General features: G+C 39.6%; 101 protein-coding genes, 2 tRNA genes, 1 pseudogene and 1 CRISPR repeat array (1 of these 105 running past the window's edge). Of the genes and pseudogenes, 44 read left to right on the top strand and 60 right to left on the bottom strand.

Annotated elements, in window-relative coordinates; genetic code table 11:
• From G4P69_RS11525 to G4P69_RS11515, 3 genes are all read right to left on the bottom strand, one after another.
• Positions 1–230, bottom strand: partial view of a MogA/MoaB family molybdenum cofactor biosynthesis protein gene (locus G4P69_RS11525; RefSeq protein WP_208343984.1) — the 5' end (the start) only. The gene continues 277 nt to the left of window position 1, outside the view; the window shows 230 of its 507 coding nt (coding positions 1–230); its start codon is at positions 228–230; its stop codon lies beyond the left edge, outside the window.
• A 71-nt stretch (positions 231–301) separates the two neighbouring features.
• Positions 302–637: a photosystem II reaction center protein Psb28 gene (gene psb28, locus G4P69_RS11520; protein WP_208343985.1), complete on the bottom strand. Its 336-nt coding sequence runs from the start codon at positions 635–637 to the stop codon at positions 302–304.
• Between the two features lie 410 nt (positions 638–1,047).
• Positions 1,048–1,380, bottom strand: a complete 333-nt coding sequence (locus tag G4P69_RS11515) for a hypothetical protein (protein ID WP_208343986.1) — start codon at positions 1,378–1,380, stop codon at positions 1,048–1,050.
• A gap of 218 nt (positions 1,381–1,598) precedes the next feature.
• On the opposite strand from G4P69_RS11515, the gene G4P69_RS11510 reads away from it, so the two are divergent.
• Together G4P69_RS11510 and G4P69_RS11505 are read left to right on the top strand one after the other, a co-directional pair.
• Positions 1,599–1,823: a DUF433 domain-containing protein gene (locus G4P69_RS11510; RefSeq protein ID WP_208343987.1), complete on the top strand. Its 225-nt coding sequence runs from the start codon at positions 1,599–1,601 to the stop codon at positions 1,821–1,823.
• Positions 1,820–2,152, top strand: coding sequence for a DUF5615 family PIN-like protein (locus tag G4P69_RS11505; protein ID WP_208343988.1), 333 nt, complete (start codon positions 1,820–1,822; stop codon positions 2,150–2,152). The genes G4P69_RS11510 and G4P69_RS11505 overlap by 4 nt, the downstream gene beginning before the upstream one ends.
• A gap of 317 nt (positions 2,153–2,469) precedes the next feature.
• On the opposite strand, the gene dtd is transcribed toward G4P69_RS11505, so the two are convergent.
• Both dtd and G4P69_RS11495 read right to left on the bottom strand, forming a co-directional pair.
• Positions 2,470–2,928 (bottom strand): D-aminoacyl-tRNA deacylase, encoded by a 459-nt coding sequence (gene dtd / locus G4P69_RS11500; RefSeq protein WP_208343989.1) that lies wholly within the window; start codon positions 2,926–2,928, stop codon positions 2,470–2,472.
• A gap of 129 nt (positions 2,929–3,057) precedes the next feature.
• Positions 3,058–4,188 carry a CobW family GTP-binding protein gene (locus G4P69_RS11495; protein ID WP_208349864.1) on the bottom strand — a complete coding sequence of 377 codons (1,131 nt, stop codon included), beginning with the start codon at positions 4,186–4,188 and terminating at the stop codon, positions 3,058–3,060.
• A 122-nt stretch (positions 4,189–4,310) separates the two neighbouring features.
• Between G4P69_RS11495 and cysS the strand changes: the two genes are divergently transcribed.
• From cysS to G4P69_RS11470, 5 genes are all read left to right on the top strand, one after another.
• Positions 4,311–5,753, top strand: a complete 1,443-nt coding sequence (cysS, locus tag G4P69_RS11490) for a cysteine--tRNA ligase (protein ID WP_208349861.1) — start codon at positions 4,311–4,313, stop codon at positions 5,751–5,753.
• 13 nt (positions 5,754–5,766) lie between these two features.
• Positions 5,767–7,209 (top strand): TldD/PmbA family protein, encoded by a 1,443-nt coding sequence (locus G4P69_RS11485; RefSeq protein WP_208349858.1) that lies wholly within the window; start codon positions 5,767–5,769, stop codon positions 7,207–7,209.
• A gap of 121 nt (positions 7,210–7,330) precedes the next feature.
• Positions 7,331–8,677, top strand: a complete 1,347-nt coding sequence (locus G4P69_RS11480) for a TldD/PmbA family protein (RefSeq protein ID WP_208349855.1) — start codon at positions 7,331–7,333, stop codon at positions 8,675–8,677.
• Positions 8,678–8,754: 77 nt separating this feature from the next.
• The gene (psbP, locus tag G4P69_RS11475) at positions 8,755–9,297 is read left to right on the top strand and encodes a photosystem II reaction center PsbP (RefSeq protein WP_208349853.1); all 543 of its coding nucleotides are present in this window, start codon (positions 8,755–8,757) and stop codon (positions 9,295–9,297) included.
• 115 nt (positions 9,298–9,412) lie between these two features.
• Positions 9,413–10,006 (top strand): Maf family protein, encoded by a 594-nt coding sequence (locus tag G4P69_RS11470; RefSeq protein WP_208344265.1) that lies wholly within the window; start codon positions 9,413–9,415, stop codon positions 10,004–10,006.
• 6 nt (positions 10,007–10,012) lie between these two features.
• On the opposite strand, the gene G4P69_RS11465 is transcribed toward G4P69_RS11470, so the two are convergent.
• Positions 10,013–10,318 (bottom strand): small RNA NsiR4-regulated ssr1528 family protein, encoded by a 306-nt coding sequence (locus tag G4P69_RS11465; RefSeq protein ID WP_208349850.1) that lies wholly within the window; start codon positions 10,316–10,318, stop codon positions 10,013–10,015.
• 177 nt (positions 10,319–10,495) lie between these two features.
• Here G4P69_RS11465 and G4P69_RS11460 point away from each other — a divergent pair, with 177 nt between their 5' ends.
• Complete coding sequence (locus tag G4P69_RS11460) at positions 10,496–10,879, top strand: hypothetical protein (protein ID WP_208349847.1); 384 nt, start codon at positions 10,496–10,498, stop codon at positions 10,877–10,879.
• A gap of 111 nt (positions 10,880–10,990) precedes the next feature.
• On the opposite strand, the gene G4P69_RS11455 is transcribed toward G4P69_RS11460, so the two are convergent.
• The 3 genes from G4P69_RS11455 to G4P69_RS11445 form a co-directional block, all read right to left on the bottom strand.
• Positions 10,991–11,251: a hypothetical protein gene (locus G4P69_RS11455; RefSeq protein WP_208349844.1), complete on the bottom strand. Its 261-nt coding sequence runs from the start codon at positions 11,249–11,251 to the stop codon at positions 10,991–10,993.
• Positions 11,252–11,395: 144 nt separating this feature from the next.
• Entirely contained in the window at positions 11,396–14,440 is a 3,045-nt protein-coding gene (ppc, locus tag G4P69_RS11450) for a phosphoenolpyruvate carboxylase (RefSeq protein WP_208349833.1), read from the bottom strand.
• Between the two features lie 106 nt (positions 14,441–14,546).
• Positions 14,547–14,783 carry a hypothetical protein gene (locus G4P69_RS11445; RefSeq protein WP_208349825.1) on the bottom strand — a complete coding sequence of 79 codons (237 nt, stop codon included), beginning with the start codon at positions 14,781–14,783 and terminating at the stop codon, positions 14,547–14,549.
• A 337-nt stretch (positions 14,784–15,120) separates the two neighbouring features.
• On the opposite strand from G4P69_RS11445, the gene G4P69_RS11440 reads away from it, so the two are divergent.
• The 5 genes from G4P69_RS11440 (at position 15,121) to G4P69_RS11420 (ending at position 22,742) form a co-directional block, all read left to right on the top strand.
• Positions 15,121–18,102 (top strand): DUF1574 family protein, encoded by a 2,982-nt coding sequence (locus tag G4P69_RS11440; RefSeq protein ID WP_208344266.1) that lies wholly within the window; start codon positions 15,121–15,123, stop codon positions 18,100–18,102.
• A 37-nt stretch (positions 18,103–18,139) separates the two neighbouring features.
• Positions 18,140–19,642 carry an MBOAT family O-acyltransferase gene (locus tag G4P69_RS11435; protein ID WP_208344267.1) on the top strand — a complete coding sequence of 501 codons (1,503 nt, stop codon included), beginning with the start codon at positions 18,140–18,142 and terminating at the stop codon, positions 19,640–19,642.
• A 195-nt stretch (positions 19,643–19,837) separates the two neighbouring features.
• Positions 19,838–20,920, top strand: coding sequence for a photosystem II q(b) protein (gene psbA, locus G4P69_RS11430; protein WP_208344268.1), 1,083 nt, complete (start codon positions 19,838–19,840; stop codon positions 20,918–20,920).
• Between the two features lie 292 nt (positions 20,921–21,212).
• Positions 21,213–21,887 carry a Uma2 family endonuclease gene (locus G4P69_RS11425; RefSeq protein WP_208344269.1) on the top strand — a complete coding sequence of 225 codons (675 nt, stop codon included), beginning with the start codon at positions 21,213–21,215 and terminating at the stop codon, positions 21,885–21,887.
• Positions 21,888–22,145: 258 nt separating this feature from the next.
• Positions 22,146–22,742: a tetratricopeptide repeat protein gene (locus G4P69_RS11420; protein ID WP_208344270.1), complete on the top strand. Its 597-nt coding sequence runs from the start codon at positions 22,146–22,148 to the stop codon at positions 22,740–22,742.
• 20 nt (positions 22,743–22,762) lie between these two features.
• Here the strand turns inward: G4P69_RS11420 and G4P69_RS11415 are convergent, their stop codons facing one another.
• Positions 22,763–23,107 (bottom strand): hypothetical protein, encoded by a 345-nt coding sequence (locus G4P69_RS11415; RefSeq protein WP_208344271.1) that lies wholly within the window; start codon positions 23,105–23,107, stop codon positions 22,763–22,765.
• A 2-nt stretch (positions 23,108–23,109) separates the two neighbouring features.
• Positions 23,110–23,646, bottom strand: coding sequence for a hypothetical protein (locus tag G4P69_RS11410; RefSeq protein ID WP_243902580.1), 537 nt, complete (start codon positions 23,644–23,646; stop codon positions 23,110–23,112).
• 50 nt (positions 23,647–23,696) lie between these two features.
• Between G4P69_RS11410 and G4P69_RS11405 the strand changes: the two genes are divergently transcribed.
• Complete coding sequence (locus G4P69_RS11405; protein ID WP_208344272.1) at positions 23,697–23,849, top strand: hypothetical protein; 153 nt, start codon at positions 23,697–23,699, stop codon at positions 23,847–23,849.
• Here the strand turns inward: G4P69_RS11405 and G4P69_RS11400 are convergent.
• The 5 genes from G4P69_RS11400 to G4P69_RS11380 all read right to left on the bottom strand — a co-directional run bounded on the left by G4P69_RS11400 (position 23,832) and on the right by G4P69_RS11380 (position 28,728).
• Positions 23,832–24,086 (bottom strand): FitA-like ribbon-helix-helix domain-containing protein, encoded by a 255-nt coding sequence (locus G4P69_RS11400; RefSeq protein ID WP_208344273.1) that lies wholly within the window; start codon positions 24,084–24,086, stop codon positions 23,832–23,834. The genes G4P69_RS11405 and G4P69_RS11400 overlap by 18 nt on opposite strands.
• Entirely contained in the window at positions 24,083–24,373 is a 291-nt protein-coding gene (locus tag G4P69_RS11395) for a DUF1795 domain-containing protein (RefSeq protein ID WP_243902581.1), read from the bottom strand. Before G4P69_RS11395 ends, G4P69_RS11400 begins: the two co-directional genes overlap by 4 nt.
• A gap of 270 nt (positions 24,374–24,643) precedes the next feature.
• On the bottom strand, positions 24,644–26,542 hold the full coding sequence (locus tag G4P69_RS11390) for a lipase family protein (protein WP_208344274.1): 1,899 nt from the start codon (positions 26,540–26,542) through the stop codon (positions 24,644–24,646).
• 129 nt (positions 26,543–26,671) lie between these two features.
• On the bottom strand, positions 26,672–27,214 hold the full coding sequence (locus G4P69_RS11385) for a hypothetical protein (protein WP_208344275.1): 543 nt from the start codon (positions 27,212–27,214) through the stop codon (positions 26,672–26,674).
• Between the two features lie 95 nt (positions 27,215–27,309).
• The gene (locus tag G4P69_RS11380) at positions 27,310–28,728 is read right to left on the bottom strand and encodes a hypothetical protein (RefSeq protein ID WP_208344276.1); all 1,419 of its coding nucleotides are present in this window, start codon (positions 28,726–28,728) and stop codon (positions 27,310–27,312) included.
• A 237-nt stretch (positions 28,729–28,965) separates the two neighbouring features.
• Here G4P69_RS11380 and G4P69_RS11375 point away from each other — a divergent pair, with 237 nt between their 5' ends.
• A complete protein-coding gene (locus G4P69_RS11375) occupies positions 28,966–29,757 on the top strand; it encodes an IS5 family transposase (protein WP_208344277.1) in 792 nt (263 codons plus the stop codon).
• Here G4P69_RS11375 and G4P69_RS11370 read toward each other — a convergent pair.
• A complete protein-coding gene (locus tag G4P69_RS11370; protein ID WP_208344278.1) occupies positions 29,735–30,586 on the bottom strand; it encodes a dynamin family protein in 852 nt (283 codons plus the stop codon). The genes G4P69_RS11375 and G4P69_RS11370 overlap by 23 nt on opposite strands.
• Positions 30,587–31,280: 694 nt before the next feature.
• Here G4P69_RS11370 and G4P69_RS11365 point away from each other — a divergent pair.
• The 3 genes and pseudogenes from G4P69_RS11365 to G4P69_RS11355 all read left to right on the top strand — a co-directional run bounded on the left by G4P69_RS11365 (position 31,281) and on the right by G4P69_RS11355 (position 35,376).
• Positions 31,281–32,529: pseudogene (locus G4P69_RS11365) on the top strand (ISNCY family transposase).
• A gap of 564 nt (positions 32,530–33,093) precedes the next feature.
• A complete protein-coding gene (locus tag G4P69_RS11360; RefSeq protein WP_208349823.1) occupies positions 33,094–33,711 on the top strand; it encodes a Uma2 family endonuclease in 618 nt (205 codons plus the stop codon).
• A gap of 273 nt (positions 33,712–33,984) precedes the next feature.
• A complete protein-coding gene (locus G4P69_RS11355) occupies positions 33,985–35,376 on the top strand; it encodes a malic enzyme-like NAD(P)-binding protein (RefSeq protein WP_208343292.1) in 1,392 nt (463 codons plus the stop codon).
• Between the two features lie 132 nt (positions 35,377–35,508).
• Here the strand turns inward: G4P69_RS11355 and G4P69_RS11350 are convergent, their stop codons facing one another.
• The 4 genes from G4P69_RS11350 to G4P69_RS11335 form a co-directional block, all read right to left on the bottom strand.
• Positions 35,509–36,255: a creatininase family protein gene (locus G4P69_RS11350; protein ID WP_208343257.1), complete on the bottom strand. Its 747-nt coding sequence runs from the start codon at positions 36,253–36,255 to the stop codon at positions 35,509–35,511.
• A gap of 76 nt (positions 36,256–36,331) precedes the next feature.
• Positions 36,332–36,604 carry a cupin domain-containing protein gene (locus G4P69_RS11345; RefSeq protein ID WP_208343260.1) on the bottom strand — a complete coding sequence of 91 codons (273 nt, stop codon included), beginning with the start codon at positions 36,602–36,604 and terminating at the stop codon, positions 36,332–36,334.
• 22 nt (positions 36,605–36,626) lie between these two features.
• The gene (locus G4P69_RS11340; RefSeq protein WP_208343261.1) at positions 36,627–36,989 is read right to left on the bottom strand and encodes a Mo-dependent nitrogenase C-terminal domain-containing protein; all 363 of its coding nucleotides are present in this window, start codon (positions 36,987–36,989) and stop codon (positions 36,627–36,629) included.
• A gap of 403 nt (positions 36,990–37,392) precedes the next feature.
• On the bottom strand, positions 37,393–37,887 hold the full coding sequence (locus tag G4P69_RS11335; protein WP_310833601.1) for a DUF4359 domain-containing protein: 495 nt from the start codon (positions 37,885–37,887) through the stop codon (positions 37,393–37,395).
• Between the two features lie 5 nt (positions 37,888–37,892).
• Between G4P69_RS11335 and G4P69_RS11330 the strand changes: the two genes are divergently transcribed.
• Both G4P69_RS11330 and G4P69_RS11325 read left to right on the top strand, forming a co-directional pair.
• Positions 37,893–37,965: transfer RNA gene (locus G4P69_RS11330), tRNA-His, on the top strand.
• A 788-nt stretch (positions 37,966–38,753) separates the two neighbouring features.
• Positions 38,754–39,821, top strand: a complete 1,068-nt coding sequence (locus G4P69_RS11325; RefSeq protein WP_208343263.1) for a hypothetical protein — start codon at positions 38,754–38,756, stop codon at positions 39,819–39,821.
• A gap of 56 nt (positions 39,822–39,877) precedes the next feature.
• Here the strand turns inward: G4P69_RS11325 and shc are convergent, their stop codons facing one another.
• Positions 39,878–41,785: a squalene--hopene cyclase gene (gene shc, locus G4P69_RS11320; RefSeq protein WP_208343267.1), complete on the bottom strand. Its 1,908-nt coding sequence runs from the start codon at positions 41,783–41,785 to the stop codon at positions 39,878–39,880.
• A gap of 250 nt (positions 41,786–42,035) precedes the next feature.
• Between shc and G4P69_RS11315 the strand changes: the two genes are divergently transcribed.
• The 6 genes from G4P69_RS11315 to G4P69_RS11290 all read left to right on the top strand — a co-directional run bounded on the left by G4P69_RS11315 (position 42,036) and on the right by G4P69_RS11290 (position 49,985).
• Entirely contained in the window at positions 42,036–43,223 is a 1,188-nt protein-coding gene (locus G4P69_RS11315; RefSeq protein WP_208343269.1) for a glycosyltransferase, read from the top strand.
• Between the two features lie 272 nt (positions 43,224–43,495).
• Positions 43,496–43,696, top strand: a complete 201-nt coding sequence (locus G4P69_RS11310) for an antitoxin (RefSeq protein ID WP_208343271.1) — start codon at positions 43,496–43,498, stop codon at positions 43,694–43,696.
• A gap of 23 nt (positions 43,697–43,719) precedes the next feature.
• On the top strand, positions 43,720–45,261 hold the full coding sequence (locus tag G4P69_RS11305) for a VMAP-C domain-containing protein (RefSeq protein WP_208343274.1): 1,542 nt from the start codon (positions 43,720–43,722) through the stop codon (positions 45,259–45,261).
• 17 nt (positions 45,262–45,278) lie between these two features.
• A complete protein-coding gene (locus G4P69_RS11300; protein ID WP_208343276.1) occupies positions 45,279–46,337 on the top strand; it encodes an AAA family ATPase in 1,059 nt (352 codons plus the stop codon).
• The gene (locus G4P69_RS39130; protein WP_243902495.1) at positions 46,337–48,946 is read left to right on the top strand and encodes a formylglycine-generating enzyme family protein; all 2,610 of its coding nucleotides are present in this window, start codon (positions 46,337–46,339) and stop codon (positions 48,944–48,946) included. Before G4P69_RS11300 ends, G4P69_RS39130 begins: the two co-directional genes overlap by 1 nt.
• 157 nt (positions 48,947–49,103) lie before the next feature.
• Positions 49,104–49,985: a formylglycine-generating enzyme family protein gene (locus tag G4P69_RS11290; protein ID WP_208343278.1), complete on the top strand. Its 882-nt coding sequence runs from the start codon at positions 49,104–49,106 to the stop codon at positions 49,983–49,985.
• A 604-nt stretch (positions 49,986–50,589) separates the two neighbouring features.
• Here G4P69_RS11290 and G4P69_RS11285 read toward each other — a convergent pair.
• Entirely contained in the window at positions 50,590–51,774 is a 1,185-nt protein-coding gene (locus G4P69_RS11285) for a DUF3466 family protein (RefSeq protein ID WP_208349820.1), read from the bottom strand.
• 831 nt (positions 51,775–52,605) lie between these two features.
• On the opposite strand from G4P69_RS11285, the gene G4P69_RS11280 reads away from it, so the two are divergent.
• Entirely contained in the window at positions 52,606–52,749 is a 144-nt protein-coding gene (locus G4P69_RS11280; protein WP_208349817.1) for a hypothetical protein, read from the top strand.
• Between the two features lie 4 nt (positions 52,750–52,753).
• On the opposite strand, the gene G4P69_RS11275 is transcribed toward G4P69_RS11280, so the two are convergent.
• Both G4P69_RS11275 and G4P69_RS39915 read right to left on the bottom strand, forming a co-directional pair.
• A complete protein-coding gene (locus G4P69_RS11275) occupies positions 52,754–53,869 on the bottom strand; it encodes a PepSY-associated TM helix domain-containing protein (RefSeq protein ID WP_208343282.1) in 1,116 nt (371 codons plus the stop codon).
• 1,078 nt (positions 53,870–54,947) lie between these two features.
• Positions 54,948–55,082 carry a hypothetical protein gene (locus tag G4P69_RS39915; RefSeq protein ID WP_279605250.1) on the bottom strand — a complete coding sequence of 45 codons (135 nt, stop codon included), beginning with the start codon at positions 55,080–55,082 and terminating at the stop codon, positions 54,948–54,950.
• A gap of 219 nt (positions 55,083–55,301) precedes the next feature.
• Between G4P69_RS39915 and G4P69_RS11270 the strand changes: the two genes are divergently transcribed.
• On the top strand, positions 55,302–55,760 hold the full coding sequence (locus tag G4P69_RS11270; RefSeq protein ID WP_208343284.1) for a cupin domain-containing protein: 459 nt from the start codon (positions 55,302–55,304) through the stop codon (positions 55,758–55,760).
• A gap of 284 nt (positions 55,761–56,044) precedes the next feature.
• Here the strand turns inward: G4P69_RS11270 and G4P69_RS11265 are convergent, their stop codons facing one another.
• Positions 56,045–57,289, bottom strand: a complete 1,245-nt coding sequence (locus G4P69_RS11265; protein WP_208343286.1) for a TIGR03118 family protein — start codon at positions 57,287–57,289, stop codon at positions 56,045–56,047.
• A gap of 224 nt (positions 57,290–57,513) precedes the next feature.
• A complete protein-coding gene (locus G4P69_RS11260; protein ID WP_208343288.1) occupies positions 57,514–58,221 on the bottom strand; it encodes a 5'-methylthioadenosine/S-adenosylhomocysteine nucleosidase family protein in 708 nt (235 codons plus the stop codon).
• Positions 58,222–58,668: 447 nt separating this feature from the next.
• On the opposite strand from G4P69_RS11260, the gene G4P69_RS11255 reads away from it, so the two are divergent.
• The 4 genes from G4P69_RS11255 (at position 58,669) to iscB (ending at position 65,114) form a co-directional block, all read left to right on the top strand.
• Positions 58,669–61,302 carry an efflux RND transporter permease subunit gene (locus tag G4P69_RS11255; protein WP_208349872.1) on the top strand — a complete coding sequence of 878 codons (2,634 nt, stop codon included), beginning with the start codon at positions 58,669–58,671 and terminating at the stop codon, positions 61,300–61,302.
• The gene (gene hpnA / locus G4P69_RS11250; RefSeq protein WP_208344884.1) at positions 61,299–62,315 is read left to right on the top strand and encodes a hopanoid-associated sugar epimerase; all 1,017 of its coding nucleotides are present in this window, start codon (positions 61,299–61,301) and stop codon (positions 62,313–62,315) included. Before G4P69_RS11255 ends, hpnA begins: the two co-directional genes overlap by 4 nt.
• A 64-nt stretch (positions 62,316–62,379) precedes the next feature.
• Entirely contained in the window at positions 62,380–63,402 is a 1,023-nt protein-coding gene (gene hpnH / locus G4P69_RS11245; RefSeq protein ID WP_208344883.1) for an adenosyl-hopene transferase HpnH, read from the top strand.
• Positions 63,403–63,779: 377 nt separating this feature from the next.
• Positions 63,780–65,114, top strand: a complete 1,335-nt coding sequence (gene iscB, locus G4P69_RS11240) for an RNA-guided endonuclease IscB (RefSeq protein ID WP_208344882.1) — start codon at positions 63,780–63,782, stop codon at positions 65,112–65,114.
• Positions 65,115–65,226: 112 nt separating this feature from the next.
• Here the strand turns inward: iscB and ytaF are convergent, their stop codons facing one another.
• The 6 genes from ytaF to G4P69_RS11210 form a co-directional block, all read right to left on the bottom strand.
• Positions 65,227–65,877 carry a sporulation membrane protein YtaF gene (ytaF, locus tag G4P69_RS11235; protein ID WP_208349814.1) on the bottom strand — a complete coding sequence of 217 codons (651 nt, stop codon included), beginning with the start codon at positions 65,875–65,877 and terminating at the stop codon, positions 65,227–65,229.
• A gap of 161 nt (positions 65,878–66,038) precedes the next feature.
• Positions 66,039–67,238, bottom strand: a complete 1,200-nt coding sequence (gene hpnI, locus G4P69_RS11230) for a bacteriohopanetetrol glucosamine biosynthesis glycosyltransferase HpnI (RefSeq protein WP_208344880.1) — start codon at positions 67,236–67,238, stop codon at positions 66,039–66,041.
• A gap of 213 nt (positions 67,239–67,451) precedes the next feature.
• On the bottom strand, positions 67,452–68,000 hold the full coding sequence (locus tag G4P69_RS11225; RefSeq protein ID WP_208344879.1) for a hypothetical protein: 549 nt from the start codon (positions 67,998–68,000) through the stop codon (positions 67,452–67,454).
• Positions 68,001–68,218: 218 nt separating this feature from the next.
• Positions 68,219–69,763 (bottom strand): zinc ribbon domain-containing protein, encoded by a 1,545-nt coding sequence (locus tag G4P69_RS11220; RefSeq protein WP_208349811.1) that lies wholly within the window; start codon positions 69,761–69,763, stop codon positions 68,219–68,221.
• A gap of 44 nt (positions 69,764–69,807) precedes the next feature.
• On the bottom strand, positions 69,808–70,449 hold the full coding sequence (locus tag G4P69_RS11215; protein WP_208349808.1) for an IS607 family transposase: 642 nt from the start codon (positions 70,447–70,449) through the stop codon (positions 69,808–69,810).
• Positions 70,450–70,604: 155 nt separating this feature from the next.
• Positions 70,605–70,880, bottom strand: a complete 276-nt coding sequence (locus tag G4P69_RS11210) for a hypothetical protein (protein WP_208349805.1) — start codon at positions 70,878–70,880, stop codon at positions 70,605–70,607.
• 637 nt (positions 70,881–71,517) lie between these two features.
• On the opposite strand from G4P69_RS11210, the gene G4P69_RS11205 reads away from it, so the two are divergent.
• On the top strand, positions 71,518–71,832 hold the full coding sequence (locus tag G4P69_RS11205) for a hypothetical protein (protein ID WP_208349802.1): 315 nt from the start codon (positions 71,518–71,520) through the stop codon (positions 71,830–71,832).
• A gap of 46 nt (positions 71,833–71,878) precedes the next feature.
• Here the strand turns inward: G4P69_RS11205 and G4P69_RS11200 are convergent, their stop codons facing one another.
• The 17 genes from G4P69_RS11200 to G4P69_RS11120 form a co-directional block, all read right to left on the bottom strand.
• Complete coding sequence (locus G4P69_RS11200; RefSeq protein WP_208349800.1) at positions 71,879–72,418, bottom strand: WcaF family extracellular polysaccharide biosynthesis acetyltransferase; 540 nt, start codon at positions 72,416–72,418, stop codon at positions 71,879–71,881.
• Positions 72,419–72,448: 30 nt separating this feature from the next.
• A complete protein-coding gene (locus G4P69_RS11195; protein WP_208349799.1) occupies positions 72,449–73,225 on the bottom strand; it encodes a glycosyltransferase family 2 protein in 777 nt (258 codons plus the stop codon).
• Positions 73,226–73,456: 231 nt separating this feature from the next.
• Positions 73,457–73,672, bottom strand: coding sequence for a hypothetical protein (locus G4P69_RS11190; RefSeq protein WP_208349798.1), 216 nt, complete (start codon positions 73,670–73,672; stop codon positions 73,457–73,459).
• A gap of 345 nt (positions 73,673–74,017) precedes the next feature.
• A CRISPR array of direct repeats spans positions 74,018–75,065; the repeat unit is 36 nt; unit sequence GTTTCCAACTAATCCGATTTAACCCAATCGGTAGGG.
• 218 nt (positions 75,066–75,283) lie between these two features.
• Positions 75,284–75,559, bottom strand: coding sequence for a CRISPR-associated endonuclease Cas2 (gene cas2 / locus G4P69_RS11185; protein WP_208340386.1), 276 nt, complete (start codon positions 75,557–75,559; stop codon positions 75,284–75,286).
• An 807-nt stretch (positions 75,560–76,366) separates the two neighbouring features.
• Positions 76,367–77,005, bottom strand: coding sequence for a class I SAM-dependent methyltransferase (locus G4P69_RS11180; protein ID WP_208349797.1), 639 nt, complete (start codon positions 77,003–77,005; stop codon positions 76,367–76,369).
• A 16-nt stretch (positions 77,006–77,021) separates the two neighbouring features.
• A complete protein-coding gene (locus tag G4P69_RS11175; RefSeq protein WP_208349795.1) occupies positions 77,022–78,200 on the bottom strand; it encodes a glycosyltransferase in 1,179 nt (392 codons plus the stop codon).
• 11 nt (positions 78,201–78,211) lie between these two features.
• The gene (locus G4P69_RS11170) at positions 78,212–79,348 is read right to left on the bottom strand and encodes a glycosyltransferase family 4 protein (RefSeq protein ID WP_208346223.1); all 1,137 of its coding nucleotides are present in this window, start codon (positions 79,346–79,348) and stop codon (positions 78,212–78,214) included.
• The gene (locus tag G4P69_RS11165) at positions 79,338–80,633 is read right to left on the bottom strand and encodes a hypothetical protein (protein ID WP_208349793.1); all 1,296 of its coding nucleotides are present in this window, start codon (positions 80,631–80,633) and stop codon (positions 79,338–79,340) included. Before G4P69_RS11165 ends, G4P69_RS11170 begins: the two co-directional genes overlap by 11 nt.
• Positions 80,633–81,766 carry a glycosyltransferase family 4 protein gene (locus tag G4P69_RS11160; protein WP_208349791.1) on the bottom strand — a complete coding sequence of 378 codons (1,134 nt, stop codon included), beginning with the start codon at positions 81,764–81,766 and terminating at the stop codon, positions 80,633–80,635. The genes G4P69_RS11165 and G4P69_RS11160 overlap by 1 nt, the downstream gene beginning before the upstream one ends.
• Positions 81,742–82,923 carry a glycosyltransferase gene (locus tag G4P69_RS11155; protein WP_208344637.1) on the bottom strand — a complete coding sequence of 394 codons (1,182 nt, stop codon included), beginning with the start codon at positions 82,921–82,923 and terminating at the stop codon, positions 81,742–81,744. Before G4P69_RS11155 ends, G4P69_RS11160 begins: the two co-directional genes overlap by 25 nt.
• A gap of 88 nt (positions 82,924–83,011) precedes the next feature.
• A complete protein-coding gene (locus tag G4P69_RS11150; protein WP_208344636.1) occupies positions 83,012–83,689 on the bottom strand; it encodes a class I SAM-dependent methyltransferase in 678 nt (225 codons plus the stop codon).
• Between the two features lie 115 nt (positions 83,690–83,804).
• The gene (locus tag G4P69_RS11145; protein ID WP_208344635.1) at positions 83,805–85,010 is read right to left on the bottom strand and encodes a glycosyltransferase family 4 protein; all 1,206 of its coding nucleotides are present in this window, start codon (positions 85,008–85,010) and stop codon (positions 83,805–83,807) included.
• Positions 85,011–85,252: 242 nt separating this feature from the next.
• The gene (locus G4P69_RS11140; RefSeq protein ID WP_208344634.1) at positions 85,253–86,365 is read right to left on the bottom strand and encodes a glycosyltransferase family 4 protein; all 1,113 of its coding nucleotides are present in this window, start codon (positions 86,363–86,365) and stop codon (positions 85,253–85,255) included.
• Positions 86,362–87,615 carry a glycosyltransferase family 4 protein gene (locus G4P69_RS11135; RefSeq protein WP_208344633.1) on the bottom strand — a complete coding sequence of 418 codons (1,254 nt, stop codon included), beginning with the start codon at positions 87,613–87,615 and terminating at the stop codon, positions 86,362–86,364. Before G4P69_RS11135 ends, G4P69_RS11140 begins: the two co-directional genes overlap by 4 nt.
• A 28-nt stretch (positions 87,616–87,643) precedes the next feature.
• Positions 87,644–89,215 carry a lipopolysaccharide biosynthesis protein gene (locus G4P69_RS11130; RefSeq protein WP_208344632.1) on the bottom strand — a complete coding sequence of 524 codons (1,572 nt, stop codon included), beginning with the start codon at positions 89,213–89,215 and terminating at the stop codon, positions 87,644–87,646.
• Between the two features lie 95 nt (positions 89,216–89,310).
• Positions 89,311–90,264, bottom strand: coding sequence for a GDP-mannose 4,6-dehydratase (locus G4P69_RS11125; RefSeq protein ID WP_208344631.1), 954 nt, complete (start codon positions 90,262–90,264; stop codon positions 89,311–89,313).
• 282 nt (positions 90,265–90,546) lie between these two features.
• Complete coding sequence (locus G4P69_RS11120; RefSeq protein WP_208344630.1) at positions 90,547–91,839, bottom strand: glycosyltransferase family 4 protein; 1,293 nt, start codon at positions 91,837–91,839, stop codon at positions 90,547–90,549.
• 423 nt (positions 91,840–92,262) lie between these two features.
• Here G4P69_RS11120 and G4P69_RS11115 point away from each other — a divergent pair, with 423 nt between their 5' ends.
• The 5 genes from G4P69_RS11115 (at position 92,263) to G4P69_RS11095 (ending at position 98,907) form a co-directional block, all read left to right on the top strand.
• Positions 92,263–94,485 (top strand): GumC family protein, encoded by a 2,223-nt coding sequence (locus tag G4P69_RS11115; RefSeq protein ID WP_208349790.1) that lies wholly within the window; start codon positions 92,263–92,265, stop codon positions 94,483–94,485.
• A gap of 52 nt (positions 94,486–94,537) precedes the next feature.
• Positions 94,538–95,275: an HpsJ-like protein, cyanoexosortase A-associated gene (hpsJ-A, locus tag G4P69_RS11110; protein ID WP_208349785.1), complete on the top strand. Its 738-nt coding sequence runs from the start codon at positions 94,538–94,540 to the stop codon at positions 95,273–95,275.
• Positions 95,263–96,846: a cyanoexosortase A system-associated protein gene (locus tag G4P69_RS11105; RefSeq protein ID WP_208349782.1), complete on the top strand. Its 1,584-nt coding sequence runs from the start codon at positions 95,263–95,265 to the stop codon at positions 96,844–96,846. Before hpsJ-A ends, G4P69_RS11105 begins: the two co-directional genes overlap by 13 nt.
• A 166-nt stretch (positions 96,847–97,012) precedes the next feature.
• Positions 97,013–97,537, top strand: coding sequence for a hypothetical protein (locus G4P69_RS11100; RefSeq protein ID WP_208349779.1), 525 nt, complete (start codon positions 97,013–97,015; stop codon positions 97,535–97,537).
• Positions 97,538–98,103: 566 nt separating this feature from the next.
• The gene (locus G4P69_RS11095; RefSeq protein WP_208349774.1) at positions 98,104–98,907 is read left to right on the top strand and encodes a mechanosensitive ion channel family protein; all 804 of its coding nucleotides are present in this window, start codon (positions 98,104–98,106) and stop codon (positions 98,905–98,907) included.
• Positions 98,908–99,018: 111 nt separating this feature from the next.
• Here G4P69_RS11095 and G4P69_RS11090 read toward each other — a convergent pair whose 3' ends face one another.
• The 3 genes from G4P69_RS11090 to G4P69_RS11080 all read right to left on the bottom strand — a co-directional run bounded on the left by G4P69_RS11090 (position 99,019) and on the right by G4P69_RS11080 (position 101,375).
• Positions 99,019–100,035 (bottom strand): alcohol dehydrogenase catalytic domain-containing protein, encoded by a 1,017-nt coding sequence (locus tag G4P69_RS11090; protein ID WP_208349772.1) that lies wholly within the window; start codon positions 100,033–100,035, stop codon positions 99,019–99,021.
• Positions 100,036–100,065: 30 nt separating this feature from the next.
• A complete protein-coding gene (locus G4P69_RS11085) occupies positions 100,066–100,833 on the bottom strand; it encodes a glucose 1-dehydrogenase (RefSeq protein WP_208349769.1) in 768 nt (255 codons plus the stop codon).
• A 308-nt stretch (positions 100,834–101,141) separates the two neighbouring features.
• The gene (locus tag G4P69_RS11080) at positions 101,142–101,375 is read right to left on the bottom strand and encodes a hypothetical protein (RefSeq protein WP_208345851.1); all 234 of its coding nucleotides are present in this window, start codon (positions 101,373–101,375) and stop codon (positions 101,142–101,144) included.
• 1,291 nt (positions 101,376–102,666) lie between these two features.
• Here G4P69_RS11080 and G4P69_RS11075 point away from each other — a divergent pair.
• The gene (locus G4P69_RS11075) at positions 102,667–103,569 is read left to right on the top strand and encodes a heparin lyase I family protein (RefSeq protein ID WP_208349766.1); all 903 of its coding nucleotides are present in this window, start codon (positions 102,667–102,669) and stop codon (positions 103,567–103,569) included.
• Between the two features lie 71 nt (positions 103,570–103,640).
• Positions 103,641–104,972, top strand: a complete 1,332-nt coding sequence (trmFO, locus tag G4P69_RS11070; protein ID WP_208345803.1) for an FADH(2)-oxidizing methylenetetrahydrofolate--tRNA-(uracil(54)-C(5))-methyltransferase TrmFO — start codon at positions 103,641–103,643, stop codon at positions 104,970–104,972.
• Positions 104,973–105,009: 37 nt separating this feature from the next.
• Here trmFO and G4P69_RS11065 read toward each other — a convergent pair whose 3' ends face one another.
• Positions 105,010–105,324, bottom strand: a complete 315-nt coding sequence (locus G4P69_RS11065) for a hypothetical protein (protein ID WP_208345805.1) — start codon at positions 105,322–105,324, stop codon at positions 105,010–105,012.
• Positions 105,325–105,489: 165 nt separating this feature from the next.
• Between G4P69_RS11065 and G4P69_RS11060 the strand changes: the two genes are divergently transcribed.
• Both G4P69_RS11060 and G4P69_RS11055 read left to right on the top strand, forming a co-directional pair.
• Positions 105,490–106,668: a murein hydrolase activator EnvC family protein gene (locus tag G4P69_RS11060; RefSeq protein ID WP_208349751.1), complete on the top strand. Its 1,179-nt coding sequence runs from the start codon at positions 105,490–105,492 to the stop codon at positions 106,666–106,668.
• Positions 106,669–106,702: 34 nt separating this feature from the next.
• Positions 106,703–106,775 (top strand) — tRNA-Arg (locus G4P69_RS11055).
• Positions 106,776–106,781: 6 nt separating this feature from the next.
• Here the strand turns inward: G4P69_RS11055 and G4P69_RS39910 are convergent.
• The 4 genes from G4P69_RS39910 to G4P69_RS11040 all read right to left on the bottom strand — a co-directional run bounded on the left by G4P69_RS39910 (position 106,782) and on the right by G4P69_RS11040 (position 111,323).
• Positions 106,782–106,907, bottom strand: coding sequence for a hypothetical protein (locus G4P69_RS39910; protein WP_279606302.1), 126 nt, complete (start codon positions 106,905–106,907; stop codon positions 106,782–106,784).
• A 169-nt stretch (positions 106,908–107,076) separates the two neighbouring features.
• On the bottom strand, positions 107,077–110,391 hold the full coding sequence (locus G4P69_RS11050) for an Hsp70 family protein (RefSeq protein WP_208349749.1): 3,315 nt from the start codon (positions 110,389–110,391) through the stop codon (positions 107,077–107,079).
• A 63-nt stretch (positions 110,392–110,454) separates the two neighbouring features.
• Entirely contained in the window at positions 110,455–110,739 is a 285-nt protein-coding gene (locus G4P69_RS11045) for a hypothetical protein (RefSeq protein ID WP_208349747.1), read from the bottom strand.
• Between the two features lie 110 nt (positions 110,740–110,849).
• Positions 110,850–111,323: a hypothetical protein gene (locus G4P69_RS11040; RefSeq protein ID WP_208349746.1), complete on the bottom strand. Its 474-nt coding sequence runs from the start codon at positions 111,321–111,323 to the stop codon at positions 110,850–110,852.
• 630 nt (positions 111,324–111,953) lie between these two features.
• Between G4P69_RS11040 and G4P69_RS11035 the strand changes: the two genes are divergently transcribed.
• Positions 111,954–112,184, top strand: coding sequence for a hypothetical protein (locus tag G4P69_RS11035; protein ID WP_208349745.1), 231 nt, complete (start codon positions 111,954–111,956; stop codon positions 112,182–112,184).
• A 44-nt stretch (positions 112,185–112,228) separates the two neighbouring features.
• Here the strand turns inward: G4P69_RS11035 and G4P69_RS11030 are convergent, their stop codons facing one another.
• Both G4P69_RS11030 and folB read right to left on the bottom strand, forming a co-directional pair.
• Positions 112,229–112,831 carry a hypothetical protein gene (locus tag G4P69_RS11030; RefSeq protein WP_208349744.1) on the bottom strand — a complete coding sequence of 201 codons (603 nt, stop codon included), beginning with the start codon at positions 112,829–112,831 and terminating at the stop codon, positions 112,229–112,231.
• Entirely contained in the window at positions 112,821–113,213 is a 393-nt protein-coding gene (gene folB, locus G4P69_RS11025; RefSeq protein WP_208346182.1) for a dihydroneopterin aldolase, read from the bottom strand. The genes G4P69_RS11030 and folB overlap by 11 nt, the downstream gene beginning before the upstream one ends.
• 353 nt (positions 113,214–113,566) lie before the next feature.
• On the opposite strand from folB, the gene menD reads away from it, so the two are divergent.
• Positions 113,567–115,343, top strand: a 1,777-nt coding sequence (menD, locus tag G4P69_RS11020; RefSeq protein ID WP_208349742.1) for a 2-succinyl-5-enolpyruvyl-6-hydroxy-3-cyclohexene-1-carboxylic-acid synthase, incomplete at its 3' end; no start/stop codon positions are given.

Below are 115,343 nucleotides of genomic sequence, written 5' to 3'. Positions count from 1 at the left end.
ATTATTACATCCACACTTTCGTTTTTACTAAGTGCTTCTACCTGTTGCTTAATATCAGCTGGTTCGTCTTTGACTATTGTGTACGCTTCTATGGTGTGTTTAGCGTCTTGCAGTAATTGCTGAATTAATTGACCACTCTTATCAGTTTCTATTGATCGAGTATCACTAACCGTCACAATAGCACAAGTGACTGTTATACCTGCAGCGTCGGGATGAGGGAGGTGAGTCATAGGTTAATTTTTGCTTGTTGGTCGTTAGTTGTTAGTTATTCTGCTAACCACTAACTACTAACCATTAACCACTAACTTTTGTTAAATCCTAAACCATGGTCGTCAGCATAACGCTGCATGAACCGCATAAAACGTTCCCAATCTTGTTCTGATTTCATCACGTAAGTTGCTTCTAATGCTTCTGGCTTACCATTGATGAATTTAGCCTTGACTTCACGGGTGACGATTTCACCTTCTTCGTCAATCATGTACATACCGGTAACATCTTCAGTAATGTTACCGCTTAAAGCTTTGGGGTTGTTGAAAATAAATGTCGCCGTTCCACTGTTACCACTGCGCGATCGCGTCAGACGTACATCTGGAATAACTTCTTCATCGACACCTCTGGAAAACTGAATATGAGCCATGATGAGTGATTTTTAAGTTTTATTATGATTAGTTTACTATTCTCTCATCTTTTTGACACTCAGCAACCTAAAAGCACGGTAATTCTTAGAAGCAAGGGTACTGGCGGCACACCATGTGCTAAGAATTACCAACCTACTCCAACACAATTGTTAGACCGTTATGTAGCAATACATTTCAGTTAAGGATAATGGATGGTAGGTTGGGTTGTAGCTTGCTTCCCCGTAGGGGTACGATAGTGAAACCCAACGCAATCTTAGAAATTCTCCCTCAAACGCCACACACTTCAAGTCGGGAGACTCATCCAAAACTGAATCGTATTGCGTTATATGGTAATTTTATCGAAGGGACTAACGTCGTAACTTGATTCCTAAAAACTTTAAACAAGGTATCCAACGGTGACCATTGCCATTTACACCATCAATGTGAACTTTAAATGTTGTAGGGTTAAGTTGCGAAACTTCACTTTCTCTATTTCAGATTTGAATTCACTAATTGTTCCAGTGAGAATACGATCACCCTCTGTAAGTATTCGGTCAGCTAAATCTCTAGATCCATTGAAAATTTTATCTATCAAACTACGAATGTCATAAACCAAAGATCTTCTCAGTTCGTCAACCTTTTCAAAGAATGGATTGAGTAAATTATCTCTGACTCCTTTGACGATATCGTGGACTGCACGTTGCACTTCATAAACTAGCTGGGAAAGCTCTTGAGAAATCTTTTGAATAAGATTTTTTCCCAAAGTTTCTATTTTAGAAAGTAGTTCTTATCATAGATATTTTAACCGGACATTCACCCAAAGCAAGTGAAAATTTTATAGGTGTTTACCCTGATAATAAACAGAAGTAGATTAACATATTTTCTGCTGGTTATTATTTGTATAATAGCAGGAAGCTAGAGTGAGAGGGAAATAGAACTTCTCGGTATAATAGATATAAATATTCCTGTAACTGTTACCTTATGGATTACCACAACATCATCACAATCGAGCCAGGAAAACGTGGTGGAAAGCCTTGTATTCGAGGAATGCGAATTACTGTGTATGATATATTAGAGTATTTAGCAGGTGGTATGACAGAAGCTGAAATTTTGTCAGATTTTTCTGAACTCACTTCCGAGGACATTAAAGCCTGTCTTGCTTTTGCTGCTGATCGTGAGAAAAAGTTATTTGTAGCATCACTGTGAAACTGCTCTTGGATGAAAACCTTTCAGACCGAATTATTAACAGGATTGTCGATTTATATCCCAACTCTGAGCATGTTAAAACTTTAGCGCTGACAAATAGCGACGATTCAATAATCTGGGAATATGCCAAGACAAATAATTTTGTGATTGTTTCTAAGGATTCTGACTTTCACCAACGCAGTTTACTTTATGGTCATCCACCCAAGTTTATTTATCTTCGTATTGGCAACAGTCCAACATTAAAAATTGTTCAGATTTTGAGAGATAATTTTGACACGATCATCCAATTTGAAGGTAGGGAAAGAGAAAGTATTTTAGTGTTGGCTTAGTACAGAATTGCATCGGGAGCATCCCAAATGTTTAAATTTATGATTTGGGAGTGCGAGCATCTTGCTCGCTAGAGCGCCGGTACAGTATTGCCAGAAACCCGGTTTCTTTGAGTTAAAACCACCAAAAACAAGTACTTCCAGGTATAGAAACCAAGTTTTTTCTGCCTAAGTTTGATTAATGTACCGGCGCTCTAGCTGTAGTATGTGAGCAAGATGTAAGTCCTGCGGACATGCTGCGCGAACACACTACCTTTTAAACATTGGGATGCTCCGCATGAATTGGTTTACCTTCTACAAAATCAAATATTAGATAAACCTTAGTCAGCCTCTCGCTCTAGTAACAAAGTAACAGGACCATCATTTTCAATCAAAACCTGCATCATTGCGCCAAATTTGCCTGTTTGGACATGCAAACCACTTAGGCGTAACTTAGCGACAAAACAATTATATAAGTTTTCCGCAGTTTGAGGATCTGCGGATCGGTCAAAAGAAGGACGGCGTCCTTTACGACAATCGCCGTAAAGGGTGAACTGACTAACTACTAATAACTCGCCGCCAATATCTTGTACAGATTTTTGCCACCGAGTACTATCACCGCCTTCTTCATCAGGAAACAGCCGCATCTCTAAACACTTGCGCACCATCCAATCAAGTTCAGCCTCAGTATCAGTATTAGCAATACCTACGAGCAAATTTAGACCTCGTCCAATTTTGCCTACGATTTCGCCGTTAACAGTTACTTGTGAGGATTTAACTCGCTGGATGATTACACGCATAGTAAAAAAGGAGTCAGAAATCAGAATACAGGAATCAGAATAATTGGACAGGGATTTTTTATCTAGCAGTCACACAGAACAACTAACTTAATTCTGACTCCTGACTCCTGACTCCTGAATTCTTGATTATTAATTTTTCCCAAATCCTTTACCACGAGAGGTAGAGGGTAAACCAATACAGTTTTCAAGTTGTTGCCGCAATTCCTCGTGATTGAGATTTTGACCAATTAGCACAATTTGGTTTTTCTTTTCACCTTTCCACTCATCATCCTCTAGAGTAAAACGTTTGCCGCAAAGGTGGAAAATGTGGCGTTTGGGACTTTCGTCAAACCACATAATCCCTTTTGCACGGAAGACGGTAGAAGGTAGTTGGTTATCTAAGAAATATTGAAACTTTCTGATAACAAAAGGCTTGTCACTATAGAAAGACAATGAGGTGAAACCATCATTTTCTAAATGGTCTGAATGATGGTGGTGATGCTCGTGATCATGGTCATGATGATGCTCATGGTCATGGTCATGATGATGCTCATGGTCATGGTCATGATGATGCTCATGGTCATGGTCATGATGGTGGTCATGATCATGGTCTTTTGCAGTGTCAAAGTACTTGTCACTCTCGAACAGACCGACACTTAAAATTAAGGGTAATGGAACTTGCGATCGCTCTGTGCGAATAATTCTCGATCCTTCCTTAACTTCGTTAATTTTTGCTTCTAATGTTTGTAACTCTGCTGGAGAAACCAAATCAGTTTTATTCAGCAGGATGATATCACCATAGGAAATTTGACTGTAAGCTGCCTCAGAATTGAATAAATCTAGGCTGTAATTTGATGCATCTACAACGGTAATAATGGAATCAAGACGAGTCAGATCTCGTAGCTCAGTGCTAAGAAATGAAAGAGCTACAGGTAAAGGATCTGCAATTCCTGTTGTTTCCACAACCAGATAGTCTATCTTTTCTTCCCGTTCCAAAACTTTGTAAACGGCATCTACTAGATCATTATTGATGGTGCAGCATATACAACCGTTGTTTAACTCCACCATATTTTCATCTGTGGAGACAATTAGCTCGTTATCAATGCCGATTTCACCAAATTCATTGACCAACACAGCAGTTTTCAAACCCTGCTGATTGCTCAGGATATGATTAAGTAAAGTTGTCTTACCGCTACCGAGAAAACCAGTGATAATTGTGACTGGTAGTCCTTGCTTCGGTGCATCCATTGTTTGAGATTCAGAAGTAACTGCTGATGGCATAGCGCTGCTAATAAAAAGTTAAAGCTAGAAATGTAGCGCAGAGAGGACATAAAACACTAGCATAGGGATGTTAATCCCAAATACTCTCCCCTATTATTACGTAATTTCAGTATTAGTTCACCATGACCCTAACCGTTTACAATACTCTCACCCGTCGCCAAGAACCTTTTGAGACTGTCGAACTAGGAAAGGTGAAGATGTATTATTGTGGTGTGACGGTGTATGACTATTGCCATCTGGGTCATGCAAGAGCTTGCATCGTTTGGGATGTAGTACGTCGCTACCTTGAATTTATCGGCTATAGAGTACGCTTTGTTCAGAATTTTACTGATATAGATGACAAAATTCTCAACCGAGCGCGGCAAGAACATTCGTCAATGGAAGCTGTATCTGAACGCTTCATTAAAGCTTATTTTGAGGATATGGCGCGGCTGAAAATTAAAGAGGCTGACGAGTATCCCCGTGCAACTCACACCATGAATGGCATTCAAAGGCTCATTCAAGAGTTAGAAAATAAAGGTTATGCTTACCCCGCAGATGGTGATGTTTACTACGCAGTACGCCAGTTTCCTGAGTATGGCAAACTTTCTGGACGTAAGTTAGAAGATTTGCAAGCTGGTGCAAGTGAACGGGTAAACGTTGATGATCCAGAATATCAGAAGAAAAAAGACCCGTTTGACTTTGCTTTGTGGAAAGCTGCTAAACCAGAGGAACCTGCTTGGGAATCCCCTTGGGGTGAAGGGCGTCCAGGATGGCACATTGAATGCTCGGCAATGGTACGTGATTGCTTGGGTGAGACAATTGATATCCACACTGGGGGTGATGACTTAATTTTCCCCCACCATGAAAATGAAATTGCCCAATCTGAAGTAGTTACAGGAAAACCATTAGCTCGTTATTGGATACATAACGGCATGGTAAAGGTCAATGGTCAGAAGATGTCTAAGTCTCTGGGCAACTTTATCACCATTCGAGAGTTGTTGGATCGAGGAACTGACCCGATGGCGGTGAGGTTGTTTGTCCTGCAAGCTCAATATCGTACACCAGTGGATTTTACTGATGAAGCGATCGCCTCAGCAACCAACGCTTGGCACACGTTGCAAGAAGGGTTGCTGTTTGGTTATCAATTAGGGAATACTTCTTTTGATCACCAGTCACCAGTCAATAATTCCTATGTCGAGCGTTTTAAAGAAGCTATCAATGATGACTTCAATTTCCCTGGTGGGTTAGAGATTTTGTTTGAGTTAGCTAAGAAATTGCGCCGTGAGAAGAATATCCTCCTACATGAAGGAAAAACACAGACAGATCCAACTGAGTTACTGAAAGATTGGCAAACGCTTGTGATTTTAGCTGGGGTTTTGGGTTTTGAAGCTGAGCAAGAAACTGAAGAACCTGATCATGGTGGTAGTTTAAGCGATGCAGAAATTGAAGCACAAATTAAAAAAAGGCTAGAGGCGAAAAAAATTAAGAATTTTGCTGAAGCTGATCGCATTCGTAACCAACTACACGAACTTGGTATTACCTTAATTGATAGCCGTGATGGCACTCGATGGCACCGAAACTAGTTGAAATCATATCATGTTGTCAGAACTTACAAAGGCGATCGCTAGCATTAATACTCCTGCGGATTGGGTAGGTATTAGAGCAGTAAAGGAAACCTCCTCTACTCGTTATGTTCGTGATGGTTTACCCCAAAATAACGGTAAATCCTTCACTAATGGAGCTATGCTTGAAGTTTTGGTTGATGGCTGTGTGGGTTATGCAGCCGTCAACTCTCTACAGGTAGAATCTCTAGAGGAAGCTGCACAAATAGCTTATCAACAAGCCGTTGCTGCTAAAAAGTGGTGGATACATCCTTTCCAAGAAGGGCAGTCTCGTCCTAAAGTTGTTGGTCAATATACCTCCCCGTTTGTCAAACCTTTAGATTCTCTCACTTCTGGTGAAATTAACGATTTGCTTATTCGCATTTGCCATACGTTGAAAGTCTCTGACAAGATTTTACAAACTGTAGCCAATTTAAATACAGTCGAGAAAGAAACATGGTTTGTGAGTAGTAACGGCTCAGAAGTGTATCAAAAATTTATGTTTTTGAATACCCATTACGGAGCTACTGCTCAAGATGGAGCAATTGTTCAGCAGCGTAGTGACAACGGCTTATCTGCCCAATCTTACCAAGGTGGATTGGAACTTTTTACAACAGCAGATCTATGGGAGCGAGTTCATAGAATTGGTGAACAAGTAATAGAGTTGTTGACAGCAGAAGAATGCCCAACGACGAAGACAAACCTAGTACTAGCCCCAGATCAGATGATGTTGCAAATCCACGAAAGTGTGGGGCATCCTTTGGAAATTGATCGAATTTTAGGAGATGAACGTAACTACGCTGGGGGTAGTTTTGTTAAAAAGAGTGACTTCGGCAATCTGGTATATGGTTCGCCGTTGATGAACATTACTTTTAATCCCACAGTACCGGGTGAGGTAGCTAGTTATGGCTTTGATGATACTGGGGCAATAGCTAACCGTGAATATTTAATTAAAGAAGGTATATTACAAAGGGGTTTAGGTGGTCTAGAAAGTCAAATTAGGGCTGATATTCCTGGAGTAGCCTGCGCTCGTGCTTGCGCTTGGAATCGACCGCCTATTGATCGTATGGGAAACTTGAATTTAGAGCCAGGACAAGCAAGCTTTGATGAAATTATCGCTGGAGTTGAACACGGTGTTTATATGGAATCTAACCGCTCTTGGTCAATTGACGATCAGCGGTATAAATTTCAATTTGGCTGCGAATACGCTAAATTAATTGAAAATGGTAAGCTTACCAAAACCCTCCGAAATCCTAACTATCGTGCCACTACTCCAGAGTTTTGGGGTAGCTTGATTAACGTAGGAAATGCTTCGACTTGGAAAATATATGGCACACCTTTTTGTGGTAAAGGAGAACCAAACCAAGCCATTTGGGTAGGACACGGTTCACCAGTTTCTGTATTTGCTAACATTGAAGTCTTTGGGGGCGGAAGTTGAAACAGTGAACAGTAAACAGTTATCAGTGATCAGAGATATGAAGCGGTGATGACTGATAACTGGCGATCTGTTGAAAATTAATTTTTTATTCGTAATAGTCTTTATTTAATTTGTAATTTTCATGGAACAACAAGAATTATCTGCGTTTGAAGTCAGCTTTAACCAACTGATAGATACTCTCGTGGAGAAACGAAAGGAAAGTGAACAATTCACAGCAAAATTGAACGGGGAAAGAACTCAATTCACTCGTTTTAATCATGCTAAGGTACGGCAGACCGGTTGCGTTGTTGATGGTTCTGTTGAACTGACTTTAAGTGAAGATCAACGTAGTAGTTCTCGGCAGTTTCCTTTTACAGGAAATTGGGAGGTTGATTGGGAAGTTGCACAAACAGCTTTGCAAGAACTACGTGCGGAGCTTCCTCAATTACCAGTAGATCCGTATTTAGTTTTGCCAACAGGAACAAATACCAGCAGAGAAATACATTCTGGAAAGTTATTGACAGCAGAAATTCTCGTACCAACCGTTTTAGAATTGTTGGGAGAGTTAGATTTTACTGGTTTATATGCTGGAGGAGTTGTTATTCAAGGTTATGGCGATTCTAATCAGCAAAAACACTGGTTTACTACTGATTCTTTTACCTTGGATTACTCCCTTTTTACACCAGAAGGACAAGCCTTAAAAGGCATTTTCGCGGGTAGTGATTGGAACCATGAAGCTTATATAGATCAAATTAATGATGCTAAAAAACAACTAAAATTGCTCTCTTGTCCTACGAAAGAATTACCAAGAGGACAGTATAAAACTTATTTTGAACCAGCGGCAGTGGCTGATTTATTGTCAATGCTTTCTTGGGGAGGGCTTAGTGAAGCAGATTTACAGCAGGGAAACAGTGCTTTAGCTTTATTGTCACGCAAAGAAAAGCAGTTGTCTCATAAATTTAGTTTAAAAGAAAACTTTCAACGTGGTCTAATTCCGCGATTTAATGAATGGGGAGAAATTGCAGAGCTAGAATTGGGTTTAATAGAAAAAGGTGTGATAGTAAACACATTGATAAATTCTCGCACTGCTAAGGAATACCAAAAAAAAGCTACCGGTGCTAACGGTTATGAATCTTTACGTGCGCCGGAAGTCACTCCAGGAAGTTTAGAATTTGCTCAGATTTTGACTAGTTTGGATACAGGTTTATATGTATCAAATCTACATTATTTAAATTGGAGCGATCGCCCTACTGGTCGAATTACAGGTATGACTCGTTATGCTTGTTTCTGGGTTGAAGATGGGGAGATCGTCGCACCTATCGAAAATTTGCGCTTTGATGAAAGTTTATACCGCTTCTGGGGAGAAAATTTGGTGGATTTGACCGATTTTCAAGAATTTATTCCAGAAGTTGGAACATACGAAAGACGGCACTTAGGGGGTAGCATGGTTCCAGGTATGTTGGTAGAAGACTTTACTTATACTTTATGAGCGACGTTTCGTGGGACAATAAAAACGAGCAATAACTCTTAGCTTCTGTTGCTTTCGGCTTAAAGGATACCTAAAGGATGTGGAAACGAATTGCACTAATTTTTGTTTTGGTGTGTGGGTTTAGTCTTAATTATTCTGGTGTAGCAGTTGCAGCTACCAGAAGTTATGTAGATACTAATGATGGTTATGAGTTTTTATATCCTAACGGCTGGGTACAGGTTAAAGTTGCTGATGGTCCTGATGTGGTCTTCCATGATTTGATTCAGGCAACTGAAAATATATCTGTGGTGGTAAGCCCTGTTCCACAAGGGAAAACCTTGGCAGAGCTAGGAACGCCAACAGAAGTAGGATATAAGTTAGGAAAAAATGCTTTAGCGCCTGAGGGCTCTGGTCGTGTGGCAGAATTAGTCAATGCCGAACAACGAGAAGTAAAAGGCAAAATATATTATATCCTGGAGTATGCTATCAAACTCCCTAATAACCGACAACGCCACAACCTCGCTAGCGTTGCTGTTAGTCGCGGTAAACTCTTTACCTTCAATGCCTCAATTCCCGAAAGACGGTGGTCTAAAGTTAAACGAATAATTTCAGAATCCCTAAATTCCTTCTTTGTGTACTAGTAGGGGCGTAGCCTACGGCTTCCCAAAGGGTACGGCGTTCGCCCTCAAAATGGTGGGCGAACGCCCTTAAAACGGCAATCCCCCCTATCTTACCCATCTAAAAACTGCTATATCTATGGGCGTTCCAACCTTTGTACTAGCTTCAGCTTCTCCAGCACGACGCCGCTTATTACAATCTGCTGGAATCGAACCAATAGTTTACCCCAGCGACTTTGATGAGTCGCAAGTTGAAATAACTGTACCAGCAGAACTGGTACAGGCTTTAGCAAAGTATAAGGCACAAACAGTTGCCCCTAAGTTTGAATCTGCTTTAATTATGGGTTGTGACTCAGTATTGGCGCTTGATGGAGAGATTCATGGTAAACCAGCAAATGCTGAGGAAGCTTTCCAACGCTGGAAAAAAATGGCAGGTACAGTCGGAGAGCTTTACACCGGTCATGCCTTAATTGACCTTTCTCGAAACCAGACTTTGGTAAAATGCCAAGTTACAAGGGTTTTCTTTGCTGAAATCAGCGATCGCGCTATCCAAGCTTATATTGCTACCGGTGAACCCCTTAAGTGCGCAGGAGCCTTTGCTCTTGAGGGTTACGGTAGTCTATTTGTAGAAAAAATAGAAGGTTGTCATACCAACGTAATTGGACTTAGTTTACCCCTATTACGCAGTATGCTAGCCGATCTCGGCTATCAGGTCATTGATTTTTGGAAATAGCGTGAACTATTTTCCGCTGTAATAAAAAGCAATTTCTTTTTCTTTTAAAGGTGCAAAGCCAGCATCCACAAGCTTTTGGTCGAGTTCTGCTTGGGGAATGTGTTTTGCTCCAATTCTGACGATGCGCGATCGCATTGTGTTTGAAACACCGCTACGTTGTCTATTGCTCTCAAGTGCCATGACGTCATGATACAGTTCCAGCTTGGCAGGAGGAATGGGAGAACCATCAAAATCAATTCCTTGTGCGATCGCAACATCAACAGCGTCAGCACCTGTAGTCGTTTGAGTCCCTGTGTTAGTTTCAGTAGCCATAGCTATAAGCATTTGTACTTTTACAAATTCATTCTACCAACATTTAAGAAACAATTAATAATTAAAAGTTGAAACAATATTTTGATTTGCAATTTTCCTTGTATATTTTCTTTCACTCTTGCCAGCTCGAGGACTTTTAGCTTAATCTCTTACCAAAGGTATAACGGTAGGTGCGCTATGGATGAACCTCACACTCCCTATGAAGAACGTGCCTGGGAAATAGCTTTGACAAACAAGATTATAGATGATTACTTTGAATCTTCAGAAAGCTCGTTGCGAGCAATCTTGCGGATGTGCATCTTCTCTGTCGCTCACCTAGATCGACAACCTGTGTTTGTTGTAGAGTGTCCCAATCAAGCAGTAGCCAAGCGCTTAAGTCGGAAAATGCATCCTTTTCGGGGTATTGTCTATTCTTTAACAGATAACTTAAATGCTAGGGATCGCTCTTTATTTTGCTACAAAGATCCCACTAAAGGCTCTTGGTGCTGTTTTGACACTAGCACAAACTCTTGGAAAACCCTCTGTCACCTTCAAAAGCCAAATCGAAGGAATAGGGCATAGGGCATGGGGCATGGGGCATGGGGCATAGGGCATAGGGCATGGGGCATTGGAAATGGATTTAAGGCACGAAAATTAAGCTATAAGATAACCTTCTTTCTCTTAAACCATTGCCTATTGCCTATTCCCTTTTTTATTTTCGTGTGTCACCACACCACTTACAAATGCTCCTAACAAAGTCCCTGTCCATATACCTGTTGTGCTACCTTCCCATATAGCACCTGGTGTTACCATAACGCTACAAACTTCCTTCAAGCCCCAAGGCTGATTTTGGCATTGTTGAGTGCGAAGACTTAAGGTGATTTGTCCACTAATATAACCACCAAAAAGTCCTGCCAATATTGCTGAAAATGTACAAGTTAAAGCTCGGTTCATTCGTTAGGTGTTAGGGGTTAAGTATTGGGCGCTGGGAATTATTAAGTATTCTACTATGCCCCATGCCCCATGCCCCATGCCCCATGCCCCATGCCCCATGCCCCATTCCCCATTCCCCATTCCCCATTCCCCATTCCCCATGCCCTAACCCGTATTTCTCATCCCAGCAGCAATACCATTAATAGTTAAGAGTGCGCCGCGTAGCAATTCACCTTTGCTGTAGCGGGAGTGGATAATTCCAGATGTCACATGAGTACGAGACTGGCGTAAGCGTTTGAGTAAAGAAATTTGTATGAAACCGAGAGGTACAATTGTACCATTACGTAACCTTACTGAACGCTGCAATACAGGATCGCCGTCTAAAAGTTGCTCGTGATTGGTGATTTTTAAAACTAAATCTCGTGTAAGGTAAAACTCGTGAGCAATTTGTTCAAAAACTTTCTCAAAGCGCGGTTTATCTTCAGGATTTGATAGTTCTTGAACATACTGGTGAGCCATTTGCAAGTCAACTTTTGCCAAGGTCATTTCTGCTTTAGAAATCACCATCTTAAAGAAAGGCCACTTCATATAGAAATAGCACAAAAGCTTCATGTGTTCTTCTGGCTCTTTGTCGAGAAACTCCTGTAAAGCTGTACCAAGTCCGTACCAGGAAGGTAGTAGAAAGCGAGTTTGTGTCCAGCTAAATACCCAAGGTATTGCACGTAAACTACTTAAATCTTTTTTACCAGATGGACGACGCGCAGGACGAGAGCTAATTTGTAGCTGACTGATTTCTTCTATGGGGGTAACTTGGTGGAAGAAGTCAATAAAATCTGGCTGTTCGTAGATAAGGGAACGATAATGCGCACGCGATCGCGCAGCAAGTTCTTCAACTATCTCATTCCAAGGTTCAATATCGTCAAACCCAGTTCGCAGCAGACTAGCTTGAATTACAGCAGCGGTGATAGTTTCCAAATTAAACAAAGCCAAGTCCCGCAGGGAGTATTTAGAAGCTAAAACCTCTCCTTGCTCAGTGATTTTAATTCGTCCATTAATACTGTGACCAGGCTGAGCTAAAATAGCTTCATAAGATGGACCACCACCCCGCCCCACAGAACCACCGCGCCCGTGGAAAATCCGCAAGATGACGCCGTGATCTTCAGCTATTTTTTGAAGAGATTTTTGAGCTTTATGAATTTCCCAGTTACTGCTTAAAAAACCAGAGTCTTTGTTGCTGTCAGAATAACCCAGCATGACTTCTTGTAAGTTGGGAGTCAAGGGGAACAAAGGAGATGTAACGTTTCCTCCAGATCTAACTGCTTCATAACCTCCTGCTAACAAAGCGCGGTATAATGGCAGGTCAAATAACTGCCGCATCACGCTTTTTGAGCGCTGTAAATCTTCTACCGTTTCAAATAAAGGAACGACTTGGATTGTACCAATAGCAGTACCTGGATCATACAGTCCCGCTTCTTTTGCCAATAGCAGTACTTCTAAGACGTCGCTGACTTCACGACACATGCTGATCACATAGGTTTGGCAGATATTTGCTCCAAACTCTTCTTGTAGCGATCGCACTACTCGGAGCGTCTCAATAACGTCGTTAGTTCTATCGGAAAATGGAAGTTGAGCGGGAATTAGGGGGCGGCGGGTTTGTAGTTCTGCAACTAGCCAAGCAACTTTTTGAGACTCTGATAAATCGTTATAGGGTTGGTGTAAAACTCCCAAGTAATCCAAGACTTCATTGATAGTGTCTGAATGACGGGAAGATTCTTGGCGAATATCTAGTTGTGTGAGGTTAAAGCCAAAAATTTCTACCTGACAGATGAGATTTTCTAGTTCTCTACAACTTAAACCTGTTTCTGTCAAGTTTTTTTCTATGAGCCTCAGTTCTGCTAAAAATTCCGCTCCTGATCGATAAATAGGGGTGGTATCGCTTTGTAGTATTTCTCGCTTAGATAAAGCCGAATTGCGATCGCGCGTATTCTCCAAACGTTTAAGGACATAAGAAAGTTTGAGACGGTACGGTTCTTGTCTATAACGCAAAGCCAGTTCTTCGTAAACTTCACTTAACTGGGATTGCTCCATCTCTAAAGATTCCAGCAAATCTGGCAGAATATCACTCCAGTGGAGCGACAAACTCAACAAATTAATCAGCCGTTTCACTGATTGAATATACTTTCCTAGCACCATATTGCGCTGATAACAAGCCGTCTGCCAAGTGATTTCTGGTGTCACCGACGGGTTTCCATCCCTATCTGAACCTACCCAAGAACCAAATTTACAAAAGTTTTTCTTTGGTGGTTCCAGCCAGGGGAAAGTAGCGGCTAAAGTATATTTAAAACGCTTGTATAGGTGAGGAATACCATCAAACAAAACTTCTTGAAAATAGTGCAGGGCGTAGTCTACTTCGTCCAGCACTGAAGGCTTGAACTGATGCAGTTCGTCCGTACGCCACCACAGCCGGATTTCTTCTAGCAATTGTTCCCGTAATTCTTCTGCTTCCCAGGAGTTTCCAGTGTTACCACGTTTTTCGATAATGTCGAGCTGCTGTAAGAGTTTCACGACTTGACGTTGTTTGTCGCGGATAGTGTGGCGAACAATTTCCGTAGGGTGAGCCGTAAAGACTAACTGGATATCTAATTGTGCAATTAGCCTCTGTATTTGTTCAGGTGGAACATTTAGCTTGTATAACTGAGGAAATAAAATAGCCAAAGTGCCTGCTTTTTTTGGGTTCAGGTTTCCATTCCAGCTATTTCCTAGCCATTCTGAACGACCTGTGCTGTTGATGGCAAATCCATCTGCTTCTTCTTGATATGATGAATTGTTGTTATTTGAGAACGTTTGGTCATTTTCTGATTCTGTTGCTGCTCCATAGCGAGTCAGCTGCTGTCGTTGCTCGTAGTCCTGCTCTATGATATTAATCAACTGAAAATACAAAGCAAAGGCACGAGCGGCCCTGATTGCTTCATTAATGTTAAGTTGTTCTATCAACTTAAACACAGAGGACCCTTGATCATTAGTTGCTTGACCTTCTGGTGAACACAAATTCTGTAACTGTCGCAGAATATCCACCATCTTTTGACCGCATTCTTGCCGGAGAACAGATTCCCACAATTCTTCCATTACGTGCAAGCGGTGCCGCAAAAACAAGTCAGAGGCAGGGTAGATATTTACAGCCTGAGTAAACGAGTATAAATATGCACTCATATTATTATCTATTGTAGTAAAGCCTATTATTGTTTACCATCTAAGATTTATTACCTGTTCAGTTTACGGATTGTTACTAGAATATCTAATACAATGAGTATCCTTGTTAACTTCGGTTGAGTTCATTCTGGTCAGGAAAGTTTAGTATGGGTAAACGTTCACCTCGGAGCAGTTCTTCACTTGCTTCCCCAAAATTTTGTAAGGTATCTAAGGTTGCTTTTTCTGCCATCAGCAGCAGTAGGATAGACGCTGTACCAGCTTGTAAAAGGAAAGATGTCGGAATGGTAAACAAACCCAGATTTAATCCAGAATCAGAAAGAGGTTGGGAAGTAACTGGTGGCATGAGTAATACTTGGTTGTGGAAGGGCTCTGGGAAAGAGTATAAAACAAAGAAAAACCAGAAGCTTGCAACTCGGTAAAACTATCTTGGCTCTTTTTGCAAGCATATCAGGAAATGAAAGCGAGAAAAACTTCTTAGTGTTATGACTCTATGGTTCTAGTTTACAAGTTATTAGGGATTACAAGATGGCCAACCGAAAAACATTTTCACCGGGAGCAGAGGAGCAGAGAAGCAGACAAACGTGTAGTACTCAGTGCTTAATACCCATCCAATGCCCCATGCCCTATGCCCTATGCCCTATGCCCCATACCCCATGCCCATTTTGCAAAATCAACTTCCCATGAAAACAGTATTACCAGATAGCCAGCAATTGTTAGTACAGTGGGTAAGTCAAGCAACAGGGATTAGCGCTTTCGGGGTGAAAATCCGGTTGCAAGGAAACAACCTACATATTCTTTGCGAGGGTCCAGAATGCCCTCTAAGATGGCGAACATTGTCTGATTTGCTGCAAGCTTTACAGCAGACTAACGTTGACACTTTAACTAATAGCGGACAGATCTCAATATATCAAGTATTTGTCTACGGTAGAAAAAAAGGTGAGAACCGCCCAAAATGGTGCCATCGTGTTAACTTGAATCAACTGGAACGCCATCTAGAGGAGGTGAATAAAGCTTTAATAACAGAAGCTGAACACTCAAGAGTTGGTGGAGCAATAGTTATTTCTAACGAGAGCTTAGCACGTCAGGGACGCCCTGATGGGATCGCTCGCTATCTCAGTGAAACGCTAAGTAGCCTGGGTGTATCAGTAGAGGTAAAAGTTAGGAAGCAAAAATCACCTTTAAATCAGGGTGTGCAAAGCAGACTATGGATTTTTTGTCAATCGAGTTATAGTCCCGATCCATCGTTAATTGCTGATGCTGTAGCCTCAAAGTTACGCTCTCTTAAGCTTACTGGCTACGAAGATGCGGTAGTTGCTTCTCAAGTTGGTGGTGAAAGTACAGTTGATTGGCTGCTACGAGTCGATTTGACTCCACCAGAAGTGATGCTCAAAGAATGGGCACGTTGGGGAGATGTGGAAGCAATCACACGCCTGTTAAACAGCTTGTTGTCAGATCATAAAGTAGCAGTAAGTACAACTCTCACTGAATCAACGTTACATATATTTTGCACCCCTGCTGGTGATCCGATAAAAAACGCAACAGCACCAGATAAGAAGTTATGTCTACACATCATCAAATCTCAATTGCAAGCGATCGCGCCTCAAAGCATTCTTTCAGCTACTGTATACGGTAATAAAACAGGTGATAATCAACCTGCCTGGATTGATTGGCTGTCTTTACCTGCAAATGATCATCCAGCCTTAGCTGCTTCACCACTGGAGTTAGCTACTTCTTTTGACGAACCTGCGCTGATTTTTTTGCTTGAGCGCTTACTCAACCCTGATCTAGATTTACGCTTGAAGACTGGAGGTATTCGTATACTTCTACTGCGTAAAGGAGATTTGTTACACATTATGTGTGATTCTCCTATCTGTCCTAGACGTAAAGAAGTTGCGCCCAAAGTTTTACAGTTCATCAAGCAATTAAAAATTCCACAGGTTAAGGGCGTGCGCATCTATGGACGTCGTGCAGGTAATAAAGAACCTTTTTGGCAGCAGGGTACGGATTTTGAGCCTCGTCAACGTTTGGTTCCCGAAGCTCCCCCAGAATTCGCAGCTACTTCTATTCACATTCGAGATCTGCTAACTCCTGAAGATGATGAACCTGTAGTGCGTTCTGACGTAACTACTGAAGAGGTTCATCGTTTTCTCTCTGTTACGACTCATGATTGGTTCTTAACAACGAAAAAGTTACTTTTAGAAACACAGCTATTCGTTGAAAACCAACAACCACAACAACAAATTTCTGCAGGGCAAGGTCGATGGATCGCTTTAGTCTGGGGAGCTTTAGGGCTATTACTCACGCTACAAACAGATTGGCTCTTAGGTCATATCATTGATCGCACGACTCGTATCTCATCAGCAATTATCAATGTTTCACCTAAACCATCCCAAGAGGAGCAATTTATTAATAAAAATCTAGTAGGGAAAACATCTCCTTTTCCTCAGACTTCTCTAAATAAATCTTCTGGCAGACAAAGTTTTGTATTTAATGCTTCCGAGTTCACCCAAACAGATAATACATCAACAAAAAATTTGGCAGCTGCACCCTTAAAGCAAAAAGCAACTTCAACTGCTATTCTTCTAGCAGCCCGAGAGCAGATACCTAATTTTAACACTAGACAGTTAGAAGAACAACTAGCATTATACAGACAACGTTTATTAAAAACTGGTAAACCGCCAAATGTATTAATTATTGGCTCTTCACGCGCTCTTAGAGGAATTGACCCGGTAGCACTTTCTCAGGCTTTGGCGAGTCAACATTATTCAAATATTGATGTATTTAACTTTGGTATTAATGGTGCTACCTCTCAAGTTGTCAACTTTGTTCTTCGTCAAGTTCTTAAGCCCTCAGAACTTCCAAAACTAATTATTTGGGCGGATGGTTCTCGTGCTTTTAACAATGGTCGAGAAGATGTAACTTTTAAAAGTATCTCTGCTTCACCAGGTTATAAGGAATTTGCCAAAAATCCACCAAAGACAACAAGCAATACTAAAGAAATACTAAGCTCTTCACTAACTATAGCCAAGGAAAAAACAGTCAATAGCTACCAAAGTTTTAACCAGTTATTAAACCAATCATTGGGTGATATTTCTTCTACATACCAAAAACGTGACAATCTCAAAAGTTTATTAAACAAACAACTGAAATATTTGCCTACTATTGGTCAGAGAAAAAAGCCATTTAGTGCACAAGGAAATCAAACAAATCCAGACGAAGAGGTTCTGCCACAAGCCGTAGACTTTGATGGTTTTTTACCTTTATCTACTCGTTTCCAACCTATACAGTATTACCAAAAACACCCTAAAGTTTTTGGTGATTACGACAATGATTACAAATCCTTCTACCTAGGAGGCGAGCAAGATGCAGCTTTACAAGAAATTCTTGGATTTACGCAAGCGCAAAAAATTCCTCTTGTGTTTGTTAATATGCCCTTGACTGCAGATTATCTAGACCCAATACGCTCAAAATATGAACAAGAATTTCAACAGTATATGCAGCATATGGCTCGCCGCCCAAACTTTATTTACCGAGATTTTAGTCAGCTATGGCTAAAATCCAATGATTACTTTTCTGACCCTAGCCATCTTAATCGCTATGGTGCATATGAAGTTTCCAAAAAATTAGCTAATGACCCGATGATTCCTTGGCCATCGAAGTAGAAAATATACAAACTAACTCCTAACAAACGAATAAGAAATGGAATTTATTTCGATTATCTATGGACTATTCTTAATAAGTGTATTAGGAATTTACTGGTCAGTGGGGGGACAGAGATTACGTCTGTTTATACTGCTGATTTCTAGCTTGGTATTTTATGCATCTCTACAATTCCAGTATGTACCTTTGCTATTGGCGCTAATTTTTATTAACTTTCGTTTAGCTCAAGAGATTGGAGAGAACACTTTATCTGAAAACCATGATCTAAACTCGCAAATTTCTAATGAAGAGTGGCAATTTTCTCAAGCCGATTGGAACCGTCGCCGCTTAAAGCTATTATGGCTGGGTATAAGTCTAAATGTTTTGCTTCTTTTAGGCTTTAAATATCTACCACCGCTATTAAGGTTTACATTTCAAACGGCTTCGACAAACTCAGCTGCCGACTCTTTTAAAGTAATTGCGCCGTTGGGAGTTTCATTTTTTACATTTGAGTGTATAGCTTACTTAGTGGATGTCTATCGAGGTGCCCCTCCTGCAAAAGGACTACTAAAATTTGCAGCCTACAAGTTTTTCTTTGCCAAACTCATCTCAGGGCCGATCACTCGTTATCATAATTTAGCAATTCAATTTAATCATTTACTATCGCTTAAAGCTGATAGTGTTGCGGAAGGGATATGGTTAATTGCTAGAGGCGCAGTTAAAAAAGCTCTCATAGCAGATCATTTGGGAATTTTTGTTGATTTGTGCTTTGGGAATATACAACGAGCAGGTAGTGTTGATCTCTGGTTAGCAACATTTGCCTACGGTTTACAGTTGTATTTAGATTTCAGCGGCTATGTAGATATTGCCCGTGGTAGTGCAATGCTCTTTGGCTTAATGCTGCCAGAAAATTTTGATTTTCCATATTTTAGTACTAGCATTGCTGACTTTTGGCGACGTTGGCACATGAGTTTAGGCGATTGGTTGCGTAACTATATATATTTTCCTTTGGGTGGTTCACGTAAAGGTTTGGATCGGACATGCCTAAATTTGATGATTGTGATGGTAATCGCAGGTATTTGGCACGGAGCAGCATTAGGCTTTTTAGTTTGGGGTACAATGCACGGTTTTGCTATGGTTGTGCATCGACTCACTGATTCGATGAGCGATCGCTTTGAAGTACTAGAGAATTTTTGGCAAAGTCCCTTGGGCGTCTTTTTCGCTTGGCTGTTCACACAATTAACAGTTTTTACTTCTTGGATCTGGTTCCGCTTACCTGATGTTCACGATTCTTTGACTGTTTTTGAGCATCTTTTTGCTCATCCTGCTGATGAGCAATTTGTACAAAAAGTTTACGTTGAAGCTTTAAATATCAGTCAACCCCAAATGGGAATACTTTTAGCGACTGTAGGCATTTTTATGGCTTTATTTTATGCTTTCAATCGTATGTTGAAACTACAAATCAATTGGCATTTAAAGCTTATGTTCACACCTCTATGTCTTTACTGTGTTTGGTTATTAGCTCCTGAAGGGAGCTTACCTTATATATATTTTGATTTTTAGGAGATATTTGATTTTTAGGAGATTATTTAGTAGGATAAATAATTGTAAAGAAATAATAAGCATCTATAAACAAAGTTGTTTATTTCGACATAAAAAATAAACAAGAGTAATTGCCTATTTTAAGTGAACTCATGTAAAGTATATGAGTATAGGCTATTTGCCTAATCAATAAAGTTAACAGCAATCATAAGAACAATGACAACAACCCTACAACGTCGCGGTAGCGCCAATGTATGGGAGCGGTTCTGCGATTGGATCACAAGCACCGAAAACCGCCTTTATGTAGGTTGGTTCGGCGTATTGATGATTCCTACATTGCTATCCGCGACCATCTGCTTCATCATTGCTTTCATCGCTGCTCCTCCAGTAGACATCGATGGAATCCGTGAGCCTGTTGCAGGTTCCTTAATCTACGGCAACAACATCATCTCTGGTGCAGTTGTTCCTTCCTCCAACGCAATTGGTTTGCACTTCTACCCAATCTGGGAAGCTGCTTCCTTAGATGAGTGGTTGTACAACGGTGGTCCTTACCAGTTGGTAATCTTCCACTTCTTGATAGGTTGCTTCTGCTACTTAGGCCGTCAGTGGGAACTTTCCTACCGCTTAGGAATGCGTCCTTGGATCTGCGTAGCTTACTCTGCACCTCTAGCTAGTGCAACTGCAGTATTCTTGATCTACCCAATTGGACAAGGTTCCTTCTCTGATGGTATGCCTTTGGGTATCTCTGGAACATTCAACTTCATGTTAGTGTTCCAAGCTGAGCACAACATCCTAATGCACCCCTTCCACCAATTAGGTGTAGCAGGTGTATTCGGTGGTTCCTTGTTCAGTGCAATGCACGGTTCTTTGGTAACTTCTTCCTTGGTTCGTGAAACAACTGAAGCCGAATCTCAAAACTACGGTTACAAGTTCGGACAAGAAGAAGAAACCTACAACATCGTAGCAGCACACGGTTACTTTGGCCGTTTGATCTTCCAATACGCTTCATTCAACAACAGCCGTAGCTTGCACTTCTTCTTAGCAGCTTGGCCTGTAATTGGTATCTGGTTCACAGCACTAGGTATCAGCACCATGGCGTTCAACCTCAACGGTTTCAACTTCAACCAATCCGTAATTGACTCACAAGGTCGTGTTATCGGAACCTGGGCAGACGTCCTTAACCGCGCTAACTTAGGTATGGAAGTAATGCACGAGCGTAACGCTCACAACTTCCCCTTAGACTTAGCTGCTAATGAAGTTGCTCCTGTTGCTCTTTCTGCTCCTGCTATCAACGGTTAATCTTGATTCAGGATTCGGAAAAGACTTTTCTGAATAGATAAAAAGAGCCCTCCCTAAAAGGAGGGCTTTTTTTATTACGATTGATGAGGTAGAGCAATAGCATTACATCAATTGCAATGCTATTAAGAAGCGATAGCGTTGGCAAAGCGTCTCGTACCCCTGTGGGGAAGCAAGCTACGCGCAGCGTCTCCGCTCTTGAGAATAGAAGATCTGCGCCCAAAGGGTGATCGCCTCATATAATAAGCCTATAGAAATCTTTTATTATCTTCAAACACTTACCAATAACACAACAATGGTTACTCAGTTGTCATCTTCCATCCAAAAAGACATTATATATCCTGAAAGTGATGGTCAGCCAATGGCAGACAACACAAAACAATTTGAATTGATTGTACTGATTAAAAAGAATTTAGATCTGCTGTTTGCTAATGACCCCAACGTTTTCGTTGCTGGAGACTTGTTGTGGTATCCTATCAAGGGGAATAACGTTACTCGCAAAGCTCCCGATGTCATGGTCGTCTTTGGTAGACCAAAAGGAGACAGAGGTTCTTACCTACAATGGGAAGAAGACAACATCACGCCCCAAGTTGTGTTTGAAATTCTCTCTCCTAGTAATACCACTAGAGAGATGATTAACAAATACAAGTTTTATGAGCACAATGGCGTAGAAGAGTACTACCTATATGACCCAGACAAAAGCGAACTAACAGGTTGGCTACGTTCTGGAAATGAATTAGTAGAAATTGAACAAATGGTAGGTTGGGTAAGTCCCCGGTTGAGCATCCGTTTTGAGTTAGTAGATGGTGAACTTGAGATTTACCGTCCTGATGGACAGAAGTTTACGACCTATGAACAGTTAGCGGAAGCTATAGAACAAGAACGACAACGTGCAGAACAAGCACAAGCTGAATTACAAACTCTTCGCACTTTACTTAAACAAAAAGGAATTAATCCAGACCATCTGTGATTTAAGTAATACGGATTTTCCTTAGGGTTTGTAGCTTGTAGGGTGAGTTAGGACGAAGTCCGTAACGCACCATTATTTTAATAGTTGTATATTTTTCTTAAGCACGGAAATTCTATGGGTAATACTTAGGTCTTACGCACTATACAAATTGACCATCATGTGTATTCACGGATAATGGTTGTTTCAGACTTGTAAGGGCGCAATGCCTTGCGCCCCTACAGGTGGACGGAACACTATCAATAGTGGAAAAATCAAACGTTGGACGCTATTAATTCCTACCCCACATCTGATGATTTCTGTCAATGCATAACTCCTATTATTTACAAACAGCAAAAGAAATGGGATTTAGCCCTGGCTGATTACAACAAGGCTATTGCTCTTAATCCTCAGGATACTGATGGTTACATCAATCGGGGTGTTCTTTACTATGAGCAAAAGAAATGGGGTTTAGCCCTGGCTGATTACAACAAGGCTGTTGCTCTTAATCCTCAGGATACTGATGCTTACATCAATCGGCGTGCTCTTTACAAACAGCAAAAAAAATGGGATTTAGCCCTGGCTGATTTCAACAAGGCTGTTGCTCTTAATCCTCAGTATGCTTCTGCTTACGGAGCTCGGGGGGTTCTTTACGGTGAGCAGAAGAAATGGGATTTAGCCCTGGCTGATTTCAACAAAGCTGTTGCTCTTAATCCTCAGTTTGCTGAGGCTTATGGAAATCGAGGATTAATTTATTCCATCAAGGGTGACAAGCACAAAGCAGTCGAGGATTTACAGCTAGCAGCTCAGCTTTTCCAGTCTCAAGGGAATATTACTGGTTATCAGACAGCAATAAATATCTTAAAACCACTACAATAGCTTTTTTATGTTATCTTTACTCAAGCTCTTTTTTGCACTAATTCTCTCTCTCTCCAAATTACTTGCAGTAACTCTTGTAATTGACGGACAGCAAAAGCAGGGAGTAAGTCGGTTATTAACCATTGGTAAGCCAGTTGCTCTGCTTTACGAAACTCTTGTGCTTTGTATAATAGAGAGGCTGCACTGACTGCTGTAATACCAATAGTTCTTGTTTTAGTTGGCTCTAAAGCTTCGAGTGCTAAAATTTCTGCTTGAGCTGCAAGCCGGTAAAGTTCTATAGCACGAGCATTATTCTGCTCTCTTTTCGCTAACTCTGCCAATTTTGCATAATGCTCACTTTCAGAATGATGTGATACCCAACTCATAATTAAAATTCTACGGTTTGCATCATTATTAATTTAGCGCGGAATCCAACCACACAGGCTAAAGCTGGCAAGTTGCTGTCACCTTGTAATGCTTGGTCTACTTTTTCTCGCAAACGTCGTTTAATCTCCGATATCCCTAAATTTGTGCCGGAAACTTCAAGCCGAAAACATCCTTCTAGGTCTTCAACTTCCTGACCAAGTGGTGCTATATAATAATCTGCTCCTGTGCGGGTTTCTGCCCTTCTTACTGCTACCAATCCTCGTAGTAGTTCTGTTGCTGCCAAAGCGAAAGCATAAGCTCCATCACGAGTTGCATCATCTTGATTAGCCCAAGCGTTTTTATCCCGCTTTGAAGTTATTTTCCAATCAACGAGAGCTTTAGATTCATTACCATCATCTAAGATGGTAAATTCTTGTGGCGGAGTATGATGTCTGTCTAAGCATACCCGTGCTGCATCCAAATAATTTGCCGCTGTCGAGGGTAACAAACCTCTATGAAGGGCATCCATGTTATTTATTGGTAGCAAGGGTAACGACATCTTTTACTTTTTATTTAAGCGTGAGGTAGCATATTTATCTTAGGTTATAGGTGCCGTTTGAAACCGTGCAAGAGAGCGATCGCCTAGAGGTGCTACGCAAGAGCGCGATCGCTTACGAACTTCGGGGCGCTCATCTAATAGCAGATACGCGAAAGCTCCTACAAAATCCTAGAATTCAGGCAATATTATCTCACGGAAAATAAATTGAATACAGGACGCATAGGTTCTCTGGTAACTTCTCCGAGTTCAAAATCTCCTAAGTGGGCAAAACGTTTTTCTATCATACTTACAAGATTTATAGGCTCTTTTTGATTTTCTCTTAGAGCCTCACGGAGAATGTCTTTTACTTCTTCTTTTAAAGAACGCCCATTTCTTGAAGCTCCTTCCTGCAAGAGTTTTTCGATGTTGTCGTCAATGTTGAAAATGGTAATATTATTCATCGAACTTCTAGTGAATCGATCATATCTTGTGCAGTTCTTAAAAAATCATCATATTGATCTTCTTGTGCTGTATAAGTAACGATATATGCTTTATTGTTTTTCAACAGCCAAACTGCTTTACGTTTGATATTGTCTTGTTGTTGTTTGCCGCTATAAACAACTTCATGTCCTGGCTGACCTGCCAGTATTATTGAATGTGAATCGTGAATTTTTGCGTTTGTTAAAAATTGTGTTATTGCGTTGACTTGTGAATTGGTATATTCCTCTAGTGATTTAGGCTGCTTCAAGTTTTCTACTTCTATAGCGACTTCTGCTTCGTTGTTATTTTAGTTCTTAATTATACTTTTTATTTTCAAGCTTTTCCCTTCAAATTGAAGCTTTTTTATTTCTTGCTTAATATTTTGTTGTATTTTTTATTTCTCTATTTTTACGTGTATTCTTTTTCTTTCGCTGTATGAAACCACCCTGGCTCTCTAAGCTCGACTTTATCCAATTACGCGGCATAAACGGCAATATCCCGCAAACGTTTAAATAAAGGAATTCAGTTAATAACCTTTTCAGAATTGAAGGTATAGACCTGGTAGAGAGTTATTAACTGGAAGAATGTCACGAATGTTCTGAATGCCTTTATTTTTACAGAGTTTGGCGAAATCCAGCAAGCTCTCTAACTTAGCTAACAACTCACTCAACATATCAAGATATTCAAATATCATAATTTGTTCGTTTATCCAGTTATGATTATATTTTTCTGGGGCGTACGACATATCAAATTCTACTTTCACTTTTCTAAGCTTTTGACGAATGGCCTCTTCAGATAATTCCTTATCTCTAGGGGAAATCATAGCAATTCTATCTACTTGTTCTTGAGTTATGTTTTTAGCCTGAAAAACCTTAGCAGTAAATCGGTAAGCTGTAGCTATATCTATATGTGGGGTTGTATCAGCAAGTAAAACTTCTGCTGATGCACAGACAATTTCTCTAAATTTTTCAATCTCCTCAAGGAGAAAATTTTCTGCTTTATTAATATTCTCAGAATTACCTAAATCTAGCAAAAGATATGCTTCTATTGCTGTTGCAATAGCCCAACCTTTCATAGCAAGATTGGTGGGAGATATCGGCATATAATCATTTAGATTCAGTTTTGTTCTTTGGGCTTCTGCCGACAAAAATAACCTTACCTTTCGTGCAGTTCGGTAAGTTTCAAGTTTAAGTTTTTCCTGATATGAAACTTGCGGTAGATTCTGAGATAAAACTTGGGTGTCAATGGCAGCCTGTAACTCTGATATTTGTTCTCTAAATTCTCTTATTTTGGCTTCTTGTTGCTCTCTTATAATATAATCTAATTTAATTGTAACTTCATGAAATTCTTGTCGCAATTGAGTTTGAATTTCAATTAATTGATTATTCATATAGGATAATGCCATTACACTAACACCGATGGGTAATACGCTTGCACCAGCGGCAATTTGTGTCATTTGTAGTAATCTTTGTCCCTTCGTGACAAGAGAATAAACTCCCTGTGGCGGCTCAAGCAAATGGCATATAATATTTTTAGTTTTAGTTTCTCGAATTACGCCTCCATACCTTCTGAGAGATCCCTGTTGTAAACCTTTAATAGTTGCTATAAAATGTTGATAATTTTGAATGTGCAAGATGTATTTTTCAATATTATGATCACTTACATCATCAAACACTCCAACCATGTGTTCTATAGATTTCTGGATTAAACATAAATTACTACTATTTAAAAAAAGCTGAGCTATTGCTGTTCCTAATCTTATATGAACTGAATAAGCTTCAGAGCCTTGAGCATCTACCATAATAGTTGGCTCATTTTTTGGAAGATAATATCTTATACCAATATCTTCGTATCCAAGTGAAGGTGAAGATGGTACAGGATCACTACCATATTCAAAGCGATAATGGTTTAGTCTATAGTTTTTTTTAAAAGCCCGATTACCAACGCGAGGCGCACCGTAGGTATAGACTGCTTCAATTCTATTTCTAAATTCATCAATACAACTAAGCTTATGAGCTGTAAGAATAGCTAATGCTCCCCCAAGACTATGCCCAGTTAGTAGTATTCTTTTATCTTTGCTAATATAGTTTTTTATAATTTTTAATAGTTCATCAAAACTATTAATAACTGCTTGAGCAAACCCATTGTGAACTCCACCATTAAAGCCATTATTATTTATCGAAAAACTAATGTTTGTCTTCCAATCACTCAAACAGTCTGTTCCTTTAATTGAAATAATAATGTAGTGTTTATAACATCCTAAAAAACCTATTACATAACCTTGCTCATTATTATTGAACATAAATCTATGAACATTGTGTATGCCAGAACTTGTTGCTAGCTCATCAAAATTAGGATTTTGGTAGTAGTAATTAAAGTTAGAAGCTTTAGCAAGGATGAGCGCTAATTCTAGTTCTTCAAATGTTACGGTTCTCATAGAAGTAATAGATTGTGTAATTAAAAAATTTAGATATTCTAATTATTAGCTAAATGATAGAACTAAGACTACCTAAATCATTATCTGTAGAAATAAAGTTATTTGTATCAGCATACAAAGTTATTTAGCTTATCTTTTATATAAACATTTGATTCCATAAGCTGCACTACTTAATCTAGGAGAAACCAAAACTGCTCGTGAATCTAAATTTTTAGGTAATCTCTGGAATGCGTCTAATCGCTGTAATGAACTTTTTTTAGGCTGAAAACTAGAATCAGGCTTTTTGAGAAAAATTTTAACTAGATAAACATCATGCTCTGATTGTTCAGTTTGTTTTACCTGCATCTTTTGATCAAACCAACTTTTGAAGTGGTTATTAAAATCTTGTTCAGAACCCACCCATAAAGCCCGTGCAGCACGATATAGAATTTCGGCGTTATCTTCTGTAATTTTCAAATTTTCGAGAATATTCTCTTGCTCTGCATTGATAACTAAAACTAAAATTTTAGCAGAGGGAGATTTTATAAATTTTTGAACAATAAATCTTACAAAGAGTAGACCAACAATAGAAATAGAAACACCAAAAATAATAAAATCTCCAGTATAATCCATATATACAATGCCTTTAGTATCAAGATTTACTACATACTCTTTAGACGGTATTTTTTTCATAAAAAATAAATTTTATTTATTATATTTTTTCCTCCAATTTTCATAGCATTTATTATTATTTATACGAATCAGCTAATATCTTTGAATTATAAACTTTATAACCTCGTTTGTATGTATTCAGGAGGCAATATTCTCATAGGCTTATGGCATTTTTTCTCTAATTCTTCCCGCATCCTTTTAGCTAACTTTAGTTTACTGTTTATATCCTCAAAAATCTTCTGCTTATTTGCTGACTCTTGTTCAAAGTTTGAAATTCGTTCATTAAGCTCTCGTTCTACTAACTGAATAACTTTTACCGTAGAATTTTCAAAGCGATTAGAGTATTCTTCTAGGGATTCCTTAATCCAATTACTGAGACGATCCCATAGCTCTTTTTCTTTTTCATTAATACCTTTGGACCACTCTTCAGCTATCATGTTTGCTATTTTTTTATTTCTATCTTTGTTTCGATCACCCTTCAGTGTTAATATTTGCCATAACTTCTGCAAAAAATTGATTTTTCTATGTGGTTCTATTTCTCCTTTGAGCTTCAAATTAAAAAAATTCTGTGGCAAACTCAGAGGATTTTTAGCCACATCCTTATTGAAATCATTAGTAATTGTTGTATCTAAAGATAGTTCATTACATGTTACTTGATTAATAACCACTCTAAGCTTACTATTTTGATTGTTATATAATTTCTCTATAGCATCGTTCAATTTTTTTGACTTTAATTTAAGCGAAATGTTGGTTCGCTCCGATATAGCTTCTGAAACTGATTCATAAAGATGTCGAACTCTTTTTTCTTCTACTTCGGCAGAGTTACGCTCTGAAAACATACCTAATACGAGGCTATAATTTTTAGTGATATCATTTACATCTCTATCTGTAATGTTAATTCCCGTCTGAGTGTCTGTTGTGAGTTCTTCTCTTAGGACGTAATCCGGTTTTTTAAATATAAGTGCTTTTTGGATGGGTTTAATAATTGAAATTTCCAAATCGTCTTTAATCTCTCGAAATATATTGTTTATCGTATCGAATCCAGAAATATTATCTTGATCTAACTTTTGTAATATAGGCTGTTGCTCCTGTATATCTTTTATTTTTCTAAATTCTTCTATGTACCCGTTTATCTGCTTTTGAAAACTGTGACTGATATCTTTAATGGATTGAGGTAAATTTCTACGATTTTCAGAAAGTTCTGTTCGTTTTTCTTCAATTTCTTCACTGTTATATATTCTGGTCTTATTCGCAGAATCTATTTTGCTTACCAAATCATCGTAGCACTTAAAAAAGTGGTTCAAAGCTGGTAGAACAACAAGTTCTGGAAATGATTCTTGAAAGCGAACACGTAGTTGTTCCCACAACTCTTTCCCTTGAGTCCAATCCAGAGCATAGTTGAGTATTTGCTGGGTTGTATCGTCGTCAATGTCTTTGCCTTCGTCAATTAAATCTTCTAACTTTTGAAACAAATTTTTTAAATCTTTATTTCCAAGTTTTTTCTGATTGATAGTATTTCCACAATACTCAAACATTTCTCTTAGCAGTATCTTCCGTATTTCTTGGTCAACCGATGATTTATCTCTATGAGATGTTGACCCCCAGGCACACTGAGCATAGTAGAGTAGTAGTGCGTTAAAAGGGAAAATTCTAACTACATCATCGAGTATATTGAGATTTGATTTAAGAGGATGTTTTAAAAGTGGGGGCTATCGTAAAAAAGCTCACAAGGTTTAAGCTGAGATTTACAGATACCAGCACCTTGTGAGTAGATGACTAAAGCATATCCTAGTAACCTGACCTGGGAACAGTGGGAATTAATCTCAGCCCTTTTCCCAAAAGCAAAGACAGGTGGACGTCCTCGTACTATAGCGATGTACGCAGTTGTAAATGCTATTCTTTATGTACTTTGTGAAGGATGCACATGGCGAGGCTTACCAGGCGATTTTCCACCTTGGCAAACAGTTTACGGATATTTCCGAACATGGCGTATAGATGGTACTTGGTTAAAAGTACACGACAAACTTTACCAGTGGGTAAGGGTTGCCGCAGGGCGTGAACCAAGCCCATCTGAAGCTGCTGTAGATAGCCAGTCGGTAGAAACAGCAACAATGATACATCAAGAAGTTGGTTATGATGCAGGTAAACAAATACACGGGCGAAAAAGACATTTGACAGTAGATTTACTTGGGCTCGTTTTACGAGTTTTGGTTACTTCTGCTTCAATTCCTGAGCGGCAAGGAGCCAAAAAAGTCCTTCAGCGAGTTTACCATACGGGAGATAAAGTAAAAAGATTACACACAATTTGGATGGACGGAGGCTATAAAGGAGAGGAGTTTGCACGTTGGGTCATGGACATGTTTCGGTGGGTTGTTGAAATTGTTCTTAGACCTTTAGAACACAAGGGCTTTGTCCAGTTACCAAAACGGTGGGTTGTAGAACGAACATTCGGATGGCTCAATTGGTGCAGACGCTTGAGTAAAGATTATGAGCATCTGCCTGAAACTTCAGAAACTTTTATCTATATTGCAATGATTCGGATCATGGTTCGGCGATTAGCATAATTTTTAACTCGCTTTGACTTTTAAAACATCCTCTAACACTGTCTTGAAGTTTTCTAATGGAAGTATCAAGCGGTTCATCTTCTTGCTTTCTTAAATTAAATTTGTTTAATATAAAAAATAAAGAATCTGTTTTTCCGTTCAGTAAATCTAAATTAGGTTTTAGCTGTGTTAATAATTTTTTTCTTTTAACTTCATCTGTATTATTCTGATAGTCTAGGGCAACGATAATAAAAGCTTTATTACCTTTTTCCTTGAAAAGATTAATACTATCTTCGTCATCAGATGTTCTTATACCTGGTAAGTCAATTAATTCAACTTTAATTTTAGGTGGTAATCCTAATAGCTCTGGATTACAAACAAAAAGAAGTGGAACAGAGACAGTTATCATTAATGATTGATCATTTCTATTTAATGATTGATCATTTCTATTTTTAGCATATTCCTTCATCTCTGTTTCGATTATTTGATAGAGAGACTTATCGTTTAATGCCTCTCCGCGCTCTTTCCCATTTATACATAAAAAACTCGTGTCAGAATGCTTAATCGTTAAGATACCTGCGGTTTTTTCTTCGTTAGCAGTGGGGGCTATTTTCCGACCAATCAAGGCATTGATAATGGTAGACTTACCAGAAGATGTTAAACCAATCATGACAATAGATAAAGTAGGATTCTCTAGCTTATCTATCGCTTGTTTATATTCGTTATCCAAATCTTGAAAAGAGCCTTGAAAGTCCGGATCAATGAAAATTCCTCTTAAGGAGTCTATAACCTTAAATAGGTTATTTAATATTGTTAAAGTATCACTTAATAGTTGTTCATTATTAGTCATAATTGCTGTATTTATGTTTATATATAGTTAAAAGCGAAACTTACTATATATGTATGTTGCGCCTTAAAAAAGGGTAAATGACACTAGCGAGGGAATACACTAAGCTACAAACGCAAATAGGTATATTTCGGATTACTTTTTCAATATATTATGTAAAATTACCACATTTGTCCATTTGGAACAAGTTAAAAGAAAGCAAATTTAGTCAATAGCGTAAAAACGGAAGGTTCACCCGTCTATCAAGTCAGGGTGAAAGCCGTTTTTACGCTTGGAGAGCGTGAGGGCAGCGCCCTTAGGCTCTTCTATCGAGGAAAAAAGATTCTTTGTGTTTTTGTGACTTAGGTATCCGACTAACCAACTTGAACCCAACCGTATGTAGGTGAAAAGGCAAACAAGCCAGCAATTCTCATTTTGAAAAAAATAGAATATTAACCGCCATTTTGAACCTCCCAAAATAGTACAAAAGAACTATTTTTGGGAGGGAGAGCCGCTCCTAAAAAACTCTAGACTCAATAAAACTAAGTATAAATACTCAGTATATTTTAGGAGATTGCCTAACTTTGAAGGAGAGTTTGCAAGGATATTAGTTCGGTATTGAAAGTAGAGAACTGAGTTTAAATAAAAATTTATAATTGTTGTACAAAGAGTGTAAAATCGGTGAGTAAAAAATATTAAATAGTCAAATTACTCCAAGATGGCTCAAAAGGCGGCGACTCTAGAAATTCCTGAATTAATGCAATTTTTACGTAAAGAATTACATGAATTACCTGATAAAAGGAAACCAGGAAATAATACGAAATATCAGGTAGAGGATGCAGTGATGGCTGCGTTTTCAATCTTTTTTACACAGTCGTCCTCTTTTCTTGAACATCAACGCATAATGAAAAACAGTAAGGGAAAAGATAATGCAGAAACTTTATTTTATATTAAGGAAATACCTTGTGACAATCAAATCAGAAACCTACTAGATCCTGTACCAGCATTTCTAATTTCCGGCACATTTAAAGGAGTATATGAATGGTTGGAAATCCAAGGAATAATCAGAAATTTCTTGTACTTAGATGGGCAAATTTTAATAGCTTTAGATGGGACAGAATATTTCTCATCAAAAAAAATAAATTGTCCTCATTGTAATGTGCGTAATCATCGGAATGGAACGATGACGTATTTTCACGGTTGTGTGACACCACTAGTAGTTTCTCCTAATAAAAAACAAGTGATTAATTTAGAGCCTGAATTCATAAAAAAACAAGATGGGAGTGAAAAGCAAGACTGCGAGAATGCTGCAGTCAAAAGATGGCTAAATAAAAATCCTCAATCGAGATATGCTTATCCTGTAACCCTCTTAGGGGATGACTTATATTCTCATGAACCTATCTGTAAACTAGCGTTGGAACAAGGTTATAATTTTATTTTTGTCTGTCTGGAAACTTCTCATAAAACTTTATATGAATGGTTGGAATTTCTGGAGAAAAATGGAGATGTTAAAACGGTTGAAAAGAAAACATGGGATGGAAGAAAAAATCTAATTTATCGTTATCGTTATACTGATAGAGTCCCACTGAAAGATGAGGAATTAAGCCTAGAAGTTAGTTGGTGTGAAGTGACTGTGATTAACGAAAAAACACAGGAAGTTCTTTACAAGAATAATTGGATTACCAATCATAAAATTACTGAAAGTAATGTTGAAGAAATTGTTAAAGCAGGACGCAGTAGATGGAAAGTCGAGAACGAAGGGAATAACGTTCTGAAAAATCATGGTTATAATTTAGAGCATAACTTCGGTCACGGTGAAAATCATTTATGTGAGTTGTTATTGTCTTTAAATTTGGTAGCTTTTTTATTTCATACAGTTTTAGATTTAGTTAATTCCACCTATCAAAAAATTCGGGAGCTATTAGTCACTCGTAAGGCGTTCTTTAACGATATTCGTACATTATTAAAATTTTTGTGGTTTAAAGATTGGTCAGATTTTTTCTCATTTATTCTCAGAGAACATGTCCCATTAAAAAAAGGAAACTCTAGTTGAAAATGTCAATACATTGAAAGAGGAGAAAAAAATATTTTACTTTAAAAAAATTGAAAAATTGGGTGAATTTCATCTGAATTTATCAGTTGATATCGATTTTTCATGGACAAATTTATGAAAATCTATTTATCGACAACGTCGGATGATAATTATCTGTCAAAAAATGATGCTTTGACACAAGTTCTCTCTTTCAATAACACAATTTTCTCGGATTTTTTTTCAAAATGAGAATTGCTGCCAAAAACTTAATCATGATGCGTTACAGACTTCTTCACGAGCACACCCTACAATACTACATATAAAAGGAAAACGTAAAATTATTGTAGTGAGAGCATCTTGCCCGCGTTCGGTGTAAAAATTGAATACGCAACGGCTTATCAGATGATCACGTTTAAATAAATACAAGGGTTTAGCGTTCGGCTGGAGTGCGCTAAAGCGCAACTACAAACTTTCTCAAATATAATTAACGGGTGGAATTATGATTCAATCGCTACCAAAATTAGTAACTTTTGACGAGTTTGTTGTTTGGTATCCGGAAAATTCAGAATATCGCTATGAATTGCATAATGGAGTGATTGTTGAAATGCCACCACCTACAGGGGATCATGAAGAAGTTATAAGTTTTTTAGCCGCACAGCTAATATTTGAATTTACGAGGTTACAACTGCCTTACTTTATACCCAAAACTGCGTTTGTAAAAATGCCTGACAATAAATCGGGGTATGAACCAGATATAGTGATAGTTGATCGCCACAATCTTGTAAATGAAGCTCTCTGGAAAAAAGAATCTACGCTTACACAAGCCGCATCAATTGTCTTAGCTGTTGAAGTAGTGAGTACCAACTGGCGTGATGATTATGCTCATAAGCTTATAGATTACGAAGCTTTGGGTATTATGGAATATTGGATTGTAGATTACTTAGCTTTAGGGGGTAGGCGATTTATCGGTAACCCGAAACAGCCTACTATATCACTGTATTCGTTGCTGGAAGATGAGTACCAAGTTACTCAGTTTAGAGGAGAATCTCGTATTCATTCCCCAAAATTCCCAGAGTTAAACTTGACCGCTCAACAGATTTTTACCGCTGGGACTTAATATACAGCAGACAAAGCCCTATTTTTGTTAACATGCGATCGCGTCCTCCACATTCTCACCACCAGAGTGCGATCGCCATTTAGAAAAACATGCGGTCTACCTTCCCAATCCTGCTGTTGTTGCTGTTTTGCGGTAATCTGATCTGAGATTTTAAATTTTAAGGTAATTTTTACAAACTTGTTCGTTCTAAAATTGTACCCTCACCCCAGAGGATAAACGCAGATGATGTTTGTACAATGATCTGCGGTTCAAGATCTAAAATCCAAGATTACAATGGCAAAACTAACCCCTAATTCTAGCTTTAGTTTAACCCTGCGCTTAGAAATTCCCAATCGAGTCGGGATGTTAGCTAGCGTAACCAAGGCGATCGCCACGGTTGGTGGTAACGTCGGTCAAATTGATTTGATCGAACAAACACGCCAAGTTTCTATTCGGGATATCACTGTTGATGCTGCTAGCACAGAACATGCTGAAGAGATTACAGAAGCAGTTAAAGCTCTACCAGATATTAAAGTAGTGAATGTCTACGATCGCACCTTTAGCCTGCATCGTGGTGGTAAAATTAGCATCAATAGCAGAATACCTCTAAAAAGCGTGTCTGATCTAGCGATGGCTTACACGCCAGGAGTAGGACGCATTTGTAACGCGATCGCCAAAAATCCCGAAGAAGTTTACAACTTAACCATAAAACAAAACACTGTTGCTATTGTTACCGATGGTAGTGCTATCCTGGGATTAGGAAATCTAGGTCCAGAAGCAGCAATGCCTGTAATGGAAGGTAAAGCAATGCTGTTCAAGGAATTTGCTGGTATTGATGCTTTTCCTATCTGTCTTGCTACCCAAGATACTGATGAGATCGTCAAAACAGTCAAAAACATTGCTCCAGTCTTTGGTGGTGTTAATTTAGAAGATATTGCTGCTCCTCGCTGCTTTGAAATTGAAGCTAAACTGCGGCAAGAATTGGATATTCCCGTCTTTCACGATGATCAGCATGGTACAGCGATTGTCACTTTAGCAGCATTGTTCAACAGCTTAAAGCTGGTGAATAAATCTATCGAGAATATCCACATTTTAATTAACGGTGCTGGGGCTGCTGGAATTGCGATCGCGCGATTGCTGAAAAAAGCAGGCGCACAAAAAATCTGGATATGCGATTCCAAAGGTATTATTTCCACTAACCGCAGTGACTTAACAGAAGAAAAGCGCGAATTTGCTGTTAAAGCTCAGGGCACTTTAGCCGGTGCAATGTCTGGTGTAGACGTATTTATTGGGGTTAGCGCACCAGGAGTATTGACACCTGAAATGGTACGTTCAATGGCGAAAGATCCAATTGTTTTTGCAATGGCAAATCCAATTCCCGAAATTCAACCAGAATTGGTGAAAGAAGATGTTGCTGTTATAGCTACTGGACGCAGTGACTATCCGAATCAGATTAACAACGTATTAGCTTTTCCTGGAGTATTTCGTGGTGCTTTGGATTGTCGTGCTGCAACAATTACTACAACTATGTACTTGGAAGCTGCAAATGCGATCGCATCCTTAGTCAAACCTTCAGACCTTGACAGGGAGCATATCATTCCTTCTGTGTTTGATGAAAGAGTTGCTACTGCTGTTGCAAGTGCTGTACAGCGTGCAGCAAGACAAGAGGGTATTGCTCGCAGGTAATTAATATACGGCATGGGGCATAGGGCATAGTGGTTTTTTTTTGCGCGAAGCCCGTGGGAGGTTCCTAAGTGTTTCCAGATATAGGGGTGAACGTGAACGGCGTTCACCCTTACAAGTTCCCCTACTATCCCCTCAAACCTCGTTCAAAAATTCCAAATAATCATTGCTGAGTTCTTTGACTGCTAATTCATAAAACTGCTTACCATGTTCTGGGGTAGCTAGAGCAGGATTTGAACCCATCCTGCCATCTGGGTAGTGTTGCCGAAAATCGGCGGCGCTATAAATCTTGCGTCCACTTCCAACTGATGAGGAAAGGGGCGCTTGCTTAATTGATTCTGGATAGACATACTGAGTCAGAGCCACTTCACTTGGTGTGGCGTGAGAACCTTCTTGGTTACCGTATAATTCTTTTGCTAGCTGGTAAACTGAACTGCACATAAACCAGTTTGCTAATTGACATTGTACTTTGTGTGCATTGGCAAGTTGTAAATCTTCTAAGTGAGCATAAGTTTCAGAGAAAGCAGCTTTAAGGGTGGCGATATTTCCGCCGTGTCCGTTGATAAAGTAAAACTTGGTAAAGCCAGCTTTAGCTAAACAGGTGATGTATTCTCTGATCACCTGAATCATAGTGCTGGGACGCAAACTCATTGTGCCAGGAAACGCCGTATGATGTAGTGCCATTCCCACATTGATTGTCGGAGCAACTATTGCTTGGGTTGCTTCACCTACACCACGTGCGATCGCCTCCGCACAGATTGCATCCGTACCAATTAATCCTGTTGGTCCATGTTGCTCTGTAGAACCTATAGGAAGAATAATACCTTGAGACTGCTGTAAATAACTCTCGACTTCCTGCCAAGTACTCAAATGGAGTAACATTTGTATCACTGCTTGTTAGTTGTTAGTAATTAGTTGTCACTAAGAACCCCTAACCACTAACTACTAACAATAACAACTAATCAAAGCAATAATGCTTCTTGACATCGCTTTTAATTTCCCACTCACAAGACATTCCAGCAGGAAAAGTTACTAAATCACCTTTACCCATGTACACTGGTTGTCCATTTTCAGGCGTCACTACGACATCACCTTCCAAAAAGTAACAAGTTTCTTGAGAATCATAAGTCCAAGGGAATTGCGAGACTTCTTTTTTCCAAATTGCCCATCTGGACACACCCAACTGGCTGAGGCGTTCTTGACTGGGTTGACGCTCAATATTTATTTCCATGCTTCGCTTTATCTACAGATCTTTAGCAGTAGGATTGAATATCTTCTCCACACTGATCTACTAAATAACACAAAGCGCGAAAACGCAACCCCACAAGTTCGTCGTATAATGGATTTAGCTTGCACATTGGTGGGATGTGAGCTACCTTTCGCCCCAATAACACTACATCTCGCTCAAATGGACATTGCGCTGGAATCAGCTTAGCAACAAACCGAGCAAATTTCTGATTTTCTATTTCGATTGAGTCAAGCCATTGGCGTAATGGTTGTAAAAGGTTTAATTTATTCGGTAAAGTGATTTTCTTGTGATTGTCTGTTTGAGAGCTTCCTACGCCAGGGTTAGTAAAACCGGAGAAGACCATTTGTTGATCGTTAGTTTTGAGCATGTTCATAATCTATAACCGTAAGATCCTGAGATAAAGCAAGTTTTACAGGAGATTTACTTTTGTGTAAATCCTTTAATGATTGTTATTTAAACTTAATGGAACTGGAAAAACTGTCCAGCCCAATACAAAATAAAAAAAATCTTAATGTGACGATTTCAACAAATTCCCAGCCCACTGGCGAGAAATTTAGGACTTATACGAAGTTGCCAAAGATAGGATTGTTTAGGAAAAATTCAAAGTATATGAAGAAATGTCAATTAAACGTAGGGTGTGTTAGGCGAAGCCGTAACGCACCTTCCATTTGTGGCGGTGCGTTGCGCTGCGCCACAACACACTGGACTGGCTTAATTGGACATCTAATATCTTGTACCTGGGCTGTCAGGCTTCCCGAACTATTTAGGTATTATTGTTTTTGAGAGTTATACGTGTAAAAACTGTCAAATGCTCCTACAGTTTCTAACTTGTATGAAGGTAGCCAGGAATTAAGTTTGAACTCTGTACGATAAATACTAAAAACAATGAAATTTTCCCTGTGTGTACTACCTGCTATAATTTCCCGTATCTGTGGATTCGCTGAGTTTAAGAATTTCTGACAATCAAATTTTATTAAATTTTCTAATAGACTGGTTGTTTTAGTACAAACGTTCTGATCTAAATATTCAGTCAGACGCTGGACTGCATAATCTTCGTAGTCAGCTTTAGTCGGATTTGTTTTTGCCATAGCCACCCCTAATGCAGCTAATCCTACTACTCCTACACATGTAATAACGCTTAGAAATCTCATCTTGTTCAAGTGTTGTTTGCCCTCAGCGTTTAGACTCGCGATCAACAAAGACCGTTCCTTTTTTTTGTAATCTTCTGGATCAATTCGCCAAGGACGTGTTATAATCAGAAACACATATGGCGAGCGTAGCCAAGTGGTTAAGGCAGTGGATTGTGGTTCCACCACTCGGGGGTTCAAGTCCCCTCGTTCGCCCTCTTATTATTCTAACTTGTCCTTTGACTTTGTTTGTATACTAAGTCACTGTCCCATACGTGTATTGTGTGTGTTCTCAAGGGCTGAGATGCCTTTGGCAGGAGCGCTGACGCTCGTTCCTCCCTATCGCTAACGATGCGCGATCGCTATTAAATCCGCATGGCCATAATAGCAGTGTCATCCCCGCCTAGTCACTAGATAGGCTCATATCGAGGGATATAATTCCACGAATAGTTTTTTATTAATGACAAAATAATAATAAAAGAGCCTAATATTATATGGTTATTATACCACTAATAGCTGTAGCCCAGTAGATATGAGTGTTCTAGCTAAGTTTTAAAATTAGAATTTTATGGTAAGATCAAGAAATATAAATATTATTTTTTACTTCTATAAATCCTTGATAAAGAAATATAAATATAAGTTTAAATAAAAAAAAGAAATAAATAAATCAATAGACAATAAACGTATAAACATAAACAGGAGTCAGGGGGCAGAATTCAGGATTCAGAATATACCATCCTTTTATGGATAGTGTTTTAAGAAAAGTTTCAACCCCTTTCTCGTCCACAATGGACGAAGTTTTAAAGCAACAACTTACCCTCCTGACTCCTGACTTCTGAATTCTGATAAAAGTACTTCTCTTTTGTGACTTTATAATTCATAATTAATAATTTGCAGAAAAATACATATGAGCGCTTTTCTAATCTAAGTTACTTAGAAACAGAAGGGTAATTTGTAAATATTACCCTATAAATAAATTAGGTATTTAAAAAATATACAAATCTATGCTCAAAACTACTTATGTTGAGACAACACCTTCTGTAAAACGCTTACTTAATCTTTGGGCATTGCACTACAAACCTGACTTATCTTCTCTACCATTATATCAAGAATCTTTCATATGTTTATTCCTTGAAACTGCTTCGCCAGAAGGACGCAGTAAAACTGTCGCAAAATTTAAGGATAATTTATTAGATATCAACAGCCAGATGGCTTGGATACAAACGAAATCTCTCCATAATTATATTCCGAACGTTTTAAACTTTAAAGAAGCAAAAAAAATAACTGATTCAGCAATTCTTGTCTATAAAGTTCTACTAAATATTTATCAAAATCAGCTACTGTATAACTCTTCATTTGTAAATGAAATATCGCGCACAGAAGATAATTTGCATGACAATTCTCTAACCGACTTTAGAATCTTAACAATACAAGAACTAGCAGATGGACTTCAACCAATATTAATAGAATTTCAAGAGCAACACATAGCATGTAATGATTGGCATTCTCTAGGCTTTATGACTACCCAATTAAAGTTTACAAACAAGCTAATTCTCAATCAGGTCACTCCTATAGAAAAACTATTGCTCAGCCCCTATTTAAAGTTTGTTGAAGAACAAGTTGCTATTCCTTGGCAACGAGTGTGCGTTGCTGCTACTAAACATGATTTAAATTCACCAGCCTTAGCGTTAGTTGAAAAAATGTTGCCTGCCGCTGAACAAATTGCCCAGAATGTTTACAACCAACTAGTCGAATTATTCCCTAATTATATGAGTCGTAGTGGCTTATTAAGCAGCCCAACAGTCGCACAGTCAAGCCTTCGTGACTTAAAGATGTTTCAAGCATACCTTTGGCTGTCTGTTTTGGAACAAAGTTTAGCAGCTGTGGAACAGGAACTTGTGAACTTATGCTTGATGGTGATGGAGAAAGTTGATGTAAAATGGGAAGTATTACAACAATGGAACAAAATATTAATGGATGAAGTTCTCAACCAGCTTCAACCTGAACAGAGAATGATTTTGTTACCTTACACTCAAGGAATGCAGCAAGCTTTTTATAAAGTAAAACCATAAATGGGGAATGGGGCATGGGGCATGCCCTATGCCCTATGCCCCATTCCCCATTCCCATTATTTTATAGCCTGATAACGACCAAGAGCTAATAAAGGAAAGTACTGTTGATAGAAGTGATATTTTAGATAAAAATGACAAGGGAATCCAGTACCAGTAAATTCGGATTCATACCAACTACCATCAGATAGCTGAGTTTCTAATAGGTAGTCAATTCCGCGACTAATAGCAAGCTTCTCGAATTTTCCTGTTGCTTTACCTGCATCTATTAAGCCTAGTATTGCCCAAGCTGTTTGAGATGCAGTACTATTTCCTTGTCCTTTAAGAGATGGGTCATTGTAACTTCGGCAAGTTTCACCCCAACCGCCGTCTGGGTTTTGACACTTAACTAACCAAGCAGCACCCCGTTCTATATGACGTTGCATCTTCTGTGGAGCGATCTCGGATAGGGCGGAAAGGACTCCACTAGTTCCATAAATATAATTAACTCCCCAACGACCAAACCAGCAACCTTCTGTTTCTTGTTCGCGAATCAGATAGGTAAGTGCCCGTTGAAGGTTGCGACTATCAATCGACAGTTGACAGCTACCCAACATTTCTAACACCCTAGCAGTGACATCTGCCGTGTTGGGGTCAATCATAGCTTTAAGATCACCATAGGGTATTTCGTTCAGCCATTCTTGATCGTTGTTCAAATCAAACGCAGCCCAACCCCCTGCTTGACACTGCATAGAAGCAACCCAGTCTAGAGCTCGTGCGATCGCCGCTTGCTTGAGTTTTTCATCATTCAGTTTCACTGCATTTAAAGCCATAACAACCACAGCAGTGTCATCCACATCTGGATAAAAGCGATTTTCAAACTCAAAAGCCCAAGCGCCAGGTTTTCCTGTGCGATTTTTAACAGCCCAATCGCCATAGTCTAAAATTTGCTTGCTCAACAACCATTCCCCAGCCCTCACTAGAGTTGGATGATCTGGTGACATACCAGAATCAACAAGTGCTCTCATCACCCAAGCAGTATCCCATACAGGAGAAACACAAGGCTGGACTGTATAAGTATCCTTTGTTTCAATCGCAAAATTATCAACTGCTTTTAGCCCTCGTTGCACAATAGGATCTGCCACGTCATAATCTAGACAGCGCAACGCTAAAAGTGAATTTAGCATTGCAGGAATAATACCCCCCCAATCGCCTGAAGCTTCTTGCCGTTCTAAAATCCATTTCTCTGCGGCTTTAATACCTTCGCTGCGCAGAGGAACTAGATTAAACTTCTCAGCTAATTTGAAAGCACCGTCCAGGTAAAGAAATAAGTCTGTCCAATCATTTTTACGGGGTAATTCAAATACGGCTTTATCATAACCTTCAACATAAAGCTCGTTTAAGTTAATGGCTGGGTCAACCTTAAAGACTGGTTTGCGATCAATAACAATTAGCAGTGGGACAGTACTTGATCTTGCCCAGCTTGACATTTCGTAAATATTAACAGGAAATGTTGTTGGTAACAACATCACCCAGGGCGGTAACGAAGGAATACCACGCCAGTCATAGCATCCAATCAACGCTAAGTGAAGCTTGGTGAAAATGCGAGTGCGAGTGATACCGCCTCGTGATATGATAAAGTCCCGTGCTTTTACCATGGCGGGATCAGTTGCCGGTACACCTAGCAGTTTGAGTGCCATGTACGCTTCAACTGAAGTGCTAATCTCCCCACCATCACCATAGAAAAGCTCCCACCCTCCATGTTCCCGTTGTTGAGAGCGTAGGTAATTCTCTATTTTATGCAATGGTCTTTCATTATCTGTTCCCCAGATTTTATGGAGGAGGACAGCTTCCGCAGTTATGGTGACGTTGGATTCTAACTCTGCCCACCAGTATCCTGCGGGATGTTGCATCGAAAGAAGATAATTTTGACTAGCTGCGATCGCCGCTACGATTTTTGAAGTTGTAGCTCTGTCTTGAGTTTGCATGAAATAATACGTAATCTCAAAATTAGTGTGAATGCGGCAAGGAGCGTGGAAAGTATTTTCTCATACTTGGTACACAAAAGATGGTCGAAAATTAGAAGTATTTTGTTTCCAACGTTAGAATACCTAACGTTGATTAAATATAGCGGTGTCTTCTTCCACCTTTAGAAATCAAGTCCGGGAACCTTTAGCACATAAGAGTTTACATTATCGATATACAACTAACTGTCACAAACTGTGTAAACCAAAACACATGAAAATCTTTCTCCCCTGCTCCCCTGCTCCTCTGCTTCTCTGCTCCCTATCCTTAGTAATTTGGATAGTCTTACTAACTTTGTGGGGACAGTTTTGGCGAACCGATCCGCAACTAGAAACAACAGAGACAGAACTAAAAGATTTACCTACGGTTTGTGCGGTGATTCCTGCTCGCAATGAAGCTGATATGATACCAATGACTTTGCGATCGCTCCTCACCCAAGACTATCCGGGCAACTTTACAGTATGTTTGGTAGATGATCACAGTACAGATGGCACCGCTCAGGTTGCCAAAGAGACGGCTCAAGCCTTAGCATTAGAGCAAAAACTGCATATTGTGAATGCTGAACCACTACCACCTGGTTGGTCAGGTAAACTCTGGGCAATTGAACAAGGCATTAGATCGGTAGAGAAATCGCAAAAACCAGAATATTTTTTGCTAGCCGATGCAGATATTAAGCATGATGTTGCTAACCTCCGGCGATTAATTGCTAAAGCCATTGAACAAGATTTAGATCTTGTTTCTGTTATGGTGAGGCTTAGGTGTGAAAGTTTTTGGGAACAACTGTTGATTCCAGCCTTCGTCTTCTTCTTTCAAAAACTCTACCCCTTTCACTGGGTAAATGATCCAAGTAAAGCAACAGCGGCTGCTGCTGGAGGTTGTATTCTAATTCGTAGAGAAGCTTTAGCTAGAATTGGTGGTATTCAAGTTGTTCGCCAAGCATTAATTGATGACTGCTCCTTAGCTAATAGTGTTAAATCAACAGGAGGGCGTATTTGGCTAGGACTCAGTAACTTAACTCAAAGCTTGCGTCCCTATCCAACACTCGACACAATTTGGAGCATGGTAGCTCGTACTGCTTTTACTCAACTGAACTATTCTCCATTGCTGCTACTGGGAACATTAATTGGGATGACATTGGTTTATATCGTTCCACCTGTAGGGACAATTATAGGTAGCTTAACAGGGAATTGGCCAGTTGCAGCTATCGGGTTATTAACCTGGTTATTGATGACATTTGCTTACTTCCCCATTATCCGCTTTTATAAATGTTCTCCTTGGTTCGCCTGCAGTTTGCCAGTTATTGCATTTCTGTATACCTTGATGACTTTAGATTCGGCGTTACGTCATTGGCGAGGGCGCGGTGGTGCTTGGAAAGGACGGGTTTATTCGGGAGGGGTATAGCTGTCAAGCTGTTAAGCTGTTGCATATGTAGTTGGTGTATGGAACGCGGGCAAGATGCCCGCACTACAATAATTTTTTGTTCTCGTATTATACAATAATACATAGCAATCAGGCTTATACGATCTTTATATGAAGACGTATAGAAGAAACTCACCGCCTTCTTTCCTCCCCTTGGAAAGGGGAGGTTAGGAGGGGTAACAATAATGTGCAGCTTCACACAAAATTGGTATTAAGGACTAAAAACGATAGTAAACATTACCCTGGATAAAGCTATGAAAAAAGAATATGATTTTGCCCCCATGAAAAGCCGCCCGAATCCCTTTGTAAAACAATTGACGCAACAAGTAACTTTACCCTTAGGGATTAACGTAATTAAATATTTTGAGTCAATAGCTCAAACAAAAGGAATGTCTTACGAAGAATTAATAAATTTATATCTTCAAGATTGTGTTGCAAGTGAACGCAAAGTATAGATGCCTTTTGATTACTAAATCTCATGTATTTAAGTGGACAAGAAAAAAAGCAATTTAGAAAAGCATTGATAGATGCATTTCCTAAAAAATCATCATTAAAAATGATGCTATCAGATGAATTAGATCTGAATATGGATAGTATTGTATCCGGCGATAGTTATGAAGATTTAGTATTTAATCTTATTAATTGGGCAGAGGCGCAAAATAAGTTAGAAGCTCTATTAATAGGTTCTTTGAGAAACAACCCTGGCAATAATGAGCTAATTAATTTTTTGGAGATCAATTTTGAAAAAATATTATACTGCGATGATCCTCCTATTAAACTAGATTTATGTTACGAATTAATCTCTATCGTAGAAAACATCGAAGATTTAGGTTTAATAACCTCGTGTATGTTTCAAGCTCTCCCATACGGAGTAAAAGACAATAATTCAGAAGAGATTAAAGATTTAGAAAATCCTAAAACAAATTTAGTTCTTAAACTATTTTTTATCTCAAAGCTACTAATTATTTGTTATCCATACACAAATAACTGCCCATCAGTTTTGATATTCGCTGAGAAATTATCCCGTGAAATTAGTAATTATCAGATTTGCAAAGATTTGATTAGCTGGATTAATAAAGTTAAAGAAGTACATAAAATTAGCCTGCCAAAGACTAGCCATGGTCTTACTAAAAATAGTAGGCTCGAGGGTTACTTGATAATTACAGTTGCCCCAACTAATGAGTTAAGTAAATTTCATTTAAATGCTTATCTTGAATTACCAGAAATTCCTATAATTACCCTGGATTTACCTGATGAACAATCTCAAAAAGGAGTTATAGTTTCCTTAAAGAAGACAGCGAATCAACAAGCTCCGCAGGCAATTTTTGATTTTATCGGAATAGCTGAAAAAACACTGACTCTCAAACAAAAGGAATTAGGATATAAAACTCATACCTTAACAATAGAGTTTTTTCTACCTTTAGAATCTTTGCATGAAGATATAGAAAATTTTAAAATACTGAAGTTACAAGATTGGATAACTATAGGTGAAACTTATAAATTAGTAGTTCGCTCCTATGACCGTCTGAGTGATGTTGAACTATGGAATCGATTAGAAGAATGTTGGCAAAGAATTAAAATGCTGCTTGAAGAAAGCAGCAATCATCAGGACATTCACTTTGAATGCTGGGAAAAAATAAAATACCGTAATTCTAAAGAAATAGCTTTTCAACTTAAAAACAAAGTAGGCTTAAAATTAAGTGATTCGTTACCAGCATCTAAAAAATTACGAGAAGATTTATTTAGGGGAATAGTACTAGGAGGAATTCCTGTTGCCATCTGGACAAGGTGCAGCGAAATTACTGGAGTTCAAATTATGGATGAGTTAAATTGTCTTTTGAAATTAAACTCTTTAGGTTATCCGCAGTCGCTTATGGAAGGAATTAAGCAAAAGCGTGAGGAGGCAAATTGTAAAGATTCTCCTGAGCAATTTTTAGGATATCATTTAGGAATTATGTATGAATCAGATCGTTGGGGAGGAGAAATTCCTTTACCAGAAGCTATTCCTTTAAGCGAGTGAAGTGGGTGAGGGATGAAATGAGTGATTGGAAAATTTTTCACGGAAACCAAGATCCACATGATGATATTCAACGATTACTAGAAATTGAAGCTCCTGGTTGGCGCAAATTCTCTGGTGTCTCTAAGCAGAACCAACCAATTTACGAAGGAGAATACTGGGAGGAGTTACAGAAAATCGCTCAAGGGAAAGTACAGGATATTGAAAGAGGAAAAAACTTTAAAATCCGTCAGAATCAAAGTGAAGTTGTGGATGCGGTAAATGCTGCGCTTTACTTACGTAGACCATTATTGGTGACTGGTAAACCAGGATCAGGAAAAACTACTCTAGCTTACGCGATCGCCTATGAACTTAAACTAGGTTCCGTTTTACTTTGGCCGATTACAACTCGCTCTAACCTACAAGAGGGATTATATCAATATGACGCGATCGCTCGCTTACAAGATGCCCAACTCAGCCAAACTGATCCACAAAATCTTAGCTATCGTGATATTGGGCAGTATATCCAACTTGGCCCGCTAGGAACAGCCTTTTTACCTTGTCAATTTCCACGGGTATTATTAATAGACGAAATCGACAAAAGCGATATCAATCTCCCAAATGATTTACTTAACCTATTGGAAGAGGGTAAATATCCAATTCGCGAACTTGAACGCCTAGCCAAACAGCGCAATCAAGAGCAACAAAATAACAAGGTGCAAATTGTGCAGTCTTATGATGGCTTAGAAGTAAAGATATATGAGGGAAAAGTTCAATGTCAAGCCTTTCCCTTAATTATTATGACCAGTAATGGAGAGCGCGACTTCCCCCCTGCATTTTTGCGGCGTTGTGTACAAGTACAAATGCCAGAACCAACACAAGAAGATTTACAAGAGATTGTTGAATCACATTTAGGTTTAGAAGCTGTTGAGCAGTTTAAAGCCATCATCGCAGAATTTGCAGACAAGAATGAGACCGAAGAAGGAAATTTAGCAACAGACCAACTTTTGAATACTATTTATCTGCTAACCCAAAGCGCTGATAAAAAACGCATAACAGAACTGCTATTTAATTCTTTAGAGCGCGGAGTAGGTGGTTAATGATCGAATCATTAATTACTACATTAAAAGAAGAATTCAATCTCACAGCAGATGAGATTTTAGATATTTTTTGGCTGACATTAATTAGACAACAATCTACTGGTGGAATACCATCTTCTTCTAAATCGCTCGAACCTTCAAAACCACAAATTATCGATGATAATGAAAAGTCGGAGAATGTCACAGTCACAACACAGCAGCTAAATAATCAGTCTATACCGTCTCCGCCCATTCCACAAGCAGGGTTGTTTAATAAAGAACCTCAATCTACTTCCCAAACTGGGAATGAGTTAAAAACTTTCCCTTTCAAAGTGCCAAACCCGCCTTCTATTCGGAATGCTCTTGAACTCGCGCGTTCCCTTCGTCCTTTGATTCAAAGAGTTCCATCGAAATACGACGCTACGCTAGATGAAAATAAAACTGCGCAAAAAATTGCAGAAGAACGAGTTTGGCAAGCTGTAACTCAACCTGTTTTAGAGCCTTGGTTAGATTTAGCATTGGTGGTAGACGAAAGCACCTCTATGTTAATGTGGCAACCAACAGTTTTAGAACTACAAAAACTACTGAGGAACTATGGCGCATTTCGGGATGTGCGGATTTGGGGATTATTGACTAACGAAGACGGTAAAGTAGGAATTCGTCCTGGTTTTGGGATGACGGTAACAAAGCAATTGCGATCGCCTCAAGAATTAATTGATCCTAGCGGTAGGCGATTGATACTCTTGATTACAGATTGTGTTGGTTCTATTTGGCAAACAAAAAAAGTATTACCAACTCTTAAGCTTTGGGCAGATGAGAACCCAATGGCGATTTTACAAATGCTACCAGAGTGGTTATGGGTAAGAACTGCCTTAAAACAAGCTGCAATGGCACACTTTTATGCAGCATCACCTGGGGTATCTAATCGCGAACTGTCGTCAATTCGTCGCGTAGCAATAGAAGATACAGAAGCAAATACTCAAAAGAACGAGGTGAAAGTACCTGTTTTTTGTTTAAAACCAGCAATGATTTTCACTTGGAGCCAAATGGTAGCTGGTAGAGGAAATGTTATTGTACCAGGGTATATTTTCCGGCTAGATCATCGCCCCATAATACCACCAAGATCAGTCGAGTCAGTAACTCAGTATACACCAGAGCAACAGTTACAGCGATTTCGGGTTGCATCTTCTCCTATGGCTAGACGATTGGCTTCATTACTAGCAGCCTCCCCAACTATTAGCTTACCTGTCATTCGGTTAATTCAAGAAACTCTGTTACCTAAATCTATGCAAGTGAATGTAGCAGAAGTTTTGCTGGGAGGGATTTTAAAGCCTAAGGAAGCGCCCAAAATTGGACAAAAACCTGATGAAGTAGAGTATCGTTTTGTTGATCCAAAAATCCGTTCTTTGTTGTTAGAATCAGCCCCAGTTCCCGAAACTGTCAGCGTTTTATCTAACTATATTGAAAAGAAATTTCAAAAATCCCTAGAAGAATTTATCGCTATCCTGAAAATTTGGACTCAAAGTGAGGATGAAGCAAAAGTTGAGTATAGCCGTCCCTTTGCAATTGTAACGGCGGAAGTACTCAAGCGCAAAGGCGGGCGTTATTCTGAATTTGTCCAGGAAATAGAGCGCAAGTTTGGGACTCTAGAACTGGATGCAGCAAAAGAATTTAGTGATTTTGAATTTACAGTTGCTACCATCATTTTTGAACCTGATGAAATAGAATCGCAAAACTTTGAATTTGAAGTAGCCACCATTGAACTGAAACACTCAGGCTTGTTGAGACGAAAAAAAGAATTGGCGATCAACAAGCGGACTCAGCAATCTCAGTATTTTATTGAAGATTTAGGGAATGGTGTTTTACTAGAAATGGTTGCTATTCCTGAAGGCAGTTTTATTATGGGTTCACCAATAAATGAACTTGAGAGAAGTGAGACTGAAAGCCCTCAACATGAAGTTACAATTAAATCTTTCTTCTTGAGCAAATACCCAGTCACTCAAGCACAATGGCAAGCAGTAGCGTCTCTTCCGGAAGTTAACCGAAAACTAGAACTAAACCCGTCCCGTTTTGAAGGAGAAAATCGACCCGTTGAGCGAGTATCTTGGTACGATGCAGTTGAGTTTTGCGAGCGCCTCTCCCAACATATAGGCCAAACCTATCGCCTACCCAGTGAAGCCGAATGGGAATATGCTTGTCGGGCTGGAACTACTACCCCATTTCATTTTGGTGAAACAATCACATCAGAATTAGCAAACTATAATGCTAACTACATTTACGATACTGGTGTGGAAGGAACATATCGAAAAGAAACTACAGTTGTGGGAGGCTTTGGCGTAGCTAATGCATTTGGGTTATACGATATGCATGGGAATGTGTGGGAATGGTGTCTTGATGATTGGCACGATGACTATAATGGAGCGCCAACAGATGGTAGCCCTTGGTTTGATGATAATAATAACCTTTATGAAAAACGAAGAACAGCCGTACTGCGGGGCGGTTCCTGGAGCTTCAATCCTAAATACTGCCGTTCCGCGTTCCGCAACGTCAGTGATAGGGTGGAGCGCGACTTCATCGTCAGCAATATTGGTTTTCGTGTAGCCTGCGGGGTCGTGAAGATTCTTCTGTAGCCCTTTATACTTTAGATCTTTCCTACTTTGCCTTTGTTTTTTTATACTTATTTAGTGTAGCGAAGCGATCTAAATTTTTTTTCAAATCTAAGCTTGGAAAGTCCCCGAATTGACAACCAACCAATCAAGAAAGTAACGCAAACGCAAGTCGTAATAGATGCCAAAAATAGTTATAACCCAGATACAAAAAACAGCCAAACACTATTTAGAAGACTTGGGTAATGGAATCAAACTAGAAATGGTGCTGATCAATGGTGGTACCTTCGTTATGGGTGCATCTGAAACGGAAGAAGGTAGCACCGATGATGAACGCCCTCAACACCAAGTAATCATTAGCCCCTTCTGTATGGGGAAATATCCCGTAACCCAAGCGCAATGGAAAGCTGTAGCAGCATTACCCAAAGTTAACCGTGACTTAAAAGCAGATCCTTCTTACTTCAAAGGTGATAACCTTCCTGTTGAACAAGTTTCTTGGCACGACGCAGTTGAGTTTTGCGATCGCGTTACGCGGCTTGTAAACGAGCATCGCTTGTCCTCCTATGCTAAAACACAATACCGGCTACCCAGCGAAGCTGAGTGGGAATATTCTTGTCGGGCTGGAACTAACACCCCATTTCACTTTGGCGAAACAATCACAACTGATTTAGCAAATTACCGAGGTACAGATAACGAAGAATATAAATGGTCAGGTTCTTATGGTCGAGGAGCCAAAGGTATCTATCGAGAAGAAACTACAGTTGTAGGAAGCTTTGGCGTAGCTAATGCCTTTGGGTTATACGATATGCATGGGAATGTGTGGGAATGGTGCCTTGATGATTGGCACGATAACTATAATAGAGCGCCAACAGACGGTAGCCCCTGGTTTTATAATAATGATCTTTATCAAAGACAAGGAAGAGCTGTACTGCGGGGTGGTTCCTGGATCAACGTTCCTGAAAACTGCCGTTCTGCGTCTCGTATCAATAACGTTCGGGCGACACTCAACGACCTCTACGCTTTTGGTTTTCGTGTAGCCTGCAGAGTTGGGAAAATTATTTAGTATCTCTTTATACTTTATCTGTTTCGTACCTTACTCTTTTTCTTTTTTACCTTTTGTCTGATAGTATCGACTCGAATTTTTTGGCGAAAATATTAAGATTTTTTAAGTGAAATGAAAGAACTACTCTGCCATCGAAAAGACTTATGATTGATTTAAATTGTGTGAGTAAACCGACAAATGAATGCCGTTTACGCAATCGCCCTTCGGTTCCAATACTGCTCGTTTGACGAGAATTGTAGGTTGGGTAGAGCGGTAGCGAAACCCAACAAACCCCTATAAATGTTGGGTTTCGTTCCTCAACCCAACCTACATTAAATTTAAGTTTTTAGCTTATCTGTGACAGTCGACCGAAAAATGAATGCGATCTGCACTTCGCGATCGCCTTCGGCTCTGTAGCTTTGTATCAACTCATTCTGATAGATGCCTGCGATATTGGTATAACAGCAGGCATGACAAAGTACTTAACTATGTTGCGCGAACAAATTAAGGTTAAGTTTTGGAGTTTCCAGCTATATCCCCACTAATGCAGGTATTTCCTATCAACTTCAAAACTCGAAAACAACACTCAGGGTCAAGAATCTCTTCAATGGGAAATATATTGAGACTACCGTGTTCGGTATTTGCGGTTGTTCAATGTTCCTGTTCCATCAGATACAGGTTGCAAAAGAAAAGCTCGTGTTTGCTTTTGTCCAAGCTCATTAGTGTATGAGCCATAACCGACAATTTCTCCACGATCATTAATTCCTGTCGCCTGCGTCAGTTCCCAACCAGAACCTCCAACTATGAGATTGTTGAGGTCGGACATCTGACCATTTTCCCAAATAAAAGCATGAGGAACTTCTTGACCTGTGGTTGGATTGGGTTGCGTGTTTGAAAAACCAACTATCTGAGTTAGATTGTTGATACTTAGAGCGTTACCAGTGCTACCACCAAGGCTCCCCAAGTCAGTCTCTTTACCGTTTTCCCAGAGAAAGGGGACTGATTTATTGGCTTCAGGGAGATACTGACCAACCACCTGGCTAGCATTATTGATGTTCAAAGCAAAGCTTTGCTGTCCACCAAATGTCCCCAAATTTTGCAGGATGAATTTTCCATTTTGGTCTTTTCGCCAGAGAACCGCCGTTACTGTCGTTTGACCAGAACCAGTTGCAACATTACCAACCAATTCACTTTTGTCATTGATGGCTCTCGCAGCGCCAATAATACCTCCCAATGTTGGTAATTCCTGAGTGACACCGTTTGCCCAGTAAAAAGCACGGGATGGTCTAGGAACAGGAAAACCTGGAACACTAGGGACGCCTGGAACTGTTCGAGCATCTACGTACTCACCAGCCACTTGGTTCTTGTTATTGATGTCACGGAAATATTTTTCCAAGATATTTGGCTCGCCGTAATATGCTCCGCTGTAACCTCTAGAAGCATTTTTTGACCAGATAAAACCCTGCTCTTGATCTGCTCCGATAACAGTGTCTACAGTACCTGCTATGGCACCTCTGTCATTGATGGATCTCCCGACAGCATCAACATAATTGAGTTCGGGTAATTGTGTGATCTTTCCGCTATCCCAGACAAAACCTCTTATAGCTTTGTCTGATCCCACTTCTCTGCAAACAATCTGACCATAGTTGTTGATTGCGTTGGCGCGAATGTCGGTGCTATCAGAATTGAGGCTACCAAGGTCAGTAATAACATAGGCAGACTCAGCTAGGGCTGGGCTAGAAGTAGCTATTCCGGCAATAGTTAGAGCTGCCATAGCAAAACCAATTTTACGAAGATTCAATTTAAGCATGTTCTTGCAAGTATTGATGTTGATTGAGATTAGTTTTCTTTGTGTGAGGATTGGAAGCAGTAAGGAGCATTGTTTCCGCGACGAAAGGCGAACAAGGAGGATAAGGAGAACAAGGAAGGAGCAGCTTTAAAGCTTTGTCGCTAGAGTATTTGAGCGCCTTAATAGGAATATGAGTCGCAGCAAATAAATATTAATTGCTAGTTATACTCAATAAGTTAAAACAATACTACCAGACTTATTGCACTAAATTATCAATTTAACTCGATAATTTTGATCCAGCTTTTACCAACAGCACCACGATATTAGATAGCCAAGGATGATTGCAGAATCTGGATTCAGGCAATGAAGTGTACGTTCTCAAGATTTGAGCCGCACAAACCACCAAAGTACATTGCTTTAGCTAAGAGAATATATGTCCCAACTGTAGTAGAACCACGAGAATAGCAAAGATTGTCGTCTTTTAGGCTCTGCCCAATCTTAGCCTAATAGCATTTCACGAAAAGCTTGATACAAATAAGGTATGTAGGGGCGAATGGCATACTCTGCGAGAAGCCGGAGGCTACGCCCTCACAAATGTTTAATGTGTATCAACATTTAACTGAATTGGTATAAGAAGGGAGAGTACCTCCATAAAGGAGAGTTTGACGAATTCTTGCTGCACTGACAATGGGCTTGTATGAAGTTAATGTCATTCTACTTTTTGACCTAGTTAGGAATATTGTTCAATTACTCTAGAAAAGAAGTTTACACTAAAATCTCAGTTAATGAAAGTCTTTTTCATTAAAAAATCTATGAGATAGTAAGTACTCTCTAGAGACCGCAACTATCTAGGTGATTTCCAAGAAAGAAAATACCTGGGAAATGCGAGTTTCGGCTTCGCTCAACTCGCGATCTCTCAGTTGGTTGAGCGAAGCCGAAACCAACGGCGGTGGTATATTTATTTCCGTAAATCACCCTAGCACTCAATCTCAATAAATCCTCAACCCCAATGAGTGGCATTTTTCCCTTTCTTGCGATACCACCACATCCGAAAGCCTGTGACGAAAAGAAACAAAGGCGCAAATCCAACAAAAATGTAGAGAATACGAGTGGGTAAGCCCCCAAAAGTGCCCATGTGCAATGGTTTCAATGATTTCCAAAGAAGTTCTGCCCGTGATAACCTTAGACCATTTATCAGTTTCACTACCTCACCAGTATATTGATCAAGGTAGACATAACTTGAACCGAAAGTCCCAGTTTCTCGAGGTAGCTTTTTCCGAACTTTAAACGCTTCTTCTGGTTTATGGGGAAGGTAGATTGTTGTTGTAAGAGCAAATGGCAAGGCAGCATCAGCTTTCTGTAGGAGTGTTGACAATTCTAAAGGGGACTTATTCGCGATGGGGTGAGAAACAGGCTTGGGTTGCTGAGGTGTAAATGTCGCTATGTGGATCATACTGTCGGCAAAACTGCGAAAGTTCCAGCAAAAGCCTGTAAAGCTAGTCAAGGCAAGAAACACGCCACACGCAATGCCAGCGACTTTGTGAATATCAAAGTTCATCCGTTTAGGATGAGCGTTCCATTTGATTTTAAATCCAGTATCGAGCTTGCGCCACCCAGGCCACAAAATAATGCCAGTCACGCATAGGATAAAGAGTACAAGAGCGCCAATTCCGACAATGATGGTTCCAGTATTCCCTGCTAGGAGTGCTTGGTGGAGTTTGGCAGTGATACCAAACAGGGTATTGTCCCAGACGCTTTCTCCGACAATAATTCCTGTGTAAGGATTGATGAGATCTTCTATGCGCTGATTATTTGATGAAAGCAGCGACACTTTATAGAAGGAACCTGGCTCAGAAGGTATATAAAGCCGATCCAACGTCAGATCTTTTTGTGAGATATGAGCTGCTTTTACAGCATTCAAGACAGAATCTGGGGTAACTTGTTGCTCTTGGGGAGCAATATGTCCATATAAGCGATGTTCTAACTGATAGCTAATCTCATTCTGAAAAACTAACAAGCTACCGGTTACACCAACAACGATCATTATCAGTCCTACAGTTAACCCAAAAAAGCGATGCAGGATGAATACGAAATTACGGAAGCTCTTAGAGTTCACGAGCAATGTCACCTTAAGAAATTTGCTAAAAATCCACGAAATTGTTTGTCACACCGTAAAAGGTGCAATAGGAGCTATGAGTGTTTGACCTGATGACACCTCAAAATTTTTGTCATCAAGCACATTTTTGAGATTCAATGCAGCTTTGAAATTACTTCTGTATAGTCAGCACGCAATACTGCACGGGTTTTGGAAAATTGTAGGTTGGGTAGAGCGCATAAGCGTTACCCAACAAATGCCGATAAATGTTGGGTTTCGTTCCTCAACCCAACCTACATTAGATTTAAGTTTTTGGCTTAACCGAGCAGTATTGAACCAGCACGTATCGTCTAGATCATCTTGAGGATGATCTACAAAAAAGACATCAATGCAAAATCCTAGTTGCCGGACAACTCCGACAATTAAGCAGAATAATTCTCATTAAGGCTTGAGAAAGCCTACTATGAGGTAGTGATAAAGCTATTGCCTAACTTGGATTTACGACTTGTGATATCTTGCACTTGGGCTGTCAGCCAGCCAGCGATTTAAATCGCTGGCTGATAGCTAAAGTCCTCTCAACAGGACTGAGAAAGGATTTGAGTCCATTTCAATGGACTTAAGCTATTAGCCCGGAACTTAAGTTCTGGGCGGGATATGGGGCTAATTCAGCTGGGGTGCAAGATGTCAAACTTGTGACATCTGTCGTTTAGATGCCTATTCATATCCGTATTCACCAGAACCAAACTTGTCTTGACTCTGGTCACTTGTACTACTTCCAATACTGCGTAGGTTTTGCCCGAAAATTCGCCCTGAACTAAAGTTCGGGCCCTTTAGCTGGCATGGAGCTAAAAGCTCACTGGGTAATCTTTTAACCCATTAAAATGGGTTTGAGCTTTGAGCCGGGAAATAAATTTCCCGGCTCAAAACCTACGCAGTATTGGTACAACTTCTTGAGAAAGCGCTGTTTATGATGTTGATGACTGCACTATTAACGTTTGAGTATTCTAGGTTGGAATCTGTGTCTTCCTGGGCTGCTAAATCTTTTTAATCGGTTCAACAGCACAGAATTTAGTTTTTAGATGTCTGTGTCGAGTAGAGTCTACGGTGGTGTTGATGGATGGTGTACTTTGACCAACTTCAGTTGAGATACTTTATCATTTTTAGTACCCTCTGTCAGCAACCCTGTGTCCGCACATGCCAACAATGGACCAAAAACAGGCTGTTTTGATTTCATGAGTATTTTGTGATTTTGTTGTCCCGCTCAATATTTAGTTGATAAATACTAGCATTAAGAAATTATTGAAAGATATTTTCATTAAGAAAGCAAGCTTCATAGAAGGCTAGTAAACAAAACTTTACATACTGACATAAGATGCGATCGCCAAACCCTAAACTTGATAATAAGCACTTGATTGGATGTTTCGTCGCAATCGGTCAAAGAAGGAGTTCGACAATGATAATTAATCCTGAAAATGTACCCAGTCGCACGACTACAGTTTATCCAAAAGAATTTCAGCACTTGATACACGGAAGAATCAAAAAAGCTTTAGGAAATGCAGCCGGAATTAAAAACTTCGGTGTTAATTTAGTCACCTTAGCCCCTGGAAGTTGTTCTGCTCTCAGGCATTGGCATACTCGTCAAGATGAATTTATATATATTATTGAGGGCGAAGCTACTCTGATTACAAATATAGGAGAGCAAACTCTTCAAGCAGGAATGATGGCGGGTTTTCCTGCTGGGGAAGAAGACGGACATCATCTAGTAAATAAATCTAGTTCTCCGGTAATTTACTTAGAAGTCGGCGATAGAACTCCTGATGATCAAGTAAACTATCCCGATGATGACTTAGTTGCCAAGGCTACCGCTAATGGCTGGGCGTTAACGCACAAAGATGGAACTCCGTACTCTTGAGACTTACCAAAGTAAAAAGGTCAAAGAGGAAATTCAGTCATATCTTTCCTCTTTAACCGACTGAAGCATGAAGGTCTTTTGTAATGAAGATGCAATACCTGACAAACTGAATCTGCCTTTTAATTATAGTACAAATGTACTGAATTGCTCCAATAATGAAACAAGGCAATTAATTTTAGTTGTACTACTACACCTCAGCAGAAATAAGTAGACCATTTCAAACAGCCAAAAGCCTTGATATATAACACTTTTGACTTTTGACTTTTGACTTTCGCAAAGCGGTACTACCACCTTTTCGATGCCACTCGCAGGCTACCGAACAGACCATCCTGTTCATCGTTAGGACCAGCAGAGAAATAAAGAGCGTTTGAATCCCCTAAGCTCTGACCATTACCAAATAACAGACCCCAGAGTTTGTCTATTTTTACTGGTCTGCCTTTTTCATTGCGCATAAATTCTCGGAACTGGCGGGTTGTGGGGTCAAATGCTGAGATGTGACCATCACCAAAGTTACCAACCAACAGCATACCTGAGAGAGCACCAAAATCATTCGGTGCGAACGCAACACCCCACGGTGCACTTAAGCGGCCACCATCTTTCCATACTGCAACTAGCCTACCATCTTCGGTGAATTCGGCAAGGCGACCCTGTCCTGGTTTGCTGGTGTCTTCTTCACCTGCGAATAACTCCCCTTTGGCACAAGTACCCTTAGCAATTTCCTCTTTGGGACATGCTTGCGTTTTCGCGTAGGTGATAAAGAGGTGGCTTTCTCCTTGGGGTGTGGTCAATGCTTGAATGTTAAATGGCGCGTATTCACCAGGATCAACCTGACCGTTTTTGTTGGTATCAAACGGCTGCTCGAAGTAAATAGGTAAAGGTTTGAACTGACCATCAAAGACTTTGATCCCAGGGTGCGCCCCAAAGTCAGCAGCATAGAGGCGGCTGTAATCTTTGTTGACAGCCAGTCCAAAAAACTGCGCGCCGTCCTTAGATTGATCAATCACTGCTACAGCTTCTAGGGGTCTATCAAACGTACCATCAATCTTTTTGCGTTCTGTCCAGGCAGAGATAATACCACCATCACTAGCAAACAGAAACTTAGCTGGTGCAGTGATCGGTGCGGCGTTTTTTACTTGTTGGGTAATGACAAAGTTGTTCGTGCTGTCGCTGAACACTACGCCAGTGGCAGTGTTATCATCGCCGCCAACGGGTAAGCTAACATAGGTGAGTTGGGGATCAGTGGTCAGCCTGCGCAACGTGGGATCAGAAGAAGCTTGAACATCACCGACATACTCGAAGCTTATATTTTTTCCCCCAACCCAGAAATGTCCACCTGCACCTGCAGGGCGAATGGCAATACCCCAAGCGTTTATTAATTTGGGATCGACTGTTTCGGGTTTGTAGGATGCTTTATTAGCTACAAAGCGGGTTTCTGTGTAACGATTATCCGCTGAGTTACCAGCAGCAGCCGGCATAGCAGTGCTTAGCGCCAGCAAGCTACATAAAAGGGTCTTTGTTAGGCGGTTCATGGGAATTTTTCTGGTTAAAAGTTCACGGTAAACGCACACCAGAACTGAGGATATTAGTACACTAGTACCCTCAAAAAATGCAGAAGCCATTAGCACCGATGATTTAGAATTCGCTGTTGATCCCGCATCAATCGATTAAAATCGAAAGGCGGTCATGCCGGAAATTCTACCTGGGTTTGTGAATTTTTCTTGAATCTTAGATAATTTTACTGTAAAGCGGAAAATTATCTTGAAAATAATAAAGTTGTTACTTGCTCCAAAACTCGTAATCCTCCCAGTGAACCCCGAATTAGTCGAGTAGCAGCTATTGGCTGTCGCAGCATTGCTATGGCTACTGGTAAAGGTTGAAGTGAACCGTCGGGACTCAGCGCTGAGGTAAAGTTAGGAAGATCGTGGTGGCAATCGTCGCTTACCACTCGCAGCATTGTTACTGGAACCCCAGCTTGTTTAAAGAATTCTGAGATAGCAAACCCTTCCATATCGACAACATCAGCCCCCGATCTCTGAAATAAGTCACTTTTTTCTGCTGCTGAGGAAACAACGCGATCGCTCGTCAACGCCTTCACAATCGGAACCTGTTTTTGCAGACGGGAGTTAAGTAACTCTGATAAAGAGTAGTTGCAACGTTGCGACTCATAAGTTCCATTTGCGTCGTACACACAATTCTGATACAAAACAATATCGCCTACTTGGTAGCGGGGATTCAAACCACCACAAAGACCCATGACTAACACGCTAGGCTGTGGATAATTTAAAAACTGTCCACTCTGTTGCCATGTTGCCAGGTATCTAGTTGTAGACTTAATACCAACGGGAATCGGTGTAACCGAAGGTAATCTAGAGCTTGTAGCACGGTTCAATCCGCGACATACAGCCTTGTACTCTACCCCTTTACAAACCAAAATTGTTGAAACCAAATTAAAATCATGCATTCATATCACACATTAGGGAAGAGTTAAGCTAATTTCTAGAAATTACACACTTTATAACAAAAATGTTTTCTTAATTAAGAATTAATTAACATCTCAGCCAGAGTGAAAAATACAAACTTGTGCTATTGGTATTAACCCTTGCAATGGCGAAGCTACGCTGATTACACTGTTTTGTATTAATAATCTCAATCTTTAGCAGGAACACAAGCGCCAAAAATATAATCTATAACTATATGTAAATATAGCTTAAAAGTGTTGTATTAATTGTTCTAAGATAAAAGCAGCACTGAGCGTTACTCGTGTTATTTTTCCGCAATTCTCAGGGAATACTAGACAACTAGTAATTCAACTACTGTGCATCAAGACACCCTCAATAGTATCCCGGATAACCTGCGAAAGCAGCCAATAAATCATACAATTGAAAGTTAGTAATAATTATACCCCATGATGGTAAAGCCTAAGCGCCCTATATCCGTAAGAGAGCGGTTTAATATTTCTAGATTAGCTATTCAATATTCCTGGCTGACGCTCAGTTTTTGGATTGCAGTCGCAGTGGCTGGGGTTTTGGCTTTCAGCTCCCTGAAGTATGCTTTGTTTCCAGATATTACCTTTCCAGTCGTAGTCGTAAACGCTACAGCACCACTGACAACCGCTCTGGATACCGAGACAAAGCTTACGAAACCAATAGAACAGCAGCTTCACTCCATAGAAGGACTTGAGGAAATTAACTCCTCCACGTATCCTGGACAGACTGCTGTTAGTCTGTCTTTTGCTGTAGGGACTAACTTGGAGGAATCAACCCAAAAAGTCAAAAGAGCAATCAAGCTCTTAAAACTGACAAACGGGGCAGCCTTCAAAATTATTCCTTTAAACTTAAATGAATCAGCCGCGATCAGCTATGTGGTAGAAAGCTCCTCACGCAATTTAACTGAACTGACCAAGTTAGTTCAAGACCAAATTCTATCACCAATCAAAAAACTACCAGGAGTACTTAAAGTTGATTTGTTAGGAGATGAAAGCGCATCTAATCAGCAGATAGCATCAAGTCCTACCGTCCCACAAGAGGGAGCGACGTTAATACGATTCAATGGTAGAGACGCTTTAGCTTTTCAAGTTATTAAACGGGGTGATGCTAACACCCTAGATGTAGTTAGTAAAGTTGAACAACAAGTCCAAAAATTGCAGTCTACGCTGCCAGATGTTCGCTTAAGCTTAGCCGCAACTCAAGCAGAGTACATCCGTAAAGCGACTCAATCCACAATAGACGCTCTGATTGAAGCGATCGCTCTGTCAGTAATAGTCATTTTTCCTTTTCTGAGAAACTGGCAAGCTACCTTCATTTCTGCGCTAGCGATCCCGACATCTCTTCTGGGAACCTTCATTGTGATGGCTATCTATGGTTTTAACCTAGAAACAATCACTCTGTTAGCTTTAGCTTTGGTAATTGGGATCATTATTGACGATGCGATCGTTGATGTAGAAAATATTATAAGGCACGTTGAAGACGGAGAAAAGCCTCGACAAGCTGCCCTTACGGCTACCAATGAGATTGGATTAACAGTTACAGCCGCAACGTTTACAGCAGTAGCTGTCTTTCTGCCGATAGGTTTGATGGGTGGGGTAATTGGTCAATTCTTCAAGCCTTTTGGTATCACTGTTTCCGCAGCGATGCTCACTTCTTTGTTGGTTGCTCGTACTTTATCGCCAGTTTTAGCTATCCACTGGATCAGACCTAAATCATCTCGTCATAGTCACAAAGATAAAAAAGAAAATTTAAATCAAGGCTTTAATCTATTTTACCGACACTTACTAAAATGGTCTCTTAGTCATCGCAAGATAGTTGTAGCATTAGCTGTCCTTAGCTTTGTTGCCGGTATAGGGCTGATCCCGCTGATCCCCAAAGGGTTTATTCCTAAATTAGATAGAGGAGAGTTCAACATTGTTTATTCGGCTCCCTTGCCTAATTTTCAACAACAAGAGAATTTACAATCGCAACCCTCAATTAACCCTCTGGAAGATTCTCTTCAAGTCGCCAAGAAGCTAGAGGAAGTCGTCAGAAAGTCACCTGAAGTAGAAACAGTATTTACGATCGTGGGTTCTCGCCAGGGTGAACCGAATAAGGGCAAGCTATATGTGAAGTTGAAAAATGACCGTAAAATCAAGACTTCAGAAGTACAAGACAAGTTACGGTCATCTTTACCTTCTCTTGCTGGGGTAACCACCAGTGTGGAAGATATTCAATTCGTAGATGATTCTGGCGGTCAAAAACCCCTTCAAATTGCTTTAAAAGGAAATGATCTGAACTCTTTGAGCAAAGCAGCAAATGCAATCAAAGCACGTATTACAAAAATGCCTGGATTCGCTGATGTGACAGTTACAGGCGTAGCTAACTCACAAGCAAACGTTGTTGAGATCGACCGTCACAACAATCAACGGGTAGTCTATGTGAGCGCAAACTTAGGAAAAGATATATCCTTGGGTAATGCTACTGATAAATTAGTAGCTGAAGCTAAAGCAGTTTTGCCTCCTGGCGTGTCGTTGGATTTAGGAGGAGACTCTGGTCGCAGTAGCGATGTTTTCAGTAGTTTTGGTACGACCTTGTGTCTATCAGTATTGTGTATTCTTGCTGTATTAATTGGGTTATTTAAAAGTTGGATCGATCCTTTAGTTATTGTGATATCTTTGCCTTTAGCATTGGTAGGGGCAATGCTGTCCCTGCTGGTGACTAAGAGCGACTTTGGGATGATCTCGTTGATCGGTTTTGTGTTTTTACTGGGCTTAAGTAATAAAAATGCAATTTTGCTTGTCGACTATATCAATCAATTGCGCAAATCGGGATTGAATCGTACAGAAGCTATTTTAAAGGCAGCTCCAGTTCGACTGCGACCGATCATGATGACAACCGCCGCTACTATTTTAGGGATGGTGCCCATAGCATTGGGTTTAGGGGCAGGTTCCGAGTTGCGATCGCCTATGGCTGTAGCAATAGCTGGAGGGTTAGTTAGTTCGACTGTCCTCAGCTTGATCGTGGTGCCAGTAATCTACACTATTCTGGATGATTGGTTTCCACGAAAAAAATGAGTACTTCAAAATCGAAAAAAGTTTTTGTCACTGGTGGTACGGGTTTTATCGGTGGTCATATAGTACAGTTATTACTGCAAGAGGGGTACACTGTAAAAGCCTTGGCACGTAAAAGCAGCCGACTAGATAACTTACAGGCTACGCAGATCGAACTCGTACAAGGTGACTTAAATGACTCTGATTTATGGCAACATATGGTAGATTGTCAATACCTGTTTCATGTTGCTGCTCATTATTCCCTTTGGCAGAAAGATCAACAGGTGCTTTATCGTCACAATGTATTAGGGACGCGCAACGTGTTGTTATGTGCTAAGAAAGCAGGCATTGAGCGCACTGTTTACACGAGTTCGGTAGCAGCAATTGGTACGGGTGCATCAGGTATGGTTGTAGATGAAACTTATCAAAGCCCAATAGAGGAACTTGTAGGGCACTATAAGAAGTCTAAGTATTTAGCTGAGCAAGAAGCTTTGCAAGCAGCTCGTGGTGGTCAGGAGGTGGTTGTAGTTAATCCGAGTAGTCCAATTGGTCCAGGTGATATTAAACCTACCCCTACAGGGGATATTATCTTGCGATTTTTGCGACGGAAAATGCCCGCTTATATGGATACAGGACTAAATTTTATTGATGTAAGGGATGTGGCGTGGGGACATTTGCTGGCTTTGCAACATGGAAAGTCCGGCGATCGCTACATCCTAGGTCATAAAAACTGGACTCTAAAAGAATTACTCGATGAACTTGCTCACATAACGGGTTTGAAGGCTCCCCAACGAACTGTACCTAGTTGGTTACCCCTCACCGTCGCGTGGATTGATGAAAAAATCCTCGCGCCAATTGGTAAACTGCCTTCTGTGCCCCTAGATGGCGTCCGCATGGCTGAGCACCCAATGTATTATGATGCATCAAAAGCGGTAAGAGAGTTGGGTCTACCCCAATCCTCTTTGAAAACAGCACTTCGAGATGCTGTAGATTGGTTTGTGTCTCACGGGTATGTAAAGGAAGTTGTTAGCAATTAGTGATTGATGGAGAATCTCACCCATAACTAACAACAACTGATTAAAAGAGGAGTGATAAAAGAGAATGGCAATTCAATTTCAACAAGCTTTAGAAGTCGGGAAATATTTGGTTACGCAGCGTCTTTTGGGACGTAAACGCTTTCCTTTAATCTTGATGTTGGAACCACTATTTCGCTGTAATCTGGCTTGTAATGGTTGTGGAAAAATTCAGCACCCAACAGAAATTCTGAAAAAGAACTTAACACCTGAAGAGTGCTTTGCAGCAGTAGAAGAGTGCGGTGCACCTGTTGTTTCAATTCCTGGAGGAGAACCGCTGCTGCATCCACAAATTGATGAAATTGTTCGGGGATTAGTTAAGCGGAAAAAGATAATTTATCTATGTACGAATGGCTTGTTATTAGAAAAAAGTTTAGATAAATTTGAACCTTCTCCTTACCTGACTTTTAACGTCCATTTAGATGGGTGGAGGGAATGGCATGATCAGTGTGTTGATCGTAAAGGTGTCTTTGATATTGCAGTTAAAGCTATTCGTGCTGCTAAAGCTAAAGGTTTTCGTGTTGTTACTAACACCACAGTCTTCCAGGGCGTTGATACGAAAAAAATGCAGGAATTCTTTGACTTCCTCGGAACTCTTAATACAGATGGTATAACAGTTTCCCCTGGTTACAGTTATGAATGGGCACCAGATCAAGACCATTTTTTGAAACGTGAGCAGACACGAGCCCTTTTCCGAGAAATTTTATCACCTTTCAAAGCTGGTAAGAAAAATTGGAACTTCAATCACAGTCCTCTATTTTTAGATTTTCTCACCGGTGAGAAGGATTATGATTGTACACCTTGGGGTAGCCCTAGTTATAGTGTTCTCGGTTGGCAAAAACCCTGTTATTTGCTAAATGAAGGTCATTACGCTACCTTTAAGGAGCTTTTGCAAGATACTGACTGGAGCAAATACGGTCATGCTAGTGGTAACCCCAAATGTGCAGATTGCATGGTTCACTGTGGTTATGAACCAAGTGCAGTAATGGATGCTATGGAACCCCAAAATTGGGCGCGTTCTATGGGAAGTGTGGTGGGACTAGCTAAGTAAATGACTTGTAATAAATAGAATACAGGAGTCAGGAGTCAGGAGTCAGGAGGATGAATTCTGACTCCTGCATTCTGATAAATTTCAAGTGACGACTCCACACACTTCCCCTGCGGGGTAAGTCTGGGCTTCTGAAGAAATTTAGAAGCGCGTCATTAGCTTCAGTAGTCCAATATGCAAGGACTACTACGTTTAAGCAGAATATATAGGTACTCCGGGGTATAGGGTTAGCGACCCGCGTTCTAGCTCCGCGACAATACGGTTAAGATTAAACATTCCTACAGGTAGAGGGGAAGTGTCTTTAACGTAAAACCTGGTTAAACATTGGCAAAGGACACCACCCGCAAGGGTCGAACTCATTACTAGTTCAAACAAAAAACATGCTCGTATTAGTTATCAATAAACACGGACAACCGTTAATGCCAACAACGCCAAGAAAAGCGCGAATTCTTTTACAATCAGGTAAAGCCAAGATTGTAGGAAGAGATCCGTTTACGATTCAGTTGATTTACGGCAGTAGTGGCTACAAGCAACCTATTTCGTTAGGGATCGACGCTGGCTATAAACATGTTGGGTTTAGCGCTATTACAGAAAAAGAGGAGTTGATTGGTGGAGAGGTAGAACTTTTAGACGGGGTGTCAGAGCGCATCACTGAAAAACAGAAATATCGTAGAACCCGTCGCTGCTTGTTACGCCATCGCGCTAAACGGTTTGACAATCGTAAACGTAATGATGGCTGGTTAGCCCCATCAATTCAACACAAACTAGATACCCATTTGCGGTTTGTAGAACGTGTCAAATCTAGGCTACCTATCACCAAGATAACGGTAGAAACAGCAAAGTTTGATATTCAGAAAATCAAAAACCCTGACATTCAAGGGGAAGGATACCAACAAGGAGAACAGCTAGGATACAGAAACTTAACAAACTACATTCGTCATCGCGACGGGTACAAGTGCCAAAACCCTGATTGCAAAAATAATCTGGCTGACAAAGTTCTTCAAGTTCACCATATTGGCTATTGGAAGAATCCCGCAGATAGAAGCAATAGACCCAGCAACTTAATTACTCTTTGTGACAAGTGTCATAGCTCACCCAATCACAAAAAAGGAAAGCTTTTGCACGGATGGCAACCAAAAGTTAAGTCATTTAAAGCAGAAACTTTCATGTCTACGATCTACAAGCGAATACTTGAGGATCTTGGCGCAAAACAAGCTTTCGGCTACGAAACAGACTTTACTCGGGTTGAATTGAAACTCGAAAAAAGTCACCACAATGATGCTTTTATTATTGCTGGAGGTGAGACTCAGCAAAGAATAGAACCTTTGATGATTGAACAAATTCGTCGTCATAAAAGGTCAATGGAACAGTTTTACGACGCTAAATACATCGATAAACGTACAGGAGAAAAAGTTGGTGGTTCTATCTTGAATTCTGGTAGACGTACCCGCAACAAAAACTTAACCGGAGAAAACTTGAGAGTTTATCGGGGATTAAAAGTCTCCAAGGGTCAACGACGCATCAAAAAGCAACGTTACCGTTACAACCCCAATGATTACGTGATGTTTGAAAATAATGTTTATCGAGTCGTTGGAATGCAAAACTTAGGATCTGGCGTTAAGTTAGCCAACTACAAGAGTGTTGCGAATAAGGTTGTTAACGTCAACAAAGTTCAGCCCATTAGAAGGAGAAGTGGTCTATGTGTCCGTGCATAGTTTGGCGATTCTGCCCTCCACCCCTTTCCCTGGTTGAGTAGTAGTCAACTTTGGTCACGGGTGTCTTCCTCACCGCCCGTCATTCATCCCACGCTGATCCGGAGTACCGGATTCAGACGTGGGGCTTCTGTCGGATTAAGCTAAAATATTCATATATTCCAATACATATTATTAAACATCCTGATAAAATTCCTGTGATTTTTCCAGACATTTGGGCTGTGAACCTTGCACCTAAAAAGTATCCAAAAAAGATTGCTGTTATACTAAGTACAAATGTAAGGTAAGTAGTAATAAAAATATTTACACCAGATAGACCTGCTCCTACCCCACCGGCTATATTATTGATTGTTAAAGCGAACGCTAAGGTTAGAGATTCTCTAACATCAATGAGCCGAGATTTATCCAAATCTGCTCTTTCTGGCTCGTTAATAAAGGTTGTGTAGGAAAGTTCGTTAACAGAAGATTTATTTTTTCTTCTCTTTTCTTTTCTTTCTGTTATTATGGCATCCCATATACCCCAGATTCCAATCGCTACCAAAGCACCAGAACCTAAGAGATTAGCTAAATTGTGAGATAAAAATTTAGCTAGAATTGCTCCTATCGACATAGAACAATAGGTGCCTAGGCTGGAGAATATGGCAATAATAAAGTTACCTGATATACCTATTTTTATTCTCTTGACCCCATAGGCAATACCTATAGCAAAGTTATCAACATTGGATGAAAGTGCCAAGAAAACAGAAGATAACAAATGATGCCCCATATAAATCAATCTCGCTCAGTAAAGTGATGCGTGGGAGTTTCTTATTTGTAATAACTACACCCTGAAATAAAAATAGCTATGAGTTGGAAATTGGTAACAGTATTTGCCTGTCCCAAGGAAGAAATTTTTTACTTTTTTAAGTATCAATGATAGAGGAAAAATTATATTGGGACTAATTTCCCTTCTTTAGTCAATCTCAGTCGTCTCCCACGCCACTCAACTGTGGTACCAAAAAATCCATAGCACCAAATTGCAAAGCTGATTAAATCTCTTATAGGAATAAGCCAAAGATATTTTTTAGCAACCGGATCATTGAGAATTTTAACACCAACAACCCAGCCCACTATTAATCGTGCTATCCAAGTTATGATTAGCACAATCCAGCTTAGTATTGATCCACCTGTTGTTATTAGCAATAACAAGCTAGTAACGGTTCCATATGTAAAAATCAGTCCCACGTAACCCCAAGGGCGAGAAACTCGAACACAACGTATCCACCTACTCTGGTGGTTGATAGCATTAATAATTGTGCTCGGTGCTAGTACGTGTTCAACAATATAGTTGGAAAGCAAGACTTTATACCCTGCTTGTGCTGGTAGATAACCGAGTTGATAATCATCTGCTAAATAATCCGCGATCGCGCCAAATCCACCGATCTTCTGAAGCACTTCTTTACGGATCACTATGGTGGAACCAAAAGCAAACTTGATACCTTGCAGTTGGTTACTGACTAAGACGCTTGCATGAAAGTCTGTAGCGGTTCCAATAGCTTCTAAGGTCGTTACCCATCCTTGTGCTATTGTACGGTACAAACAGGTGACGACTCCGACGCTAGAATCGTGTAATGGTTGGACAACTCTTTGTAAGTAATCAGATCCGACTCGAATATCACTATCAGCAATTAGCAAGATTTCATGTTTTGCAGCTTGTATACCATTTTCTAGATTACTCACTTTAAAGTTTGTACCGATGGTGCGATCGCTAACTACTAGGTGAATATCGAGTTTTGGAAATTCCTGTATAATCTGCTTGACTACTGCTATTCCAGGATCTTGAGACTCACGGACGCAAAAGATTATTTGGTAATCTGGGTAATCCTGTCGGCAAAACGATGCTAAATTTTTATAGGTATCGCTGTCTAGGCCACAAATTGGCTTGAGGATGGTGACTGGCGGGTGGAAATCTGGGTTTATAGGATCACAACGGCGAAAGGCGATCGCAGCATAAATTCCGTAGCAGTAGAACAAAACAGCCGATAAGCAAAGAATTAATAATAGAATACCAATGATATTTAGATTCAGAGTTGTTAAAGCAACATGAAAAATATCCGTTAAATAAAACCCTAAGGTTTCATACAACATCTGTGACTCCTTTGTTCCCTGCTGTTAGATTCACAAAGATACATAGTATCGTTCTACACGCCTTGTAAGTCACTTTACGAAACTTTATATAAATAATATTACTCCTACCTACTGTTATGGTTAGCAAGCTGGTGTACTTTGTTCTTTTGCTACACAAATAAAGCCTGCATATGCAGGCTTTATCATTTAGGGTTTCAGAATGAGACAAAGTACTTATTTGATCAGGACTCCTGTAGAGGGGATTTTACTACCATTAGTATCAATACGGGAACCATCAGGATAGTAGAAAGTCTTAGTACCATTACCATGATCTGTACTTACCGCCGGTGGAACTAATTGGCCTGAAGGTGTCTGGACAACGCCATTATGATATACTCGTGAACCATACGGATAAGTCACGTCGCCGCCAATATTATTGATCTCGCTTGTAGAGCCAAAGATTTCAGAACTTGGTGTAGGTCTAGCCCTATAATATCCTCTGGAATCAAGCCCTCTAGAATGGGGTACGGTTCTAATCCCATGACCTGTAGAGTTTAAGACTCTAGCATTGGGTGCAGTGTTAATCGTACTCGGTCTAGCACTAGGTACGCTTTCGTATCCATTGCTAGGTATGATTCTATATTGCGATTGTACTTTCGGCTTATTTTGCGAGTATGTTTGTGAATATGCGGGTGATGCAGTAAACGAAGCTATTAAACAACCGACTCCTAAAACTCCTACTAAACTTTTAAGTATCTTAAGATGCACAACCTTTTTTAACATGATAATTAGCACTTTTTGATATGAGTGCTAGAACTATTGAACAAGTTAACTCTATTATACGAACTGCTTGCACTGTATAGGGGTAAACTAAATCTACTTAAAGCTATGCAATGAAGTAAATTTGTCTTTAATTGCTGCTATCTTCTAACTTGGTCGTGGCTTTTGCACGTTATCAACAATAGGCTTGAGTTTCCCAAATTAGAGCTTAAGCGTACCTACTACCCCTGTAGGTGATATTTCTCTTCACATTGTATGGCAATGGTCTTAAACTTAGAATGTAACCATCCAAGGTCTAACGCTGTCGCCACTGAATGACCAATTGAAGCTAAATATCGAACAGTGCGATCAATTAAGACCGCTTGCACCTCACTCGCTCTCATATAGAGGGTGATTTGCTTATCCTGCCCTCGAAAACGGATATTTATCGCCGCATTCAAATCAGCCTGAATTACGTCCCCTGTGTAGCAGATAAAACGATCCCCTTCCCGACGACCTAAAAGCGTCCCAGTCTGGTGATCAATTTGCGACGTATAAGCTGGATTAACCACTGATATTGTTGATCCAGTCTCCAAAGAGATTTTCTCTAGTGAAGCTTGTAGCTCACCCTTCATCCATTGGTTCAACTTTCGATTGATGCGCTTTGCTTGTTGTTTACCTTTAATGGGTTGAGTGAGGTCTTCGCAGATAATATCGACAGGTGATGAGATATTGCGTCTCAAGTCTCTGCGAATGAAATTCCTTATTGTATCTTTCTCGCGTTGAAGCTTGCGAGATTTGACTTTGTGTCCAAGATTATTTTCTAAAATCCTTGCAGCTTTGACCGGATCGTGTGGCTTAAGATTTTGAGCAAAGCATCGCATCCTGTAACGATTGCGATTAGTGCGAGTGATTCGTTCAGTTTTTTTGGTCATCAGCTTGCCAAGACCCTGTGCGATCACTTGTCCTTCAGAAGTATAAAACCCTTCAGTGTAGCCCTTGTCTAGCCCTAATTTTTGGGTAGGCTTACCTTCAGGAAGAACAAGAGTACGTGTACGAGTGCAATGAACTTCAAGCAAGCCATACTCGTTACGAATCAAGCGAATTTGACCAGTTACAATATAACGAGATCTTAGATTAAGAGCGATTCTTTTGCCAGTTTCTAAGCTTTGAACCTGTAGTTCAATAGAATGGCGATTGATTCTTTTGCAGGTATAAGCTTGTCCTTGGAAAACAACTTGATTTCGTACAAATGTATGCCCTTTCAAGTACTGAGAGCGAAACTTACGATGCAACCACTTGTCGCCAGTTGGGTCATTCCTAAGCAAATCTAGTAATCTGTTGCGTTCTAGTTCTATTTCGCAAGGCGGGAATAATTCTAGCGCTTCTTGTTTCTTAGCTTTTTTATTAGCTGCTAGCCAATCTATTCTTTGCCTTTGGCTAGATTGCATTGGATGCTTTTGCCATATTTGGCGCGATATTGCAGCTTTTGCTGCATCTTGTTGGGCTGATATGGCTTTCATTGTGTCATTGACTGACCACTCCCAAAGCTTAGCTGGTAATCCAATATCAGATGGTTTCATTATTGTTCTGATAATTGGATCAGACTGCTTCCAATGAACGCTCCAGCCTTGCAACGAGCCTAATTTGTTGTACGTTAAAGCTCTTGGGATACCGCACAAGTGCATTATTTTACTTACCTGTGCTTCGTCGGAACAAGAAACAACAGGGATAACTTGTGTGTAGGTTTGTTCAGTTGTCTGTTGTTTCTTGTTCTTTTTTGCCATGTTTTTATCGATCAAATCTATTTTTTATTATATTCTGCATAGATTTAGCTGTCAATATCTATGTTTAAAATATTTTCAGCACACTCGTGCATTGCTTTCATGGCTTTCAAGTTTCTTCTAGAGCGTTTCCCGTATAACCTAGCTGACATGACAGTAATTATCGATAAAACATCGCTTACAATTTCTTGCTCTGGCTCTTGTTCAACCGGCTTATTTAAAATAATTACTTCAGTTCCATTGTTCTCACATAAAGCAAATATTAGTTCAGAACCAAATCTCAATAACCTGTCTTTATCAGTTATGACCAGTCTTTCTACTTCGTTGCGCTGCAACAAATTGATTAGTTTCAACAGACCTCTTTTTTTGTAATTAAGTCCAGAGCCTATATCTTGTAAAGTACAAACTTCTTTGAATCCTTGTTGTTGACAGTAAAGCTCTAGCACTCCTATTTGACGCACTAAATCTTCTTTTTTGTCAAGTGTGCTAACTCTTCCATAGATTACCGTATATCTCAAATTAGGGTTATCTATTTTTAATAAATCGGCTACTTTATAACGACGATGCCCACCTTCTGTCCTTATTGCTTGTATCTTGCCTGCTTTTTCCCATCGACGCAGGGTGTCAATACTGACTCCTTTTAATTTTGCAGCATCGCCAATTTGAAGTAAATCATCTAATCTATGCATAATATATGTTTAAACAAGATATGCATAGATTAGCATAGATTTAAGGCGATCTGTTAAACCGCTCTATAATTAGATGTAAACTTGCTGGTTAATGCAAAAGAAATATCTACATGGATAGTTGTTGTTTTAACGCTGTCAAACCAAGGCAAGGTAGCTCATGGTCTAGAACAGGAAATGGGATCTGGATCAACACCAGGAACCGGTGTTGATATGGGATGACAGTCTATTCTTGAGGAAGGAAGAGATTGCAGATCCTGTATTTTCAATTCGTAGCGTCTTTGTTGTGTATTTAGTTGTTCTTCTTGTTGCTGGATCTGCTGCTTTTGTCGAGAGTTGTCAACTTTTTGATGAGAGTTCGGTGTGACAAAAAGTGGACTAGGCAGAGAGTGAGGGGAAATGTTAATTTGAGCAGTAAAGATTAGGGGCAACATATAGATTTAATTAATACACTAAGCTGATGTGAAGCTATCTTGTGTGAGAGGAAGGCGGAAAATTATTGTACTGCGGGACGGAATGCCCTCGTCTGATATACAAATTGAATACACAGCAACCTATTACATAAATACTAGCAATAACAAGTTGAATGTCTTCTCTGTCAACCGAAGTAGAGGTAAGAACCTAAGGTATCGCAGTCTTACCCTTTCCCGTTAGGAGTTCCCAGCCTTAACCGGGAAGTCGACAGATCTTCAATACATTCGTAGATCTATCTAAAAGTTGATGACTAATTCTATTTAAAGAGTTAAAATTAATACAAATACGAAAAGGCTACACTGACGTATTTTAAAAACAAAAACGTTTACTGGTAATAATTAGCGCTTTTATTACACTTATTACATCGATGTATCTTTAAGGAGTAATTATTGTCTTCATTTCAGTATAAGTACGTTTTCAGTAGTGTTTCTTGCGATCGCTACTTAAAGTATTGATGAATATGCGCAAACTTTTTTAGTTCTTTCCGAAATCGCTGTAATCTACAGTGTAGACACATACATACTAAATTAAATCGAATACCTACTTAAATTTATTTGTAACTTAAAGCACACACTACACAACATCATGAGTAAATTTATGCAAGACCAATTTAAATTCAATACCTCAAGCGTACTTAAGCTAACCTTAGTAACACTGGCACTATCACTCTTGGTAGGAGGGTATGCAAAAGCAAATGCGGAGCCTGCTCAAAAAGATGAGGTTTTGTCGGTTCCACCACAGGAGGCGTTTTATATCCAAGAAAAGACACAGCCAGTTTCTCAAACATCTGATAAAAATACTTTGACTAATAGAGCCGTAATAACACGTGCGTCTAATAACTTGAAAAATGGAAATGGGCAAAATCTTGCTCCTGTAAAAGAATGTGTATCTAGTACAGTACACGGGAAATAAAATGTTATGGAGGGAACAGTCGAGAGTAAAAAATCGATTTAACAGTCTACAACTTTCTTTTCTTGACAGGTTGAGCTGGATTACCTGCATAAATTGTCATAGCTTCTAACGAGCGTCCAGTAACTCCACCTAGCGTCAGCACTGCTCCTGTACCAACAATAACTCCTGGACCGATGATCGATTTAGCTGCGATCCAACTACTTTGTTGAATGTAAATTGGCGCAGGAACTAATTCAAAAGAGGGATGACTCCAATCATGATTTCCGGTGCATAGGTAGACGCCTTGAGATAGGCAAACATGACTTTCGATTGTGACAGTAGCAAGGTTGTCGATCCAAGTATATTCACCAATCCATACATGATCGCCTACAATTAAACGCCAGGGGAACTTCACCCTTACTCCAGGCTTAATACGAACTTTTCGACCGATTTGTGCTCCAAAACAGCGGAGTAACCAAACCTTAAAGGCTGATATAGGAAGTAAATGGCTCTCTACTAAAGGGGATCCTATAAAGTACCACAGAAGTTGTTTCCAGTAAGGCACTCCAGGGCTGTAAGTACCAACAGTATAACTATCTAAACGCATGGGAATAAGGCAGTAGCAAAAAAGTTGATTTTATATGTCCTGTTTCTGGAGTTTTTCGTACTCAACTAAACGAATAGATAGTAGTGTCTCTGCTAATGTGCGTTGGAAAGCATAGTACCAGCCATGCCAACCGTCGAAAATACCTCCTTTAAAGATAAGGCAATAAAAAAAGATAATGAAGGGGGCTAAGATTTTTTGCTTGCGAATGCGATCGCCTAAACTCAGTTCGCTTTTGGGTGTCTCCAGTAGCTTCTTAACTTCCATAACCATATAGTTATCTTGGGAGCCTAACCAACGACTAAGAGGTTTGCGATCGTCGTGATAGATATAGGAAGAAAGTTGAGCAGACTCACCTTGAACCTTTAACAATTGAGTATGCCCATCATCTATATAAATAGCTTTGGCTTTTCTAAAAAGTACCTGACGAGGTGGTAGCAGAGAGCTACGTAATGGTTTGCCAAAGATACAGTATTTGAATCGGACAAAGTAGCCCTCTACAGAAGGGTTTAAAGGTAACTTTTGAATCTCATTGATAAGTTCTTCCGTGAGAATGTAATCGGCATCAAGAGAAAGCACCCAATCAGATGTAATCTTCTCCAAACCATAGTTCCACTGCATTCCATGAGTGTCAAATTTTCTTTGAAATACTTCAACTTGTGGATATAGGCGGAGAATTTCTAAGGTTTTATCGGTACTGTAGCTGTCAATAATAACAATTCTTTTTGCCCAGGTTAAGCTCTCGAGAGTACGAGAAATATTTGAAGCCTCATTAAAAGTGAGGATCAAAGGAGTTATATTTTCTATCATGACAATATTTTGGTTTTGTAACAAACCATCTCAAGATAATCACAATTCATCTCACTTAAATGAGGAAAACATAACACACGTAAACAAATAATGCCGCCCGCAAATTCACGGATACTGCTTATTTTCTAGAACTCCCTATAAGTGAATTTACCGTGGTAATCTGTAATAGAATTTTACTAAACTTCAAAACTGCTGAAGCCAGACGCCTTATCGGGAGAACTCTCGGTTAGCTTATATCTTGCACCTGGAAATTTGAATGTCAATTCCATGACTAAGTGCAATTGGACGTATTCGTTCAAGTTCAAGTAAAAAATAAGACAGAAGTAATTGTGGAAAGAAGGTTTGAAATGCAATTTGTGCTGCTTGTCCCCAATCGGGTAAATCTGTAGTGGCGATCGATAAATAAGCCCAGTGCGCTAAAACATAAGCAATAAATGAAAGTACCAACCGTGGGCAAGAATTGAAACCATTGTTCTTGCTTAATTTATATATGTTTCAACGCCCTTTTTCTCATGTTTTGGTCAACATTTGCAATCCCGTCACCAGCTTTTGTCAACGATCGCATCATTGGCGCAACATATTGTGTCATACCAACATTTGTTAAACATTACGTAATATCACTTTTTTTTAGTCATATACACAACATCTATTTACTTAGATAGCACTTTTCATTCTCCGTAATATTTTTAGCACTCTTGATATGCGTCTCCCGCGTTTATATTGAAGGTGCAAGATATAAGCAATCGGTAGGGTCCACAGCTACTGTATGGCCTGCACTCAGCAACTTAAAAAGTTTCCAACTAATCCGATTTAACCCAATCGGTAGGGTGAGGTTGAATTTAATGAGATTGACTGGGAGCTAAGAGTTTCCAACTAATCCGATTTAACCCAATCGGTAGGGCTTTCTTGCTTGTTTGTTAGGATATCTAACAACCTTTGTTTCCAACTAATCCGATTTAACCCAATCGGTAGGGCTCTACTACTTCTATAGAAGAAGTACGTGAAGTTATCGTTTCCAACTAATCCGATTTAACCCAATCGGTAGGGTCAGTCATCTCAAACGATTGGCTCACCTACCTCTAGTTTCCAACTAATCCGATTTAACCCAATCGGTAGGGTCTTTAAGATTGCCCAACGTCCGTTGACTACAGTATTTGGTTTCCAACTAATCCGATTTAACCCAATCGGTAGGGTGGTAAAGGGGGTGAGGGAGGCAATTCAACTTCTAGTTTCCAACTAATCCGATTTAACCCAATCGGTAGGGTTTCCAGCTTATCTCATTGATTGCAACAATTTATGTATTGTTTCCAACTAATCCGATTTAACCCAATCGGTAGGGTTGGGGTGATTTTAGCGTTTTCGCTAAAGCTTACTCAAGTTTCCAACTAATCCGATTTAACCCAATCGGTAGGGCTTTACTTTGCGAAGGAATGTTCATGGGTTCGTTGGTTTCCAACTAATCCGATTTAACCCAATCGGTAGGGATACCAATTGCACATTTCTCTCGAAAGATAAAAGTGTTTCCAACTAATCCGATTTAACCCAATCGGTAGGGCTCTTATCAAGACACCTGCACAGCTTGCCGGCAGTTTCCAACTAATCCGATTTAACCCAATCGGTAGGGCCGTCTTTCAGGAAAGCTTTTGCGCCCTAGTGATCGTTTCCAACTAATCCGATTTAACCCAATCGGTAGGGTCTATAAAGAACATGAGCAAGTTTATTTGGCGATTAGTGTTTCCAACTAATCCGATTTAACCCAATCGGTAGGGGGCAGTGCATAACGCACAACACGGCGCAGTCTGTGGTTTCCAACTAATCCGATTTAACCCAATCGGTAGGGAGTTCGTCCAGGAGCCCTTACACGGTAAGGGTTTCAGACGACAAATCGACACCATCCTGAAAAACATTATAAACGTTGTGGAAAATCGAGCAACAGACAAGCCTCAAAACCTTACCCTGTAAGCAATCGACACACTCCAACGGAAAATATAGGGTTTCAGCGATTTGGCGGAGTGTGTCGATGACCATGTTACAAAATCTCCTTAATATCTCTAAAATCTAGATCACGTAATACTTTGGCGGTGTCGTTGGTTCTTCACTACCAATAGTTAAGACCCTAGAAACAGCTTCTTGTGAAACCCAGTAAAAGCGGACATTATCCTCAGATGGTTTCACCAATTTCTTCGATTTTTCAAAAAGTTGCCGCATTTCCTCCAAGCTTAAAAAACATTCAAACACAGAAAACTGCACCCTTCGGCCGTAACCCTCTAGAAAGTTGGATAACTTAGTACGTCTTTTATCATCAGGAATATCATACACAACGACCACTAACATGTTTAGCAGTAAGAATTAATACTTCATAAAAGTATAGAATTTTTTACTTTTTAATACAAATTAAGTAATTATACAAAATCTGATTCATTGAAAAATCAAGTTTTCAAAGGGTTTCAGATAGAAACAAAGTCTCTGCTTCTGAGAAACTTTTCCACCACCTGTAAAGGCTAGAAACACCGAAAATCGTGAAAATTTGCGCCGAGTTAACATTTGGTGGCACAACAAAGTAGGCTAGAGTCAATTTTAACTCTAAACCAAATAGTAGTAAATACCCTGGCCTGGGCTGGTCTTATTTAAAACAATCTTCTGACCGGGATAGTAGCATTGCTACTTCACCAATATAGTAACCATCAAAGCCCAGAACCACGCTCCTAAGCAGGCTTAAGAACACTATTGTTAATCCGGTTTTAGCTGCCAGGGTAATTCTATTATAATAGTTTCTCTACATAAGTAACGGGTAGCGCGCTGCCCGTCGGGCGCTCCTAAGATGCACATTTTAGAATGCCTGTATAGCAAGGGTTTTAGAACTCCCGAAAAATGTGCTTCTTTCATATGTTGCTAGCACCATTTTGGCGCTAGTCGGAGGCTGACATCTTGCACCATTCTCAATCAGCCCGATATCCCGCCCAGAACTGAAGTTCTGGGCTAATAGCGCGCATTCCATTGAAATGGACTGAGGTTCTTGAGCAGTCCTCTTGAGAGGACTTTAGCTATCAGACAGCGATTTAAATCGCTGGCTAGCTGACAACCTAGGTGCAAGATATCAGTTAGCAAAGCTCTTCTCCTTTACGAGAAGTTCTTTATACACTATAACTTGTGAACTGAGGCAAGACACAGCATTGATTTCCACAAATAGGGTAATCTACCAGCAAATTTAAAATGAATGTTTGTGTAGTTCTCTGCTTGTAAAAGTTCCTTTAAAGTTTTGACTGAAAAGAATTTAATATGACCTCCATCCCAAAGAACAGTATGATGTCCATCCATTTTTCCTGATAAAGAAAGAATAAGATTTTTGAAATAGCCATGATAAGGCGTAGTAAGAATTAGATGACCTTCTGGTTTTAGACATTTTCGAGCTAATCTGACTAATTCCCTAGGATAGAATAGATGCTCAATAACTTCAACAGCAATAACAACATCAAAAGCCTCTAAAAGGTTTTCCTTGGGTTGATCGTAGATACTAGCCTGGATAAACTGAACTTCAGGAAAGTTCTGACGAGCAATTGCGACTCCTGAAACAGATTCTTCAATACCAACAACCTGATAACCCTGTTGCGAAATTAGATAGCTAAGACTTCCATTACCACATCCCAAGTCTAAAATTCTTGCTCCGGAATGAGCTTGTTCTGCTAACATTGATAGCAATGAGACTGCCAGATAAGAAGAAGTATGGCTTAGAGTATTATCTTGGTATTGGAAATCAGAATTTAGAATATTCGATGTCATTTTTTTCTAACCATTACTATATAGAGCGAATTCTCTTTTCAGAGAGAATCTTGGTGTAGGCATTAATTATATTTTGAGCAATTTTCTCCCAGGTATAATTATTGAAGATGAATTGTCGAGCGCGCTTTCCCATATCTTTTGCTTGTTGAGGATTGCTTAAATACTGAATCAATGCGTTAGCAATTGCATTAGCATCAATATCAACTATATACGCTGCTTGCGCTAGACCTGCTTCAGGAAAATTACAACCAACCGTAATGACACAAGGTAGTTCAGCTGCCATACCTTCTAAAATAGACATACTGAAACCTTCAGAATAATAAGGAGCAACATAGATACTAGCAGCAGCTAGAGCTGCGTATTTTATGGAGCCTGTGAGCATACCTGTAAAAGTGACAGCTTCGCTGCAGTTTACTTTCACAAAGTAGTTTTTAACTGTAGGGAGGAATCCTGTGTTGTCTGGTCCAGCAACAATCAAGTGAGTTTGAGGAAATTGACGGTGTACCCTGGAAAAAGCAGTTGCTAGTAAATCAAGTCCTTTCTTGGGGTGAATTCTTCCTAAGAAGACGATTAGTGTTTTATTTCTAGTATCTGGAAAGCGCTGGTAAAAAAGCTCCAAGTCAGGTGATATTTCAAAGTCACTAGGATGCACTCCATTAGGAATAGCAAATATTGGAGTGTTAAGGTGTAGTGCCTTGATTGACTTAGCTTCAGTAGGAGCAAGTATTAGAGCCCCAGAGTTTTGTAATGCAGGCTTTTCTAGTAAACTAAAGTAAACTTTTTTTTTCCAAGCCTTATAATTCAACGCCCAAGGTTCCAGCATACCGTGAGGATTTATGACATATGGCACTCGACGCAGATGACAAGCCAAATTAGCTATTAAAACCGGATAAGAGAAAATAGCATGGGTATTTACCACGTCGTACTCTGATACGTGTTGAAACAACCAACTCGTTAAAGATATGGTAATCTTGTAATCAAGGAAGTTCCAGTAGGGAAAATATTGAATTCTATAATATTTTTCTGTAATCCATTTACATAGTGGAACATCTAAAGTAGTTGAACCATTAGCGTTGGTAGTTACGATATCGACACTTAAACCTAAAGAACCAGTTGCTTGAGCAAGTTCTATCACAATTTTGGAAGTTCCACCATAAACAGAACCTATTCCAGGAATAATATGTAGTATTTTCATAAACTATTTCATTAATGTGTTGTGGCGTAGTTAATTGCTTTAGATAAATTTTGAGCAAAATATTCTGGAGAAAATTTTTGGATGTGCTTTAATGAAGCTTGACCCATTGCTTGTAAATCAACTTGACCTGAGCTGATTTTAATCATCAGGTTAATCAACTCCTGTTGATTATCTGGGGCAAAACCAAAACCATTTATGCCTTCCATCACCAACTCTTCAAAACAGCCACAGTGCTTAGAAACTATTACCGGCAGTCCGGAAGCCATTGCTTCATTAACAACTAAACCCCACTGCTCTTGAATACTGGCATGAATAAAGCATTTAGCATGTGCAAAATAAGGTAAAAGCTCGTCTTGTTGTAAAAAACCAGGAAGGTGGATGTAATCTTTTATTCCAAGCTCAGTAATTTGTTGCTCAATCTGTGGACGAAGCTCGCCATCGCCACAGATAACCAAGTCCCAAGCACAGCTATGATTACCTATTGCTTTACGATAAGCTACATAACATGAAATCAAAAATGCAAGATTTTTTTTGGGTACAAAACGATTTATAGCCAAGAAGTAAGGTTTGACTAACGGACTTGGAAGATGTCTAATCTTGTCTGGATGAAAAGCGTCGTTACCAACTATGTCATAGCCTAAAAATATTGCTTCAGAAGGCATACCTAATTTAATTAAGTATTGCTTATGTACTTGCCCTCCCACTAAAGCACACTTGTATCTTTTTACAATCCAGCTTTTGAGTGCTTCTCGCCACCAAGAACGTGGAGCATCATGTTCTGTCGTTTCCGAAAAAAGAATAGCTGGCTTACGATGCCACAAACACCAAGCAAGTGCAAAGAGCATGGAAATTTGAAAATAACCAGCTATTGCTATAACGCTAGGATTCACCGTCTTCAGAACATGATTAAGCTTTTGGAATAGCTCTACTGTTTTTGATTTCTCAAGAGCTTGCTCTTGAACTACAGAAACTACTGAAAAACCTAGATTATTAATTTTTGTTTTCCAGGGATACTCTTGTTGAAAACGTGCTACCTCTATAGCAACTATTTCTTTGTGAAGCATCTGAGGTGAGTTAACAAGTCCTTTCACTCTAGCAATGTGGTAAGGTCCATAGCTAGAAAATAATATTCCAATACTAATATTCATCCATTCTCCAGGTTTCTGATTTTATGTAGTAGAAGCTATATCTATTTTTTGAAAAAAATACAACTAAGCTGATACAAATAAACTGAAATATCATCTCTTGGAGAAATCGTCCTATTCCGTGTGTAAGGCCTACCATCGCCGGGCTAACCATTCCCATATAAAGAAGTCTAGCAACAGTACTCTCATAATAAACTGAGGATAACCACAGATTTTTAAATAAAATTCCTATTAGTAAAAAACACAAACATCCAAAGTAACCAAATTCCATGAATGAATCTCCAATACCAGTTACTGTAGAGCCATTAGGAATCAAATAGCCGTATAAATCACCCAGTAAATCATAGGGTGTGAGGTGAAATTGTAGAGATTTTTTGAAGTCATAACCTAGAATTTGTCCAGGTACATACTGAAATATAATACTATCCCAAAATCCAGTGCCATATCCATATCTACTTGTTTGTTCTGTTGCATCCATTAGTAATGCTGCATTTCGTAGCTCCAATATATTACCTTTTAATACTGAATTTAATGCCATTTGAGATGACACTATGAGTTCCCGCCGGTTATCACTCAAAAGTAAGTTCCAAAAATTTCCACGCAACTCACCGATAAGAGGAATGAGATAAGCAGTGGCTATTATAGCTACGATAAATAGCCATCTAGGAGGAATGTAGCGTCGCACTAGCCAAAATGCAAGACCTACAATCACCAAAAGTGTCATAGTTGGTTGCCGACGTCCATTAAGAAAAATAGTTTCCACTAGTGGAATACTAGCGATCGCCGTACAGAAAAGATTAATAGTATTTGGTCTTTTCAGAGTTTGTAAAATAAAAATAGCAAAAGCAATATATATAACTTGACCAAAAAACACATATATAGTAGCAGGACCTGTCCAGTTACCGTTAGCTCCTTTTTGGATTCTTGTAGAAGACAGTAAAAAAATAGATAAATAACCTATGGCCATAAGAGCAATTCCTGCTCTAAATAACTTAGACTCATCTAGAGGAATATTTAGCTTTGACAACCATTTTTTATTTGGTTGTATCTTATAGCCTACCCAGCACGCAGCAGCGCACAAACATGAAAATAATAAAACCCTTTCCAGAGCTTGTTGACTAACTTGACCGGGATTTTTAATCAATGCAAAGGCTTGAGGTAGGAGAAATGAGATAAAAATACTGCCCATGAAGAAGGGGTATTGATAAACTCGCTCTAAGCAAACTAGTCCCCAGGCTATTAGCCCTAGGCAAATTATGACCAGTATATCCAGATATATTTGAGCCATTAGTATTCTGACGAGAAAAGTAAATTTTTATATAAATTAGCGAGTCTTAATGTATTATTGTCCCAGTTATGGTTTTCTTGCAGTCGTAATTCAGAGTTGATGATAAGTTGACGAAATGTTTCTGGTTTTTCAAGTGTTTCAACGACAATTTGAGCCATCTTTTGTAAGTCTCTGTTAGATAAAAGACGACCTGTTTCTTTTGTCAGCAACTCATTAACTCCTCCAGTACATGACAAAGCTACAACTGGTACACGACAAGCCATCGCTTCACCTACTACTAGTCCAAAAGGTTCCCAGTAAGAGGTAAGACAAAAAATATCCATTGCATGATAAGCGGTGATCGTCTTTTCTATGCTTCCAGTGAAAACAACACGCTCAGAAATGTTCAGCATTTTAGCTAGTTGCTTAAGCTGTTCACTATCCGCTCCAGAACCAACTACTAAACCCCAAAAATTAGGAGGTAACAAAGCAATTATTCTGAGAAAATCATCAGTTCCTTTCATCGCACAGTGTAGTCTTCCCACAAAACCAACTACGAAAACATCATTACTTAGCTGTAACTGCTTACGAGCAATTGTGCGTTGAGTTGTCGTTGCCGGGTGAAACCGATGACGATCAACACCGTTATAAAGAACGTAAGTACGGTTAGGAAGATAGCCTCCCTGCTCAATCTCGTTTTTGCGAGTATATTCAGAGATACAAATCAGAAGATTAGTAGATTGACGTTGCAACCAACCTGCTACAGCACCACGTGAAAGTGAGATTTTTCTTTGTGTTCCTAAATGAGCGTGAGCAATCTTGATCTTACCTGGGTGGAAGAAAGTTAGTAAATGCGACCACAATAAACCATCATGATGGTGAATAATTTGAGGTTGAAACTGTTGCAAAAATTTGCTCAACCGACCAAATTTTAGAATATCTCGTGAGTTTTTAATATTCAGATAGTGAGCGCGTTTGTCTAGTTCAGATTGAAAATAACCAGGAGAACCATATAGAAACAGACAGTGCGCATCAACTTCATGGTTAGGTAGACGTTTCACGTACTCCGCTGCTACTCGAACAGATCCTCCTGTCGCTATATCATCTCGTTGACAAATGTGGAGGACTCTCAATTGCTTTGATGAATTAAGCATTTTCGCTCCTCGAGCAAATGTTGAAGTTTTTTAGCTTGTAATGTCCAAGTATGGGCTTTAGCAATTTGCAGACGCTCGTTCGATTTCCAAGTGGGATTTGCTAAAGCAAATTTAATTTTTTTAGCGAAGTCATCTGAATTTTTGGCAATTAAGAGAACATCCTCCCACAAATTCACTTCTGGAACTACGTCATTAGCAACCACTGGTAATGACGTACCCATATAATCCCAAAGTTTTGTCGGACAGGCATTCAGATTAAAATTAGACAGAGAATAGCACATCAAAAGGACATCGAACGATTGCAAGTACTCGCCCAAGCGTTTATGAAAAACTTGACCGATAAAGTGGACATTGGACAAACGACGAATATGTTTTACTCCCTCCCACCATTGAGAACAGCCATCACTCATCTGGGGAACAGAACCTCCAAGAACAAAGGTGATATCAGGTAATTGTTCTGCAACTTGTGCCAGATAAGTAAAGTCAAAGCGATCAGTTAAAGCACCAATATATCCGGCAATCGGACGAGAATAAGCTTGCAGTTCTACAGGGAGAGATATAGTCGTAGACAGAGGTTGTTCAACCATAAACTCTGGAGTACAGCCGTGAGGAAGATAAGCAATTTGACTAGCTTGTGTAGGAAATTTTTGTCTCAGATAACAAGCTCGATAGTCAGCAACACACAATGTCAAATCCGCTTGAGCAACAGCGAGCTTCTCAATCAAGGGAGTTTGAGACTCGCGTCCTGGCCAGTATTGGCAATAATCATCTATGTTGTAATAAATAGAGTAAGCTTTGAGTTGTTGTGCCAACTTGTAGTAGTAAGGGTAGTTAAACACAAAAATTAATGGGTGATCACCTTGAAATTGGCGGATTATATGAGTAAAAAAGCGTCTAGTCAAAAACCAGTAGTGAAAAAGCCAACCAGGTGGGCAACAAATCCTCTGTTCCCAAACTCCTTCGCAGAGAGGTTGGGGCTGAAAGTTAATAAAGTAGCGATCGTACTGTTTGCGAAAAGCACGGTAATCTAGAGGACGCAAAAGAAGAACATCAGCAAAATTGCGACAGGCAGAGAAAAGTTGTTCTGTCCAGTAGAAGTTGGCATCCATAACAGCCAATTTGAAACGTTTTGAGCGACATTTTGTAGACTTATACATTGTGACTACAGCAGTTAGCTAGGTTAGAATTTACGAGCCATTACACACAGACGATTTCCTTTTATTACCGACGATACATTACCTTATATTATTTCAAGGAGAATAGGGTGAGGTTATATGGATGAGCAAACTTATCTACTAAATGGCTAAACTCAAAAACTGCTTTTCTGGTTCCTGGAAAACATTTTTCATCGGTGTCGTGGCAGGCTATGATTCCACCTTTAGCTAATAGCGGTGACCAAATTTGCAAATCAAATGCAGTATTTACATAATCATGGACTGCATCAATAAAAACAAGGCTCACTGGTTTATGTTTCCAAGTTCTAGCTGTTTCTCCAGAGGTTCTACGTTCGTGTATGATATTTGGTAAGTTAGCAGTATTTTTTTGAAAATGTTTGTAATCACCTTCACAACCTCCATAACCAATATAAGGATCAACCGCAATTACCTTACGAGACGTCGCTCTTGCTAGAGTTTGAGTTGTTACTCCACGATATGAACCCAATTCTACAACAACTGTATCTATCAAATTTTCCGTTGCTGATAGAGCAGCTAATAGATATTGCATTTGAACAGGAGTAACAGCTGTGTTTGAGTAATCAGTATTAGGAACAGGTGGTAGAGAAGGAAGAATTTTTTCTGGGAGCGCGTATTTATGAAAGTTCCACTTAGCTTGGTTCTCAATAAATCTTGCTTGAAGAGTGAAAGCGAACCTTTTAGGATGCCATTTTGGATATTTCTTGATGATAAAAGGATCTATTCTCATTACTTACCTCATGCTATAGCTCTAATACCATTTTTATATGAAGATGCATAACTCAAAATCTGTTAATAACTTGGCTGTTTATTTATCCTAAATATTGATTCTCACACAGCTTTAACTACAAAGTGTTAATAGCTGCTAGTAATCTCTCAGAATATTTCTCCGAGGTGTACTCTCTAGCTCTCTCCCTTGCGGCAATAGACATCCGATTACGTAACTTGCGATTCTCTATAAGTTCCTCAATTCGCTTTGCTAGAGTCTCTGAATCTCCTTCTGGAACAATGAACCCATCAATACCATCTCGAATGACAGATCCTGCTGCTTCTGTAGTAATTACAGGTAAGCCAGACGCTAAAGCTTGATAAGTAACCTCTGCTGAACCTTCTGCTAAACTCGGTAGTACAAAGATGTCCGCTAGAGTATACTCCTGATGAATTTCAAATCTGGGAACTCGATCTAAAAAGGTAAGATGTTGAGTAAGTTTGTGATGCCGAACAGAATCAGCAACATTTCCAGCTACTCTAAATTCATAGTTGTTATGGCTCAATTTTTGAGATGCCATTCCCAAAATATGAATTCCCTTACGAAGTTCTGCTGTACCTACAAACAGAATTCGACCCTTAATAGGATGATTTTTAAGTTGAAGCCAGAAATCATTTACAGCATATGGAACTAAGCGGCATTTATCCTTAGTAACACCAAATTCTTTTAAGCCTTTTTCTACAAACTGGGACGGGACAAGAAAGATATCCGTCACTTCACAGAGTCTAGCAAAACTAGAATGGTCTTTCTGTATAATCTCAGGGGGAATGACAGGTTCTAAGTCTGGAAATTTTTCTCTTTCTGCTTGAACAATACTATGAGTTGAAGGAGAAATATAAATGTCAGTAACTATTTTGATACCTTGTTGTTTAGCAAATTCTAAAAGGCTAATCCCTTCTCCAAACATTGAAAAAATATGAGTAGCTCTACCTAATCCTTTGCGGATTGTTGCTTGACCAAACTCTTGGTTAAAGGTGCAGAGAGCTTGGTACTGTTTAATTAAGTTATATCCGGTCAGCTTTTGCTTAATTAGGTACTTAAGCGCCAGCCAGTCGTATGTAAATACTTTTTCTTCAAGATTAGGTGGTACACGACGATTTAATAGTTGATTTAATGAACCCCGTCTTAGAGGTTTGGGACAGATACGATCAAGTATTGCTCCTAGTCCAGTGTTGGCACAAATGTCGGTATAAAAAGCTTCTAGTAATCCAGCTTTGTCTAAAATGTGTGGTACCAGATAGTTACGCCGTGCACCTATTTGAATAACAATAAAATGTTTCATTTACGAGATTTCTACTTTGATATTACGTGATATAAAGCTATCAATTCATATGTAAAATAAAGTTTAATTGACTCCAATAGAGGTGACTTTTCTCCCCAACATAATAAAGTACAATTATGATGTTTACTCTGAAGATAACCCAATAGGTTCTTAGAGAAAGTTTCAATCCCCCCAACAGGTGCAAAGCCGCCAAAATAAAACAGTATTTCCATCTCGTTATAGTTGTCCATATTGCAGTATAACTAAGGGCATAAGTAGGATAGCCATGCTTTCTTTAAAACTGTATAAGAGTAATGTTTAAGGTAAAACTGCTGCAACTCGACTTGGTTGATCTGACCATTTGCTAGTCTATGTGCCATTTGTCTAACGCCAGAGACGAATGCCTTCGGCTCTGGTGAAACTACTAAGACATTTGGGTTATCGATCGCATAATCTGGTATTCCGCCAACTCCATATGCTACAAATGTTACGCCACAAGCCATCGACTCTAAGAGTACTAAAGGAGCACCTTCCGCACCGATAGTGGGAAGTAAAGTCAAGTCATAGCTGCTGAGCAAATCTACATAGGCTTGATCTTCTGGATAGCGCCCAAAGCATTTAACGCGATCGCCAATTCCTTGTGAGTCAATATAGTCTCGGATGAGTTGTTCCTCCGAACCAGTACCGTGAATATGCAACTCAGCTAAAACGTCTTTGAGCAGATCCCATTGTTGAACCAACCAGAACGCCTGTTTATGAGGTACAAGACGACTAAAAAGTCCAGCTTTAGCTTTACCAAGTTCTACAGTTTTTATGACGGGTTGAGGTAAAGTTGCCGTTAATTCTAAAGGTTCGGGTATTGCTGGAATTGCTGAAATTGGTTTTTGCCAACTAAAATACTTAGCAAACGTGTTTGCTACAGTTGGGGATTGTCCTATCACTTCATCAAACCAGCTCCGCACCGCCCACCGAGAATCACTCCATCCACTAGGAACACCCGACATTACTTCGTAAAAGATGCGTCGGGTTTTAACTCTAGACAGTAGAGGTGGAATAAACAAATTCCATCCTGTTCCTACAGCCAGATAAACATCCGGCGAAAAACTGTCAATAATAGCTGTAATTTCTCCCAGTCTTTTTAATCGAGAGAAACCTAAACATAATTTATTTTTATCGTAAGGAATGCAGTGGATAACTGAAACTCCCAGTCTAGATAATTTTTGTAACTGATGAATATCAGGATGAGAATTTTTTTGGTTTTCTAGTGAAAGAGCCAGAGTTTGTACTCCTTCTTCTCCTAAACATTGCGCTAGCCATGTTAAATGACGCTGAATACCACCTAACCCGGTAAGAGTTCCTACTAGTGTAATTCTCATTGTTGATGCTGACTTTTGTCTATAGTATATTGGTAAATTTTTAAGTAATCTTTAGCTTTTTTATCCCAAGAAAACTGCTCTGATGCCACTTGGTAATTGATTTCTCCTAGCTGTAAACATTTATCTGGTTTCTCGAATAAATCGATAATGTGCTGAGCGATTCCTTCAGCTGTATTAGCAATTAAAATTCCTCGCTTTTGTTCTTCTGTAAATGCTTCTACTCCCACAGCTGTTGTTACGATAGCTTTTCCTAAAGCCATGGACTCCAAAATTTTAGTTTTGATACCACTACCGTACCGAAAAGGCCAGCAGATTAATGTAGCATTAGAAATAAAAGTATCTATATCTGTAACATTTTCTACGATTTCAACCCAATCTAAATGTTGAAAACAATTAATGGTATTCACATAAAATCCTGTAACCAATAATTTAAAATTAGAATGTTGCTTACGAACAATTGGCAATATAGAATTTATCAGAAAGCTGAGAGCATCGATATTCCAAATCTGATTCAAGAATCCATAGAAAACTAGTATTCTTTCTTTTTTAATTAGATTTTTTTTATTCAAAAATAAACATTTTTCTTTTTTAAGATTAGTGCCAGTTGGAACAACATAAATTTCAGCGGAATAGCAAAGATTCTTAAGAACTGTGGCATCCACTAAAGAAAGAGTTGTAAAAGGATATGATGAGTATATTGATAATACATTTTTCTCAATTATTCTGGTTTTAAGATAATCAATAATAGATAAGAATGCATAGAAATATTTTTTATTATTCATTTGATAAAAAACGGCACGCTTTTTATGCTGTGTCATGGAATCGCCAACATCAATTAAAATCGGAGTATCAATTTTTTCTGGAAGTAAATACGATGTTTTTATATCAAGGCAGTGAATAATGTCTATCTGCAAATTTTGGCAAATTTGATTTAAAGTAATTTCAAATTTCTCTAGTAAATGTGAATTTTGTCTAGCTAAAAATTTAACAGGATTGAGGTGGAACCAGAAAATAACTTTAGTAATAAAGCTATATGATTTCTCTTCGTATGGAATAATAAAACTACCGAGACTAAAAAGTCGTGACTCTTCTAACTTACGGTGAAATATATCTATTTTATCTGGACTACAAAAAGTTAAACATCCGACTTGATGTCCATTTTCTATTAAATTTTTAAATAAACCTCTGATTTGCTTTTGAAATCCTCCTTCGCCAAGAGGATAATAATAGTCTAACAATAATATTCTCATTTTTTTATTGCCTCAATAATTATAAATATTACTTTGTAAAGAAAATATTGTTTTTTATTAGCCTTAATTGATATAAAAAATATTGTTGTTGGTTATTTTCCAAAATATATAACCAAATAAAAATCAGAAATATTGTTCCGCAACTGGCGGCACTTAGTCCCACTATTAGCCAGTTACTATTTAAAGACAATAGTATTAAAGTATATTTAATCAAGTTAGTAATACTTAAGCATAGTACTAAAATAACTACCCATAATAGTAGAACTCGATTTAAATAATTTTTAAAACTAAGTTTCAAGCGCATAATTGGCCTATATACTCCATACCAATTATTGGTGAGCATCTGAGCAAACATTGTTCCCAGTGCCACTCCTAATAGACCAAAATATTTGTAGAAAACTAGAGTCAAGACTACATTGAGAAAACCAGCCATTAAAGTCCAAGATGCATAATTTTCGTCATCAGTTGCTCGTGAACTATAAATAAGAATTACTTGCTGAGCTTCTAAAGTTAACATTATGCAGAAAACTAATATAAAATCATATCCAATAAAGTTACCTTCTCCTAACCACAAATCCATCAATTCCTTACATACTCCCAGGAGAAAACCAACACCAGCAGCCATGATAGACATACCCAATTGAGAATTACGAATAGTAATTTTTTGAACTATACCTAGTTCTTTGGCCTGCCATGCTTGACCAATAAAAACTGCTGATGCTGCTCCAAAACTAACTGCTAACTGGTAAAGATTAGAGACTAATTGGTACCCGGCCTGATATATAGGTATGTTTTGAGTTCCTTTCAAAATTCCGATAAAATAAGCGTCTGTTCGTAGGATTAAAAATGAACCTAGGTTAGTTAGCCAGTAATAAAAAGATGGTTTTATCAATGCTTTAGCATACTCAGTACTCCATCGTCCTTGAATCTCAAATAACTCGGGTTTGCGCCAGCGAATAAATCCCAAAATTACAAAACGTTGGCATAAACTAGCCACAACTGAAATAGCAGCTAGCTCTAACAGACCACCCCCACAAACTACTGCTGCGATATTTATTAAAATGGTTAAGAACGATAGCGCTGTTCCAAGCAAACTATCCCAACCTATATAGCCCATACCTGCTAGCAAACAGTCAAGGTATGATATCCAGATCCCCACAGCGTATCCTGCACACATAAGTGTCCAAGACCAAAACACTATATGTGGAGCTACATTCTTTAACTCGAGTTGCTGAATAAAGCCATAACCAGATATCCAAGCAATAAAAAAAACTATGATAGATAGCCACTGAAGAATAGTTCGTCCAGTCACAACCAGATCCCCTATGTGCTGCTTAGTTTCTGTTGTAAGTGTTACGCCTGGATCAGCACCACTTCTACCTTTTGCTAGAGCTATATCTCGCATCAGTATTGGTGCGACTCCAATTCCTAGCAAGCCAAGAAACGCTTGGCTATTTCCTAGCAGCAACCATAAACCTAACTCTTCTTTGCCCATATGGCGAAAGAGGATAGGCATGAAAAATAAATTCGCCAAAATTGTAGTTGCTCGACTAAACCAAGAAGCAGCAACAGCAAAGGCAATACGTTTAGCTGTTGACATAAAGTTTTGTTGTTAACAATACCATTTTTGGGCTACTTTTTCTAGTTTCTAGTTGAGTCTTTTTAACACCTATGCAAGAGAATCTTAAAGAAAAACTATTTAAATTTTGCCTGTACCATCATTTGTACAACATCATCCATTTTGTACTGAGATTGCCACCCCAATTTTTGATGAGCTTTAGTTGGATTTCCCTTTCCTAGTTCAATGTCAGTGGGTCGGAATAAACTTTGATCAACGATGATGTGTTCTTGCCAATCTAAATTGAGTTCAGCAAAAGTAATTGCCACGAAGTCTTCTAGTTTGTGTGCAGCACCTGTCGCAATCACATAATCATCTGGTTGATCTTGTTGCAGCATCAAATACATAGGTTCAACATATTCTGGTGCCCAACCCCAGTCACGCTGAATTGACATATTACCTAAAAACAGCTTTTCTTTACTACCAGCAGCAATCCGACAGGCAGCAGAGACAATTTTTTGTGTTACAAAACGTTCTGGTCGTAAGGGCGACTCATGATTAAACAAGATGCCAGAACACGCAAATAAACCATAAGCTTCCCTATAATTAGCTACTTGCCAAAATGCAGTTGCCTTAGCTACACCGTATGGACTGCGGGGACGAAATGGAGTCGTTTCATCAGCTGCCTCTCCACCCGTATCGCCAAAGCACTCACTAGAGCCTGCATTATATAGTTTGATTGGTTTAGCTAAAAAACGAATCGCTTCTAATAAATTTAGAGTCCCTGTCGCAATGCTTTCCAAGGTTTCTACCGGCTGCTCAAAAGATAGACCCACAGAACTTTGTCCTGCTAAGTTATAAACTTCATCTGGCTGGATCTTGGTAAGTATCTGCAATACACTGCGGAAATCAGTGAGAGCCATCGACTCTAGCTTTACTTGGTTTTGAATACCCAAATGTATGAGATTACGAAAAGACGACATTTGGGCATCTCGTGAAGTGCCACAGACTATATACCCCTTATTGAGTAGCAGTTGCGCTAAATAAGCTCCATCTTGACCCGATATTCCACAAATCAATGCTTTTTTCATCAGGTTTTATCACTCACTCAAATAAATATCCATTGAATCGTTACCACCAACTCTGAATTTAAGATCCATCAAAGATGGCATCCATACTGGAAATAGGCATGACATCTGCGCAACAATTGACCGAATAACTAACAGGCGATCAAATGGATGGGTCTTGATGACAGCCAGATAGTTTTGCTGAAAGATTGAGTGGGGGCTTGCCTTGTGCGAATTACTTTGCTAAATTTCCAAATTGGTATTAGGTCTCACAATGGTTGTCATAAAACCTGAAGCTGGATGCATTCACAAAATAGCTCGCAGTAAAACTTCAGAATATTGGTGGGAAATAACTTGTGGTGTGAAATATGACTGCAAATACTGACGAGCAGATCGACCCATACGCTCTGCTAGACGCGGATGGCAACTCAAAAGTCGAATAAATTCCGCTAGTTGGTAACTGTCTGCGTTCTCAAATGTATCACCACATTTGGCATTTGCAATCAGCTCTCTCAAGTATGAATGTTGAGGACAAATCACAGCAACAGGTCTTCCAGTTGCTAGAGCGGGATAAAGTTTGCTAGGAGCAACTAAACTCTCCATTCCAGCATCCACACTTACCAAAGATAAATCGCAGGCTGTCAGGGAGTAAGGCAAAACCTGTCTTTTTTGATACGGTAAAAATAGGAAATTTCTTAGTCCTAATCGATGCACCTCCTCAATCATTTCTTCTCTTTTAACACCACCACCAATGCAAACAAACTGGATTGGATCGTCTTGTAAGTATTTGGCGGTCTCTAATATAGTGTGTATATCATGGCACCGACCCATGTTGCCTGAGTATAGTACTGTAAATTTATTTACAATATTGTACTGTTGAGCAAACCAGTTATCTTTTTTAGCAATTGGCACAATCCACTCAGGATCAGCCCAACTATGAATGACAGAAATGTTATTGGCTACCTCGGGATAATTTTCTACAACTTGCTGCTTCATTGCTGGACTCAGAACCACAATGCCCTTTGCTTTGCGCAAAACCTCTCTATTGATAGCTTTCCAGAATTGAGCTAGAAAGTGGTGTTTTGGTAGTACTCCTAAGGCGATCGCAATATCGGGATAAAGGTCATAAAGGACGCAAACATAACTAATGCCAAAAAAGATATGCGCTAAATATCCTAAAATTGGCAAAAATGGCGGAGCAGTAGTGAGTAACAATAGGTTACGATGCTGCACAGCTCTCAACAGATAGATTGCAGCACGTAACATAAACAAAATACCGTTGATGGTTTTACCACGTATCCGCCTCTGACACAGGTGAACTATGCGCGATCGCTTGATTTTTACTCGACCAAACTGTTCAACTGATTGCGCACAAGGAGTCTCAAACGCATAACTTGGTTGACCTGTAAATACCTCTATGTCTACTCCTTGTTGCTCTAAATGTCTAACTAGTTCCTCAATTAACTGTCCCGTAGCTGCATAGTCTGGAGGAAAGAACTGAGTAATAACACACAATTTAATCAGCTGCGTTAGACCAAAAAAGTCATGATTGTCATATTGGCTAGCAACTAATTGTTTCAGTCTTTCAGTAGATTTCACTATTTACATGCTCCCATTTAACTTTTCAATTGGCAGTTGATACTAGCTTGCCCAAAAAAAAAATTAAATAACACTGCGTATTTACTTGTGAGTCATTGAAATTATGAAAAATTCATTAAATTTTTGATAGATGGAATTACTATAGGCTCAGATTTTACGTCTTTATACTTAAAAGCACTTTCAAGAGACATATTCAAGAAACTTTTTATTCTTCCAACACTTTTTATAATCTCGAAAGTCAATTATTATATACGTATAATCACTGAAGTTTTTCAAAAACTACAAGGTTAATATTAACCAGTAAATTTAAAGCTTTAGTCTTCAGGCCAGGCAATTTGTCTAACACCGAAGCTCATCCCTAAGATTCCTGTTCTAGTTGACTGTATCAAAATTTAGTCTGTATTTACCCAACATGAGTGTACGATGGATAATTCTTATTTGAAAACTTCATCTTATAACGAAAATGGCAATAGTCAAACCGGGAATAGGATCTATTTAACTCCATCTCTTCAGTCTCAATTTGTACCGAGATTAGAAGAAAAAGAGGATGATTGGAATTTGCGTCAATTATTGAGCATTACTAAACGACGCTCACTAGTGATTTTAGGGGTAACTATTGCTGTTATGACTGCTGTCGTAGCTGTAACACTAAAGCAAGAGCCACTATACGAAAGCAAATTTCGGATTTTAGCAGAACCAGTTAACAGCAATGACAGTAAAATACCTAAGCTAACCTCCACTCTAGAAAACAATCTTAACAAATCTAGCCTGGATTATGAAACACAAATTCAGGTCCTTAGGAGTCCCGCACTGATGGAAAACATTGTAAACAAACTGCGGAATTCCTATCCAGAGATTAGCTATAATTCCCTTCTAAATTCTCTAACCATAAATCGCTTAGGTGAGACAAAGATTATAGAAGTTCGCTATCGCAGTAACGACCCGGGGAAGATTAAAGTTGTATTAGATAGCCTCGCTCAATATTATTTAAAGTACAGTTTAGAAAATCGTCAGACTGATCTGCGTCAAGGAATTCAATTTGTCGAAAAACAGTTGCCATCTATCCAGAAGCGAGTAGATCAGCTCCAGCAACAGCTACAAGTCTTCAGACAAACTTATAATTTCATAGATCCAGATGGACAGGCAAAAGAAATAGCTGTTCTAATCAATACTTTAGCAGAGCAGCGACTCGGAGTAAACCAGCAGTTGGCGAAAGCTCGCTCTGCTTTTACAAGTTTACAGGGAAGACAAGGGGCACAAGTAGCAGTCAATAGTACACCTGTCTATCAGCAGTTAATCACTCAATTTCGGCAATTAGAAACTCAGACTGCTTGGGAATCAACTCGTTTTCAAGAAGATAGTTTTCTCATTCAAGATTTACGAGAGAAACAACAAAAGCTATTACCTTTACTACGGAATGAAGCACAACGAGTTTGGAATATCAAGCTAGCTGAAGTTGCAGGTGAGATTCAAGCCCTACAATATCAAAGTCAAGTGCTTGCCGAATATGAAAACAGGCTTTCCCGAAAAATTAAGGAGTTACCAATTTTAGCACGGCAATACACCGAGCTACAGCGAAACTTACAAATAGCGAATGAAAGTCTAAATCATTTTCTTTCTACCCGTCAGACTTTGCAAATAGAGGCAGCACAGACACAAATTCCTTGGCAGTTAGTTCAAGCACCAGAACAGCCTTTACTCCCTGTATCACCCGATATTCCACGTAATTTGATATTGGGATTGGTTGGTAGTATTGTCTTAGGAATTAGTAGTGCATTACTTGTAGACAAGCTTGACAACACATATCATACAGTCGATACCTTTAAGGAGAAGCTTAAACTACCCTTGTTAGGAACAATTCCGTTTGATAAGCAACTATCAAATTCTCAAAGCCTTAGTATTGCAGAAAAAACTCAATCAACAGCTTTGACAGAATTACTCTCTCAACATAGTTCCGAGTTAAAACAACTTGCTCAACACGTATCTCCTTTGGTTGAGGGCTATGGGTATTATGGCTCCTCAAAATTTCTAGAAGCTTTCCGTGTACTGCATACAAATATTCAACTGCTTAGTTCAGACCAACCCATTCGCTCCATAGTCATTAGTTCTGCGTTACCAGCAGAAGGTAAGTCTACAGTCGCATTAAACCTAGCACAGACGGCTTCTGCAATGGGACAAAGAGTGCTATTAGTAGATGCCGATCTACGCCGACCCAAAGTTCACAACTTATTAGAGTTAAATAACTTATGGGGCTTGAGTAGTCTCATATCTGGAAATACACCTGTGGATGCAGTAATTCAACAGATGTCTAATATGAGCGGATTATCCGTGATCACGTCTGGACCTATTCCACCTGATCCAACAAAATTGCTTTCATCTCAAAAAATGAGGCAATTAATGGCTGATTTCCATAAAACCTATGATTTAGTTATTTATGATACCCCTCCGTTAGTTGGATTGGCTGATCCTTCCATACTGGCTTCTAACACTGACGGTATTATGCTTGTAGCTAGAATTAACAAAACAGATCGTTCTGCTTTAGGGCAAGCGATAGATAGCCTGAGAATGACTCGTAGTAATGTTTTAGGTATGGTCATCAACTGGCACAAGAGTGATTCTTTTGGTCATTACAACTATTACTACTAATTCTGCTGGGGAGAATTGAAAACTCTGTAAGTACTCAGACACAATAAATTACATGGAATCTTCTAAACTCACAGTTCGGAATAAACCAATTCAAATTCCAAATCCTACTCTTGAAAACCAGCGGTTCATTTTATTGAATTTTGTTGGTTATATTCTCTTGATTTTTTCAGTAATTGACTATGCTGAAATTCTTTTCCCATCACAATTAACAGATCCAGTATGGGAATTTCAAACAATCGAGAAGCTAGTTGAACACGTATGGTCTCTTTTACTCGGTCTGACATTTGTATTTATTCAACAGCAAGATATAAACAAATTCAAGTTACGGGTTTTAAGCTCTTTATCTTGGCTTTCTTTCGTTTTAGGATTGTTATACTTACTTATGCTACCTTTGGGAATTAATAATAGCATAACTATATATCATAACTCTAACGCTCAAATTAGTAATCAAGCTGCCCAACAAAAAGAGCAGTTCTCAAAATTAAGCCAGATAGTAAATAAAGCAAATACTTCCAAGGAGCTACACAATCTAGACAAAATCATTAATCCTCAAAATATTACACCTATTAATGATGATACTCAAGAATTGAAGAATAAGCTATCTCAACAATTAGAATCTCTCTCTCTTCAGGTGTCAAATAAAGCAAAATCAGCTAAGAAAACTTTGGCAAATAATTTAATTAAAAAGGCAGTAAAAGTAAATCTAGGAACCGTACTAACTGGAGTTTGTTTGATTATAATTTGGCGTCTAACTTGTTGGACACGGATCTGGCGGAAATGGTACGTATAAAGATTCCTCAGTCGCAACAATTGTTCCTGAATCAAGCCAGATACCTAATCAAAGACCAATGGTTTTATTCACTTGGTCTTATGACTACTTTAGTGGTATTGCATCTGAGCTTAGTTTTAAACCATCCTCTGCAAAGAAATCTATTATCAGATTATATACTTTTTTGGGCAGGTATTATACTGGTATTATGGAAAACAAAACGACAAAAAGACTTAGACAGCAATTTATTGTCAAATCTGTTTGGCTTACTATTGCTTATATTTATAATTGCTAGACCTTTGTATCTATGGAATTTAGATACAGCGCTTTTTCTTGGTGGTCCTTTGGTAGCTTTTGCAGGATTAGGATTAATAGTTTTTGGATTTCGAGGATTACAGCGCCGATGGCACTTTGTATTGCTGTTGTGCCTTATATTTCCAACTCCCTCATTAACACTTGAACACTTGTTACCTTTTACACATTTAACTACAGCAACATCAGGCTTTTTACTACATTATATTGGGTTTAAAGTAACTTACCAAGGAGATTTGCTCACTCTACCTACAGGTCAAGTTTCTGTTGGCTATCTCTGTACAGGTGGCCCTTTAATTATATATCTGTTCAAGATATGCTTCCTCAGCATAATTACATTTTCCTTGAACTGGTTGCAAAAATTGGGATTAGCTTTGTGTGCTATTGGAACAGGATTTGCAGTTGGTTCTGTGAGGATAGCATTGTTAGCTGTTGTTGTTAACAATGAGCGCATTTTTCATTATTGGCATGATGAGAATGGCTCGGAGATTTTTTTAGCGATCGCAGTTACAATTTTTGTAATTCTTTGCAATTGGCTACTACCATTAGAGGAGTTTAATTCTAGAAAAAAACAGTTACAGACTACTCCTGTTTTTGGCTGTCTGCAAAAGTGGCGTATACCAATGCTATTGGTTACTTGGAGTACTCTGGTACTTGGTGCTGTTTATCTTATTTGTGCTCCTAGCTCCATAGGTGTGTTAGCCGATGCTCTTCCAGATAAACTTGCTATTAAAGGCTGGGAACAAGTTTGGGTAGATCAGGTCAATACATCTTTTCGTAAAGAAATAATTACTGTAAATGATTCTGATCAAGCGCTATCTAGCAAGCGATATATATATCACCACAATAATCAGTATATCAATGTACAGATGCGCTACATTGTCAATACCTATGGAAATATAGAAAACTATTTAAAGAAGTTTACAGAAATTACTAACGTTAAAGATATTGGGAAAAATATTCACTCTAAGAATGGAATTGGCTATTACGTACTCCTAAATGATTCTAATCAAGCTTACCTGACAGCTTGTATTAATCCCAGAGGCGGTAGCACCGTCACTCAAGATCAGTTTCTCTCGAACCGAAATAGTTACGATTCTACTGCCAATCGGATACTACCTTGGCTATTGGGGACGGCAATTCTTAAAGATAATCGTTGCCTGTGGATACAGTTATCTACTGCTTTAGATGGAGCAGGATCAGAATCAACTTACCCAATTTTAGAGTCAGTTTGGGATACTAATTACACTTTATGGCGATCGCACTTTCCTAAACTTTAAGAATAAACAATTCACGAGTGAGCCAGGATAAATTTTTTCATCGTGACATAGGCATTTTGACAATTACGATTGCAAGTTATCGCAGATGTTTGATCAGTGTAAATCCTGATGTAATGAGGCCAAAAAAAACGGTAATGTATAAATAATCACCATTAATAATTTACCAATGATGAATACCAGTAAGTTTTCTTGTTTAGCTGGGATTTTAGTAGCGTTAGGATTACTAAGTAATATAAAACCAGCGGATGCAATTACCTTTAATTTTTCAACTACTATAAATGGACTAAATTATAGTGGAACTCTTGATTTTGCTAGTACAGGAACAAACTTAGCGCCTCTGCTGAATTCTAATACCGTCTTAACTCAATATCAAGGCAATACGGTCAATAGTACTGCGGCTTCTTTTGTAGGTAGTCCAAAGTTTGATGTTACAGCAAGCACTTTAACTATTGCATCAAATGGAGGATTGACATATAGTTCTGGACAAACATTAGGTTTTCTATCTCTTTCCTCAATTCAAGATAGTAGTAATTTCAATAGTGCTACGGCTACATTTACTCCTGTTCCCTTTGAATTCTCACCACTTGAAGGGATGGGACTAGGATTACCACTGTTTATTGGAGTAAGAATCTTGAAAAAGCGTAATGCCCTCAAAAAGAGTAGCCGAGAATTGCAAGAAATAACTAACTAAAATTATTGTATAGGCTTATTATTTGATTTTTGAACAGCTATATACAAAACCCCAAACTCTTAATCTTCGTGTGTTGCGAACTTCGTCGACAGCGAACCGTTACAATACTTAACATTGCTCAAAAATCAAACTGAATCCTATATTTCCAAGAGTATAAAACCTTCTATCAAGTCTTAGATGATAGGAGGTTTTTTGATTTAGAGGTCTTAAAACATTTGGGATGCTCCCTATCTGAAATGGCTATATAGATGCCAAGGAAGATCATCCCCCCCCAATAACCCAGCGAGAGAAGGCGAAATTAGGTGGGTGGATTTAACTACTGTTCGCTTTTCTTCATGTATGTTAAAAACACAATTATATAAACTTTTGTATCAATTACTCGGTTTAGCTTGTTATCGTTTTGTTCTATAGTAATCTGTGATCACAAATAAATGCATAAATTCATGCACAAACGCGCTCAGGCAGTGTGTTTGCTATTACACGTGTGTTCTGTTGCTTTTGGCTTTTGGTAGTGCGTTTGGTCAGGATATTGGAATCATCAGTTGTCATGAATCAAAGGAAACAGAATGAATTTTAATGGGATTGTGCAGACAGCACTTGCTTTGGTAACAGCATTTGGTTTCAAGCTTCTTGGTGGGGCAATCCTCTGGATAGTTGGTCAATGGCTAATCAACTTTTCTGTGCGCTTGATTAAGCGGACTTTCAGAACTAAGAGCATTGATCTTACCATCTTAAACTATGGCACTTCCGTTGTCTCAGTCACCCTCAAAGTCATCTTAATCGTTGCTATTTTAGGCTTCTTTGGTGTCGAGACAACGTCTTTTGCTGCCTTATTAGCTGCTGTTGGAATTGCTATTGGGGCTGCTTGGGGTGGGTTGCTAGCTAACTTTGCAGCTGGTGCTTTCCTTGTTGTTTTTAGACCTTTCAAGGTGGGTGACTTTATCTGTGCTGGTGGTGTTACTGGTACAGTTAAGGAAGTTGGAATATTTACCACGACGATTAACACACTAGATAACGTGATGACGATTGTCGGTAACAACAAAATCTTCTCAGACAATATTCAAAACTTTTCGGCTAACCCCTACCGTCGAGTTGATTTGGTAGCTCAACTTAATCATAGTGTTGACCACAAAGCAGCTATTAATCTTCTCAAACAGAGAATCAGCCAAATTCCCAACGTGCTTTTTGATCCAGCACCAGAGGTTGAGATTCTGGATTTTAATCTTGCAGGTCCAGTACTGGCCGTGAGACCATATTGTCACAACGACAACTATTGGCAAGTGTATTTCGATACCAATCGAGTTATTCGCGAATCCTTTGGAGAAGCTGGTTATCCTGTACCAGAACAGCATTACAGCATTCGGAATTAGGGCATGGGGCAATGGGCAATGGGCATGGGGTAAAGGGCAATGACCATGAGACATCTCCTCCCCGTTGCTCACTCTCCCCACCTACCCGCAATGCCCGATGCCCATTGCCCATCAATTCATTGTCAGCACTGCTCGAAAACGAGGTTGAGCGTTACGCACACGCTCAAGTGCTTGCTGAGCGTTTTCTAAGGGATGAGTTTCAATCATGGGGCGAACACCATGCTTAGCAGCAACCTCTAGTGTCTCACGCATATCTTTAATTGAGCCACTGGGACTCCCCATTACGCGGCGACGCCCTCCGATGAAATCCATTGGCGACGGAAAGAGAATCTCTTTGTTATCTATAGCGAGCAATACTAATGTTCCTTCTGGTGCAAGTGCGTGGAGAGCTTGTCCCATAAGTTTAGAAGAATTGGCTGTTGAGAGAATGACGTCAGCACCACCTATCTGCTGCACCTTTTTTACCCATTCATCAGTACTTGAATCTATCGCTTCATCTGCCCCTAATTGTTCTTTAGCCAATTGAAGTTTATCTTCTCCTCGGCTGATGGCAATAGTGTGCGCTCCTAATGCATGGGCAAACTGTAGTGCCAGATGTCCGAGCCCTCCTACGCCCATGACAGCAACAGTTTGTCCTGGCTTGAAACCGACGTAATTGAATGGTGTGTAAACAGTAAGTCCTGCACAGAATAAAGGTGCTGCATCTTCAAATGAAATTGCATCGGGGATCACAGTCACATCACGAGCAGGGGCTTTGGTGTACTCTGCGTAACCTCCATTGAGGCTCACACCGGTTACCAATTGCTCTGGACATAAAACTGATTCACCGCGTATGCAGTAACGACAATGACCGCAAGTGTGTTGAGTCCAGGAAACACCAACCCTATCACCCTTCTTAAGATAGTTGATTTCTTCACCGACTTGTTCTATTACTCCAGCAACTTCATGACCAGGAATGACTGGTACTGTTGAGAGTCCCTTAAACTCGTCATCAACCAAATGTACATCTGAACCACAGATTCCGCAAGCATGGACTTTAATCAGTACTTCGGTTGGACCGATTTCAGGTACAGGGACATCCTGCAGTTCTAGAGGTTGGTGATAATTCTGTAAAACAGCAGCTTTCATGTTATTCTTTCCCTAAACAATTTTATGTGCTTACTGTTCTTTATAATTCCACAGAAGTCCACCATCAACAAAAAATGTAGCTCCCGTCACGTAATTAGCATCGTCTGAAGCTAAAAAGGCGACTATAGAAGCAACATCATTTGGTTCTCCCAATCTTCCGAGGGGTATATTATTGAGAACAGCGTTGAGCTTTTGCTTGTCTTCTATCAAACTTGTGTTAATAGGAGTGTTGATAGCGCCTGGAGCAACGTTGTTGATTGTAATTCCCAATGGTCCAAGTTCGATCGCTAAGTTTCGCATCATCATTTTCACACCACCTTTACTTGCGCAGTAAGAGGTAAAGTGTGGAAAAGGTAATTCTTCATGCACCGAGCTAATATTGATGATTTTTCCTGGACGCTTAGTTTCCCTTAAGTGTTTGACAATTGCTTGAGTTGCAAAAAATACGCCTTTGAGGTTGACATTGAGTACATTGTCATAATCTTCTTCGGTCACATCCCAGAAAGAGGCGTTCTTCTCTATCCCTGCATTGTTGACGAGTATGTCTAGCTTACCAAAGTGTTGAATCCCTTCGGTGACCATTTGGTGGATATCCGAAACTAGACTCAAATCTGCTTTGATAATGAAGCCTTTGCTTCCTGATGCTTCGACTCTTGTTTTGGTCTCCTCAGCTCCTTGCGGGTGAGAGCGGTAATCGATTATAATGTTGGCACCTTCTTCGGCAAGGCGAATGGCGATCGCCTGTCCAATCCCCTGGCTACTACCTGTGACCAGTGCGACTTTCCCTTCAAGTTTCATGAGATCTCCTTAAGTTACGAACAACTACGGAGCATTCAAGACTGCTTATTATTGCAGCCTCGGATATTCGGACATGAGATGCTAGTACTGTAACAGTAACAATCGCACCACAAACTTTCAATGGTGCTAATGTACTAGTATCACAAAGGAAAAGTACAAATTGAGTCCGTGGAGGAATTAACAGTACTCCAAGAAACGATTCTCGAAAAATAAGAGTTTTGCCGTTCAACTAGTAGGGGGAGTACAGAAGCACTCCCCCTACTACTTAGAAATAATTATTATGTGTTAATACAGAACCGTGATATTATCTATCTTCTGGCGGTAACTTGATTTCCTCCCTCAACTAGCTTGTGTAAACGAAGGTATGCCTCTTCCGGAGTAAGAGGTTGAGATTTATTTTCACTTGGAATAAAAAATATCCAGTTATCAGGGAAGTAGTCGATAGCAAAACTTGGGATTAGACCTTGGTCCATTGCCGTTTTCGCTAGTTCTTCAGCTTTGGTTTCTAGAGTTAGTTGGTCGTTAAACGAATAATCACTCATGTCTACCGATACTTTTTTGCTGACAGAAATTAACAAGTATATAAGTTGAGATAACTCAACCAATGTACGAAAGATAAACTATCGCACGCTTTACACTTAGTCAGTGCATTTGATTTTCATGCAGATTGACTATAACAACCAAAGTACTGTTGTTTTTCCTTGCAGTTAATGACTTGTCTGTACAGTGGTCAGTCTGCCGAAAAGGAGTCTCACCTAATATTTTTGGTTGTTTGTTAGCAGATAACGCTATGTGTATACTATAGCATTTGGTATCAATAATCGTAAAGAAAACAGTAATTAATTTTTACCATTTTACTTAGTCAAATATAGGGAAACGATTTCACCGGTATTTGAGCAACTTTAATCATAAGATGATCACATTAGATAATTGAAGTTATATGAATAGACTCTAATAATAAAGAACCAATACGTATTTTGCTGTAGGGATACAGACGCTCCTTGGCCTGTACGAAATACAGTATTTTTTTAATAATTATTTAACAAGTGATTATTCTTAAATTAACATATTGTGTTAATCCTTACTGAGATGGTTCTTTTAAGAACTCTCGTTTGGTACGTTAGCACTAAAAGCTTATCAATGAGAATTTTTGTACAAACGTTGAGCGAAGTTGAATAGCTGCAATACTATAATAAATACATCTTTAGAAGAAACGTCAGTATTACCCATTAAATGAGAAGCTATAACATTTCTTGATCTTACTTCACAGTATCTTTAGAAAATTTCTGGCAGTAAGTGATTGATCTGAGAAAGATTTAACGGTATTATGTAATTATGCTGAATTTTTACAAATAAATTGTAATCTCCACACTAAGCATAAATGCAGAGAGTGGGCTACTCATACTAGATATTTTACTAGATTAAGGTTTGGTTGCTCTACCATCAATCAATTATCAATTGTTTAGGCATCAATTGATCTGGCTTTTCACGTTCTCTAAAAAATTCTTAAATCCGTAAACAATAAAGGAGTAAAGACTACTTATCCTCTTTTTTTTACGATACTTTAAGAATTTACGTGAAACCACAGGAATTCATGGCCGCAGTTATTCTTTCCTTCTAAAGGTTGTCCAATATTTGCAGCTTAATATTACAGCAATTTTCAGGTAATTAGACCACAGTCGTAGGGGCGCTGCGGCCTTGCGCCCTTACAAACGGTGTGGTTCATTTAGGTGAAAACTGCTGTAAGCCGCCTTGTTGTGAATCGACCAAGGAAAAACGCTCTAATTGCAATGCATAACAGGATACACGAACAATAGTAAAGAGTAGAGAAGCATGAAGAAGTATGTATTGCAGTTAATCTCCTGCACCTTTGTTTTATTGATTCCTCTGATGGAGAAAGCTCAAGCGGAGTTGTTCGTTCGCATTACCGGAGAACCAACCAACGGCGCTTCAATCGATTCTCAAGGAAATCTCAAAGAAGCTGGCAGGAATTATAGAGTAATTTACAAGCCCGATCCCAGAGCAAATTGGGTTTATTTACCGTGGATTAGTTCCAGCGAGTTTTACAAGGGAAGTTCCTCTATTGGAATGGAAATCGATCCCACTGAGAACTTAACCCCAAACGGTACAGATAAAGTCAATCATCGAATCTCATCGGCTGGTTCTGGAAGTAACGATAGCTTTGCACTTGACTTCAATCAACCTAAATACACAGGCTTCGCAGTTAAACTTGGTGAGTTTGATGTTCCTTCCAAAAGTTTGCTGCTTGGGCAATGGTGGCAGGGTTCACCATATTCTCCACCTTTGCAACTAGAAATTATCCCAGACAGTAACCCATCAAACCCTATCAGGTACCAATTTTTATTCCGGAATAATAGAACCGGAGGCAATCCAAAATCTCTTATCCCAAATGTTATACCCTTTAATCCAGGAGTGGACAACACCTTAAACCGTCAACAATGGCATACTTTTATCGTTTACACTAAGATGCGTCACACAGGCTTACCTGATGATGGGGAAGTTAGAGTCTGGCATAATGGGGTTGAAGTGATTCGGTGGTTGGGAAAAATCGGATACGATCCCTCCATAGCTCTTAACGGCAAGAATTTGCCCAATAAAACTTTTGATGTCTTTTACGGGCTCTACCGAGAACAACAGAGCAAGAAACACCAAGCTTTTTTTGATGAAATTCGCTTTGCAACAACTTGGGAGGAAGCGAATCCAGAGCAGCCGTAATCTGATGCTCAGTTCAAGAGCATTAAAATAGGTATAATTAGGTGAGATGTAACGCCAGCAGTTCGACGTGTATGGAAAAGCAACCAATTCAAGTTATTGGCGGTGGACTCGCTGGGACAGAAGCAGCCTGGCAGATAGCTTGTTCAGGAATACCCGTAGTGCTGCATGAGATGCGTCCCAAACGGTTTAGCCCTGCCCATCACACCGAACACTTTGCAGAATTGGTGTGTAGCAATTCTTTTGGGGCGATGGCAAGCGATCGCGCTACCGGTCTTTTGCACGAAGAATTGCGCCGACTTGGTTCTATCGTTATTAGTAAAGCTGATGAACACGTCGTTCCTGCTGGTGGTGCATTAGCAGTAGATCGAGGACAATTTAGCCAAGACTTGACGGAAACCCTTTCTCGCCATCCCTTAATTGAAATCCGTCGAGGAGAATTAAGTGTTATTCCTGAAGGGATTGTTGTTTTAGCAACTGGTCCTTTAACTAGCCCTGACTTAGCAGAAGATTTACGTCGCTTTACAGGGATGGAATATCTTAGCTTTTTTGATGCTGCTAGCCCTATTATTGTAGGGGAATCTATAAACCGAGACATTGCTTTTCTAGCCTCTCGTTACGATAAAGGCGAAGCTGCTTATCTCAACTGCCCAATGAATAAAGAGCAGTACCTACGGTTTTGGCAAGAACTTTGTGCTGCTGAACAAGTCGAACTAAAGGATTTTGAGCGAGAAACAGCGAAGTTTTTTGAAGCCTGTTTGCCAATAGAAGAATTAGCAAACCGGGGCGAAGATACTATGCGTTATGGTCCCCTTAAGCCTGTGGGTTTGACTCCCCCTTCAACCGCCCAAATTGGCGAAGGGGATGCAAGAGTAAACCGTCCCTACGCCGTCATACAGTTACGCCAAGAAGACAAAGCTGGTCAACTCTGGAATATGGTCGGATTTCAAACCAACTTACGATGGAGTGAACAAAAGCGAGTATTCCGGATGATACCTGGGTTGGAAAATGCTGAATTTGTTCGGTTAGGTGTGATGCACCGCAATACCTTTCTTAATGCTCCCCAGTTAATGCTTCCTACCCTACAATTTAAGCAACGCCCAACGTTACTAGCTGCTGGACAGTTGATTGGCACAGAAGGTTACACAGCAGCAGCAGCCGGTGGATGGCTAGCTGGGAGAAATGCAGCATTGATTGCTTTGGGGAAAGAACCTTTGACACTACCATCTACAACAATGATGGGGTCTTTATTTGAATTCATTAGTTCTGCCTCTCCCAAGCACTTTCAGCCCATGCCTCCTAACTTTGGTATTTTGCCCGAACTAGGAGAGAAAATCAAGAATAAACAGGAGCGTTACGGACGTTACCGCGATCGCGCCTTAGCTGACATTGGGCAATTCACGTGAGTTTTTTCCTTTTCCTATTTCCCGTTCCCTGATATAATTATGACCTTTTTTGGTCTTGGATAGAATCATCTTTAGCAGTTGCTATCCCATGTACGCCTATGGCTGCGATAGTCGCACCAATAAATCCCCACGTTCCATTCACGTATGCATTCATACGATGAACTAAACTGCGGTGATAGGCAAGATCCAACTGCCGATCGCTAGATCTTCCCTCTCTAACCAACCTTTCTACATATCTTTCACTTCTTGCAACTTCCTCGTATTCAGTGTTGAACGAGTAAATAGATGACCCTGCTAACAACAAACCAGGAATGACTAAGATCATCAAAAGAACTGCTCTGCTTACGCTCATACGACCTCAAATAGGGCGATACCTTCGTTGTCAATGCTGGCATAGCTGAAACTTTGTATTAGTATCTCACGAACAAATTGATCCGATAGATGAAATGGGAATAATACACATGGTCTTTGGCGTAATTCGCGCCCTTTTCCCTATCGCCTTGAAAAACCTAACAACATGAGAACCAAAAAATTACCCTGGTCATATCTTGCGGTTTGCTGGATTTTGTGCATATCGATAGTATTGATCCTAGTATTGCCAGTTAGCGCTGCAACCCAGGGGGGTTCTCAGTCCATTGAAACGTTACAGCAACAACAACAGGTTATGAAGCAACAGCGAGCAGATTTAATTCAAGAGCGCGATCGCCTAACAAATCTGCAACAAGCTGCACAAGATCACTTAACTAACTTACAGCAAAACTTGCAAATGACTGATACTCAGATTCAAGACAGCGAATTGCGACTACAAGTTGCAAACCAACACCTCCAGCAGTTAGTAAATGATTTAGTAGCTGCTCGCAATTCCTACCAAAAGCGTCAAGCAGCAACAGTTGCGCGGCTAAGGCTCCTACAACGTTCGCGCAGTCACCAAGGATGGGCGGTTTTGCTGCAAAGCCAAAGTCTTAATGATTTTTTAGATCGCCGTCGTCAGTTGCAGTTGGTTTATAAATCTGACGAGCAAGTTTTAACAAAACTGACGGCTTTGGCAAACCGGATTAATAAAAAAACAACCGCCGTTGAACAACAAAAAAACGAGATCGATCTGATTCGGCAACAATTACTCTCACAAAAAGCTGATTATCAAGCGGCTGCTGAGTTGCAAGAGCAGGTAATTGGAAGACTAAATAGCGATCGCTTTGCATTAGAAGCAGCGCAAACTCAGCTAGATAAAGATTCACAAGCTATTGCTGTGTTGATTAAACAAAAGGTAGAACAAGCAAAAGCAATAGATAAAACTATCGATGTTCACGGAACCGGAGTGTTTGCGTATCCTAGCGATGCACCTACTAGCAGTCCTTTTGGTTGGCGAATGCATCCGATTCTCGGTTATCGACGCTTTCACTCAGGTTTGGATTTTGCTGCTAGTTATGGCACTACAATTCGTGCAGCAGATTCAGGAACAGTAATTTTTGCAGGATGGTACGGTGGCTATGGCAAAGCTGTTATCATCAACCACGGTAAAGGTGTTACGACTCTTTATGGCCATACTAGTGAATTATATGTTGTTGAAGGACAAACCGTAAAGCGAGGACAGGCGATCGCGGCGGTGGGCTCCACAGGTTTATCTACTGGTCCTCATCTCCACTTTGAAGTACGCCGAGACGGTACACCAGTAGATCCTATGGCTTTCCTCTAAATTAGCAAAACAGTGTTATACTATTAAACGTTGAGGGCGCGTAGCTCAGTGGATAGAGCAACAGATTCCGGTTCTGTTGGTCGGGGGTTCAAATCCCTCCGCGCTCGTTTTTTTTACTCAAGACCATCAACAACGGGAAATAAAGGACTTGCAGGCGACCATAGCTCAGTACTATCTGGGTGTTCGTTAAAGTAATCAGCTTTAGTCGTAACTCGCAACGTTTCGTTCATTCCTGGCATAGAAAATTTGTATTCTCCATCTTACAAGAGCTGAACTTCAATACCAGGAGGTAATAAAGCAGGATTTTGTAATATAAAGTAAGGAAATTTTCTCCACAAATGAGAACGGACATTTTTTATTGATAGTTGCAAATTAATCTTGGCTCAGATTGATCCTTATTGCTGGCTCCTACACATACCGATCAATTAGGACAGTTGCTTGATCTGCCCTTTTCTCCAAAGCTTTTTCTAATTCTGTTCCAACTTGTTCGACTACATATTTAAAGACAGCCTCATTTTCGCTCATTTTTTCTGAAATTTCTGTCGCTAATTCGGTCTTTTTCTCCTCACATACAGTGCCAATTTTGTCATCAGGCAATATATTTTTTCGTGACTCGATAGGTAAATCAGTTTTTTTTAGCCAATCTACGATTGTTTTTTGACTTGCTTTAAGTATTTCTTGAGATATTTGTCGAATTACTTCTGCTGCTTTTCCTGCATAATTAGTAATGACAAAAGCAAGAATACCCCAAATCCAGTTTCCAGCTAAAAACAAAAGTATCCCGCCTATGAATCCGCCAATAGCTAATAGATCGCCGATTATATCGGCAATTACATCAGTTATCTTCTTAAAAGCCTCAATTCCAATAACATCTTTTAGAGGTATAGCTTGGTTCCCTATATTAGGATCGATGTTTGCTCGTAAATTTAAGCCACTATTATCTATCTTGAATTTTTGACAGATAGGTTGAGTTTTCTGATTTAAGTCTTCCAGAAGTGCTGGATCTCCAAGCCATTCTTCGCATTTTTTATTAATTATCTCCTTTACCTCCTGACTGTTGAGCCAACTTTCTACAAGAAGTTTTATCTTTTTCTCGACTTGATCAAAAGTAACTATTTCTCTCTGCTGCCATTTTTTTAAGCTAACCTCAACCACATTTTCTACAATGCCTTTTGTAAGTGGCTCGACGATGAGGTCAATCAACTTATGAATATGAGCGCGAACGATTTCTCTTACCTCTCCTCTGTCAATCAGTGCTTTAACTTCTTTCTTAAAATCCTCAGCAAGAAAGTCCCATCTACCTACTCTCGCTAAACCTTCTGCAATAGAAAACTCTGGCTGTACATCAGTTTGAAATTTGGCTTCAGAAAAGATGCTTTGACAAATATCACGAGTAAACTGCATATTGGATGCACCACCAGTCAAAAGCATAACCTTAATTTTAGTTCCTTCTCGATCTAGCCTTTCTTTCACCTCCCTGATTTTGGTTTCAAAGGCTTGTCGCCAACTCTTTCCACCTAATTTACTCTGAGGCTCGTCCAATATTTTTTTAATAGACTCAGCAGTGACCATAGGTTTGAAATAAAGATCGTTATTTTCGTCAATTTCATAGTCAGCATCTTTAACCCTTTTTTGCGATTCTTTATAAGTTTTTTCTTGTGAAAAAAATATTTCCTTCGCTTCGCGACATTTAAGCTTACATTTTACTATGAGAGAGCGATCTCGTGTAAATGCCTGCTCTATTTCCTGCTTTCTTGTAGCATTGGCAAGTGATAAAGCAAAGATCGATTCGTCAATCAAAGATGCCCCTAGTTCATTCTCACCAAAATCTTCTGGTTTTTCTTTTAGACTTCTCACCAGTGTAAAGTCCGTTGTGGAAGAACCAATATCAATAACCAGTGCTGTCTCAAGCAAATCAGAAACTGTGAAATTTTGAGAATCCTTAGCGTATATTAAAGCCGCACGAGATTCAGATACGACTTCTAAAAGAGGAATCTCTTCTATCTTTAGAAATTCTGCATAGGCTTCTCGCTCTTCCTTTTCCCATCCAGATGGACATCCAATAAGAAATTTGCTAACCTCTCCACCTTGAATCTCTCCTCTCTCTTTTAGTAGACGATAGTATTCTGCCATGTAGAGTTTGAGAAATTCTGCTCGCTCATCTGGTAAATCAGTTGGTTTTTGTTTAAAGCCGATATGCAGTTTTGTGGCATAAGCTACTGCCTGTTGGCCCACATAAGCCTTGTTTTCTGAATCAAAACCAATTGCTGTAATCTGTTTTTTGACGCCATGAACAGTCAGGCTCTGTGGATGAGGATTACCCTCAATATCCCTTGATATCCTAGTTACAGCTGTATCACCATGTCCCAAATCAAAACCAATTATTTCTCGAACTTGCTCTATCATGACACTCTCCTTTATAAATTTCAAAACCTTATTTGTTTTTTCTTTCCCTTTCTCATCTCCAATAAGACTGAAACAGTCTTGCAATCCTTTCACATACTGGCGGTCTAAGATTGTAAGTTTTGACTTCATTGCTTCCAAAGGATCGACTCCTTCAGCTTTTGTGATTCGGCGCTGTATCAACCAAGATTGAAGTGAATAATTTAATTGCTCTCTCGCCGACGATTTGTCAGGTAAGCGAGCTAAACTTTGAGCTAATTGCAAGGCAAGGTAGGGAGTCGAGTAGGGACGCGTCTCTTCCAAAGCCTTGTAGACCTGTTTATAGCCATCGACAACAAATTCTACAACTTGCATGTCAAACTCATTACTTACCAAATCAGGTATTAACGCAGGCAATAAGGGAGAAACATCGTGATGGGTGAGATGATGAACATCTGCTACCCAGCCTGTAATTAAACACAGCCAAGAACTTAATAACTGGACAAGAATTTCCAAATCCTCTTCTTTTGGTTCTTGGCGACCATTAGCTTTCGCCGAGCCAAAAACAATATCGGCGTGCGCCACTTCAGAAATGACAGTTTGATAAAAAGGCTGTCGCTGTCCCGTCTCCCAGTAGCCAACACGAAAATCTAGATACCCTCCAGCAAGATCTAGTTCTAGAATTAGAATTGATTCGGATTGCAAGCCTCGATGCAAAGTATTGATAGCCGAACCCCCACGAAAACGCTTGCTATCCCAAGCTGCATCTAACAACTTTACTGGTCTTACTACATCATATTGAGGGTAGTGCTTTTCAGTAAAATGTCTTAGCTTTTGAGCTAAACGTCCTTCAATATACGGAAAGGGATAGGGAATACGCCCATACTTGTCGTAATCTAATATAGGAGGTAAAAATAAAATCTTAAGCGGAATTAAACCACTAGGATCTGGAAACTCTATCAGCTCTGAGGGTCTTGGAATTAGAGGCCACGAGTTAGCAAGGATACTTTGAAATTCGGCTGATTGAAAAAGGGTTTCCCGCTCATAAGCAGCTTTTTGAAGTAACAGTTGATGATTAATAACGGCTATTTGCTTCTCCAGATCATGACGCTCTCTGAGCATTTTCAAATCGTGTTCCTGACTTAGCGCTGCAAGCTTTCTCTGCGCTTCCTGACGCTTCTCTTCTATGTCACGACTGACAGTTGAACCATGAAAACTGTAAAGCAAACTGTTTGTTAAAATCGCAAAGCTTGTCATGAAAGGTGCCAGAGCGCTAATGCTATTCCCAATCCCCTGGCTTGCTCCAACTAACATTAAATCTGAAGCTGGATCTAAAACCATATTGACAACCCTAGTTAATTGAATAGATAGTTGAGTAAAGTTATTTTTGAAAAGGCAGCACACCTACTTAGAGCGAAGGATTGGGGATACCAAGCCAACAACTCTTGGCAGAACGTACTTGCACATTTGTTCGCGATCCCGTATCAGTCTGGGAGGTACTCCCGAACTAGGTAAGTTATTATGTGATGGATAAAACATTTCTCGTGAGTTGAAATTCACTTCGTTTGAACTCGCCATGCCAGTTCTTAACCAAGCACAGCCTCTTGGTGGGTTACCTCGCGCCTCACTGCGCTGTTTAGGAGCAGCTATTTCACCCGTTACTCGCACCCACAACGAGCTACGCCCCAAAGGTTCCTCATTTACCTGGCATAGATGTAAGAAATACTGACCTAATGGTCGGTTCTCTCATTTAACTATCGCGCTTCGTGGCGCACAATTGCGTTGCTCCCTATCTTTAATTATTGCCCATAATGCTTGTAGTAATCGCTTTTAGCTTTTTCTGAAGCAGCGTGGTTTGCTGAGGATTGTGCATCAGATGCATAACCATGACGTGCGTTGTACTCAGCTTGACTTTTATAATAATCGCTCCACCCCTTGTGATAATCGGATTTCGACTCGCCAAATCTTAGGTTATTAGCATAATTATTAACATGGTGATCGTGGTTACTAGCGTTGACTACATGATCAATTATTTGCCCATGCAAGTTGTTAGTGTCCTGAGTCGCTAGTCCATCATTAAACGTTGGAGCATGATGCCCTAGATAAGGCTTACAGTCCGTTCCTCCGTGCAACCCGTGGTGGTGTGTCAAGCTGCCGTAGACATAATGGCTCCCATGCGACCAACCTTGATGCGTCAAGCTACCTTCTTGGTGATTGTGATTAGAATCAATGAAATCGTGTTGATTATGACCAGAAAGAGTCGTGTGATCCATAGTGGTTTACCTTATATATAACTTTCATCTTACTCCTTATTTTTTGAACTATCCCCTTAAAGAAGCGAACATACACACATTTACTGCTTGCTGTCACAAAGGGGAAATAATCCCCGATAAGACGAGAATGGCTTAACAATTTTTAAAATAGAAATCTCACAGTTTATTAAGTCCCCAGTAAGACAGAACAAACAGAAGTACCTACCCGCCTACTCTTCATAGATTTTCTGCATGTTTTTATCAACAGAGATAGCTCGTGTTCTTTTTTGATCAGGTAGTAGGAATCCCTATTCTTTCCATCTCATGATTTATTAGGGTCAGTTTTACTGCCAAAAATCCCTTGGAACACGCTGCTTAGTAAAAAGAAAAACGCTGCAACTTATAATACAAGCATCAAGCTAGCAAGACCAGCAAAGGGAGATGTGATAAACAAGAGTAGGAATGCAAACATTAAGATCGTTAATAGTGTCTTATCCATCTTTTTCCACCTGTAAGACTCACCAGATTCTACTAAACAATTAATTGATAGATAAATCTACATCTAGTAGATATAACTTGCTATAGTTCTTTAGTATGATTTTGGAGGTATGATGAGTAAAAGACTGTTCATTTTTGAAGATAAATATTGTTATGTCATCTGAGGCAATTACCACGGTGATCAAGATGATGGAGTCTTTGCGTGAAGACATACAAGATAGAGTTGTAGAGCATCTCAAAGAGTATCTTGACGATTTGCGTGACGAACTTCAATGGAAGGAGTCCTTTAAGAAAAGTCAACCAAAACTCATAGCAGTAGCCCAGCGTGCTAAACAAGAGATTGCTGAGGTACATGCTCAACCGACGGACTACGAGCAACTATGAAGTCTGCAGCCCTTACGCGATATCGTACGTGTTCGTTATCTTCATCACGCATTTTCAGCCATCCACACAAAGAATCCAAGAATTTCGTCCACTGGGGGTAGTGGATAGTCGGTTAAGTCTAAAGTTACCACCTGCCCTTCCAGCTTAAGAAATCGCCAGAGTATTCCATTGGTGACGCTGCCATAAATAGTATTTTTGGAATTTCCTCTTAATTCGTTAAACCGTTGAGCAGCAACCATTTCAGCAACGCATTGACCAATTCCTGTTCTTAAGTCGGCTTTTTTTGCTTCCACTATAATAATTACCGGAGCTTCAATTTCCAATACTTCAAGAGAGCTACTAATTAGGAAATCACACACCCCGTTCAATCCAAGGCTTTCATCAACTGTAAAATCTTCACCAGAAAATAGATTAACTTTCTTATCGAGAATACGCCTTACTTCTAGTAATATAGGGTAAATGATCCCTTCTGACCGCATCTTTTCGCTACCAGAAGCAGCTATTGGTAAACTTTCTGCTAAGTAGTTTAAAAGAGTTTCGCTAGGAGAGATGGGCGCAATTTTGGGAAAAAAGTGCACCCCCTCTACTGTTTGTAAACCAAAAGCGTCTTTGGCTTTGGTGATGGTAGTAAATTGGCTATACGGCATTGCTTGGGTAGACTTTATCGAGTGGTTTACTTCTAGTCAGTTCAATGGTAATTTTGCCGCCAAAGTCTGGAATGGGTGCAGCAGGTTTGCTTAAAGTGACTTGTACCTGGGCTATGCGATCGCTTGCTGCCAAAATGGAATCCGCAATAGTCGCTGTTAACCGTTCCACCAGAACAAATTTTGATGTTTTTATCAAATGCTGTGTCAGGTTAATAACATTACGATAATCGACAGTGTCTTCTATCGCGTCAGTTTTAGCTGATGTAGAAAGATCCAGCCATAACTTCACATCTACCTCAAACCATTGTCCTAAGACTTGTTCCTCTGGTAAATATCCTGTGTAACCGTAGCTACGAATTCCTGTTAAATGAATGCAGTCCATAAAAACAACAAGGCAAAAGTAAACAATCTATTTATAAAGTAGTCAGGAGTCAGAATTCAGGAGTCAGAAGGTAGTGGGAGCATCTTGCTCACATCCCACATAAAGCGAGCAAGATGCTCCCACTCCCAAATTATAAATTTAAACATTTGGGATGCTCCGGAAGTTGAAACTTCTTCTTTAAAAAGCCATCCCTTTACGGGTGGTGTATTCTGACTCCTGGCTCCTGACTCCTGAATTCTGCTTTATTTAGATGGTAGCTTTGTTTCCGCTCCCTCTATACTAGTTAAGTGCTGCTTCTCAAGAGTTAGTGGTACTGATCACAGCTAAAAATCCTAGCCTGCAAAAATCCGTTAATGACAATTGATTATAGAAACATTAATACTGTATGGGCATCGATTCTTGTAGAAACATTAAAGCGGCTAGGATTAACTTGTGCAGTGATTTGTCCTGGTTCACGTTCTACACCACTAGCGGTTGCTTTTGCCCAGCAAATACCACACATCGAAGCAATTCCGATTCTTGATGAGCGCTCCGCTGCGTTTTTTGCCTTGGGAGTTGCAAAAAAAACTGGACGCCCAACAGCGGTTGTTTGCACTTCTGGAACAGCAGGCGCAAATTTTTATCCGGCGGTGATTGAAGCTAAAGAAAGCCGTGTACCGTTGTTACTGTTAACGGCTGATCGCCCATCAGAATTGCGAGATTGCCATTCTGGGCAAACTATAGACCAGTTGAAATTGTTTGGCAATTATCCAACGTGGCAAACAGAGTTAGCTTTGCCCTCGCCAGAGATGGAAATGCTAGCTTATCTACGGCAAATGGTGATTCATGCCTGGGAGCGATCGCAAACACCAGTCATGGGAGCAGTACATTTGAATATACCTTTTCGTGATCCCCTTGCACCACTTCCTGATACAACAGATTTAAGTTACTTACAGTCCAACCTAAACCCAGAAGACTTCTTCTCTCACATAACAACGATCTCCCCTGTTTCCCAAATCCCTCTAGATCCCGTTTTCCAAGAGTGGCTAAAGTCTCAGCGGGGAATCATCATTGCTGGTGTAGCACAACCGCAGGAGCCACAAAAGTATTGTAGGGCGATCGCTAAACTTTCCCAAACTCTTAACTTTCCCGTGTTAGCTGAGGGACTTTCTCCAGTGAGAAACTACGCTGACTTTATCCCACAAGTCATTTCTACCTATGACCTAATTTTGCGAAATCCCGAACTAGCAAAAGAGCTAGCACCAGAAATAGTCATTCAAGTCGGTGAAATGCCAACTAGCCCAGTACTGCGTAACTGGCTCAAAGCTACACAACCTAAACGATGGGTGATTGATCCCTCCGATCATAACCTCGACCCCCTACATGGTAAAACAATACATTTACGAGTAACTGTAGAACAACTAGCTATATGGGGGAAAAATGGAAATTTCCCCTCATCGGAATCGAACAAAAATCAATATGAGAGAGAAAAACCGTCTTCATTTTCTTATATCGAGCAGTGGCGTACAACAGAAAAGACAGTGAGGGAATCTGTTGACCATAAACTAGAAAAAATAGAAGATTTATTTGAAGGTAAAGTTGCCTGGTTACTTTCTCATGCGTTACCACCAGAAACACCTGTCTTTATCGCCAACAGTATGCCAGTGAGAGATGTAGAGTTTTTCTGGAAACCGAGTGCCTCACATATACAACCCTTTTTCAACCGAGGTGCCAATGGTATTGATGGCACATTATCTACAGCATTAGGAATTGCCCATCAACATCAAAGCTGTGTCATGTTAACAGGTGACTTAGCTTTGTTACACGACACCAATGGATTTTTAATCAGGAATAAGTTTGTTGGACATTTAACAATAGTGTTAATTAACAACAATGGTGGCGGTATTTTTGAAATGTTACCTATTGTTAAATTTGATCCACCTTTTGAAGAGTTTTTTGCTACTCCCCAAGATATTGATTTTGCTCAATTGTGTGTTACTTATAATGTTGAGCATGAATTAATAACTTCTTGGCAGCAGTTGCTTTCAAAATTAAACCCACTACCAACTCATGGAATTAGAGTTTTGGAGCTGCGAACAAATCGTAAAGTAGATGCTATGTGGCGCAAGGAAAATTTAGGTAAGTTTATCA

Source organism: Aetokthonos hydrillicola CCALA 1050 (assembly GCF_017591665.1).
Lineage (GTDB): Bacteria > Cyanobacteriota > Cyanobacteriia > Cyanobacteriales > Nostocaceae > Aetokthonos > Aetokthonos hydrillicola.
The sequence above is the reverse complement of the archived record's forward strand: the minus strand, read 5'-3'. Positions and strand labels throughout refer to the sequence as shown.

Bases quoted from the DNA above. Each gene is read 5' to 3' on its own strand.
- psb28 (WP_208343985.1), bottom strand. From the start codon at position 637: ATGGCTCATATTCAGTTTTCCAGAGGTGTCGATGAAGAAGTTATTCCA.
- G4P69_RS11510 (WP_208343987.1), top strand. From the start codon at position 1,599: ATGGATTACCACAACATCATCACAATCGAGCCAGGAAAACGTGGTGGA.
- dtd (WP_208343989.1), bottom strand. From the start codon at position 2,928: ATGCGTGTAATCATCCAGCGAGTTAAATCCTCACAAGTAACTGTTAAC.
- G4P69_RS11495 (WP_208349864.1), bottom strand. From the start codon at position 4,188: ATGCCATCAGCAGTTACTTCTGAATCTCAAACAATGGATGCACCGAAG.
- cysS (WP_208349861.1), top strand. From the start codon at position 4,311: ATGACCCTAACCGTTTACAATACTCTCACCCGTCGCCAAGAACCTTTT.
- G4P69_RS11485 (WP_208349858.1), top strand. From the start codon at position 5,767: ATGTTGTCAGAACTTACAAAGGCGATCGCTAGCATTAATACTCCTGCG.
- G4P69_RS11480 (WP_208349855.1), top strand. From the start codon at position 7,331: ATGGAACAACAAGAATTATCTGCGTTTGAAGTCAGCTTTAACCAACTG.
- psbP (WP_208349853.1), top strand. From the start codon at position 8,755: ATGTGGAAACGAATTGCACTAATTTTTGTTTTGGTGTGTGGGTTTAGT.
- G4P69_RS11470 (WP_208344265.1), top strand. From the start codon at position 9,413: ATGGGCGTTCCAACCTTTGTACTAGCTTCAGCTTCTCCAGCACGACGC.
- G4P69_RS11465 (WP_208349850.1), bottom strand. From the start codon at position 10,318: ATGGCTACTGAAACTAACACAGGGACTCAAACGACTACAGGTGCTGAC.
- G4P69_RS11460 (WP_208349847.1), top strand. From the start codon at position 10,496: ATGGATGAACCTCACACTCCCTATGAAGAACGTGCCTGGGAAATAGCT.
- G4P69_RS11455 (WP_208349844.1), bottom strand. From the start codon at position 11,251: ATGAACCGAGCTTTAACTTGTACATTTTCAGCAATATTGGCAGGACTT.
- ppc (WP_208349833.1), bottom strand. From the start codon at position 14,440: ATGAGTGCATATTTATACTCGTTTACTCAGGCTGTAAATATCTACCCT.
- G4P69_RS11445 (WP_208349825.1), bottom strand. From the start codon at position 14,783: ATGCCACCAGTTACTTCCCAACCTCTTTCTGATTCTGGATTAAATCTG.
- G4P69_RS11440 (WP_208344266.1), top strand. From the start codon at position 15,121: ATGAAAACAGTATTACCAGATAGCCAGCAATTGTTAGTACAGTGGGTA.
- G4P69_RS11435 (WP_208344267.1), top strand. From the start codon at position 18,140: ATGGAATTTATTTCGATTATCTATGGACTATTCTTAATAAGTGTATTA.
- psbA (WP_208344268.1), top strand. From the start codon at position 19,838: ATGACAACAACCCTACAACGTCGCGGTAGCGCCAATGTATGGGAGCGG.
- G4P69_RS11425 (WP_208344269.1), top strand. From the start codon at position 21,213: ATGGTTACTCAGTTGTCATCTTCCATCCAAAAAGACATTATATATCCT.
- G4P69_RS11415 (WP_208344271.1), bottom strand. From the start codon at position 23,107: ATGAGTTGGGTATCACATCATTCTGAAAGTGAGCATTATGCAAAATTG.
- G4P69_RS11410 (WP_243902580.1), bottom strand. From the start codon at position 23,646: ATGTCGTTACCCTTGCTACCAATAAATAACATGGATGCCCTTCATAGA.
- G4P69_RS11400 (WP_208344273.1), bottom strand. From the start codon at position 24,086: ATGAATAATATTACCATTTTCAACATTGACGACAACATCGAAAAACTC.
- G4P69_RS11390 (WP_208344274.1), bottom strand. From the start codon at position 26,542: ATGAGAACCGTAACATTTGAAGAACTAGAATTAGCGCTCATCCTTGCT.
- G4P69_RS11385 (WP_208344275.1), bottom strand. From the start codon at position 27,214: ATGAAAAAAATACCGTCTAAAGAGTATGTAGTAAATCTTGATACTAAA.
- G4P69_RS11380 (WP_208344276.1), bottom strand. From the start codon at position 28,728: ATGTTTGAGTATTGTGGAAATACTATCAATCAGAAAAAACTTGGAAAT.
- G4P69_RS11375 (WP_208344277.1), top strand. From the start codon at position 28,966: ATGACTAAAGCATATCCTAGTAACCTGACCTGGGAACAGTGGGAATTA.
- G4P69_RS11370 (WP_208344278.1), bottom strand. From the start codon at position 30,586: ATGACTAATAATGAACAACTATTAAGTGATACTTTAACAATATTAAAT.
- G4P69_RS11360 (WP_208349823.1), top strand. From the start codon at position 33,094: ATGATTCAATCGCTACCAAAATTAGTAACTTTTGACGAGTTTGTTGTT.
- G4P69_RS11355 (WP_208343292.1), top strand. From the start codon at position 33,985: ATGGCAAAACTAACCCCTAATTCTAGCTTTAGTTTAACCCTGCGCTTA.
- G4P69_RS11350 (WP_208343257.1), bottom strand. From the start codon at position 36,255: ATGTTACTCCATTTGAGTACTTGGCAGGAAGTCGAGAGTTATTTACAG.
- G4P69_RS11345 (WP_208343260.1), bottom strand. From the start codon at position 36,604: ATGGAAATAAATATTGAGCGTCAACCCAGTCAAGAACGCCTCAGCCAG.
- G4P69_RS11340 (WP_208343261.1), bottom strand. From the start codon at position 36,989: ATGCTCAAAACTAACGATCAACAAATGGTCTTCTCCGGTTTTACTAAC.
- G4P69_RS11325 (WP_208343263.1), top strand. From the start codon at position 38,754: ATGCTCAAAACTACTTATGTTGAGACAACACCTTCTGTAAAACGCTTA.
- shc (WP_208343267.1), bottom strand. From the start codon at position 41,785: ATGCAAACTCAAGACAGAGCTACAACTTCAAAAATCGTAGCGGCGATC.
- G4P69_RS11315 (WP_208343269.1), top strand. From the start codon at position 42,036: ATGAAAATCTTTCTCCCCTGCTCCCCTGCTCCTCTGCTTCTCTGCTCC.
- G4P69_RS11310 (WP_208343271.1), top strand. From the start codon at position 43,496: ATGAAAAAAGAATATGATTTTGCCCCCATGAAAAGCCGCCCGAATCCC.
- G4P69_RS11305 (WP_208343274.1), top strand. From the start codon at position 43,720: ATGTATTTAAGTGGACAAGAAAAAAAGCAATTTAGAAAAGCATTGATA.
- G4P69_RS11300 (WP_208343276.1), top strand. From the start codon at position 45,279: ATGAGTGATTGGAAAATTTTTCACGGAAACCAAGATCCACATGATGAT.
- G4P69_RS39130 (WP_243902495.1), top strand. From the start codon at position 46,337: ATGATCGAATCATTAATTACTACATTAAAAGAAGAATTCAATCTCACA.
- G4P69_RS11290 (WP_208343278.1), top strand. From the start codon at position 49,104: ATGCCAAAAATAGTTATAACCCAGATACAAAAAACAGCCAAACACTAT.
- G4P69_RS11285 (WP_208349820.1), bottom strand. From the start codon at position 51,774: ATGCTTAAATTGAATCTTCGTAAAATTGGTTTTGCTATGGCAGCTCTA.
- G4P69_RS39915 (WP_279605250.1), bottom strand. From the start codon at position 55,082: ATGAAATCAAAACAGCCTGTTTTTGGTCCATTGTTGGCATGTGCGGAC.
- G4P69_RS11270 (WP_208343284.1), top strand. From the start codon at position 55,302: ATGATAATTAATCCTGAAAATGTACCCAGTCGCACGACTACAGTTTAT.
- G4P69_RS11265 (WP_208343286.1), bottom strand. From the start codon at position 57,289: ATGAACCGCCTAACAAAGACCCTTTTATGTAGCTTGCTGGCGCTAAGC.
- G4P69_RS11260 (WP_208343288.1), bottom strand. From the start codon at position 58,221: ATGCATGATTTTAATTTGGTTTCAACAATTTTGGTTTGTAAAGGGGTA.
- G4P69_RS11255 (WP_208349872.1), top strand. From the start codon at position 58,669: ATGGTAAAGCCTAAGCGCCCTATATCCGTAAGAGAGCGGTTTAATATT.
- hpnA (WP_208344884.1), top strand. From the start codon at position 61,299: ATGAGTACTTCAAAATCGAAAAAAGTTTTTGTCACTGGTGGTACGGGT.
- hpnH (WP_208344883.1), top strand. From the start codon at position 62,380: ATGGCAATTCAATTTCAACAAGCTTTAGAAGTCGGGAAATATTTGGTT.
- iscB (WP_208344882.1), top strand. From the start codon at position 63,780: ATGCTCGTATTAGTTATCAATAAACACGGACAACCGTTAATGCCAACA.
- ytaF (WP_208349814.1), bottom strand. From the start codon at position 65,877: ATGGGGCATCATTTGTTATCTTCTGTTTTCTTGGCACTTTCATCCAAT.
- hpnI (WP_208344880.1), bottom strand. From the start codon at position 67,238: ATGTTGTATGAAACCTTAGGGTTTTATTTAACGGATATTTTTCATGTT.
- G4P69_RS11225 (WP_208344879.1), bottom strand. From the start codon at position 68,000: ATGTTAAAAAAGGTTGTGCATCTTAAGATACTTAAAAGTTTAGTAGGA.
- G4P69_RS11220 (WP_208349811.1), bottom strand. From the start codon at position 69,763: ATGGCAAAAAAGAACAAGAAACAACAGACAACTGAACAAACCTACACA.
- G4P69_RS11215 (WP_208349808.1), bottom strand. From the start codon at position 70,449: ATGCATAGATTAGATGATTTACTTCAAATTGGCGATGCTGCAAAATTA.
- G4P69_RS11210 (WP_208349805.1), bottom strand. From the start codon at position 70,880: ATGTTGCCCCTAATCTTTACTGCTCAAATTAACATTTCCCCTCACTCT.
- G4P69_RS11205 (WP_208349802.1), top strand. From the start codon at position 71,518: ATGCAAGACCAATTTAAATTCAATACCTCAAGCGTACTTAAGCTAACC.
- G4P69_RS11200 (WP_208349800.1), bottom strand. From the start codon at position 72,418: ATGCGTTTAGATAGTTATACTGTTGGTACTTACAGCCCTGGAGTGCCT.
- G4P69_RS11195 (WP_208349799.1), bottom strand. From the start codon at position 73,225: ATGATAGAAAATATAACTCCTTTGATCCTCACTTTTAATGAGGCTTCA.
- cas2 (WP_208340386.1), bottom strand. From the start codon at position 75,559: ATGTTAGTGGTCGTTGTGTATGATATTCCTGATGATAAAAGACGTACT.
- G4P69_RS11180 (WP_208349797.1), bottom strand. From the start codon at position 77,005: ATGACATCGAATATTCTAAATTCTGATTTCCAATACCAAGATAATACT.
- G4P69_RS11175 (WP_208349795.1), bottom strand. From the start codon at position 78,200: ATGAAAATACTACATATTATTCCTGGAATAGGTTCTGTTTATGGTGGA.
- G4P69_RS11170 (WP_208346223.1), bottom strand. From the start codon at position 79,348: ATGAATATTAGTATTGGAATATTATTTTCTAGCTATGGACCTTACCAC.
- G4P69_RS11165 (WP_208349793.1), bottom strand. From the start codon at position 80,633: ATGGCTCAAATATATCTGGATATACTGGTCATAATTTGCCTAGGGCTA.
- G4P69_RS11160 (WP_208349791.1), bottom strand. From the start codon at position 81,766: ATGCTTAATTCATCAAAGCAATTGAGAGTCCTCCACATTTGTCAACGA.
- G4P69_RS11155 (WP_208344637.1), bottom strand. From the start codon at position 82,923: ATGTATAAGTCTACAAAATGTCGCTCAAAACGTTTCAAATTGGCTGTT.
- G4P69_RS11150 (WP_208344636.1), bottom strand. From the start codon at position 83,689: ATGAGAATAGATCCTTTTATCATCAAGAAATATCCAAAATGGCATCCT.
- G4P69_RS11145 (WP_208344635.1), bottom strand. From the start codon at position 85,010: ATGAAACATTTTATTGTTATTCAAATAGGTGCACGGCGTAACTATCTG.
- G4P69_RS11140 (WP_208344634.1), bottom strand. From the start codon at position 86,365: ATGAGAATTACACTAGTAGGAACTCTTACCGGGTTAGGTGGTATTCAG.
- G4P69_RS11135 (WP_208344633.1), bottom strand. From the start codon at position 87,615: ATGAGAATATTATTGTTAGACTATTATTATCCTCTTGGCGAAGGAGGA.
- G4P69_RS11130 (WP_208344632.1), bottom strand. From the start codon at position 89,215: ATGTCAACAGCTAAACGTATTGCCTTTGCTGTTGCTGCTTCTTGGTTT.
- G4P69_RS11125 (WP_208344631.1), bottom strand. From the start codon at position 90,264: ATGAAAAAAGCATTGATTTGTGGAATATCGGGTCAAGATGGAGCTTAT.
- G4P69_RS11115 (WP_208349790.1), top strand. From the start codon at position 92,263: ATGGATAATTCTTATTTGAAAACTTCATCTTATAACGAAAATGGCAAT.
- hpsJ-A (WP_208349785.1), top strand. From the start codon at position 94,538: ATGGAATCTTCTAAACTCACAGTTCGGAATAAACCAATTCAAATTCCA.
- G4P69_RS11105 (WP_208349782.1), top strand. From the start codon at position 95,263: ATGGTACGTATAAAGATTCCTCAGTCGCAACAATTGTTCCTGAATCAA.
- G4P69_RS11100 (WP_208349779.1), top strand. From the start codon at position 97,013: ATGATGAATACCAGTAAGTTTTCTTGTTTAGCTGGGATTTTAGTAGCG.
- G4P69_RS11095 (WP_208349774.1), top strand. From the start codon at position 98,104: ATGAATTTTAATGGGATTGTGCAGACAGCACTTGCTTTGGTAACAGCA.
- G4P69_RS11090 (WP_208349772.1), bottom strand. From the start codon at position 100,035: ATGAAAGCTGCTGTTTTACAGAATTATCACCAACCTCTAGAACTGCAG.
- G4P69_RS11085 (WP_208349769.1), bottom strand. From the start codon at position 100,833: ATGAAACTTGAAGGGAAAGTCGCACTGGTCACAGGTAGTAGCCAGGGG.
- G4P69_RS11080 (WP_208345851.1), bottom strand. From the start codon at position 101,375: ATGAGTGATTATTCGTTTAACGACCAACTAACTCTAGAAACCAAAGCT.
- G4P69_RS11075 (WP_208349766.1), top strand. From the start codon at position 102,667: ATGAAGAAGTATGTATTGCAGTTAATCTCCTGCACCTTTGTTTTATTG.
- trmFO (WP_208345803.1), top strand. From the start codon at position 103,641: ATGGAAAAGCAACCAATTCAAGTTATTGGCGGTGGACTCGCTGGGACA.
- G4P69_RS11065 (WP_208345805.1), bottom strand. From the start codon at position 105,324: ATGAGCGTAAGCAGAGCAGTTCTTTTGATGATCTTAGTCATTCCTGGT.
- G4P69_RS11060 (WP_208349751.1), top strand. From the start codon at position 105,490: ATGAGAACCAAAAAATTACCCTGGTCATATCTTGCGGTTTGCTGGATT.
- G4P69_RS39910 (WP_279606302.1), bottom strand. From the start codon at position 106,907: ATGCCAGGAATGAACGAAACGTTGCGAGTTACGACTAAAGCTGATTAC.
- G4P69_RS11050 (WP_208349749.1), bottom strand. From the start codon at position 110,391: ATGGTTTTAGATCCAGCTTCAGATTTAATGTTAGTTGGAGCAAGCCAG.
- G4P69_RS11040 (WP_208349746.1), bottom strand. From the start codon at position 111,323: ATGGATCACACGACTCTTTCTGGTCATAATCAACACGATTTCATTGAT.
- G4P69_RS11035 (WP_208349745.1), top strand. From the start codon at position 111,954: ATGTCATCTGAGGCAATTACCACGGTGATCAAGATGATGGAGTCTTTG.
- G4P69_RS11030 (WP_208349744.1), bottom strand. From the start codon at position 112,831: ATGCCGTATAGCCAATTTACTACCATCACCAAAGCCAAAGACGCTTTT.
- folB (WP_208346182.1), bottom strand. From the start codon at position 113,213: ATGGACTGCATTCATTTAACAGGAATTCGTAGCTACGGTTACACAGGA.